The following is a 113465-nucleotide window of genomic DNA, read 5'->3' on the forward strand; positions in this document are numbered from 1 at the left end:
ATGTCCCGACTCAATCCCCGGCAGCAAGAAGCCGTGAACTACGTCGGCGGCCCTCTATTGGTGCTCGCCGGCGCCGGCTCCGGCAAGACCAGCGTGATCACCCGCAAGATCGCGCACCTGATCCAGAATTGCGGCATCCGCGCCCAGTACATCGTCGCCATGACTTTCACCAACAAGGCGGCCCGCGAGATGAAGGAGCGGGTCGGCACCCTGCTGCGTGCCGGCGAAGGTCGCGGCCTGACGGTCAGTACCTTCCACAACCTGGGCCTGAACATCATCCGCAAGGAGCACGAACGGCTGGGCTACAAGCCCGGTTTCTCGATTTTCGACGAAACCGACGTGAAGTCGCTGATGACCGACATCATGCAGAAGGAATACGCGGGCGACGACGGCGTCGACGAGATCAAGAACATGATCGGCGCCTGGAAAAACGACCTGATCCTGCCGGCCCAGGCGCTGGAAAACGCCCGCAACCCCAAGGAACAGACCGCCGCCATCGTCTACACCCACTACCAGCGCACGCTCAAGGCGTTCAACGCGGTGGACTTCGACGACCTGATCCTGCTGCCGGTAAAGCTCTTCGAAGAGCACGCCGACATCCTCGAAAAGTGGCAGAACAAGGTGCGTTACCTGCTGGTGGACGAATACCAGGACACCAACGCCAGCCAGTACCTGCTGGTGAAAATGCTCATCGGCAAGCGCAACCAGTTCACCGTGGTGGGCGACGACGACCAGTCGATCTATGCCTGGCGTGGCGCGCGGCCGGAAAACCTGATGCTGCTCAAGGAAGACTACCCGTCCCTGAAAGTGGTGATGCTGGAGCAGAACTACCGCTCCACCAGCCGCATCCTGCGCTGCGCCAACGTGCTGATCTCGAACAACCCTCACGAATTCGAAAAGCAGTTGTGGAGTGAAATGGGCCACGGCGACGAGATCCGCGTGATCCGCTGCCGTAACGAAGACGCCGAAGCCGAGCGCGTGGCCATGGAAATCCTCAGCCTGCACTTGCGCACCGACCGCCCGTACAGTGATTTCGCGATCCTTTATCGCGGCAACTACCAGGCCAAACTGATCGAGCTGAAACTGCAGCACCATCAGGTGCCGTACCGTCTGAGCGGCGGCAACAGCTTCTTCGGCCGCCAGGAAGTGAAGGACCTGATGGCCTACTTCCGCCTGATCGTGAACCCGGACGACGACAACGCCTTCCTGCGCGTGATCAACGTCCCGCGCCGGGAGATCGGCTCGACCACCCTGGAAAAACTCGGCAACTACGCCACCGAACGCAAGATCTCGATGTACGCCGCCACCGACGAGCTCGGCCTGGGCGAACATCTGGACAGCCGCTTCACCGATCGCCTGTCGCGCTTCAAACGCTTCATGGACAAGGTCCGCGAGCAGTGCGCCGGCGAGGACCCGATCTCGGCCCTGCGCAGCATGGTCATGGACATCGACTACGAGAACTGGCTGCGCACCAACAGCTCCAGCGACAAGGCCGCAGACTACCGGATGAGCAACGTCTGGTTCCTGATCGAGGCCTTGAAGAACACCCTGGAAAAAGACGAAGACGGCGAGATGACCGTCGAGGATGCCATCGGCAAACTGGTCCTGCGCGACATGCTGGAGCGTCAGCAGGAAGAGGAAGAAGGCGCCGAAGGCGTGCAGATGATGACCCTGCATGCGTCCAAGGGTCTGGAATTCCCCTACGTGTTCATCATGGGCATGGAAGAGGAAATCCTCCCGCACCGCTCCAGCATCGAAGCCGACACCATCGAAGAGGAACGCCGCCTGGCCTACGTGGGCATCACCCGCGCACGCCAGACCCTCGCGTTCACCTTCGCCGCCAAGCGCAAACAGTACGGCGAGATCGTCGACTGCGCCCCCAGCCGCTTCCTCGATGAGCTGCCGCCGGACGACCTGGCCTGGGAAGGCAATGACGACACCCCGACCGAAGTCAAAGCCGTTCGCGGCAACAACGCATTGGCCGATATACGCGCGATGCTAAAGCGCTAGAATTGACCACTTTTACTAGACCTTCGGCGCCAAGGGCGCCAATTGAGGACAGCTTCATGGAAGCCCTGCATCAAAAAATCCGCGAACAAGGCATTGTGCTTTCCGACCAGGTCCTGAAAGTCGACGCTTTTCTGAACCACCAGATCGACCCGGCCCTGATGAAGCTGATTGGCGACGAGTTCGCCGCGCTGTTCAAGGATTCGGGCATCACCAAGATCGTCACCATCGAAGCCTCGGGTATCGCTCCGGCGGTCATGACCGGTCTGAACCTCGGCGTGCCGGTGATCTTCGCCCGCAAGCAGCAGTCCCTGACCCTGACTGAAAACCTGCTGTCGGCAACCGTTTACTCGTTCACCAAGAAGACCGAAAGCACCGTGGCCATTTCCCCGCGCCACCTGACCAGCAGCGACCGCGTGCTGATCATCGATGACTTCCTGGCCAACGGGAAGGCGTCCCAGGCGCTGATTTCGATCATCAAGCAGGCCGGTGCCACCGTGGCAGGCCTGGGTATCGTGATCGAGAAATCGTTCCAGGGCGGCCGCGCCGAGCTGGATTCCCAGGGCTACCGCGTCGAGTCGCTGGCTCGCGTGAAGTCGCTGAAGGATGGCGTGGTTACTTTCATCGAGTAACCCAGCGATTCGATAACTGTGGGAGCTGGCTTGCCAGCGATGACACCCTGTCAGCCTGCATCAATGTCGGCAGATACAGCGCTTTCGCTGGCAAGCCGGCTCCCACAGGTTTTGTATTGGTCGTTATGACCTGGTCGCCTTCAGGCCAGTGAGCAACAACCGCTGAAACAGGTCTTCCTTCAGGCCTTCCGGGTGGGTGAGCTGCATGCGCGCCAGATGCTCCGGATACAGCGAAGCCTCAGGCGCGTCCAGCGCTGCCTTGCCCAGCTCCAGAATCTCCGTCAGCTTGAACTTGCTCTTGAGCCAGTTCAGCGCCCGCAACAGATCCTTCTCGACCTCATTGAAATCGCAGCCCAGCGGATATTCCGGAAACAAATTCGGGTGCCGGGCGGCAATCGCCTGCAGGCGCTGCGGGGTGTTGTCGGTGAAGCGTGGATCGAGACGGAAATCCCTCGGCAACTTGCCGACCTTCTGCGCCTGTTCGATCAGGCTCTGCTGGAAGCGCGAGTCGCTGATGTTCAACAACGACTCGATCACCACGGCGTCCGGCTTGCCGCGCAAATCAGCGATACCGTACTCGGTGACCACGATGTCACGCAGATGCCGGGGAATCGTGCAGTGGCCATATTCCCAGACGATATTCGAACTGACTTCTCCGCCGGATTCGCGCCAGCTGCGCAGCAGCAGAATCGAGCGGGCATCGTGCAGCGCATGGCCCTGGGCGACGAAGTTGTATTGCCCGCCGACGCCGCTGAGCACCCGTCCGTCCTGCAATTGGTCCGCCACCCCCGCGCCCAGCAGGGTCATGGTGAACACGGTGTTGATGAACCGGGCATCGAGGCGCTGCAGGCGCTTGAGTTCTTCCTGACCGTACAGCTCGTTGATGTAACTGATGCGGGTCATGTTGAATTCAAGACGTTTGCTGTGGGGCAGCTCGCGCAGACGCTCATAGAAACTGCGCGGCCCGAGGAAGAAACCGCCGTGCACTGAAATGCCGTCGGTTTGCGCCGCCTCGTCGAGGGTGCCGGCGTTGGCCTGTCGCTGAGTCTCGATGTCCGGGTAGACCTTGCGCCGGATGATCCCGGCGTCCGCCAGCACCAGCAGGCCGTTGACGAACATTTCGCTGCAACCGTAAAGGCCCTTGGCGAACGGCTCGATGCCGCCCTCGCGCTCTATCAGCTGCGCCCACTGGCCGAGGTTCACATCGGCCAGCAAAGCCCGGTATCCGGCATTGTCGGCCTGCCGCGCCAGCAACGCGGCAGTCAGCGCATCGCCCATCGAACCGATGCCGATCTGCAAGGTGCCACCATCGCGCACCAGGGTACTGGCGTGCAGGCCGATCAAGTGATCCTGAAACCCGACGGGCATGTTCGGCGTGGAAAACAGTGTGCTGCTGTCCTTTTCGTCGATCAGCAGGTCGAAGGTGTCGATGTCGACTTCGGCATCACCCGGCATATACGGCAGCCCGGTGTGCACCTGGCCGACCAGCAGGATCGTTTCCCCCGCTGCCCGGCGTCTGGCGATCATCGGGAACAGGTCGAGGGTGATGTCCGGGTTGCAGCTCAAGCTCAGACGATCGGGATATTCACTGCTGCTGGCCAGCAACTGCGCCACCAGATTCAGGCCGGCGGCGTTGATATCCCGGGCGGCATGGCTGTAGTTGCTGCTGACGTAGTCCTGCTGGGCCGGCGCGCTGTTGAGCAGGCTGCCGGGCTGCATGAAGAACTGCTCGATACGGATGTTGGACGGCAGGCTGTCGCGGCGCAGGTCAGCGAGAAACTCCAGCTCCGGATAATCGCCGAACACCCGCTCGACGAAGGGCTCGATGAAGCGCTTCTGCAAACCGTCACCCAAGGCCGGGCGACCGAGGCACAGGGCGGTGTAGATCGTCAGTTGCCGCTCGGGCAAACCGGCGATGCGCCGGTACAGCGCGTTGACGAAGGGATTGGGTTTGCCCAGCCCCAGCGGCAGTCCCATGTGGATGTGCGCCGGCAGCCGTGCCAGTACGTCGTCCACTGCCTGTTCGATCGAACACAACTGCACCATCTGAAGCCTCCTGCCCGTTCCGTGAATAGAGGTACGACCGAGATTGCCGGTTGTTTGCTGCAATGAACAGCCTCAGCCCTGAATCGCAGGCACAAAAAAACCGTCCGGAGACGGTTTTTTTCAGCAGAAGAGCGCCTTATTTCAGGCCGGACATCTTCTGGATCGCACCCTTCAGCTCGTCATCCGAGCAGTCGGCGCAGGTGCCTTTCGGCGGCATGGAGTTGATACCGGTAATCGCCTTGGCGAGGATGCCGTCGAGGCCGCCCTGGTGATCGGCACGGTCTTTCCAGGCTGCTGTGTCACCGATTTTCGGCGCGCCCAGCAGGCCGGTACCGTGGCAAGCGTTGCAGTGTTTGGCAATCACTTCGTCCGGAGTCTTCGCTCCGCCACCGCCGCCCGCCGAAGCGGCCACTTCCATCCCCTTGCACTCTTGCCCTTGAACACATACCTGGCCGACAGGCTCGAGGCGTTTGGCAATGTCGTCATTCGTCGCAGCTTGAGCGCTGACAGCCCAGAGGGCCAGTACGGTTGCTGGTGCAGCCAGCATTTTCATAATTAGATTCACGCGTTCACCCTCAATGGTGGCTATTCACGCCTGCGGCCACGGTTCGCAGGCGGGCGCAAGTATAGCGGGTAGCCCGCCACACTGAAACAACCCCAAAGTTAAAGGGGTCTTGTTGCGCATCGGTCAGACAGTCCGGACACCTTTGCCGCAGTGGTCTGGCGTCTCTCGGTTTAAAAGTTCGCCGGCGTGGCTGCGCTGATTAGTCGCGCCGGTGCGTCGAACGGATTACGAAAACGATGCGGCTTGGTACTTTCAAAGTAGTAGCTGTCACCGGCTTCGAGGATAAAAGTTTCAAGGCCCACCACCAACTCCAGACGACCTTCCACCAGAATTCCGGTTTCCTCGCCTTCGTGGGTGAGCATTTCTTCACCGGTGTCGGCGCCTGGCGGATAGATCTCGTTCAGAAAGGCTATGGCCCGGCTCGGGTGCGCACGACCGACCAGTTTCATGGTCACGGCGCCGTCGGAAATGTCGATCAGCTCGTTGGCCTTGTAGACGATCTGGGTCGGTTTTTCCTGGAGGATTTCTTCTGAAAAGAACTCGACCATGGACATGGGAATCCCGCCCAGCACCTTCCTCAGCGAACTGATCGAAGGGCTGACGCTGTTCTTTTCGATCATCGAAATGGTGCTGTTGGTGACGCCCGCACGCTTGGCGAGTTCACGCTGGGAAAGCCCTTTGAGCTTGCGGATCGATTGCAGTCGTTCACCGACGTCCAAGGCTTGGGCCTCCTGAGTGTTGTAGAAATATTGAGCGTTATCATGGCGACAGCGTTCAGTATTTACAACACTTGGGCCCGGCCCGGGCTTCAACCCCCGGAATAGAGCCTTGGCACCCGGCGCAGGTTGCAGAAAATCTGGTATGGAATGGTGTCCGCCCACTTCGCCACGTCGCTGGCGAGGATGTTCTTGCCCCACAGCTCCACGGTCGAACCGAGACCGGCTTGCGGTACGTCGGTCAGATCGATGCACAGCATGTCCATCGACACGCGGCCCAATATGCGACTGCGTTTACCGGCCACCAGCACCGGGGTGCCGGTCGGCGCCTGACGCGGATAGCCGTCGGCGTAACCCATGGCGACCACGCCGATGCGCATCGGTTTGTCGGTGACGAATTTAGCGCCGTATCCCACCGGCTCGCCGGCCGGCAGTTCGCGCACGCTGATGACTTTCGATTCCAGGGTCATCACCGGTTGCAGGCGCTCGGCCACGGCGTTGGCTTCTTCGAACGGAGTGGCGCCATAGAGCATGATGCCCGGGCGCACCCAGTCACTTTGAATCTGTGGCCATCCCAGCACCGCCGGCGAATTGCGCAGACTGACTTCGGCGGCAAGGCCCTGACGCGCAGCTTCGAACACGGCAACCTGATCGGCGCTGCTTTGCTCATGCAGTTCATCGGCCCGGGCGAAGTGGCTCATCAGCACGATCTTCGCCACTTTGCCGCTGGCCAGCAGGCGTTGGTACGCCGCCGGGTAATCCTTCGGATGCAGGCCGACGCGGTGCATGCCCGAGTCGAGCTTCAGCCACACGGTGATCGGTTTGCTCAACGTGGCCTGCTCGATCGCTTCGAGCTGCCACAACGAATGCACCACACACCAGAAGTCATGCTCGACGATCAGCGCCAGCTCATCGGCCTCGAAAAAGCCTTCAAGCAACAGCACCGGTGCGCGAATCCCCGCAGCACGCAGCTCCAGGGCTTCTTCGATACAGGCCACCGCGAAGCCGTCCGCTTGTGCCTCCAGCGCCTGGGCACAACGTACTGCGCCATGACCGTAGGCGTCGGCCTTGATCACCGCCAGTGCCTTGGCACCGGTGACTTCACGGGCGATTTGGTAGTTGTGACGCAGGGCTTCTAGATCGATCAGGGCACGGGCAGGACGCATGGCAGCAGACTTCTTGGCGGTCATGGGAATAAAAACCGGCGCTGGCTGACGGCGTGAACCGCCAACAGCACCGGGAGAGGGATCTTTGCAGCAGGTTACGGCAACGCGGCGACGATGGAGATTTCCACCAGGATGTCCGGCCTGGCCATCTTCGCCTCGACTGTGGCACGGGCCGGCGCGGCGCCTTTGGGCAGCCACTGATCCCACACCGAATTCATCCCGGCGAAGTGCGCCTCGATGTCGTTCAGGTAGATCGTCGCCGACAGCAGATGCTGTTTGTCGGTACCGGCCAGATCCAGCAGACGCTCGATATTCGCGAGCACGTCGCGAGTCTGTTGTTCGACCCCGGCGTTGAAATCGTCACCGACCTGTCCGGCCAGGTACACGATACCGTTGTGGCTGACGATCTGACTCATGCGCTCATTGGTGAGCTGGCGCTGGATTGCCATGCTTTGCGGACTCCTGGGTCTTGTTGCCATAACGGGAAATATCGAGGCCTTCGGCGCTGATCTGCGGCTTTTTCTTCGCCATCAGGTCAGCCAGCAGGCGACCGGAGCCGCACGCCATGGTCCAGCCGAGGGTGCCGTGACCGGTGTTCAGGAACAGATTCTTGAACGGCGTGGCGCCGACGATCGGCGTGCCGTCCGGCGTGGTCGGACGCAGGCCGGTCCAGAAACTGGCTTCGGCCAGATTGCCGCCCTGAGGATAAAGGTCGTTGACGATCATCTCCAGGGTTTCGCGCCGACGCGGGTTCAGCGACAGGTCAAAACCGGCGATCTCCGCCATGCCGCCGACGCGGATGCGGTTGTCGAAACGAGTAATCGCCACCTTGTAGGTTTCGTCGAGAATGGTCGAAGTCGGGGCCATCGCCGGGTTGGTGATCGGCACGGTCAGCGAGTAGCCCTTCAACGGATAGACCGGAGCCTTGATGCCCAGCGGCTTGAGCATTTGTGGCGAATAACTGCCGAGGGCCAGCACGTAACGGTCGGCGGTTTCCAGCTTGCCGTCGATCCACACGCCGTTGATGCGATCACCGGCGAAGTCGAGGCGCTGGATGTCCTGGTTGAAACGGAATTCCACACCCAGGTTCACCGCCATTTCGGCGAGGCGGGTGGTGAAGATCTGGCAGTCACCGGTCTGGTCGTTCGGCAGGCGCAAGGCACCGGCCAGGATGTCAGTGACGCTGGCCAGGGCCGGCTCGACGCGGGCAATGCCGGCGCGGTCGAGGACTTCGAACGGCACACCGGACTCTTTCAGCACGGCGATATCCTTGGCGGCGCCATCCAGCTGGGCCTGAGTGCGGAACAACTGAGTAGTACCGAGGCTGCGGCCTTCGTAGGCAATGCCGGTTTCGGCGCGCAATTCGTCGAGGCAGTCGCGGCTGTACTCGGACAGACGCACCATGCGCTCCTTGTTCACCGCGTAACGGCTGGCGGTGCAGTTACGCAGCATCTGCGCCATCCACAGGTACTGGTCGATATCGGCGGTGGCCTTGATCGCCAGTGGCGCGTGGCGTTGCAGCAGCCACTTGATGGCCTTGAGCGGCACGCCCGGCGCAGCCCACGGCGAGGCATAACCCGGCGAGACCTGGCCTGCGTTGGCGAAACTGGTCTCCATGGCCGCGGCTGGCTGCCGGTCGACCACCACCACTTCAAACCCGGCACGGGCCAGATAGTAAGCACTGGCGGTACCGATGACGCCGCTACCCAAGACCATAACGCGCATTTTTGTATCCCTCTCGCGGCGTGCCGCGTACGTCTGTTGTTAGAGCAATGATGCGCGCAGTGTAAGAAAGATTCGCCAGTGCTTTTCACTGTATAAGCGCCTATATTTGGCGACAATTCTCGGCAAAAACCCTTTTCACGGAGGCGCATCCCCTATGCGTACCAACACTCAGACCAAACGTGAGCTGGACAAGATCGACCGCAACATCTTGCGGATCCTGCAGGCGGACGGGCGGATATCATTCACTGAACTGGGCGAGAAGGTCGGGCTCTCCACCACGCCGTGCACCGAGCGCGTGCGGCGCCTGGAGCGCGAGGGGATCATCATGGGCTACAACGCCCGGCTGAATCCGCAGCACTTGAAGGGCAGCCTGCTGGTGTTTGTCGAGATCAGCCTCGACTACAAATCCGGCGACACGTTCGAAGAGTTCCGACGCGCCGTCTTGAAGCTGCCCCACGTGCTGGAATGCCACCTGGTGTCAGGGGATTTCGACTATCTGGTGAAGGCGCGGATTTCCGAAATGGCTTCGTACCGCAAGTTGCTGGGCGACATCCTGCTCAAGCTGCCGCACGTGCGCGAATCCAAGAGCTACATCGTGATGGAAGAAGTGAAGGAGAGCCTGAGCCTGCCGATTCCGGATTGATCGCTCAGACCAGCACCTGTCGATTCGCAGCCATGTACTCGAACACCTGCTTCTCGACCCGTGGATGAATCAGCTCCACGGGCCGCCGGCCGTTGGGGCACGGCAAGGTCCGGGTGGTGCCGAACAACCGGCAGATCAGCGGCCGCTCGTCATACACCGTGCAGCCGTCCGGCCCCAGGTGCACGCAGTTGAGTGCTTCCATGGCCGCATCCTGCTCGGCGCGGGTCTTGCGCGGTAACCGGGCCATTTCCTCGGGCGAAGTGGTCACCGGCCCGCAGCAGTCGTGGCAGCCCGGAACGCACTCGAATGTGGGGATCTGCTGGCGCAGGGTGCGGATTTTCTGACTGTTGCAGCTCATTGCAGCGGTAACCGGAGCGAAATAGGCGGCAATTGTGCCGCAAAAGCGGTGATCCAGACACTACAGGCCGACCGATGTTGCCCGGCCTCGGGCCTGCGGCTTATGCTCCGTCAAATTTTCTCGACACCCGTTCAGGATGACGCCCATGAATGCCCGCGCCCACGCCTTCGCGAGCCAACCCCACGTTGCCTCTTATTACGCCGCCAGCAGCCTGCCGCAGCCCGACCACCCGGTGCTGCAAGGTGAGCTGACTGCGGATGTGTGCGTGGTCGGTGGCGGTTTTTCCGGGCTGAACACCGCGCTGGAGCTGGCAGAACGCGGCTTGAGCGTCGTGCTGCTGGAAGCGCACCGGATCGGCTGGGGCGCCAGCGGCCGCAACGGCGGGCAACTGATTCGCGGGGTCGGTCACGGCCTCGACCAGTTCGCCAACGTGATCGGCGCCGACGGTGTGCGTCAGATGAAACTCATGGGGCTGGAAGCGGTGGAAATCGTCCGACAGCGCGTCGAGAAATTTCAGATCCCCTGCGACCTGACCTGGGGTTACTGCGACCTCGCCAACAAACCTTCCGACCTGGAAGGCTTCGCCGAAGACGCCGAAGAACTGCGCAGTCTCGGCTACCGCTACGAAACCCGTCTGCTGCAAGCGAACGAAATGCACACGGTCGTCGGCTCCAAGCGTTACGTCGGTGGCCTGATCGACATGGGCTCCGGTCATTTGCACCCGTTGAACCTGGCACTGGGCGAAGCCGCAGCGGCACAGCAAGCGGGGGTGAAGCTGTTCGAACAATCGGCAGTCACCCGCATCGACTACGGCCGCGAAGTCCGGGTATACACGGCGCAAGGTTCAGTGCGAGCGAAAACGCTGGTGCTCGGCTGCAATGCCTATCTCAACAACCTGAATCCGCAACTCAGCGGCAAGGTGCTGCCGGCCGGCAGCTACATCATCGCCACCGAACCCCTGAGCGAAGCACAGGCTCGGGAACTGCTGCCGCAGAACATGGCAGTCTGCGACCAACGGGTGGCGCTGGATTATTACCGGCTCTCGGCGGACCGGCGCCTGCTGTTCGGTGGTGCCTGCCATTATTCGGGGCGTGATCCAAAGGACATCGGCGCGTACATGCGGCCCAAAATGCTGGAAGTGTTCCCGCAGCTCGCCTCAGCGAAGATCGATTATCAGTGGGGCGGGATGATCGGCATCGGTGCCAACCGTCTGCCGCAGATTGGCCGGCTGAGCGATCAGCCGAACGTGTATTACGCCCAGGCCTATTCCGGGCACGGCGTGAATGCCACACACCTGGCGGGCAAGCTGCTGGCCGAAGCCATCAGCGGTCAGCACAGCGGTGGCTTTGATCTGTTCGCCAAAGTGCCGCACATCACCTTCCCCGGCGGCAAGCATTTGCGCTCGCCGCTGCTGGCATTGGGGATGTTGTGGCATCGGCTCAAAGAGCTGGTCTGAGCTCGTTCCCACGCGCGTGGGAACGATCCTTCTAGATCCGCCAGAACGGCTTCAACCCCTCCTCCAGCGCCTGCTCCCGGGTCAGCCCGACATCCTTGAGTTGCTCCGGCGTCAGGCCCAGCAGGGCCTTGCGCGTGTGCAGACGATGCCAGAACAGACCCCAGCGACTCAGGCCGGACGGCGCGTTGCGCAATATCTCGTTGCGCGCCTTGTCCTGTTGCCCCGCCTCCAGTTCCTGACTGTGTAACGTCAGCCGCACATCGCTCAAGCCGTTCATTTTTTGTCGCTCCTGTTTACTTGGGTAGCCAGAGATTCCATGATGCGCGGGCCGACAAAAGCATTACAGATTCAACGCATCTGTATTATTTCCATACAGATTTGCTGTCTCCGGGACTGAATTGTCGATTTACGCCGCATCTGTACTGGTTTTTCGAATCACCTGCATCGAGGCAGTGCCATGACCCTGTATGTGAACCTTGCCGAACTGCTCGGCACCCGCATCGAACAAGGCTTCTACCGTCCTGGTGATCGCCTGCCGTCAGTGCGCGCCTTGAGCGTAGAACATGGGGTCAGCCTGAGCACGGTGCAGCAGGCCTACCGAATGCTGGAAGACAGCGGCCTGGCCACCCCGAAACCCAAATCCGGATACTTCGTGCCGGTCGGCCGCGAGCTTCCCGAACTGCCGGCCATCGGGCGTCCGGCCCAGCGCCCGGTGGAGATTTCCCAGTGGGATCAGGTGCTGGAACTGATTCGCGCCGTACCGCGCAAGGACGTCGTGCAGCTCGGTCGCGGCATGCCGGACATCTCGTCACCGACGATGAAACCGCTGCTGCGCGGACTGGCCCGTATCAGCCGCCGTCAGGACATGCCCGGTCTGTATTACGACAACATCCACGGCACCCTCGAACTGCGCGAACAGATCGCCCGGCTGATGCTCGATTCCGGCTGCCAGTTGAGCGCCAGCGACCTCGTCGTCACCACCGGTTGCCACGAAGCGCTGTCCACCAGCATCCACGCGATTTGCGAGCCGGGTGACATCGTCGCGGTGGATTCGCCAAGCTTTCACGGCGCCATGCAGACCCTCAAGGGGCTGGGCATGAAAGCCCTGGAAATCCCCACCGACCCGCTCACCGGCATCAGCCTAGAAGCCCTGGAACTGGCGCTGGAGCAATGGCCGATCAAGGTCATCCAGCTCACGCCCAACTGCAACAACCCGCTCGGCTACATCATGCCGGAGTCGCGCAAACGCGCGTTGCTGACGCTGGCACAGCGCTTCGACGTGGCGATCATCGAGGACGATGTGTATGGCGAACTGGCCTACACCTACCCGCGTCCGCGCACGATCAAATCCTTCGACGAAGACGGCCGCGTGCTGCTGTGCAGCTCGTTTTCCAAGACCCTCGCGCCGGGCCTGCGCATCGGCTGGGTCGCGCCGGGTCGCTACCTCGAACGGGTACTGCACATGAAGTACATCAGCACCGGCTCCACCGCACCACAGCCACAGATCGCCATCGCCGAATTTCTCAAGGCCGGGCACTTCGAACCGCATTTGCGGCGGATGCGCACTCAATATCAGCGCAATCGCGACGTGATGATCGACTGGGTGACCCGTTATTTCCCTGCCGGCACCCGCGCCAGCCGTCCGCAGGGCAGCTTCATGCTCTGGGTCGAACTGCCGGAAGGTTTCGATACCCTGAAACTGAATCGTGCGCTGCACGATCAGGGCGTACAGATTGCCGTCGGCAGCATTTTTTCCGCCTCGGGCAAGTATCGCAATTGCCTGCGCATGAACTACGCTGCCAAGCCGACACCGCTCATCGAAGAAGCCGTGCGCAAGGTCGGTGCGGCGGCGATCAAATTGCTCGCTGAAACCGACTGACCTTTTTCAAGAGCCCCGCGTCCATATGCCGACCCTTGCCGCCAATCGGAACAATCCCGCGTGAGCCTCAGACAGCCCCTGCTTGCCCTGCCTCTACTCGCCGCGCTCCTGGGCGGTTGCGCGACCCTCGACGTGCCGCGCGAGCCAAGCCAGGCATTGCCGGCCTCGGCATCGAGTTTCGGGCGCTCCATCCAGGCCCAGGCCGCGCCGTACAAAGGTCAGTCGGGGTTCCGCCTGCTGTCCAACAGCACCGAAGCCTTCACCGCCCGCGCCGAGCTGATCCGCAACGCTCAACGCAGCCTCGACCTGCAGTACTACATCGTCCACGACGGCATCAGCACCCGCATGCTGGTGGAAGAAGTGTTGAAGGCTGCCGACCGTGGTGTGCGGGTGCGGATCCTGCTGGACGATACCACCAGCGACGGCCTCGATTTGATCATTGCCACGCTGGCGGCGCATCCGAACATCCAGATCCGCCTGTTCAATCCACTGCACCTGGGCCGCAGCACCGGCGTGACCCGGGCTGCCGGCCGGTTGTTCAACCTGTCGCAGCAACACCGACGGATGCACAACAAACTGTGGCTGGCGGACAACAGCGCCGCGATCGTTGGCGGGCGCAATCTGGGTGACGAGTATTTCGATGCCGAGCCCAACCTGAACTTCACCGACATCGACATGCTCAGCGTCGGACCGGTCGCCGAACAACTCGGGCACGGCTTCGATCAATACTGGAACAGCGCCCTGAGCAAGCCGATCGAGGAATTCCTCTCCAGCAAGCCCTCGGCCAAGGATCTGCAAAACACTCGCACGCGCCTGGAAGAATCCCTGGAGGAAACCCGCAAACAGAACCACGCGCTCTACCAACAACTGATGACCTTCACCACGCATCCGCGCATGGACATCTGGCGGCGGGAACTGATCTGGGCCTGGAACCAGGCATTGTGGGACGCGCCGAGCAAGGTGCTGGCGGACGGCGAACCAGACCCGCAGCTGCTGCTGACCACGCAACTGGCGCCAGAGCTGCGGGGCGTGAGCAAAGAGCTCATGATGATTTCCGCCTACTTCGTGCCGGGCCAGCCGGGGCTGGTTTACCTGACCGGGCGGGCCGATGCTGGCGTGTCGGTGAGCCTGCTGACCAACTCGCTGGAAGCCACCGATGTGCCGGCGGTGCACGGGGGTTATGCGCCTTATCGCAAGGCGTTGCTGGAACATGGCGTGAAGCTGTATGAACTGCGGCGCCAGCCTGGGGATAACTTCGGCAGTGGCCCGCACCTGTTTTACAGCAAATCGTTTCGTGGCTCGGACTCCAGTCTGCACAGCAAGGCGATGATCTTCGACGGGAAAAAATCGTTTATTGGTTCATTCAACTTCGACCCGCGCTCGGTGTTGTGGAACACCGAGGTCGGCGTGCTGGTGGACAGCCCCGAACTGGCTGCCCATGTTCGGGAATTGGCCTTGCAGGGCATGGCGCCAGCGCTGAGTTACGAGGCAAAACTGCAGGACGGGAAACTCGTCTGGGTCACCGAAGACAACGGCCAGATGCACACGCTGACCAAGGAACCCGGCAGCTGGTGGCGGCGCTTCAATGCGTGGTTCAGCACCACGGTGGGACTGGAGCGGATGCTTTAGCCATCCGCCCCGGGCGGCCTGTCAAGCGGGCTCCGGCACCTTGCCGAACGCCCCTTGCCGCAACAGCAGAATCACCAGTCCGAACGCCCCGGCCGCCATGAACCAAGGCAACGCGTGTCCGCTGATCCATTGACTGCCCGCCCCCGCTGCCAGCGGCCCGATTAGGCAACCGACACCCCACAACTGCGCGACATGCGCATTGGCGCGTACCAGCGCGTCGTCGCGGTAGCGCTCACCGATCAGGATCAGCGACAGGGTGAACAAGCCACCGGCACTGGCGCCGAACAGCACCCACAACGGCCAGATCAGCAAGGTGTCGAGCAGCACGGGAATCGCCAGGCTCGACAACATCAGCACCACCGCGCAACCGGCAAACAGGGTTCGCCGTGACAGGTAGTCGGCCAGGGCCCCGATGGGCAATTGCAGCAGCGCATCGCCCACCACCACGGTGCTGACCATCGCCAGCGCGATTTCCGCCGTGAAGCCCTGTTGCAGGCAGTACACCGGCAACAGGGTCAGGATCATCGCCTCGAACCCGGCGAACAGCGACACCGCCCAGGCAATCGCCGGCAACTCGCGACTGAAACCCCACAGATCGCCGAAGGTCACGCTGCTGGCTTCACTGCTCGGCGCCCCGCTGCGACCCAGCAACAACAACGGCGAAGTCATCAGCAGAGCGACCCCGACCCAAAAGCCGTAATCATGTTCGGTGCCGAGCGCGCCCAGCAGCAACGGACCGGACAGTTGGCTCAACGCATAACTGCTGCCATACAGCGCCACCAGCCGTCCGCGCCACTGCTCGACCACCAGCTGGTTGATCCAGCTTTCGCCGAGGATGAAGACGATGGTCAGGATCACCCCGATCATCAAGCGCAGCACCAGCCAGATCGGGTAGCTCGGCAGCAGCGCCAGCAGACCGATGGACAATGCCCCGCCCCACAGACACAGACGCATCAGGTTCGCCGTGCCGAAGCGCGCCGCCAGATGACTCGACACCTTTGCTCCCAGCAACACGCCAATGGCCGGCATCGCCGCCATCACACCAATGGCGAACGAACCATACCCCCAGCCCTCCAGACGCAACGACACCAGCGGCATACTGACGCCAAGGGCCAGGCCAACACTCAAGACAGACGCCAACACGGCGAAATACGTCGCCCAACGCATGGTCCACGCTCCTGTGGATATTTTTTATTCAGACAAAACCAATGTGGGAGCGAGCCTGCTCGCGAAAGCGGCGTCACATTCAACAGGTATGTCGACTGTCACACCGCTTTCGCGAGCAAGCCCGCTCCCACATGGGATCTCTGTTTCGTCAGGGAGCCCGGGGTGCCCGGGCTCCCCTCAACGGTTTACAGCTTGATCCAGGTCGCCTTCAGCTCGGTGTATTTGTCGAACGCGTGCAACGACTTGTCACGGCCGTTACCCGACTGCTTGAAGCCGCCGAACGGTGCAGTCATGTCGCCGCCATCGTATTGGTTGACCCAAACGCTGCCGGCACGCAGGGCCTTGGCAGTCAGATGCGCCTTGGAGATGTCCTGGGTCCAGACCGCTGCCGCCAGGCCGTAAGGCGTGTCGTTGGCGATGCGGATCGCGTCCTCGGCCGTGTCGAAGGCGATGACCGAAAGCACCGGGCCGAAGATCTCTTCCTGGGCGATCTTCATCGCATTGCTCACGCCGTCGAAAATCGTCGGTTCGACGTAGGTGCCACCGGTTTCCTGAAGGATGCGCTTGCCGCCGGCCACCAGTTTGGCGCCGTCGGTGTGGCCCGACTCGATGTAGGACAGCACAGTGTTCATTTGTTGGGTATCGACCAGCGCACCGACGTTGGTGGCCGGGTCCAGCGGATTGCCCGGTTTCCAGGCTTTCAGCGCCTCGATCACCATGGGCAGAAATTTGTCCTTGATCGAACGCTCGACCAGCAGACGGGAACCGGCGGTGCAGACCTCGCCCTGGTTGAAGGCAATGGCGCTGGCGGCGGATTCGGCCGCAGCCTGCAGGTCCGGTGCATCGGCAAACACGATGTTCGGGCTCTTGCCGCCGGCTTCCAGCCAGACGCGTTTCATGTTCGATTCGCCGGAATAGATCATCAGTTGTTTGGCGATTTTGGTCGAACCGGTGAACACCAGGGTATCGACGTCCATGTGCAACGCGAGCGCCTTGCCGACGGTATGGCCATAACCTGGCAGCACGTTGAACACGCCTTTCGGGATACCGGCCTCGACTGCCAGGGCGGCGATGCGGATGGCCGTCAGCGGAGACTTTTCAGACGGTTTGAGAATCACCGAGTTACCGGTCGACAGTGCAGGACCCAGCTTCCAGCAGGCCATCATCAACGGGAAGTTCCACGGCACGATGGCACCGACCACCCCCACGGGTTCACGGGTCACCAGACCCAGTTGATCGTGCGGCGTAGCGGCAACTTCGTCGTAGATCTTGTCGATCGCTTCACCGCTCCAGCTCAGCGCTTGCGCCGCGCCCGGAACGTCGATGTACAGCGAATCGCTGATAGTTTTGCCCATGTCGAGGGTTTCGAGCAGGGCCAGTTCTTCGGCGTGCTGCTTCAGCAGGCCGGCAAAACGGATCATGGTGGCTTTGCGTTTGGTCGGTGCCAGGCGCGACCAGACACCGGAATTGAAGGTGGCACGGGCGTTTTCCACGGCGCGCTGGGCGTCGGCGGCGTCACAGCTGGCAATCTTGCCCAGCAGACGGCCATCGACCGGGCTGATGCACTCGAAAGTCTCGCCGGAGACGGCATCGGTGTACTCGCCATTGAGGTAGGCGCGACCTTCGATCTTCAGGTCACGGGCGCGTTGTTCCCAATCGGCGCGAGTCAGCGTGGTCATTCAAGTGTCCTCCTCTTGTTGAGTACGAGCGCCGCGCAATCTTCGCCGGCGACCTCAGGAATTCTGCCCGGCCAGCCTGTTTTCGGCCCGAGGCACCCACCACCCTAAACCAGCGGCCGGGTTTGTTTCAATATATTTGACATAAGCTCGTGATACGGCCTTGCGGTGTTCATTTTAATAAACATAGACTTTGGCCCCTCAAGCCACCGCGCCGTCACTACAGGAGAAAACAACAATGAACATCCAGAACGTCGTCGACATCAGCCTGACCATGGACCAGGCCGAGCGCTACCGCCCGGACCCGGCCAAAGTACTCAAAGGCGATCCCGAGCAGGCGGTGTTCAATCAGTACGACAGCCCTTGCGGGCAGATGGGCGTCGGTGTGTGGGAAGGCGCGGTCGGTCAGTGGACCGTGAATTACACCGAGCATGAATACTGCGAAATCCTGCAGGGTGTTTCGGTGCTGCGAGACAGCGAAGGCAACGCCAAGACCCTGCGCGTGGGTGACCGCTTCGTGATTCCGGCCGGTTTCCGTGGCACCTGGGAAGTGCTGGAAGCCTGCCGCAAGGTCTATGTGATCTTTGAACAGAAGGCCTGATGCCTTTCGCCAGGCAACAAAAAAGGCCCGTATCGTGAGATACGGGCCTTTTTCGTCGGTCGGGAAAATCAATTACTTGATTTTGCCTTCCTTGTAGATCACGTGCTTGCGAACAACCGGATCATATTTCTTGATCTCGATTTTGTCCGGGGTAGTACGCTTGTTCTTGTCGGTAGTGTAGAAGTGACCAGTACCGGCGCTCGAGATCAAACGAATCAATTCACGCATGATTAGCTCCCTTAGATCTTGCCGTCGCGACGCAGCTCGGCCAGCACAACGCTGATGCCACGCTTGTCGATGATGCGCATGCCTTTGGCGGAAACGCGCAGGCGTACGAAACGTTTCTCTTCTTCAACCCAGAAGCGGTGATGCTGCAGGTTCGGCAGGAAACGACGACGGGTTTTGTTGTTTGCGTGGGAAATGTTATTCCCGGTTACCGGACCCTTACCGGTAACTTGACATACTCTAGACATGCCTCAGCCCTCTAAAACCACATGCCCAACCCGGCATGGGTTGGCCGCTTAATCTCTAGTCATTGTGGCGCCAGGCGCCGCGATTCTTTAGAGGTCTTACCGGCTACACCTACAAGCGAAGGAACCGGGCCCCTAGAAAAGAGCGCTGCTTTATACCAGAAAGACCACGGAGCAACAACTTTCCGTGCGCAATGAATGGCTAAAAAGCCGTTTTTCCTGCCTGCAAGCGCCTTGGGTAAAGGCTGCCGGCAATTTTTACCATTCGTCGAAGAAAATCGATCATACCTGCAATCGCGACTTTTCCTGCCGCCAATTCCGACAATTTCCCCGCCCCCAGACCCCGAAAAAGCAAAAAGGGGATAGTCATTTGCAATCGCGACCACTAGGGTAGGCCTTTTCCAGACTGCACTTGCAGATGGGCCTTCGATCTGTAAAGGAAGCCGACCATGCGCCTCGCTGCCCTCCCCCTGCTGCTCGCCCCGCTCTTGCTGAGCCCACTGGCCCATGCCGCCGCCCTGAGCGTCTGCACCGAGGCCAGTCCTGAAGGCTTCGACGTGGTGCAGTACAACTCGCTGACCACCACCAACGCTTCGGCAGATGTGTTGATGAACCGCCTGGTGGACTTCGACACGGCGACCGGCAAGGTGGTCCCGAGCCTGGCCGACAGCTGGGAAGTCAGCACCGACGGCCTGACTTATATATTCAAACTGCACCCGCAGGTGAAATTCCACAGCACCGAGTACTTCAAGCCGACCCGCGAACTGACCGCCGAAGACGTCAAATTCAGCTTCGACCGCATGCTCGACCCGGCCAATCCATGGCACAAGGTCGCCCAGAGCGGCTTTCCCCACGCTCAGTCGATGCAGTTGCCCAGCCTGATCAAGAAGATCGACGCGCTGGATCCGCTGACCGTGCGTTTTACCCTCGACCATCCGGACTCGACATTCCTGGCGACCCTGAGCATGGGCTTCGCCTCGATCTATTCCGCCGAGTACGCCGACAAACTGCTGAAAGCCGGCGCGACCGACAAGCTCAACAGCCAGCCGATCGGCACCGGGCCGTTCGTGTTCACCCGGTTCCAGAAAGACGCATCGATCCGCTACAAGGCCAACCCGGATTACTTCGGCGGCAAGCCTGCGGTGGATCCGCTGATCTTCGCCATCACCCCGGACGCCAACGTGCGCCTGCAAAAGCTGCGGCGTAACGAATGCCAGATTGCCCTGTCGCCCAAACCACTCGACGTACAGGCCGCCAAGGAAGAGCCGACGCTGAAAGTCGAAAAGACTGACGCGTTCATGACCGCTTTTGTTGGCATCAACAGCCAGCATCCCCCATTGGACAAGCCGGAAGTGCGCCAGGCGATCAACCTCGCCTTCGACAAGAGCAACTACCTGAAAGCGGTGTTCGAAGACACCGCCGAACCCGCCAACGGCCCGTACCCGCCGAATACCTGGAGCTACGCCAGGAATTTGCCGGGCTACCCGCACGACGTGGACAAAGCCAAAGCCTTGCTGGCCAAGGCCGGGCTGAAGGAGGGTTTCCAGACCACCATCTGGACACGCCCGTCCGGCAGCCTGCTCAACCCCAATCCGAGCCTCGGTGCACAACTGCTGCAGTCGGATCTGGCGGAAATCGGCATTCAGGCGGAAATCCGCGTGATCGAATGGGGTGAGCTGATCCGTCGGGCCAAGGCCGGCGAACATGACCTGCTGTTCATGGGTTGGGCCGGTGACAACGGCGACCCGGACAACTTCCTCACCCCGCAGTTTTCCTGCGCAGCGGTGAAGTCCGGCACCAACTTCGCCCGCTACTGCAACGCCGACCTGGACAAGTTGATCAGCGCCGGCAAGACCACCAGCGAACAGGGCGTGCGCACCAAGCTCTATGAACAGGCCCAGGCGCAGATCCAGCAGCAGGCGCTGTGGCTGCCGCTGGCGCATCCGACAGCGTATGCGCTGACGCGCAAGGATGTGCAAGGTTATTCGGTGAGCCCGTTCGGTCGGCAGGATTACTCCAAGGTCACCCTCAAGTAATCCGCCCCGGCTTGCAGCGACTGCAGTCGCTGCAAGCTACATCCAGCCACACTCCGCCATCGACAGTGGTTCCCCGTCACCGACGATGAAGTGATCGAGCACCCGCACATCGATCAGTTCCAGAGCCTTCTGCAAGCGCTTGGTCAGCACACGGTCTGCCTGACTGGGATCGCTGTTCCCCGACGGGTGGTTATGACACAGGATCACGGCCGCCGCGTTATTGGCCAACGAGCGCTTCACCACTACACGGGGATGCACGGCAGTGTTGTCAATGGAGCCGCGAAACAGCGGCTCGAACGTCAGCACTTGATGCTTGGAATCCAGAAACAGGCAGCCGAATACTTCGTGCGGCTCGTGGCGCAGCATGGCTTTGAGGTAATCGCGAACCACCTGTGGATTCTCCAGAGCCGTTTTCTGCCGCATGCGCTCGGCCAAATGTCGCCGCCCCATCTCCAGCACGGCTTGCAACTGGGCGAACTTCGCCGGCCCCAGGCCCAATTGCTCGCTGAACGCGCCGAGATCAGCCTCCAGCAACGCACGCAGGCTGCCGAACTGATTCAACAAGTGTCGCGCCAGATCCACCGCGCTTTTACCGGATACGCCGGTCCGTAGAAAAATCGCCAGCAATTCGGCATCGGAAAGACTTCCCGAGCCCTGTTCAAGCAGCTTCTCCCGCGGCCTTTCCGCCGCCGGCCAATCGCGAATACTCATACACACTCCTTGTCTATGGGCGCCGCTGTTCCATAGCGGTCGCTGTGATATCGTAGCCCATCTTTTTTGCGGGCGAATTCACCCTGGGGAGGGGGTTTCGCAACGCATGTCACCCACGAAATGAAAGGCAGACCTATGCAGCGGCTGTATCGGAAACGCATCGTTCTGGGCGTCGGCGGCGGCATCGCTGCCTACAAGAGCGCCGATCTTGTGCGCCGCCTGATCGATCAGGGCGCCGAGGTGCGCGTGGTCATGACCCGTGGCGGCAGCGAATTCATCACCCCGCTGACCATGCAGGCCCTGTCCGGCCACCCGGTTCACCTGGACTTGCTCGACCCGGCCGCCGAAGCGGCAATGGGCCACATCGAACTGGCCAAATGGGCCGATCTGGTGCTGATCGCCCCGGCGACCGCCGACCTGCTCGCCCGTCTGGCCCAAGGCATCGCCAACGATCTGCTGACCACGCTGGTGCTGGCCACCGACGCCATCGTCGCGGTCGCTCCGGCCATGAACCAGGCCATGTGGCGCGATCCGGCGACCCAGGCCAACCTGCAACTCCTTGAAAGCCGTGGTCTGAAGACCTTCGGCCCGGCTTCAGGCAGCCAGGCCTGCGGCGATGTCGGCATGGGCCGCATGATGGAAGCCACCGACCTGGCCCAGCTCGCGGCGGACTGCTTCCAGCGTCAGGCACTGACCGGCAGGCACGTGGTGATCACCGCCGGCCCGACCCAGGAAAACATCGACCCGGTGCGCTATATCACCAACCACAGCTCCGGCAAAATGGGCTTCGCCCTGGCTGAAGCCGCGGTGGAAGCCGGCGCCCGTGTCACACTGATCAGCGGCCCGGTGCATTTGCCGACGCCGGACCGCGTCACGCGGATCGACGTGGTCAGCGCACGCGACATGCTCGCTGCCTGCGAAGCCGCGATCCCTTGCGACATCTTCATCGCCTCGGCGGCGGTCGCAGACTACCGCCCGGAAGTCGTCGCCCCGCAAAAACTCAAGAAAGATCCTACGAGCGGTGACGGCTTCGTCCTGCAAATGGTGCGCAACCCGGACATCCTGGCCACCATCGCCACCCGTCCCGACCGTCCGTTCAGTGTCGGCTTCGCCGCCGAGACCGAACACCTGCTCGACTACGCTGCGCGCAAGCTGAAAGACAAGAATCTCGATCTGATCGTCGCCAACGACGTCGCCAACCCGAGCATCGGTTTCAACAGCGAAGAAAATGCCTGCAGCGTCATCGACCGTGGGCTGCACGCCACGGTTTTCGCCCAGACCAGCAAGAGCAAGATCGCTCGCCAGCTCGTCACTTTTATCGCCGAACGTCTGAACCAGGTTTAATTTACATGCACGCTTTGCAAGCCAAGATCCTCGACCCACGCATCGGTACCGAATTCCCGCTGCCGCAATACGCCACACCGGGCTCCGCCGGCCTCGACCTGCGCGCCATGCTGGAACAGGACATCGTGATCAAGCCGGGCGAAACCGTGCTGATTCCGACCGGTCTGTCGGTGTACATCGGCGACCCGAACCTCGCCGCGCTGATCCTGCCACGCTCGGGCATGGGCCATAAGCACGGCATCGTGCTGGGCAACCTCGTCGGCCTGATCGACTCCGATTACCAGGGCCCGCTGATGGTGTCCTGCTGGAACCGTGGCCAGACCGAATTCACCATGCCGGTGGGCGAGCGTCTGGCGCAGCTGGTGCTGGTGCCGGTGGTGCAGGCGCACTTCGAAATGGTTGAAGAGTTCGTCGAAACCGAGCGTGGCGCGGGTGGTTTCGGCCATTCCGGCACCAAATAACTGAGGGAAATCCATTGTGGCGAGGGAGCTTGCTCCCGCTTGGGTGCGCAGCACCCACAAGATTTCGGGTCTGCTTCGCGCCCCGCCGGGAGCAAGCGCCCTCGCCACAAATATGATTGCTCTTCGAAATTGGTTTTACCGCCGAAAATCAAGGCATTGGCAGGTCAAAGCCACGCCGGACAAGGCGTCATGGCCCTTTCACACCACGAACTCTCTGTGAAAACCGCCGTCATACCCTTCAGTTTGAGCCTGCCGTCGAGATGATTCGCCGGTGTGTCCCGCCACTTTCGAGATGGAGCATTTTCGCAGATGAGCACCCCCGCCCAAGTCGCCCCGAAGCTTCCCGACAGCATCTTCCGCGCCTATGACATTCGCGGCACCGTGCCGGAATTCCTCAATGCCGAAACCGCTTACTGGATCGGTCGCGCCATCGGCTCCCAGAGCCTGGCCCAAGGTGAACCGAATGTTTCCGTTGGCCGTGACGGCCGTCTGTCCGGCCCGGAACTGGTTGCCGAGCTGATCCGCGGCATCGCCGAAAGCGGCTGCCATGTCAGCGACGTCGGCCTGGTGCCGACGCCTGCGCTGTACTACGCCGCCAACGTGCTGGCCGGCAAATCCGGGGTGATGCTCACAGGCAGCCACAACCCGTCGAATTACAACGGTTTCAAGATTGTGATCGCCGGCGACACCCTGGCCAACGAACAGATCCAGGTCCTGCATGAGCGCATCAAAAACGGCAATCTGAGCAGCGGCACAGGCAGTGTGACCCAGGTCGAGATCCTCGACCGCTACACCACCGAAATCGTCCAGGACATCAAACTGGCCCGACGCCTGAAAGTCGTGGTCGACTGCGGTAACGGCGTGGCCGGCGTGATCGCCCCGCAACTGATCGAAGCGCTGAACTGCGAAGTCATCCCGCTGTTCTGCGAAGTCGACGGCAACTTCCCGAACCACCACCCGGATCCGGGCAAACCGGAGAACCTCGTCGACCTGATCGCCAAGGTCAAGGAAACCAAGGCCGATATCGGCCTGGCCTTCGATGGCGACGGTGACCGCGTCGGCGTGGTGACCAACACCGGCAGCATCGTCTTCCCCGACCGCCTGTTGATGCTGTTCGCCCGCGACGTGCTGGCCCGCAACCCGGGCGCGGAAATCATATTCGACGTCAAATGCACCCGCCGACTGATCCCGCTGATCAAGGAATATGGCGGCCGGTCGCTAATGTGGAAGACCGGTCACTCGTTGATCAAAAAGAAAATGAAGCAGTCCGGCGCGTTGCTGGCCGGCGAAATGAGCGGACATATCTTCTTCAAGGAACGCTGGTTCGGTTTCGACGACGGCATTTACAGCGCCGCACGGCTGCTGGAAATCCTCAGCAAGGAAAAATCCGACGCGGAAACGCTCTTCGCGACCTTCCCGAACGATATTTCCACGCCGGAAATCAATATCCATGTGACCGAAGAGAGCAAATTCAGCATCATTGATGCACTGCACGATGCGCAGTGGGGTCCAGGCGCCGACCTGACCACCATTGACGGCGTGCGGGTCGATTACGCCAAAGGCTGGGGCCTGGTGCGCGCGTCCAACACCACACCGGTGCTGGTGCTGCGCTTCGAGGCCGATGACGAGGCTGAATTGCAGCGCATCAAGGCTGTGTTCCATGCCCAGTTGAAACGTGTTGCACCTGATCTCCAACTACCGTTCTGATTCACCCGGAGCCCTGAATGACCCTCGAACGCGAAGCCGCCGCCCAAACCGCCAAGGTCCTGTCCGAAGCGTTGCCTTACATCCGACGTTATGTCGGCAAGACCCTGGTGATCAAATACGGCGGCAACGCGATGGAAAGCGAGGAGCTGAAAACCGGCTTCGCCCGCGACATCGTCTTGATGAAAGCCGTGGGCATCAACCCGGTGGTGGTTCACGGCGGCGGCCCGCAGATCGGTGATCTGCTCAAGCGCCTGTCGATCGAAAGCCACTTCGTCGACGGCATGCGCGTCACTGACGCGGCGACCATGGACGTGGTGGAAATGGTCCTTGGCGGCCAGGTCAACAAAAGCATCGTCAACCTGATCAACCGTCACGGCGGCAGCGCCATCGGCCTGACCGGCAAAGACGCCGGGCTGATCCGGGCGAAGAAGCTCACCGTCACCCGTCAGACCCCGGAAATGACCCAGCCGGAAATCATCGACATCGGCCAGGTAGGCGAAGTGGTCGGGATCAACACCGAACTGCTGAACCTGCTGGTCAAAGGCAATTTCATCCCGGTGATCGCGCCGATTGGCGTGGGTGAAAACGGCGAGTCGTACAACATCAACGCTGACCTGGTGGCCGGTAAAGTCGCCGAAGCGCTGAAAGCCGAGAAGCTGATGCTGCTGACCAACATCGCCGGCCTGATGGACAAGTCGGGCAAGGTTCTGACCGGTCTGAGCACTCAGCAGGTCGACGAGCTGATCGCCGACGGCACCATCTACGGCGGCATGCTGCCGAAGATCCGCTGCGCACTGGAAGCGGTTCAGGGCGGCGTGGGCAGTTCGCTGATCATCGACGGTCGCGTGCCGAACGCGATCCTGCTGGAAATCTTCACCGACACCGGTGTGGGTACGCTGATCAGCAATCGCAAGCGTCCGTAAGCGATCGCGTAAATAAAAAGACCCCGCTCAGCCTGACTGAGCGGGGTCTTTTTTTGCCTGGGAGAAGCGATCAGACGCCAAACTGGGCGCGATAGGCTTCAACGGCAGGCAGATGCTGCTTGAGCTGCGGATCGTCTGCCAGGAACTCCAGCACCTGGTTCAGCGACACGATACTGATGACCGGGATGCCGAAATCACGCTCGACTTCCTGGATGGCCGACAGCTCGCCATTGCCGCGCTCCTGACGATTCAGGGCGATCAGCACGCCGGCGGCCCTGGCGCCTTCCTGCGAGGCGATGATCTGCATCACTTCACGGATTGCGGTACCCGCGGTGATCACGTCGTCGATGATCAGCACGTCGCCGGTCAGTGGCGCGCCGACCAGGCTGCCGCCTTCGCCGTGAGCCTTGGCTTCCTTGCGATTGAAGCACCATGGCAGGTCACGGTTGTGGTGCTCGGCCAGCGCCACGGCAGTGGTGGCTGCCAGCGGGATGCCCTTGTAGGCCGGGCCGAACAGCACGTCGAAGGGAATACCGCTGTCAGCGATGGCGGCGGCGTAGAAACGGCCCAGCTGCGCCAGCGCGGAACCCGAGTTGAACAGGCCGGCATTGAAGAAGTAAGGACTGGTGCGTCCGGACTTCAGGGTGAACTCACCGAAGCGCAAAACGCCGCGATCGATGGCAAAACGAATGAAATCGCGCTGATACGCTTGCATGAAAAAAACCCCAAATACCACGGATTTAGCTAATTAGCTTGACGCCGTGTATCATACACGCACGCGATTTTTGGGGCCATTTATGCGGATCATCAGTGTGAACGTCAATGGTATTCAGGCTGCAGTCGAGCGCGGTTTGCTCAGTTGGCTGCAGGCACAGAATGCCGACGTCATCTGCCTGCAGGACACCCGTGCCTCCGCCTTTGAACTGGATGACCCAGCCTTCCAACTGGACGGCTACTTCCTTTATGCCTGCGATGCTGAAGTCCCTGCCCAAGGCGGCGTGGCTTTGTATTCGCGGTTGCAACCGAAGGCTGTCATCAGCGGTCTCGGCTTCGAGACGGCCGACCGCTACGGGCGCTACCTGCAAGCAGATTTCGACAAAGTCAGTATTGCCACCTTGCTGCTTCCTTCGGGGATGAACGGCGATGAAGACTTGAACCAGAAGTTCAAGCTCATGGACGACTTCGGCAAGTACCTGGACAAACAGCGGCGCAAACGTCGCGAGTACATTTATTGTGGCTCGCTGTTCGTCGCGCAGCAGAAGCTCGACATCAAGAACTGGCGCGACAGCCAGCAATCCCCGGGCTTCCTGGCGCCGGAGCGCGCCTGGATGGACGAGATTGTCGGCAACATGGGTTATGTCGACGCCCTGCGCGAAGTCAGCCGCGAAGGCGACCAGTACAGCTGGTGGCCGGACAACGAACAGGCCGAGATGCTGAATCTGGGCTGGCGCTTCGACTACCAGATCCTGACCCCGGGCCTGCGACGCTTCGTGCGCAGCGCACGCCTGCCGCGTCAGCCTCGGTTCTCGCAGCACGCGCCGCTGATCGTCGACTACGACTGGACGCTGACCATCTGAGCGCCCTTTCGCAGACACAAAAAAACCGACATCAACGTCGGTTTTTTTGTGCGCGATCGTTCGTTATTTGATCAACCGCCAAGTGAAAGGATAACGGTACGGAAAGCCCTCGTTAGCCTTCACACCTGCAATGATCGTCAGGATCAGCGCACCGATGGCCAACAGGCCAAACAGGAAGAAGCCAATCACCAGCACCATCAGCAAGAAGCAGATCATCGAGGCAATCGCGACCGTAATCTGGAAATTCAGAGCCTCCTTGCCCTGGGCATCGATAAATGGATCCGTCTCGCGCTTCATCTGCCACAGGATCAACGGCCCGATCAGCGTTCCGAACGGAACCCAGATCCCCAGCAAAGCGGACAAGTGACAAAACATCGCCCACTGGCGAACCTCGTGGCTCGGCTTGGGCAGCAACTCTTGCTCATCACTCATCGCATTCTCCTTGCGGGTTGCGAACCGTCTCAGTCGGCCAGTGCGGCCGTTTGCAGTTCGAAGATCTCGTTCATGCCTTTCTTGGCCAGCTCCAGCATCGCGTTCAGCTCTTCAGGCTGGAACGGTGCGCCTTCGGCGGTGCCCTGCACTTCGATGAAGCCGCCGGTGCCGGTCATCACCACGTTGAGGTCGGTCTCGGCGGCGGAATCTTCAAGATAGTCCAGATCCAGCACCGGCTCGCCCTGGTACATGCCCACGGAAACGGCTCCGATCATTTGCTTGAGCGGGTCGCCGCCTTTCAGACCGCCGCGCTTCTTGATCACTTTCAGGGCATCGACCAGCGCAACCATGGCACCGGTGATCGACGCGGTGCGGGTGCCGCCATCGGCCTGGATCACGTCGCAGTCGACGTACAGGGTGACGTCGCCCAGCTTGGACATGTCCAGTGCAGCGCGCAGGGAACGGCCGATCAGGCGCTGGATTTCCAGGGTGCGACCGCCCTGCTTGCCACGACTCGCTTCACGCTGGTTACGCTCGCCGGTGGCGCGCGGCAGCATGCCGTATTCGGCGGTCAGCCAGCCCTGGCCCTGGCCTTTCAGGAAGCGCGGCACGCCGTTCTCGACGCTGACGGTGCAGATGACTTTGGTATCACCGAATTCGACCAGTACCGATCCCTCGGCGTGCTTGGTGTAGTTGCGGGTAATGCGGATCGAGCGGAGCTGATCGGCAGCGCGACCACTTGGACGTTTCATAGGAGATACCTGTACTGAGGACGGAAAACTGCGGAGCATTATAAAGCTGCGCACCGCGCCTGGGCACTGCCTAAAAACTCCAGCCGTCGATCCAGAGCCCTGAAACGCGCTTCGCCGACGGCCTGCAGCCCTTTGTCACACCGTGTGTTTGGGCGCATCTGTCGCACTGCGCTACAATCCTGCGCCTTTGCTGCCAGTCGGCTTAAATTCACTGATATCGAGCTGCGAAGCTTCAGTTCGCGCCGATTTGTATCGCGAGGTCACCGCCATGGTGCATAGCATGACCGCCTTCGCCCGCGTCGAAAAAGCCGGCGTTCAGGGCACCCTGAGCTGGGAACTGCGCTCGGTCAACAGCCGCTACCTGGAACCCCACCTGCGCCTGCCCGAGTCGTTCCGCGACCTCGAAGGCGCCGTTCGCGAAGCCCTGCGTCAGGGTTTGTCGCGCGGCAAACTGGAATGCACCCTGCGTTTCACCGAGGAAAGCACCGGCAAGCCGCTGCAAGTGGATCGCGAGCGTGCCGCACAACTGGTCGCCGCTGCCGAAACCGTCGCCGGCCTGATCAAGCACCCGGCGGCGCTGAACCCGCTGGAGGTGCTGGCCTGGCCCGGCGTGCTGGTGGCCGATGCGAGCGACCCGCAAGCCCTCAACGCAGAAGCGCTGGAGCTGTTCAATCAAGGCTTGAAGGAACTCAAGGCTGGCCGTGAGCGCGAAGGCGCGGAGCTGGCGCGCCTGATCAACGATCGCCTGACCTCCATTGAGGAAGACGTGGCAACCCTGCGCGAACTGGTTCCGCAGATGCTCGCCGCCCAGCGCCAGAAAGTTCTCGACCGCTTCGCCGACATGAAGGCCGAGATGGACCCCCAGCGCCTGGAACAGGAAATGGTCATGCTCGCGCAAAAAAGCGACGTGGCTGAAGAACTGGATCGCCTGAGCACCCACATCATCGAAGTTCGCCGGGTCCTCAAGTCCGGCGGTGCCGCCGGCCGGCGCCTGGACTTCCTGATGCAGGAGCTCAACCGCGAAGCCAACACACTGGGCTCCAAGGCCTTCGACCCGCGCAGCACCCAGGCGGCGGTCAACCTCAAGGTGTTGATCGAGCAAATGCGCGAACAAGTACAGAATATTGAGTAAGGCTACCCCCGACATGACCCACAGCACCGGCACCCTGTACATCATTTCCGCCCCCTCGGGCGCGGGCAAAAGCAGCCTGGTCAAGGCCCTGACCGACGCCAACCCGGAAATCCGCGTTTCGATTTCCCACACCACCCGCGCCATGCGCCCGGGCGAAGTGGACGGCGTGAACTATCACTTCGTGACCCGCGAAGAGTTCGTGAAAATGGGCGAGCACGGCGACTTCCTCGAGCGCGCCGAAGTCTTCGGCAACTTCTACGGTACTTCGCAAAGCCGCCTGCAGCAGACCCTGGACGAAGGTCATGACCTGATTCTGGAAATCGACTGGCAAGGCGCCGAACAAGTGCGCAAGCTGATGCCCCAGGCCCGTTCGATCTTCATTCTGCCGCCTTCGCTGCAGGCCCTGCACCAGCGTCTGACCAATCGTGGTCAGGACAGCGACGAGATCATCGCCGGCCGGATGCGTGAGGCCGTCAGCGAGATGAGCCACTACGTCGAGTACGACTATCTGATCATCAACGACGATTTCGCCCACGCCCTGGATGATCTGAAGGCGATTTTCCGCGCCAATCAGCTGCAACAAAAACGTCAGCAAGTGCGCTTCGGCAAATTGCTGGCTGAATTACTGGGCTGAAACAGCCCTTCCCAAAACTGCTGCAACGGCTTTACATTGGCACTTGCAGCGCGTTGAAGGGTCTGGTCAAAAAATCAGCGCTTCCCTAATCGCTGGTGATTTTTTAAACTGTCGAGTCCGCTCGCCCAACCGGGCAGCGCGCATATTGCATTCGCTCCGAGGAATACCATGGCCCGCGTAACCGTTGAAGACTGCCTAGAACACGTGGATAACCGCTTTGAGCTGGTCATGCTCTCTACCAAGCGTGCCCGTCAACTGGCCACCGGCGGCAAAGAGCCGAAAGTGGCATGGGAAAACGACAAGCCTACCGTCGTCGCCCTGCGCGAAATCGCTGAAGGTATCGTGACTCCCGAATTCATCGCCGCCGAAGAAATTGTCACCGAAGACCCGGTCTTCGCTGCCTTTGCTCCAGAGGACGAGTCCAACGAGGCCGTTTAAGCCTATGCCTGGTCGACGTAGCAAGGCGCGGGATCACAGCTTGCGGCAGGAGTCATCATGCCGAGCATAGACGCCCTCGCCGATCGAATATCGACCTACCTCGGTCAGGACCAGGTCAATCTGGTCCGCCGAGCGTATTTCTACGCCGAACAAGCCCACGACGGCCAACGCCGCCGCAGCGGCGAGGCGTATGTCACGCATCCTCTTGCCGTGGCGAACATTCTTGCCGACATGCACATGGACCATCAGAGCCTGATGGCCGCGATGCTGCATGACGTGATCGAAGACACCGGCATCGCCAAGGAAGCGCTGCAAGCGCAGTTCGGCGAGACCGTGGCCGAACTGGTCGACGGGGTCAGCAAACTGACCCAGATGAACTTCGAGACCAAGGCCGAAGCCCAGGCCGAAAACTTCCAGAAAATGGCGATGGCCATGGCGCGCGACATTCGCGTGATCCTGGTCAAGCTCGCCGACCGTCTGCACAACATGCGCACCCTGGAAGTGCTGTCCGGCGAAAAGCGCCGGCGCATTGCCAAGGAAACCCTCGAGATCTATGCCCCCATCGCCAACCGGCTGGGCATGCATTCCGTGCGCATCGAGTTCGAAGACCTCGGTTTCAAGGCCATGCACCCGATGCGTTCTGCGCGGATTTACCAGGCGGTCAAACGCGCCCGCGGCAACCGCAAGGAAATCGTCAACAAGATCGAAGAGTCCCTCGGCCACTGCCTCGCCATCGACGGCATCCAGGGCGAAGTCAGCGGTCGCCAGAAACACCTCTACGGCATCTACAAGAAAATGCGCGGCAAGCGTCGGGCCTTCAACGAGATCATGGACGTCTACGCGTTCCGGATCATCGTCGACAAGGTCGACACCTGCTACCGCGTGCTGGGTGCCGTGCATAATTTGTACAAACCGTTGCCGGGACGCTTCAAGGATTACATCGCGATTCCCAAGGCCAACGGCTATCAGTCGCTGCACACCACGCTGTTCGGCATGCATGGCGTACCGATCGAGATCCAGATCCGTACCCGTGAAATGGAAGAAATGGCCAACAACGGCATCGCCGCGCACTGGCTGTACAAGTCCAGCGGCGACGAACAGCCCAAAGGCACCCACGCCCGGGCCCGTCAGTGGGTCAAAGGCGTACTGGAAATGCAGCAACGTGCCGGCAACTCGCTGGAATTCATCGAAAGCGTGAAGATCGACCTGTTCCCGGACGAGGTCTACGTGTTCACGCCAAAAGGCCGGATCATGGAGCTGCCCAAAGGCTCCACGGCCGTCGACTTTGCCTACGCGGTGCACACCGACGTCGGCAACAGCTGCATTGCCTGCCGGATCAACCGTCGTCTGGCGCCACTGTCCGAACCGCTGCAAAGCGGCTCCACGGTCGAGATCGTCAGCGCTCCCGGCGCGCGGCCAAACCCGGCGTGGCTCAACTTCGTGGTCACCGGCAAGGCGCGCACCCACATCCGCCATGCCCTGAAACTGCAACGCCGCTCCGAATCCATCAGCCTTGGCGAGCGCCTGCTGAACAAGGTGCTCAACGGATTCGACAGCGCGCTGGAGCAGATTCCGCCAGAACGCGTGAAAGCGATGCTGACCGAGTACCGCCTCGAACTGATCGAGGACCTGCTCGAAGACATCGGCCTGGGCAATCGCATGGCGTACGTCGTGGCGCGTCGACTGCTGGGCGAGGGTGAACAATTGCCAAGTCCGGAAGGTCCGCTGGCGATTCGCGGTACCGAAGGCCTGGTACTCAGCTACGCCAAATGCTGCACACCGATCCCGGGCGACCCGATTGTCGGTCACCTGTCGGCGGGCAAAGGCATGGTCGTGCACCTGGAAAACTGCCGCAACATCAGCGAAATCCGCCACAACCCTGAAAAATGCATCCAGCTCTCGTGGGCCAAGGATGTCACCGGCGAATTCAACGTCGAACTGCGCGTCGAGCTGGAGCACCAGCGTGGCCTGATCGCCCTGCTGGCCAGCAGCGTCAACGCGGCCGACGGCAATATCGAGAAAATCAGCATGGACGAACGCGATGGCCGCATCAGCGTCGTCCAGTTGGTGGTCAGCGTCCACGACCGCGTGCACCTGGCCCGCGTGATCAAGAAACTGCGCGCCCTGACCGGGGTCATCCGCATCACCCGCATGCGTGCATAACTCAAACAATACAAGGAGTCATACATGACCAAGACCGTTATCAGCAGCGACAAGGCCCCGGCCGCCATCGGCACTTATTCCCAGGCGATCAAGGCCGGCAACACCGTGTACATGTCGGGCCAGATCCCGCTGGACCCGAAAACCATGGAACTGGTCGAAGGCTTCGAAGCCCAGACCGTACAGGTCTTCGAGAACCTGAAAGCCGTGGCCGAAGCCGCCGGCGGTTCGTTCAAGGACATCGTCAAGCTGAACATCTTCCTCACCGACCTGAGCCACTTCGCCAAGGTCAACGAGATCATGGGCAAATACTTCGAACAGCCATACCCGGCCCGCGCCGCCATCGGCGTTGCTGCCCTGCCGAAGGGTTCGCAGGTTGAAATGGATGCCATTCTGGTCATCGAGTGATGCGCACGGCGCGGCTTACCGAGAGCCGCGCCAACTGCTCTGCGGTAAAGAAAAGGTTTTGAAAGGATTCCACCATGCGCAAAGCGCTTGCTCTCTCGCTGCTCGCCATTTTCCTCGGCGGTTGCGCCAGCAACCCGGCCGACCGTGACATCAGCGGCACCTGGATCAATCAGGTCGCCATCGATGCCGCCGCCAAGGGCGGCCCCCTGCGTGAAGCGCTTCAGGCCTACGGCCCGAATCTGGAATGGGACATCAACACCAGGGCCGGCCAGGCCCGCTACACCAACGGTTTCGAGAACGTCGAAGGACGGCTGCAGGGTGAACAGTCCGGCGCCTGGAAAGTCGACTTCTACGGCAGCTCCGCCAGCGAACTGAAACGCGACGGAGGCCAGTTGCACCAGGCTGCCAGCGAAAACGAACCACAACAGCTGTTCGACCGTGCACAGATCCCGGTACCCGAAGGCGCGCCGATCGGCGCCAGCTTCGAACGTGCGCTGTATTCGGCCTACCTGGGCGGTAACTGGACAATCGCCAGCGGCCAGGGCGAAGGCGCCACCGTGCAATTCCAGGCGGACGGGCAAGTCTCCGGCCTGCCCGGTGTCGACCGCTACGCCCTGTGCCTGGCGGGCGACTGCGCATCGATGAGCAGCGGCAACGACAGCATGTGGTTGCAGCAGAACGGCCAGGGCAACAACTGGATCTTCGTTCGAAAGGGCAAGGAGCTGGAAATTCTGCAGGCCGTGAACACGGCACTGGCGGATGAACAGCCGCAGTTCAGCCCGGGTGAGCGCAAGTGGCTGCTCAAGAAGCAGTAACTGCACCTGAGAGCAGCCTATAACCCTGTGGGAGCGGGCTTGCCCGCGATGAGGCCTTGGCATTCAACATTTATGCTGACTGTTATGCCGCCATCGCGAGCAAGCTCGCTCCCACAGTTGTTTTGCAGTGTTTGAAAGTCAGCAGCGCCCCTCAAGAATCGCGGCGTAACCCTCGCGATAGCTTGGATACTTCGGCGCCCAGCCCAACGTTTTCGCCCGTGCATTGCTGCAACGTTTGCTGCCGGTTCTGCGCACGCTTTCGTCTTCCGACCATTGCGTGACGCCCAGATACTCCCGCAGCCACGCCACCACCTCGGCCAGCGGCGCAGGCGCATCGTCCACGCCGATGTAGATATCATCGAGCGTCCTGCCCTTGCGATCCGATTCCAGCAGAAACGCCATCAGGCCCGCCGCATCATCGGCGTGAATACGATTGCCATACAACGGCGGATCGACCGCCACGCGATAACCGCGACGCACCTGAGTCAGCAGCCATTCACGGCCCGGCCCGTAGATGCCGGTCAGACGCACGATGCTCGCCGCAATGCCGCTGTTCAAGGCGATTTGCTCTGCCTCCAGCATCAACCGCCCGGAATAACCCGCCGCCACGGTTTCGGAGGACTCATCCACCCATTCCCCGTCTTTCTGCCCGTAAACGCTGCTGCTGGAAACGAACAACAGCCGATCAGGTACTTGTCCGTAGTCATTCAGCCAGCCCAGCACATGCTGCAGACCCTGCACATAAGCTGCGCGATAGCCGGCTTCATCGTGCTCGGTCGCGGCTGCGCAATACACCAGGTAATCCACGGCCCCCACTGGCCAGGACGCTGGGCACTCCTCATTGAACAGGTCACCGGCCACACCGATGACACCTGCCGGCAACCGAGAAACATCCCGGCGCAGGCCATATACCTGAAAGCCTGCGGCCAGCAATTGCGTGGCCAGACGGCTGCCGACATCGCCGCAGCCGGCGATCAATACAGAGGGGGCGGACATCAAAAAACTCCCGGCGCAAAGCTACAGACTAGCCCTGACAAGGGACGAGCGGCTAGCAATGAAGGAAAAAAAGCAACTCTATTGCTTCTGTTAACAAGAATTACTTGCAATAATGCACGTCACTTTTGTTCTCGGCCTTACGAGGCCTGGAAGAGCATCACCGTTTTTCTATCTCAGGTCCGGCCAGCATGACACGCATTCAGAACCCCGCTTCGCCAACCAAACGACCTCGCGCCTGGAGCGCGCTGGCCGCCCTGCTCCTCAGCCTGACGCTGGCGCCGGTCGCCGCTTTCGCTGACGCCCAGGCACCGGCCGCACCAGCCGCCCACGAACAGACCGCCCCGGCAGCTCCCGCCGCAGCGCCAGCGACGACCGAGCCGGTTCAGGCCGTGGATACCGGCGCCGAAAACGCACCTGAAGTCCTCGAAGCCGACAACACCCTGGGCATGGCCCACGACCTGTCGCCGTGGGGCATGTACCAGAACGCCGACATCATCGTGAAGATGGTGATGATCGGTCTTGCCATCGCATCGATCATCACCTGGACCATCTGGATCGCCAAAGGCTTCGAGCTGATGGGCGCCAAGCGTCGCCTGCGTGGTGAAATCGCCGCCCTTAAGAAAGCCACCACCCTCAAGGAAGCCAGCGCCACTGCAGCGAAGGAAGGCACCCTCGCCAACCTGCTGGTGCATGACGCCCTCGAAGAAATGCGCCTGTCGGCCAACGCCCGTGAGAAAGAAGGCATCAAGGAGCGCGTCAGCTTCCGCCTCGAGCGCCTGGTGGCCGCCTGTGGCCGCAACATGAGCAGCGGCACCGGCGTACTCGCCACCATCGGCTCCACCGCACCGTTCGTCGGTCTGTTCGGCACCGTGTGGGGCATCATGAACAGCTTTATCGGCATCGCCAAAACCCAGACCACCAACCTCGCCGTCGTGGCGCCGGGCATTGCCGAAGCGTTGCTGGCTACCGCCTTGGGTCTGGTCGCCGCGATTCCTGCCGTGGTCATCTACAACGTGTTCGCCCGCTCCATCGCCGGTTACAAGGCCCAGGTGTCCGACGCATCGGCACAAGTCCTGCTGCTGGTCAGCCGCGACCTCGACCACCAGCCCGAGCGCAGCGTCTCGCAACCGCACATGGTGAAAGTGGGGTAATCGGCCATGGGCCTGCATTTGAAAGAAGGCGCAGACGACGATCTGGCCGAGAACCACGAAATCAACGTCACGCCGTTCATCGACGTGATGCTGGTGCTGTTGATCATCTTCATGGTGGCTGCGCCGCTGGCCACCGTGGACATCAAGGTCGACCTGCCTGCCTCGACCGCCAAGCCGGCACCGCGGCCGGAGAAACCGCTGTTCCTCAGCGTCAAGGCTGACCAGCGGCTGTACATCGGCGACGACGAAGTCACAGCCGAAACCCTCGGCGCCACGCTCGACGCCAGGACCAAAGGCAAGAAAGACACCACCATCTTCTTCCAGGCCGACAAGGGTGTGGATTACGGCGACCTGATGAGCGTGATGGACAAGCTGCGCAGCGCCGGTTACCTGAAGGTCGGTCTGGTCGGCCTCGAGAGTGCAACCAAGAAATGATCACGACGCGCCATAAGCTGACGCGTTACGGCGGTAGCCTGGCCGTGGTGCTGGGTGTGCATGCACTGGCCATTGCGCTGGCGCTGAACTGGACCGCCCGCCCGCCCATCGAACTGCCGCCCCAGGCAATGATGGTCGAGCTGGCGCCGGTTCCGGCCCCGCCACCGCCTGCACCGCCGAAGGTCGTCACGCCACCGCAGCCGCCGGCTCCGGTTGAAGAACTGCCGATCCCGAAACTGGCCGAAGCACCCAAGGCAGAAATTGCCGTGCCCAAGCCGAAACCAAAACCCAAGCCAAAACCGCAACCGCCCAAGCCGATCGAGAAGAAGCCGGAGCCCGTGAAGGAAAAACCTTCCGAAGAAAAACCGGCAGAACCTCAACAGACTCAGGCACCGACGGAGAAATCCGCCCAGCCGGCACCGGGCCCGTCGCCCGCAGAAGTGGCGGCCAAGGCCAGTTGGCAAAGCGCGCTGCTCGCACACCTGCAGAAATACAAGGAATATCCGGACAATGCCAGGTTACGTAAAAAGACTGGAACTAACCGTCTGCGTTTCATCGTCGACGGTGAGGGCAACGTACTGTCATTCGAACTGGTAGACAGCTCCGGCAACGCCGATCTGGATCGGGCCACCCTGAAAATGATCCGTCGTGCCCAGCCGCTGCCCAAGCCACCGGCCGACATGATGAAGAACGGCCCCATCGAACTTACTGCACCGTTTCTGTACACGATCGAACAGCGCCGCTGAGTTGACTCAAGCGCGCAGGCGCCGCAGCCCAATGAATAAAGGCACCGAAAGGTGCCTTTGTCATATCTGCAAACGGCAAACCGGCATTGCGCGGTGTCGCATCTATCACTCAGTCTGATAACGTGCGTCTATCGATCGCAGCCGGTATGCTTGGCCCGCATCTTCATGGACGCTTGCTATGACTCTCACAGAATTACGCTACATCGTTACCCTCGCCCAAGAGCAGCATTTCGGCCACGCGGCCGAGCGTTGCCACGTCAGTCAGCCGACCCTGTCGGTGGGCGTGAAAAAGCTTGAAGACGAACTCGGTGTACTGATCTTCGAGCGCAGCAAAAGCGCCGTGCGCCTGACCCCGGTCGGCGAAAGCATCGTCGCCCAGGCGCAGAAAGTGCTGGAACAGGCCCAGGGCATCCGCGAACTGGCCCAGGCCGGCAAGAACCAGCTGACCGCCCCGCTGAAAGTCGGCGCCATCTACACCGTCGGTCCGTACCTGTTTCCGCACCTGATTCCACAACTGCACCGGGTCGCCCCGCAGATGCCGTTGTACATCGAAGAAAACTTCACCCACGTGCTGCGCGACAAACTGCGCAATGGCGAGCTGGACGCGATCATCATCGCCCTGCCGTTCAACGAAGCCGACGTGCTGACCCTGCCGCTCTATGACGAACCGTTCTACGTGTTGATGCCGGCCCAGCATCCGTGGACGCAAAAAGAATCCATCGACCCGGCCCTGCTCAACGACAAGAGCCTGTTGCTGCTCGGCGAAGGCCACTGCTTCCGCGATCAGGTGCTGGAAGCCTGCCCGACCCTGACCAAGGGCAACGACGGCGCCAAGCACACCACGGTCGAATCCAGCTCGCTGGAAACCATCCGCCACATGGTCGCCTCCGGCCTGGGCATCTCGATCCTGCCATTGTCGGCGGTGGACAGCCATCACTACGCCCCGGGCGTGATCGAAGTCCGACCGCTGTCGGCGCCAGTGCCCTACCGCACCGTGGCCATTGCCTGGCGCGCCAGTTTCCCGCGGCCGAAAGCCATCGAGATCCTCGCCGACTCCATTCGCCTGTGCTCGGTCGCCAAACCCGCCGCGCCGGTTACGGCCGGTTAAGCCAGCGTCATGACAGAGCTGTCGCAGGTCCCGGTCACCGCACTCAAGGGTGTCGGCGAGGCCATGGCCGAAAAACTGGCCAAGGTCGGCCTGGAGAACCTTCAGGACGTACTGTTCCACCTGCCGCTGCGTTATCAGGACCGCACTCGCGTGGTTCCCATCGGCGCATTGCGACCGGGGCAGGACGCCGTGGTCGAAGGCACCGTCAGCGGCGCCGATGTAGTCATGGGTCGACGCCGCAGCCTCGTCGTGCGTCTGCAGGACGGCACTGGCGGCCTGAGCCTGCGCTTCTACCACTTCAGCAACGCGCAGAAGGAAGGCCTCAAGCGTGGCACGCGGATTCGCTGCTACGGTGAAGCCCGGCCCGGCGCCTCGGGGCTGGAGATCTACCACCCGGAATACCGCGCCATCAACGGCGACGAACCACCGCCGGTGGATGAAACCCTGACCCCGGTCTATCCGCTGACCGAAGGCCTGACCCAGGCCCGCCTGCGCCAGTTGTGCATGCAGACCCTGACCCTGCTCAAACCGGCCACCCTGCCCGACTGGCTGCCGACCGAGCTGGCCCGCGACTACCAACTGGCGCCGCTGGCCGATGCGATCCGCTACCTGCACAACCCGCCCGCCGATGCCGACGTCGACGAACTCGCCCTCGGCCATCACTGGGCCCAGCATCGTCTGGCGTTCGAAGAACTGCTGACCCATCAACTGTCCCAACAGCGACTGCGCGAAAGCATGCGCGCCCTGCGCGCACCGGCAATGCCGAAAGCCACAAAACTGCCGGCGCGGTATCTGGCCAACCTCGGCTTCAACCCGACCGGCGCGCAACAGCGGGTCGGCAACGAAATCGCCTACGACCTCAGTCAGCACGAGCCGATGCTGCGGCTGATTCAGGGTGACGTTGGCGCGGGTAAAACCGTGGTCGCCGCTCTCGCCGCGCTGCAAGCACTGGAGGCGGGTTATCAGGTCGCACTGATGGCGCCGACCGAGATCCTCGCCGAGCAGCACTTCATCACCTTCAAGCGCTGGCTCGAACCGTTGGGCATTGAAGTGGCGTGGCTGGCCGGCAAGCTCAAGGGCAAGAACCGCGTGGCCGCACTGGAACAGATCGCCAGCGGCACGCCGATGGTGGTCGGCACCCACGCGCTGTTCCAGGATGAAGTGCAGTTCAAGAACCTCGCGCTGGTGATCATCGACGAACAACACCGCTTCGGCGTGCAACAGCGTCTGGCGCTGCGGCAGAAAGGTGTCGGCGGGCGCATGTGTCCGCATCAATTGATCATGACCGCCACGCCGATTCCACGGACGCTGGCGATGAGCGCCTACGCCGACCTCGACACCTCGATCCTCGACGAATTGCCGCCCGGTCGAACACCGGTCAACACCGTGCTGGTCACCGACACCCGCCGTGTCGAAGTCATCGAGCGCGTGCGCAGCGCCTGCGCCGAGGGCCGTCAGGCCTATTGGGTGTGCACGCTGATCGAAGAGTCCGAAGAGCTGACCTGCCAGGCCGCCGAAACCACATTCGAAGACCTCACCGCCGCCCTCGGCGAGCTCAAGGTCGGGCTGATCCACGGTCGCATGAAACCCGCCGAGAAAGCCGCCGTGATGGCCGAATTCAAGGCCGGCCACCTGCAACTGCTGGTCGCCACCACCGTGATCGAAGTCGGCGTCGACGTGCCCAACGCCAGCCTGATGATCATCGAAAACCCCGAGCGCCTCGGCCTCGCCCAGCTGCACCAGTTGCGCGGCCGCGTCGGCCGGGGCAGCGCGGTCAGCCATTGCGTGCTGCTCTACCATCCGCCGCTGTCGCAGATCGGCCGCCAGCGCCTGGGCATCATGCGCGAGACCAACGACGGTTTCGTCATCGCCGAAAAAGACCTCGAACTGCGCGGTCCCGGCGAAATGCTCGGCACCCGCCAGACCGGCCTGCTGCAATTCAAGGTCGCCGACCTGATGCGTGACGCCGATCTGCTGCCCGCCGTGCGCGATGCCGCCCAGGCCTTGCTGGAGCGCTGGCCGACCCATGTCAGCCCGCTGCTCGACCGCTGGCTGCGACACGGGCAGCAATACGGCCAAGTGTGAGCACTGTCGCAGTTTCTCAAAGCCCGTTCCAACCAAGCTGGTTATACTCAAGCAATTGTTTCAAAAACGGATACAGACCATGACCGAAGCTGCTCTCGCCCCCGAACTCCCGCACGCTCCGTCTGTTATTCGGCTGCTGCTCAACAAGCTGGGCGTCGCCTACGAAGAAGTGCTCGATCACCACGGCCTCAATGCCTCGCGCAAAGTGCAGGCCGCGTTGCTGGACGATGCAGTGGGTGCGCTGATGGTGCTGTTTCCACAGAGCCAGTTGCTGGATCTCAACCGCCTCGCCGAGCTGACGGGCCGTCGCCTGACCGCCGTGTCCACCGAGCGCCTGGAAAAGATGCTCGGCAAACACAGCCTGAGCCTGCTGCCGGGCCTGCCGGCGCTGACCAGCTCGCCGTGCCTCTACGAAGAAAGCCTGCTGCGCGAGCCGAAGTTGCTGATCAACTCCGGCGAGCCGGGCCTGCTGCTGGAAATCGCCAGCGAAGATTTCAAGACCATGCTGACCAAGGCCAGCGCCGCCAACTTCGGCGAAGCCTTGAGCAGCATCCGCCCGAACCTCGACCGCCCGGACGATGACCGCGAGGAAATCACCCAGGCCGTGCAGGCGTTCACCGCACGGCGCATCCAGCAACGTCTGGAAGCGACCATCGAAATTCCGCCGCTGGCCGAAACCGCACAAAAAATCATCAAGCTGCGCGTCGACCCGAACGCCACCATCGACGACATCACCGGCGTGGTCGAAACCGACCCGGCGCTGGCCGCGCAAGTGGTGAGCTGGGCGGCGTCGCCGTACTACGCCTCGCCGGGCAAGATCCGCTCGGTGGAAGACGCCATCGTGCGCGTGCTGGGTTTCGATCTGGTAATCAACCTGGCGCTGGGCCTGGCCCTCGGCAAGACCCTGAGTCTGCCCAAGGATCACCCGCAACACACCACGCCGTACTGGCAGCAGTCGATCTACACCGCCGCCGTCATCGAAGGCCTGACCCGCGCCATGCCGCGCGCCCAGCGCCCGGAAGCCGGCCTGACCTACCTCGCCGGCCTGCTGCACAACTTCGGCTACCTGCTGCTGGCCCACGTGTTCCCGCCGCACTTCTCGCTGATCTGCCGCCACCTGGAGGTCAACCCGCACCTGTGCCACAGCTACGTCGAGCAACACCTGCTGGGCATCAGCCGCGAACAGATCGGCTCCTGGCTGATGCGTTACTGGGACATGCCGGACGAACTGGCCACTGCCCTGCGCTTCCAGCACGACCCGCACTACGACGGCGCCTACGCCGAATACCCGAACCTCGTCTGCCTGGCCGTGCGCCTGCTGCGTAGTCGCGGAATCGGCTCCGGGCCGGATGAAGACATCCCGGATGCGCTGCTGGAGCGTGTTGGTTTGACTCGCGACAAGGCCAATGACGTGGTCAGCAAAGTGCTTGAGGCGGAAGTGCTGTTGCGGGAACTGGCTTCGCAGTTCAGCCAGGCTTAAAGCATTCTTCGGAACGTCACCCAGGGCCTTTTTTGATTGCAGACAAGGCCCCGGTTCCACAGATTTCGATCACTTTGCCTGCAACGACAGCAAACAAGCGCCCTGCTATGATTTGACGGCAAACAGAGGGATTTCCGATGACCCAAAAAGAGGCTGTCAGCGTTGCAAGCGAAGTCCGCAAGCTTGCCAAAGACAACAAGGTTACGGCCAGTCGTGACGGCATGAGTCGTATGGCCGTGGGCATTACCCGCTTGTCTGGTGATGTCGTCGAGCTGGATGGCATCGAACAGTTACTCGTCAATCTCAAGCGAAAAGGCGTCCTGAGCAAGTCTGAAATCCTGGCGCTGCAGGGGCGCTATCTTCAGGAAAGGCGTGCGAAGAAACGCAGCGCATGACTTTTGACCCGTTCGGCGACTTCGAAACGGCTGGATACCTTCAAAACTCGCTGCAACTGAAAGATCCCGTTGAAGTAAAAGAGTCGGAGCATCTTTCGTTCGAATTGAGTATCGAAGATGCACTCGCCTATCTGGCCGGGAAAAAGCCCATCGATTACCAGACGGTACTCAAGGTTCACGAGATCCTGTTTTCCGGCTTCTACCACTGGGCAGGAAAAGACCGGAACGAACTGGTCCCTCACCTGGCAGTCTTCAAGGGCCCCCTCAACGATCCCCGCAGCACCCTCTTCGAGCGCCCGGACTTCATCAAAATGTCCGTCGACTATGCGCTCAAGCTCGCAGCAGACAAGCAACGCTTCAGAGACCATCCCGGCAGAGTGATGGGCCAGTTGGCGTTCGCGCACCCCTTCCTCGACGGCAACGGACGCACGATTCTATTGGTTTTCATGGAGCTCTGTTATCGGGCCGGGTTCGCCATCGACTGGTCGAGGACAAACAAGGACGACTATTTGCGGGCACTCAGCGACGAGATCCGCGAACCTCGCGAACGGCATCTCGATCGCTACCTCATCCCGTTCGTCGTCGACATATCCAGCCGTGACGAATGGCCCGAGACCATCAGTGGCATCCGAGGCCTGGATGGCCTGGACAAGGAAGACATCACTTACGAGAACCTGGACAACCCGCAAGTCCAGCAGATCTACAAGACCTACCGGAGCCAGCCACTGGACGGCGAGCCTCCTGAGCCGGACAGCTAAAGAGGCGAGCCGCCTGAAAGGTTTATGACTTCGGCTTGGCCTTGCGCGGCATCAAATACTTCATCAACCCCTGAAACCACATCACCAGCGCCGGATTGCCCTTGAGCTGGATGGTCTTGTCCTGAATCCCCTGCATGAACGCCAGCTGCTTGTTCTTCGCCTGCATCGTGGCAAACCCGAACGCCGCGTCTTTAAAGGCAATCGCAAACGCCGGCTCCGCCACCACCCCGGACTTGCTGGTAATGCGCTGGTCCTTCACCACGAAATGCCGCGCCACCTTCCCGTCCAGAGTCTGCAGCTGAAACACCAGATCCTTGTCACCCAACTGCTGCTGGAACGCAGGATTTGTCCGACTGGCCTTACCCATCAACAGACCCAGCATCCACAGAAGAAAACGAAATTTCATGCGCACAGCCTCAAAAGGAAAATGAACGGCCGGGGGAGTGTAAGGGATTCGGACGGATTCGCCACTATCTTGCATGGATAGAAGACGATGCATGGCTTTTCTCGCATGATGACTGCCAAGTCACGCTTACCTGATCGTTCCCATGCTCTGCGTGGGAATGCATCCCGTGACGCTCCGCCCGTCCTACACCTGAAGAAACACATTCCTGTAGGAGCTGCGATCTTTTGATCCACTACCTCGCAGATCCTTGGGAAATGTCCTTCAAACTGCGGTGCTGTCCATGAACTAGGCAGGCTGGGACATCACCGATAGCCTCTGTGTGTCACCGCAAAATCGGAGACCGGATGTGCAAGTCCGAAAACCGGGGCAAATCTTTCCAACTCAAAAGGATTTACACCGATGATCGATCCAACCCTCACTGACGAAGAAGTTTCCCCCTACGAATTCCCAGACTCGAAGAAACTCCACGAAGCCGCCGAACGCGCCCTCGACCACCACTTCAAACCCAGAGCCACACGCTCCAAACGCCTGGGCGGCCTGTTCGCCCTCTGCCCCAACGCCGACGCCGAAGCTCTCATGGCCAACGCCTCCGAAGACCTCCTGTCCATCAGCGCCTTCGCCGCCAACCTGGCCGACGACCTCGACGGCCCCCGCCGCTCGATGGCATTGGGCCTGAGCAGAATGGCGGACGGCGTGAGGTTGATGGTGGAAGGCACGCTCGATCACATTGAGTTTCGGGAGTATCAGGTCAAGCCGTAGCTGAATCGCGGGCGGAAAAAAGGGGACGTTGAGTCCCCTTTCGAAACTATCCGTTCTTACCATTGGCAACCGGTCTCAGGTGTCGCCTCCATGGTGATGTCCTGATCGAACGAGTACTGCTTGCCCGATTTGTAATTCCTGTAGTACATCGAATTTACCCTGGCACCCTGAGTTGCCCTTTCATACTCTCCAGTCACCACACCGTCAGAAACCTCTACCCACGTCGTCGTGAACTGATGAGGGCCTTCCTCAGTCATGACCTCGTCCTCGGTGTTCCGATAGACAAGGGGGATAGCTTTCTTTGACTTGCTATACCTGACACCTGCGCCGCCCCATTTGGTGACAGTGTCGAAATAGGTTCTGAATTCAAAATTGATGTTTTTTCCATCAAGTGAGCGAAAGCAAGAAACCCGCGTTGAGACTTCGCTATGGGCGGCAAGCGGAGAAAGACACAGCAACGCAACAAAGAACATTGAGGCAGTTTTCAAACCGTTCATTCCTTCAACGATTAAGAGGTAATTGAAAGCGCATTCGCACTACACAGTTAGCGATGTCCTCCCGGAACACACGCTCACTCATTTCGCAGTGCCCATCGACGTACTGCCGCCACAACGGTTCGTCGAAGTTGCCACCCCCCAATCGTTCCATCGAAGCCGCCAGACCTTTTTCTCGATCCTGCCCCGCCATGGCCGATGCAGCTTTATAAAAACCGTCCAGAGGTAACCCCGTCTGCAGAGCAACCAATTCCCCCAACCGGGCATTACTTGTTTGCACCAGGCACCCAAGCCTTTCGATGGGCGCCTCTGCGCCGGGCAAGGCCGACTGATAGACATCCTCGCAATACGTCTCTTTGAAGCGCACCCACTTCTTTTGCACATCAGTCAGTTGCTTCTTGTCGGCGGGCGCCAGACTGACCAACGCTTTCTTGTATTGCTCATTCAGCACTGCATCGACTTTCTCGAAAGACTGCTGACCGCAAATGATCAAATCGGGATTGGAAAAGCTGTCGGGATTGCAGGTTTCCTGAGCATGCGCTGGAACCAGCAAAGCAGCCAATGAAACACCCGCGACCAGTTCAAGGAACGTCCTGAGCTTGATCATGATCCGGATACTCCGGAGCTGCGCTCAGCAACCCGAGCAGGAATCTTCGAAGCCTTTCCTGCTTCCGACATGCGCGATGCATATTGCTTGTACGCCGGCACCGCGCGCTCTTTATCGTTCATGGCCCAATAGCTGTCTGCGAGATTCAGGTAAGCCACCGTCCGTTCCGGGTTGTGGGCAATCACCGCATTCAGCAACTGGATAGACTCCGTGTAATAACCCGCCTCGCCCAGCAGAAAACCGACATCGTTGGACCAACCGGGTTGCTGCGAGAAGAAGTACTTTCCGACGATATAACTTTCCGGAGAGCACGCACCATGCGAGTCATATCCCATCAACATATTACTCATCACCTCCTTGAACGTGCTGTTGTCGCCCTTCCGATAGGCTGCCAGCGCTCTATCCAGCAGGTCAGCCGAACCGACTGTCATCAGTTTTTTATAACCGCCCTGAGGACTGCCAACGTTTGCAGCCCGCAACTTTTCAAGCGCTTCAAGGCCGTTGAGTGAAGCCAGGGTGGTTGGGCCCAACGTCTCAATCGGCAGCTCCGCTACGCTCACAAGCGAGCGATCGCAGTAGTGGTTATTGACCACTTGCAGCACTTTCTTCAGCTCAAACTGCTTTGAGCCGTTATTGAAGGTGAACAAAAGATTGAAGTTAAAAACAGCGTTGTCTTCTTCGTTGGTCACCAGCGCGATGTAGTCCCCCGCTTCAACGAACCGTTGCTTGACCAGAACCTCTTCCTCTTGTGGGTCCACAACCGTCATGGCTCCAGGCCGACCGTTGAAAACCCGAACGCTAAAACTATCCAGAAGATCAGACGAGTACTGACTCTTCGTCAGCGGCAAAGCCTTGGACGTATCGAGCAATATGTCCTCATTGCGCCCTTGAACCGGCGCGATCAACAACCGGTTGGATGCCTCGTCCGCGTCTCCCGCCAGAACGAACACGTTTTGCCGTGATCCATCCCCCAACAAGCTTGCCGGGATTTCCTTGAGGACTTGGGGGGCAGCAAACACGTGTGCGGCGAAAGCCACGGATGTGGCAATGGCCAAGAGGCCACCGAGTAGAACTGAACGTCCTTTCACGCTTTAACTCCGTAACTGAAATCTATTCGGACTGACCTTCATAACGCTGTGTCTGCGGGTTGAATTGCCACAGATGTGGTCGGGTCATGGCTACGTTGTTTTTGTAGCGAATCTGCCCGCGCTTATCCCTGATGTAGGAATAGATCTCGATGTCTTTGACGTCGCCGCCGTTCTTCGGCGGACCATCCAGTACCTTGATCCCGGCAAAGTAATCACCGCCGGTATGCTTCAAGTAACCACGGCACTGGATCAGGAAGGCGTACGTCATGTCGCCGGCCGAACCGTGACTTGAATAGGAGAGGAAGATGAAATCGTCTCGGCCATCGCCATTGAGATCACCTTGGTACACCACCTTGCCACGCTCTAGAGAAAATTCGCCATCGTAGAAGCCAGAATGTATGTCTTCGACACTTTCTCCGCTGTCTTTCCATTGCGTAAGAAAAGTCTTGGTATCGCTTTCCTCGTTGCAGAAATCCGACGCCGTCCCTGCCATCGGCAACCAGCTCATACATAACAACAGCAGTCTTTTCACTTCATTTCCTTTGAACTAACCCGTCTCAATTCAGCGGGAGTGTTTTTCCATTCGCAGCAAAGGGCGCGCTCGCCGTAGCGCGGATCTGAATGCCCGCGATCAACCGGTTCATCCCATCATTCTTCATCAAGCGTCGGCGGCTCTGCGTCCACCCTCTTCATCAACTGAAACTCGTTGTTCACAAACTCGTAGTAACGATCCCGGTACCGGTTTTTCAACCGATTGCCTCGCTTGTCTTTTTCACCATTGGCCGTGACGCCGGAAATGATGATCAATCGGCTGTCAGGCACGAAGGACGTATCGAACGTGTTGCCTTCGTATGCGTTCGGCAACCCGCCGACAACCTCCCCCGTGCGCACAAATAAATCTGTCACCTTTTCCCGGAAAATTCTAACAACAGATTTCGAAGGCATACTTTAAGTCGCGCTTATTCATCAAGCGATATAGCCATTTTCAGAGTATATCCATTCAGGTAAACGACTGCTTCGCGCCCGTTTATATCGACAGGCGTAGGGTTATTAATCATTCCGCCATCACTGGCCATTGCAATTTTCGTCAGCGTCTTATCCGCAACATTGGCACGCCAAATAGTTTCATTGCCATTTTTGAAGTAAAACGTCGGTCGGGATTTGCTCCAAATCGGACTATAAATATTCCAACCCACCTCCGGCCGGCCAACCGGAGCTATCGTCTCATATCCTTTGGTGTGCGAATAATACGCTTGCAACTTCCCATAATCACCACCCCAACCGAATGTCAATCCACTAACAGCGTTTTCATCAGTATTTGGCCACTGCTGGAACAATAAACTACTTTCAGCCGGCGGCAGCTTGGAGCCGAGTTTATAAACCATCCCCCGCAACTGATTTTTCGAAAGCTGCTGTCGATAGTAAAACGCCCCATCCAAGATTCCAGCAAACCTTTTCCCTTCGTCGTTCGAACCCAAATTCAAGGCACCATCAAAGCCGATATCTTTTGCAATCGTGTGCAGCACGGGCCTATCGTTGCGATCAACGTACTCATATAGATTACCCCGGTACGCAACCATCGCTGGATCAAAGTGCCCTTCAAATACGATGACATGCAACATGCCTGAGATTGTTTCGGCGGAGATTACAAATCGCTCAACAGTGCCTTTCTCATTGGGAAGCCATGCTAAATCAACGACTTTCCACGAACGCTCAAACTGCGTATACGCTTTATCGCCCAACATCAACTTAATATCTTTCTGAGTCGGCCTGGGCGCAATAGTAACCGGTGACAGAAACTGAATCTGATGAACATAAGCTTCCTCTAAACATTCAACAGACTCACAAGAATTGCGCTCTGACTCGAGCCAATCACTCTCGATTACTTGAAAAGTTCGTCTACTCTTCAGCGGCTTGAAAAATTCACTCAACTTTTCATCCATTATGGACAAAGAGGGAGAATTACAAATTTTCTTTTCCACATCCGTCGAAGCCTTGCCACAATCGAAACTAGCGGAAAGTGCGAAAGAACTAAAAAATAGAAAAGTTAACGATAAAATAACTTGTAGCGAATATACTTTTTTCATTAAATCAGCCATCCAAGAATTTTTTCGACAAGCGCATCAGGGTTCGAAAGCAAATCCATTGAATACAACAAACACATCCTACTCATTTATTTTTCTCATTTTTTTGCAGTTAACCGGCCTGTTGTCCAGCCAGGCACTTTGCGTAGCCGTCGGCGAATTTGGTATCGAATGACAGTTCCACCGGCTCTTCCAGTTCAGCCGAGGTGTTGAGCAACACCCGAGTGGCCGGGGTGTATTTGATCCAGCCGATAGTGCCGGTGCCGTTCGTATCAAAGAGCAACTGGGCTTGAACGGACTCACCGTCGTCATCGTCAATCAACAGGTTGACCTTGTCTTTGCCGACATAGCGGAACGGGAAGTTGCTGCTCCTGACCATTTCGGTGAGATAGCCGTAGCAACTCCCGGCTTCGGCAGTTGCCGGAATGGCGTAGGTGAGGGGCAACAGTAGAAGTGCACTCAGCATGGGCCGAATGGAAAAGCGGTTCATCCAATCATCCTTAATCAAACGGCGGCGCTCACAAGTCTTTGAACGTCAGCAGCCGGAACTCGTTGTTCACAAACTCGAAGTAGCGGGTCCTGTAGCGGCTTACCAGCTCATTACCCTGCGCGTCCTCTTCGGTATCGGCCGCAATGCCGGAAACAATGAGCAGACGACTATCGGGCTTGTTCGACAGGCTGAAGGTATTGCCGTCGTATGCATTCGGCAGTCCGCCGACAACCTCCCCCGTACGCGCATCCAGCACTTCGCCGCAAATGGCACTGCCACCACAACCGACTCGGTACAGGATGTAGTGGCCGGCAAAGTTGACCTTGCGTTTGAGTGCCTGTGCACGATCCTTATCCACCCTCGGGTTGCTGTGTTCTTGCGGCACCGGTTCGTGATTGATGCCGGTGAACACCGGGGTGACGGTGTAATCCTTGAAGGCTGGGTTGGCGGCGTAAGCCACGGACGTGGCAATGACCAAGAGACTGCCGAGTAGAACTGAACATCCTTTCACGCTGTAACTCCTTAACTGAAATCTATTCGGACTGACCTTCATAACGCTGCGTCTGCGGGTTGAATTGCCACAGATGTGGCCGGGTCATGGCCTCCTTGCCTTTGTAACGAATCTGGTCGCGTTTATCCCTGATGTAGGAATAGATTTCGATGTCTTTGAAGTCGCCACCGTTCTTGGGCGAACCGTCCAAAACCTTGACCCCGGCAAAGTAATCGCCGCCGGCATGCTTCAAGTAACCGCGGCACTGAATCAGGAAGGCGAATGTGCTGTCCATGGATGATCCAATACCCACACGGGAATTGAAGATGAAATCTTCGATGCCATCTCCATTGAGATCGCCGGTGTAGATCACGTCACCGGACTCAACTGAGAACTCTGTTCCATCCACCCTGGAAAGCATGTCCTCTGACTCTTCACCTCTCTCAGACCATTTCGAGAGGAAGTATCTGGCGTCCGTTACCTGAATGCAGATATCCATTGCCATCGCAACTAACGGAAACCAGCCCATGCATAACACCAGCAGTTTTTTCACTGTTTATCCTTCGAGTTAACCGGTCTCGATTATCCATCTCGATATGCCACCTAACGCCCCTTTCAAGCCGAACCTACCAGAAGCATTATGGTCTAGACTATGCGCTGCTCTCACAACGATTTGAAGACATAAACAGCCACGGCTCGGTCGTGCAGTCGCCTCTTACCAACTTTTATTGCTTTTTACTGAAAACGGGGAGCAAATAACTATAAAAGTAGCTTATCGCCCCCGTTTCCAATTACAGATCCGGCAAAGTTTTATCTAAATAAACAGAGCGATCCAGACTCATTCGCGCGACGCAGTTATTCACAGTAGTTACATAAGCTGGCTGTCCAACCTCTACCTCAAACGCCTCGAGAGCACAATTCGTATCACGTAGTTTCAGCCATGCACGCTGAGACTCTTTCAGCTTCTTCATGAATTCGTCGTGAAGATTGGCGTCAGCTTGATATTGAGATCCAACCCTTTTTATTAAATCCTTATAGCTGCTATTAAGTTTAGCATCTGCGGACTCCTTCGCCTGTTTTGCGCAGACATCTACTTGCTGACTGGTAGAAATATTAGCGCAGTCCGGTTGCGCCGCAAAAACTGACAAAGGTATTAAGAAAGCAGAAAGAATAAACAAATTTCTCATATATATACCTAACGATTTTTTCTCAGATAAGCAGCACGCTTTCGACCTTCTTCGTACTGACTAATTGTAGGATTATTTTCGATATAACTTATTAATTGATCAACATCATCCTTCATCCCTGCCTTCATTGGATTTGCCCCTTTTGTGAATCCCTGATAGACAAAATCCACCAAAATATCTCTAACGATCTGACTTAATGCATCCCACTCCAACCGCTCGGAGAAAGGGGTTGTCCAATAATTGTAGTTTGAGACAGCCTTTACGACATACCCCGGATAAATTAAATCGAATAGAGCCTCTTGCTGCTCAATCGTTATCGTTCCTATATCGGCGCGATTCTGAGCCACAAAATCTCTTGCATTAGTGCCCTTATACTGCCGAGCTTTAGATATCTTCGTAGCTTGAGCATCATCTATCCCAGCAGCGATCATATGGTTGTATATTTCCGTTTCGGATCTAAATCCCATGTCATATCCGCGTCCCAAGGTGACCCCTGACAAGTCGTTGCCCGGCCAGTGTATATGGCGGCTAAAAAACGGTGAGCCAGGAATGTCATTACCTTCAGCATCGTAGGTAATTTGACCAGCCTTTGACGCTTCCTTTGCTAAGAAATTTCCGATTATTGCAATTGGATGAAAATGCCAAATATTTCCATCACCAAGACCCTTCTCCTGAATAACTGGATCATCCCAAAATACCAGTTTATCAATCCGTTCCTTTTCCAGCTTAAGAATCGCGGGAGAGCCTTCAAGCAGCTGGTTTAGACGACTCCATTTTGCTGACTCTGATTTTTCCTTCCACTCAGTGGGATGATATGCCACCAACTTAGACCAATGATCTCGAAACTCTGCATTTTTCATTGCTTCAGGAAAGTCTTCCGGCGTTATCTTGCCATCGTGATTGCCTAATCTATCCAGATCATCATATAGCTCTTTGAAGAAAGGTGGCATTTCATCAGGATCTAAAAAACCGTCAGCATTGGAATTACTTTCCTTTACAACACGAAAGCCCAGCTTCTCCCAGTCATGTTGAGTTACGAGCTTCGCTTCTGCCTTCTTTATTAGTCCTTTAATATCTTGACCATTTTCCTTAACAGACACTTCGTACCATTCGGCAGGGTCTTTAAATATCGGAGACTTACTCAACTCAACACAATGATCCACCTCTAGTGTCACACTTCCTACGTCAGGAGCTTTTTTGGTCAAAACAGTACCAGAGGGTAGGTGAATGTATCGTTTTCCCTTTTTTATTCCGGCCGTATTTTTCAGAAAATCGTCGACTTTGGGATCAAGTGTAAAAATCTCCAAATGAACTTGGTGCTTACGGGCTACCCCCCCATCAGGCCCAGCCAAGACCTCATTCAGGCCTAGGTATCCAATCGTGTCTCCCGCTTTAATTTTCATATTCATTGGTACAACTACATCGAAACTTGCAGGCGTTAAGTCTTGCCATTCAACAACACGATTGGGGCTTACATCCTCTACACAGGCCCAAAAACTTGACGGCACAGTTGCACTTTGATTTTTTAGTCCGGTGGGTGGATTCGAGGAGCTCGGAATAAATACGCACTCGGCCATCCTAAGCAGTTTTCCATTAAGCTTAAGATTTAGGATTTTCGAGCTATCGAACTCGATAATGCTATTAGTGCTCAAGACCATGGAGCTGCCTTTTTTCGCTCCGGCATTGGCCCCATCAGTCAAAGTAGAAGGTGCATTCCGTAGGACTAGACCACTACCAGTGACTTTCGCACGAACTTTACCTTGCCAATACCCTGGTTTAGAACGAGCAATAGTTCCTCCACCCTGTTCTAGCGGGTAGTGCTGAAACGGCAGCAAATGCATGTACAAACTATAGAACGTCAAAATGTTATTTGTATTAGGAGTAACCTGAGTATTGGGTGGAGATTTGTAATCATGCCGAACCAAACAAAAAGAACTTGAATACTTTAACGCCTCAGAACCACTTTCACCCTCAAACTCTGACGTCTCGTAATCTTTGTTCAGACGGTAGGCGACGACCACTCCATCAGCCATACAGCGAATGGGTTCATCACTAATGCATTGAGGAGCACTTGAACTACTTATATGAATCCCCCCATGCCAAAATTTGTGACTACCGAGAAGATAATTACCTGAAGTTTCACCTTGGATTGCAGAAAAAATCTCTTCAGCGTCTTTATACCGTCCGCCACCGGATTTTCGGAATGGAAACTGAAAGTTAAGAAGGCTAAACGCAGTTGATTCAGGTGCCGCTGAACTCGGAGCAACAGTCTGTTGCCCCCACCAGACCTCTGGACTAATAAGGTTGCCGTTCGGATCCTTCATTTGATAGTGAACATGGCGTGGATACTGAGTTACGCCATTCGGCCCCTTCCCCCCCATAGTGCCAATTTCATCACCCGCGGCAACGGTTGCTCCCTGACTTACAACATGGCTGCTCGTATGCAGAATCTCATGGCTATTACCGTCAGCGTCTTTGATTTTTATCGTACCGTAATTCCCACCGGTAAATGTTACGGTACCGGCTATTGGCGCATAGACTTTGGGGTTCTCCAGATTAATCCCGTTCTGGCCACCAACATAATTAAAATCAGTCCCTCCATGAGGGCCACTCGCACGCTGCTCGCCATAAACTCCTGTAATGTGAGGTTGGTGACCATCAACTGGTGGCAGAACACGGAGCATCACTTCATTGAAAGACATAAAACTTCCTTATTAAACTTTTATCAAAGTGAATAATCTTGAACTTCGTCCAAAAACCAACACCCTTCAAACTTAAACACATAAAAAACTTGATAATCGGTATCCGGCTTCTCTATTTTTATTTTTGCAACACCGTTGCTATTCTCCAAGACCGCCACTTCAACGCCGGCGGCAACTCGTTTCTCTTTTCCAAAAATCACTGGAAAAACTACTTTATCCTTATCCAACAGGACTGTTTTTTGCTCTGGTTCAGGCTCAGCATCCACCGTAATTATTTTTTTTAACGGACTATTAGTAAACCTCTGCTGAATGGAAGGATTTTCCATATAAACAGAGAGAAACTCTGAAAACTTTGTCGATGGACAAGAGTTTGAATCAGTGTCGCCTGCCATTGCGTAGTTTGAAAAAAAACCAAACATCGACATCATCAATGTAATAACTAATTTATATTGATAGCTCATGCATCAAACCCTTCAGACAAATGAGTGTTCACTCAGAAAACACAAAAAAAGCCTTCGGCTTAACCTTCTCAGGCGGCGCATTCACCAACGCCTGATCCATCAAACTCCCCGCCTTATCCTTATCCGCCGCCCCCGGCAGCACCGGTGGTTTAATCCCGATCCCGGTCCCCGACCCAGCCGAACCGCCAGCATTAATCTTCACCACCGGCCCAACTACCGTCACACCACCGCCATCGAGCTTGATGAAACTGCCGCCGCCGAGAATCGTCAGCTCAGTCCCAGCCTCAATAACAATCTTGTCCCCAGCCTTGATGTGAATCTCTTTCCCGGCACTCGTCAGTTGCGCAGTACCGAGCTTCACATGCTGGCTCTCGCCAATGGTCAGGTGGTCGTCCATCCGTGCTTCGATCTTGCGGTCGCTGATGGTGGTGCGGTGTTCTTCGGCCTTGAGTTCGGTGTAGGTGTTCTTCTCCACGGTGTCGTGGCGTTCGTTGCCGACGCGGATCTTCTGGTCGTGCTCGATGTTTTCGTCCCAGTCGCGCTGGGCGTGGATGAAGATTTGTTCGGCGCCTTTTTTGTCTTCGATGCGCAGTTCGTTGTAGCCACCGCCGCCCGGGGAGCTGAGGGTTTTGAAGACGGTGCGGGTCTTGTTCGCCGGCAAGGCGTAGGGCACCGGGTTTTCCTTGTGGTACAGGCAGCCGGTGACCAGTGGCTGGTCGGGGTCGCCTTCGAGGAAGGTGACGAGGACTTCCATGCCGATGCGCGGGATGGAGATGGCGCCGTAGCGGTCGCCGGCCCAGGAGCTGGAGACGCGCAGCCAGCAGCTGGTCTTGTCGTCGGCCAGGCCTTCGCGGTCCCAGTGGAATTGCACCTTGATGCGGCCGTACTGGTCGCAGTGGATTTCTTCGCCTTTGGGGCCGGTGACGTGGGCGGTCTGGCTGCCGAGGACGCGGGGTTTAGGGTGTTCCAGCGCCGGGCGGTAGAACACGTCCCACGGGGTGGCGAGGAAGCGGTTGCGGTAGCCCTGGTGGAAATCGTCCTTGTTGTCGGTGGTGTCGCTGGTCACCGACTCTTCAAGGACTTGCGGCTGTTTGCCTTCGTGGAAGATTTCGGTGAGCAGCCACAGGTCGTTCCATTCGCTGCGCGGGTGGTCGGACATTTCCATGAAGTGGCCGCTGACCAGTCTGGTCTGGTCGCTGCGGCCTTCGGCCTGACGGTAGTCGGCGCGGTGGCGTTCGAGGGCGCGCTGACTGAGGAACTTGCCCCGCGCGCGGTCGATGAAGCGGCCGGGGTAGTCGTAGTCTTCCAGGTCCGGCTCGGTGCTCTCGCCATCCGGTTTGTAGGCCGCTTCCATTTGCAGGCGCGGCTTTTCAAAGTCGTAGTCGCGGCGGGTGGTGCGGCTGGGGCGGGTTTCCAGACGCAGCTTGAAGCCTTTGATCACCGGCTCTTCGGCGACCATGCCGCTGCCCTGCACATAAGCGGTCGGCTGGCCGAGGTTGGGGAACACGGTCTGGTCGTCGCCGAACACCAGCAGGTGGCCTTTCTTGCTGTGCTGGAAGTGGTAGTGAATGCCTTCTTCTTCGCACAGGCGCTGGACGAAGTGCAGGTCGGTTTCGTCGTACTGCACGCAGTAGTCGCGATCCGGGCACGGCTGGCTGAGCTGGAAGCTGTAGGCGTTGCCCTTGATGCCGTGCTCGTCGAGGATCAGCGCGATGATTTTCGGCGCCGACATCTGCTGGTAGATGCGCTGGTTGGTGCGGTGATGCAGGTATTGCAATTGCGGCACCAGCGAAACCTTGTAGCGGGTCAGGCGCTTGCCGGCATCGCCCTGGGCGACACGGTAGATCTGGCCGTGGATGCCCGAGCCTTGCGGGTCGAGGGCGAGGAACGCCTGCTTGTGCAGGAGCTTTTCCAGGTCCAGATCCGGGTTTTCGCTGACCAGTTCCAGGTCGAAGCGAAACGGCTGGCTGATGCCTTCGGTGCCGGTGAACGACAGGACTTGCAGGTCGCCCACGTAGTCTTCAACGGTCAGGCTGAAGTGCGTTTCGTTAGCTGGGTTGAACATAAGGAGCTCCCTGTTCGAATGTCATCCGTTACGCCCTCAGCCGCAAACGCTGCAACCAGGACGAAGTGGCGCCCAAGGCGTCACGCAATTGGTCGGCAGAAATGTTGCGCTCTGCCGCGTCAAAGGCCAGCGCGGTGCGCAGCGCCGGCCAGCAGTGTGTCGGCAGATGTGCCGGGGCTTGCAGTTCGCGATCCAGGTGTTCGTCACGGGCCTGGGTCGAAGGCAAACGGCGGAACGGGTGTTTGCCCCCCGCCAGTTCATAGATCACGCAGGCCACGCCGTACACGTCCGCGCTGGCCGACAACGGTTGGCCCTCAAGCAGTTCGGGGGCGGCGTAGCCCGGGGTCCAGGCGTTGAAGCGCTCGCGGCTCAGGTGCGGCAGGCCGGGCAGGATGCCCTCCTCGGCCTGCCCGAGACCGAAGTCGAACAGGCGCACGCCGTCTTCGCTGAGCATCACGTTGCTCGGCTTCATGTCACCGTGCAGCACGCCACGACGGTGGGCACAGGCCAGCGCGTCGAGCAGCGGCAGCGCGATGTCGCGCAATTCCTTCCACGGCAGGCCCAGCGGCCGCTCGCAGAGCAGTTTGTCCAGGGTCAGGCCACGCATGAGTTCCATGGTGATGAAGGCCCGCTGGCAATCGGTGTCCACTTCGAACGTGTGCGCGCGCAGCACGTTGTCGTGGCGCAGGCGTCGGGTCAGGGCGAACTCGCTGTAGAGCAAGGCACTGGCGTCCGGCGACTCGGCAAATTCTTCGCTGAGGATTTTCAGCGCAACGTAAGGATCGGGATCGCCAAACTGTTCGTGCAGCAGATCCCGGGCCCTGTAAACCACGCCCATGCCGCCGGCCCCGAGCAGGCGCTCGAGGTGATAGCGACCGGCGAGTACGTCCGGCAGCGCACCGATGCTGGCCCTGGTCGGCGCCAGCAAGGGTTCTGCCTTGTTTTCCCTGGCGAAGGCGAAGTAGGTCAGGTTGTTGGCCTGCTCTTCGCTCATCAGCAGGTCGTCCACCGAGGATTCGAGTTCAGTCATTGGCGGATCACCACGGCTGTCAGATTGTCCCGGGCGGCGCCACGCAGGGCGCCGTCGAACAGACGTTCCAGCGCCACCTGCGGCGCCGCCAGGCTGAGCGCATTGCCGAGGGCATCGCTGCTCAGGCCTTGATACAGACCATCGCTGCACAGCAGGAACACATCGCCCGGGTAGACCTCGAGTTCCAGCACATCCAGCGTCAACTGTTCCGCCGCGCCGACCGCCCGGGTCAAAGCCTGGGCAGCCGGGTGCGCCGCCGCCTGCTCGGCGCTCATCTGTTGCTCGTCGATCAGTTGCTGTTGCAGCGAATGATCCTTCGACAGCTGATACAGACGCTGCCCGCGCCACAGGTAGCAACGGCTGTCGCCGGCCCAGATGCAGGCCGCACGATTGCCTTCCATCAGCAGCGCCACGACGGTGCTGCCCATGATGCTGTCGTGACGCCCGGCGGTGACGGTCAACTCCTGCCCCAGGCGCCGGTTCAGCCAGTGCAGGCACTGGCGGATGGCTTTGAGGCGTTCGTCGAAATCCTCGTGCTGCGGCAGTTCAGCCAGGCTGGCGACGATCATCTGGCTGGCGACGTCGCCCGCGTGATGACCGCCCATGCCGTCCGCGACCACCCACAGCCCATGCTGCGGGGTGTCGAGGAAGGCATCTTCGTTGCGCGACCGCACCTTGCCCGGGTCGGTTCGCGCCGCGCTGCGCCAGGGACTGGCCACCAGCATCAGAGCTGCACCGGCATACGGAAGGTACGCATCACACCCATGTCGAACGGGTTCGGCGTGCGCTGGCTGGTCAGCAGGTAGTTGGCGCGCAGGCCGCCCACATCGGCTTTGAGCACCAGCACGTCGCGACCGGTCAGGTACTCGGTCTGCATCAGGTCGAACAGACGGAACAGCGACCACGGGCCGGAGTTCTTCTCGATGCCGATCGGGCGCCCGGCCATCTTGTCCATGACCAGGCTGGTGCGACCGTCTTCAGCATCGGTCGGCCACTTGAAGTTCATCGGCAGGATCGGACCGTGGCGGTATTCCATGGTCTTGTCGCCGAACTTGAACTCGGAACGGCTGACCGCCGGATCGAGGGTGTACGGCTCCAGCTTGAACTGCACGGTCGGCTCGGCCGGATTGATCGAGAAGAAGCTCTGACGAATGTTCAGTGCGGCGGCCATCTGATCGAGGAAGACCTTGGACACCGGCAGGCTGCGCCCGTCGACGCTGCGCATCCGGTAGTTGCCCGGGTCACCGCTGACGAACGGACGCATGTAGTTGTCGAAGAAGCGGTCGAGGGTGCCCTGAGCCCGGAAGAACTCGCGGAAATCGCTGATCGCCACATCGCTGGTGCTTGTTGCGCTGAACGGATAACGCTGGCTGATGGTCTTGCCATACACGCTGTACAGCTCGCTCTGATAACGGCCGTTCAGGTATTGGTAGGCATCATTGAGCACCAGGCGCCACGAGTCTTCGGCCAGCACGTTGAACCATACGCTCAGCGGACGCGGCAGACGACCGGAGGCATTGCGCAGGTTGGTCAGCGCATCGCGCTGGCCGCTCATACGGGTCTTGGCCAGTTCGAACGCGGCCTGCTCCGGCGTGCTGGAACGGGCGAGGCCCGCCAGTTGCAGTTGCAGGTCATTGAGCGCGGTGAAGGCCGGCGTCAGGTCGGCAGCCGGGCCGTTGTTGTCGTCGAGCAATTTATGCAGCGGCTCGAAGCGACGTTGCAGGGCCTTCTTGGCGGTGTCCGGCAGGTTCTTCGCCACGTTCATGGCCGCAGCCTTGTCCGTCAACGCGGAAGCGATCTTGCCGACCTTGCCCAGTTTGCCCTTCTGCCCCGCCAGCGCATCGGCGGCTTCGCCGGCTTCGTCCACCGGTTCCGGGGCGGCCGGGAAGCGGGTGTTCTCACGCACTTCGGTCAGCAGCGCCAGCACCGGCGAGTTGGCCGAGGTCAGGCCTGCCAGTTGCTCGGCGCCTTCACCGGCATCGCTGATCGGCGGCAGTGCCACCTGGCCGACGGCCTCGCTCCAGTAGTTGGCGTAGTCGCGAAAGTACAGTTGCTCCAACTCGACCATCAGGCGACGCAGGTCCATGTCGCTGATGCCCGCGCCCTCGCCCAGCACCCAGTTGTCACGCAGGATGTCGGTGACCAGCGCAGAGCCCTGCACCGAGAAGTACTGCTGATAGCCGGACTGGGTGTAGAAGCCCGGAATCACGTACTCGGTACCAATGAACAACGAACCTTGCGGGCCGAGGTGCTGGCTGAAACGGTAGTCCGGCAGGTTGCGCGCCTGCTCGCGGAGCATGCGGTAGACCACGGTGGCCAGGGACTCGCTGCGCAACACCTGACGCGCCTGGGTCACCAGTTGCTCGTTGAGCGGATAGATGAACGGCAGCTTCAACAGACGCTCGAGGTGCGCGTTCAAACCGTTCTGCACTGCGGTGTTGCCGGTGTAGCGCTGGGACCAGTCGGTGGCGATCCAATCCTTGAGCCATGCCGCGTCGCGACGATCCTTCATGTTCAACATCAGGTACGCGCGCAGGCTGTTGATCAGCTTTTCGCGGTCCTTCATGTTGGCGCGGATCTGACCCTCGAGCATCGTGGCGACCCGTGGCAACAGTTGCTTCTCAAGCTCGCGCTCGTAGGCTTCCTGAACCACCGGATTGACGTCCTGGCCCTGATACAGACCGACGCGCTCGTGGTACGCGGCATCGCCCTTTTTCGGGAATACCTGGGTCGCGGCGTAGCTGGTGTCGAGGGTTTTCAGCGTGCCCATGGCATCGTCGCGGGGCGACAGCGCCGTACGGAGCTGAGTCCAGTTCTGCGCCAGATTGCGCAGGTTTTCCAGGCGCTCGTAGTTGGCCGAGAACCCGCCGGCCCAAAGCATGCCGAACAGCGCCAGCGCGCCCAGCGCACCGACGTACAGCGCACGCTGGCCCCAGTGGATGCGGCTGCGCTCGCGCTTGTCCAGACCGGCCAGATCGGCCTCGGGGAAAATCACCCGGCTGAGCAAATGGTGGATGAAACGCGAACGACCGCTGCGCAACGTCGGCAGCACGCCGGCGTTCATGCCCAGGCTTGCACCGATACCGGCGGTGGTCGCATCCATTTCCTGAGTGAGGTGCGGAGCACTGGTCAGGTAGAAGCCACGCAGTTGCGTCGCACGCTGGTAGCGGTTGCCGGTGAACGCCATGTCGACGAACAGGCACAGGCGCTCGCCGATCTGGCCCATCTGGTGCGGGAAATCGAGGATGCGGCCACGGCGCTGGGTGTCGCGCTCGGAGTGCATGCGCATGATCACCTGGCTGTTGAGGCGGCGCAGCAGCTCTTCGAATTCGTTGCGCAACACGGCCACGTCAGTGCCGACCTGATCCTTGCGGAAACTGGTACCCAGCACCTGATCGCTTTCTTCGCGGGTCAGTTGATCGAAGAACTCGTCGAAGCCCAGCAGCTTGTCAGCCTTGCTCAGCACCAGATACACCGGCACGTCGACGTGCAGCTTCTGATACACATCCTGCAGACGCGCACGCACCTGACGGGCCAGGGTTTCGATGTCCTGCTCGCTGCCGCCGGTGAGGGTTTCCACCGGAATGGTCACCAGCACGCCGTTCAGCGGACGGCCGCGACGACGTTTGCGCAGCAGCTCCAGCAATGTGGTCCAGGCGCTGCCGTCGACTTCCGGATCCGGTTGGGTCAGGTAGCGGCCGGCGGTGTCGATCAGCACACCGTGGTCGGCGAAGTACCAGTCGCAGTGACGGGTGCCGTGGGTGTCGCGGGTCAGCTTGCGGTCGATCTTGTTGATCGGGAATTCCAGCCCGGAAAAATCCAGCAGGCTGGTCTTGCCGCTGGCCTGCGGGCCGATCAGCAAGTACCACGGCAAGTCACTGCGCCAGCGTTCGCTGCGACCGCGATACAGACTCGAGGTCTTCAGGGTTTTCAGGGCGTCCTTGAAACGCTCCTTCAATTCCTTCTGCTCTTCCTCGATCAGGTCATCGCGACGGATGCGGTCCTGGCCGTCTTCGGTTTCCTCGATGGCTTTCTTGCGGATGCCGGCGCGCCAGCTGACGAAGACCATGGTCAGGCCCCAGATCAGGAACAGCACGGCGATGGTCAGCAGGCGGGAGGTCGGACTCTCCCAGAACTTGTAGTCATCCACGGCCAGCAACGGACCGACGAACCACACCAGCAGCGCCACGAACAGCACCAGCAGCAAGGTCCAGACCCAGGTCTGGCGCAGGAAGGCGCCGACTTTCTTGAAGAACTTTTTCATCACACGTCCCTGTTTACGGCTGCGACTGCGGCTGGGCCGCGGCCGGATCAAGCGGCTGATAAGGTTGCAGAACGGTGTCGCGCTGCTCGCCCAGGACCCAGGCGAAGCCCGAATACATCATCACCAGGCAGACGAAGGTGAACAGCACCACCATCCACGCCGGCACGATGCGCACCAGGTTGCGGCGCTGATCGTTGAGGCCTTCCCACTGCGGCGACAGTTCACGCGGCACATCGCCCCGCAACTGGCGGATCTGCCGGTACAGGGCGTCGCGGATGCCTTCGAGCTCCAGCATGCCGCGGGCCTGCACGCGGTACTTGCCCTCGAAACCGAGGGACAGGCACAGGTACATCAGCTCCAGCATCGGCAGGTGCTTGACCGGGTTTTTCGACAGCCGATCGAGCAGCTGGAAGAACTTCTCGCCACCGAAGGTTTCGTTGTGGAAGCTGCTGAGCAGGCTCATCTGCGACCACTCGCTCTCGTTGCCCCACGGCGTGGTGACGACGGCTTCGTCGACCACGGTGCAGAGCACGTAACGGGCGGCCATCACTTGGCTGCTTTCGGCGCCGTTGTGCAGGGCGCGCACTTCGAACAGCTTGAGCCCGGCGGTCAGGCGCTCGTTGAGCGCGTAGAGATCCTCGCGGGTTTCGCTGTGCTTGAGGCGCACCACTTCCGACAGCAGTTCGGAGGACGCCGCCACCAGCGAATTGAGGCTGATGTTGAAGGCTTCCGCCGGGCGCAGGCGCGCGGCGTAGATCATCCGTTCTTCCAGTTGTTCGAAGCGCGGCGGCGCGGCGAAGTCGGTCAGCGGACTCGACGCCGGGCCATGGCCCTGACGGTCGAGCAGGACGGTTTTGTCGTCCTGGTTGTGTTCCATGTCCTTGATCATGTCGGTCAGTTCCTGATGGCCCAGAATTTCAGTTCAAGCTCGGCGAATTCGCCGGACACGTGGAACGCGAAGCCGCCGGAGCGCTCGAGTTGCGCCAAGTCTTCGGAACTGAGTTCGAGGATGAAATAGGTTTTGTTGGAGTGGAACGCGATCTGCCGCGGGGCCACCGGCAACGGTTTGACCTTGATCCCCGGCAGGTGCAGGTTGACCAGTTGGCGGATGCGTTCCACCGGGCCGACCTTGAGGTGCGCAGGCAAGCGATTGCGCAATTCTTCGGAGTCGCAGTTGGCACTGGCTGCCAGCACGAACGACGCCGAGCCCAGCAGTTTGTGGTCGTGCAACGGCGACACGATGATCCCATACTGACGCGCCTGCAGGATCAGTTCGATGGCGTGCTGTTCCAGCACCATCGACAGCACCTGACGGATCGACTCCATCAGTTTGCGGAAACTCGCACCCTGGTCGGCGTGGGAGTAGCGGCTGTCCAGACGCGGGCGTTTGCTGTCGCTGGAGAAAGTCGCCAGATCGCCGAGCATGGTCAGCAGCGTGCGGTACAACTCTTCCGGGTGAACCTGCTCCAGGCCCAGGTAGTGGCGCAGCAGCAGTTCGGTGCGGTTGATCAGTTGCAGCATCATGAAGTCGCCGATTTCCGCGCCGCCGACCTTGCCGTTGGAACGAATGCGCTCGGCAATGGTGTCGCCCCGGTGACCGAGCATGCTGATCACTTCCTTCAGGCACGACAGCAGGTAGCTGGAGGCGTGGGCCTGAATGTAGGTCGGCACGAAGTCCGGGTCGAGGCTGATCACGCCGTCCGGCGTGGTGTCGAGTACGTCGCAGATCTTCAGCTTCACGTAGGCCTGATCGCTCTGCTGCTCGCCGAGCAACAGCTTGAAGTCCGGCCGACCGCAGCTGACCTGACTGGCGGAATCGTCGCCGGCATTGGAGTCGGCCACTTCGGCGTCATACGCGGTGTAGCGTGCGAGCACGTCCGACTGCTCCGGGCGACGGGCCTCGATGTGGTTACCGGTGACCAGCGGCAGCGCCAGGTAAACCGGCATGTTGCCGGTGTTCGGCGGAATGTCCAGGGCCAGCGGTTCGGTGTTGCCGCCGAGTTCGAACAGGCTGCCGTCCGGCAGGATCCCCGAGGCTTCACTGATCACCAGTTTGCCCATGTTGAGGAACTGCAAGTCGATTTGCAGGTTGAGAAAACCCCAGGTGTAGCCGCCGAGCAACTGGGTGCGGGTCTTCATCTGATGGTCGTAGTAGCGGTCGTTGTGCTGGAAGTGCTGCGGACGCAGCAACATGCCTTCCTGCCAGATGACTTTATGGGTATTCATGATCAGTCATCCGCCTTGGCGAGCACTTCATTGGTTTTGCGGATACCGGCCTGATCCAGGGTCAGGTCGGCCTCGGTGACTTCCAGCGGGGTGACCGGGAAGGTGTGACGCCATTTGGTTTCCGGCAGGTCGCGGTAAGCGGCGAGGATGCCGATGTAACGGCTGCCCTCCTCCACGCTGAGTTTCAGTTCCACGGTTTCACCCGGGCGCAGTTCGAGTTCTTCGCTGGCCACCAGATCCGGGTTGAGGGATTCCTTGGCGCGCTCGTAGAGGCTGAAGAAATCGGCGTTTTCGAAGGTCACCGGGTGCTTGAGCTCGAACAGCCGCACCACGATCGGCGACGGACGACCGTTGAGGTCCGGATTCAGCTGATCGCTGCCGGTCAGTTTCAGGTTGATCTTGGTCACTTTCGAATACGGCGACAGCGACGAGCAACCGGCGAGCAGCACCATCAGGGTGAGCGCGGTCAGCGTCTTGAAAAAAGCGGTCGAGCGGCGAGACATGCGCATCATCCTTGGTGGTCGGTGTGGAGGGTGGAGATCAGGCGGATCTGTTCTTCGTAGGCCTGGGCGAAGTCGCGGGCCAGCAGACGCTCGCTCCAGTCATCGTCCTGACGCAGCGCCTGGTGGTAACGGTTGAACGCTCTCCAGCGACCGCCGGCGGTGGCGAGCAACGGCTTGTTGTCGCGCTCGAAACGCAGGGTCAGCTGCTCCGGCGAGAAGTGCTCCAGCGTGCCGCGCACCGCCGCCCGGCTGGCGGTCAGCAGCGCCACCTGATGCGCCTGCAAGTCGCGGAATGCCCGGGAGATCGCCTGCTCGGCCGGCAAGTGCCCCGGCTTGTGCGGCTGCAACAGGATGTCCAGCGCCTCGCTCGGGTCGACGGCGAATTTCAGCGGATTCTTGTTGGTGCCCTGCACGGTGGTCTGGGCCAGACGCAGTTCGTTCTTCAATTCCGAACGGGTGCGCAGGCTCTGTTGCAGACCGCCGATGCTCTGGCGCAGCAGACGTGCCGCGTTCAGCGCCAGCGCTTCACGTTCGTCGTGGCTGAGGTTCTTCACGTTCACGCCGAGTGCCGCGCCGAACTTGTCCCAGAAGGTTTCGCTCTGACGCTCGACGGCTTTCGGTGCCGGAGCCGGCTCAGGCTTGGGCTCGACGATCAGCTCCGGCACCATCAGGCTTTCCATGTCGATGCGTGCATAGTCGGCGCGCTGACGGGAGTCTTGCGGGTCGGTGACCGGTGCGAGCATCTCCTCGAATTCCGAGTACACGCGCTCCTGCTGCTCCAGCGATTTCAGCGGATCGAGATCGAGGAAGGCATCGTCCGGGATGATGCTGCCGGCGGCGCGGGGCAGGCCCACTTCACCGTCGAAGGTCGCCGGATCGCGCACCAGTCGCGCACGAATCTCGAAGTCGCCCAGCACGTAAGTGCTGCCGTGCTCGATGCGTACCGGTTCGCCCTTGTGCAGGCGCGCGCCGCTGTCGCCATCCTGGACGCCGTTGCTGCTGGTGTCGGTCAGGTAGAACGTGCCCTCGCGATAGCTGACGATCGCGTGGTGGTTGGACAGGTGACGCTTGCGGTCAGGGATGATCCAGTCGCAGTCCTCGCCCCGCCCGATCACGCCGCCGGCCTGCTTGAAGGTCCGCTGGCACAGTTCGGTGGGCACGAACTGCTTGGTGTTCAGCATTTCGAAAACCAATTCCATGTTTGATGCTCCTTGCGGTCACTTGCCGCGATTGGCCGCCTGCGGATCACCCAATGGGCGGTAATCGTTATCGTTGAATTTGTAATTGCCGCTGCAACCGCCGAGGCCGCACAGAACGACGACGGTCAGCAGGACAGCGTGCCAGTGACGAACAGACATCAGAGAGTCTCCAGGTGTAGACAAAGCACAAAGCGCCGACCCTTCCGGGCGGCGCTGAAACAAGCGGACGAGGTGAAGCCGACGGACTTTTGCCTACCCATCGAAATCACCCAGATTGATGTTCAAGCGGCCCAGCCGGTACAGCAGCGTGCGCCGGGGCAGACCCAGTTCACGGGCCGCCAGGGTCTGGTTGCCGTCGTTCTTGCGCAGGCAATCGAGCAGCAATGTGCGCTCGACCCGCTCCAGACGTTCACGCAGGTTCAGGCTGCTGTCGTCCTCCGGCGCCGGCTCCATGCGCAGGGAAAAATGCTCGGCCAGCAGCTCGCCGCCTTCGCACAGCAACACCGCACGCTCGACCAGCGCCTTGAGTTCACGAACGTTGCCGGGGAAGGTGTAACCGGACAGGTGCTCCAGCGCCGAGTCCGACCAGCGCACCGGATCCCGTTGCAAATACGCGCAGGCCTTTTCGGCGAAATGTTTCGCCAGATCGAGGATGTCGCCTTCACGCTGGCGCAGGGCCGGCAAGGTAATCGGGAATTGCGCGAGGCGGTAATACAGGTCTTCGCGGAATTTGCCTTCGCTGACCAGCACCGCCAGATCGCGGTGGGTGGCGGCAATGATGCGCACGTCGATCTTGTGGGTGTCGTTGGAGCCCAGCGGACGGATCTCGCCTTCCTGCAAGACGCGCAGCAGCTTCGATTGCAACGACAACGGCATGTCACCGATTTCGTCGAGCAGCAGCGTGCCGCCGTTGGCCGCATCGAACAGCCCGGCGCGGTCGCGGTCGGCACCGGTGAACGCCCCCTTGCGATAGCCGAACAGCTCGCTTTCCAGCAGGTTTTCCGGGAACGCCGCGCAGTTCTGCACGATGAATGCCTGGGACCGGCGCGGCCCGCAATCATGGATCGCCCGGGCCACCACTTCCTTGCCGGTGCCGGTCTCGCCACGTAGCAGTACGGTGTAAGGACTGTGCAGGACCTTGCTGATCAGCGAGTAGGTCTGGCGCATCGCCGCGCTTTTACCGATGAGGCCGTAGCCGCTGATGCTCGGCTCGCTGCGGACCACCGGCGCCACGGCGTCCGCCGGTTGGCGCAGGCGCTGCAGCAAATGCAACTGGCCGAGCACGAACGAGCCGAGCTGACCGAGGGAGTCGGCGAAACCTTGCAGGTTACTGTGACGACGGCTGGCGCACAGCAACAGACCCTCGACGGCCTTCTGCTGATTGACCAGCGGCACGCACAACAGCGACTGCCACGGCATGGCCGAGGCCGGCAGGAAGCTGGTTTCGTGCAGGCTGCCGCCCAGATCGTCGAGGCACACCACGCGGTTCTGACACAGGGCGAATTGCAGCAACTGCTCGCCGTTGTAATCCGCCGGCAGGCTCGCCGCGCCACGGGGCTGCAACACGCCGTCGAGGCACTCGGCGTTCATCCCCAGGCAGGTGTGGGTAGCGTCGAGCAGGTACAGCTGCGTCAGCTCGCAACCGCTCAACCCGGCCACGCCGCGCACGAAATCACCCAGCAGCGCAGCACCGTCCGCCGCCCGCGACAGGCTGGCGAACTGCGCCAGCAAGGCTTCGGCATAGACCAATGGCTGTGGCACTTGAGTGAACATCACGCTCACCTCAGGCGAACTCGCAGGTCACGCTGGCTTCGCCATCGAGCGTCGCATGCACGCGCTTGAGGCTTTCACCGGTGGCCATGGCGTCGAGCAAGCGGTCAGCCACCAGCGGCAGCACGTGCTGATCGAGCAGGTGGTCGATCAGACGCGCACCGCTTTCGCTTTGGGTGCAACGCTCGGACAGATGATCGACGAGGTTCTGGCACCAGGTGAAATCCAGCTGACGGCGGTTCAGACGCTCGCCCAGACGACCGAGCTTGATCTCGATCAGCTCGCGCAATACCGGGCCGCCGACCGGGTAGTACGGCACCACTTTCATCCGCGCCAGCAGCGCCGGCTTGAAGTGTTTGCTGAGCACCGGACGAATGGTTTCTTCCAGCACTTCGGCGGTCGGACGCTCGCCGTTTTCGCAAAGGTCGCTGATCTTGTCGCTGCCCAGGTTCGAGGTCATCAGGATCAGCGTGTTGCGGAAGTCGATCTCGCGACCTTCGCCGTCGTTGGCCACGCCCTTGTCGAAGATCTGATAAAACAGGTTGAGCACGTCCGGGTCGGCCTTTTCGACCTCATCGAGCAGCACCACCGAATACGGCTTCTGGCGCACCGCTTCGGTGAGCATGCCGCCCTCGCCGTAACCGACGTAGCCTGGCGGTGCACCGATCAGCCGGGAAACGGTGTGTTTCTCCTGGAACTCGGACATGTTGATGGTGGTGATGAAACGGTCACCGCCGTACAGCAGATCGGCAAGGGCCAGTGCGGTTTCGGTCTTGCCGACGCCGCTCGGGCCCACCAGCAGGAACACGCCGACCGGTGCATCAGGTTTGTTCAAACCGGCGGCGGTGGCGCGCATCGAACGATCCAGCGCGTGCACGGCTTGTTCCTGACCCCGGATGCGGGCACGCAGGTCGGTGGCGAAGCTCGCGACCTTGGCGTTGTGTTCACGGGCCAGCTGTGCCAGCGGCACGCCGGTCCAGGCGCTGATCACTTCGGCCACCAGACGCGGGCAGACTTCGAAGCTGACCAGTCGCTCCTTGACCTGGGCGGCGGTCAAAGCGCTGTGGGTTTCGTTGAGTTGCGCTTCCAGCTCCTCGACGCTTTGGCCTGCTTCAACCTCGGCAGCGACGGTTTCGATCACCGTGCCTTCGGCGTCTTCTTCAACAGTCACTACCGGCTCGACCGCCGCCGCTTCGCGGGCCTTGGCCAGTTGCTGACGCAGCTCCAGCAGACGCTCGGCCAGTTGCTTCTGCTCGGTCCACAGGGTTTCCAGCGCGACCTTTTCAGCCTCGGCTTCGTCCAGCCGCGCTTCCAGTGCCTCCAGCGCCTCGAGGTCGATCGGCAGACCGGCTTCGGCATCGCGGCGCAGGGCCTGACGCTGACGACCACCTTCGGCCAGTTCACCTCGCAGGCGCTCCAGGCTTTCCGGGGCGGCGGCGAGGCTGATGCGCACGCGGGCGCACGCGGTGTCGAGCACATCGACGGCCTTGTCCGGCAGTTGCCGACCGGCCAGGTAACGGGCGGACAGTTCCGCCGCCGACACCACCGCGTCATCGCGCAGGTAGATGCCGTGGCTCTTTTCATAGACCTGCGCCAGACCACGCAGGATGGTCACGGCTTCGCTCACGGTCGGTTCGTGCAGTTGAACCGGCTGGAAGCGACGGGCCAGTGCCGGGTCTTTCTCGAAGTATTTCTTGTACTCGGCCCAGGTGGTGGCGGCGATGGTGCGCAACTCGCCGCGAGCCAGTGCCGGTTTCAGCAGGTTGGCCGCATCGGAACCGCCGGCATTGCCGCCCGCGCCGATCAGGGTGTGGGCTTCGTCGATGAACAGGATGATCGGTTTCGGCGAGGCCTTGACCTCGTCGATCACGCCTTTCAGACGCCGTTCGAATTCACCCTTGACGCTGGCGCCGGCCTGCAACAGGCCCATGTCCAGTGCCAGCAGCTCGACGCCCTTGAGCACTTGCGGCACTTCACCGGCAGCGATGCGCGAGGCCAGGCCTTCAACGATGGCGGTCTTGCCCACGCCAGCCTCACCGACCACGATCGGGTTGTTCTTGCGACGACGGGCGAGGATGTCGACCATCTGGCGGATCGCGCCATCGCGGCACAGCACCGGGTCGAGCTTGCCGTCGCGGGCCTGTTGGGTCAGGTTGTGGGTGAAGCGCTCCAGCAGCGATTCACCCGGGGCCACCGGTTTGCCGCTCGCCGCCGTCTGGGGCTGTTGCGACAGGGCAAACTCTTTCAGGCGCTCGATGTTCAGTCTGGCGAGCAACGGCTGATAGCGGCTGCCGGCATAGCGCATCGGGTTGCGCAGCAGCGCGAGGATCAGGGCCGCGTCTTCGACCGAGGTCTGGCCCAGTTCAAGGTTGGCCACCAGCAACGCATCCTGCAGCCACTGCACCAGTTCCGGAGCGAACACCGGGTTGCGCGAAGCGCTGTGTTCGACTCGCGTCTGCAGCGCGGCGCTCAGCTCGCCGGCATCAACGTCGGCATCCTGCAACGCACGGGAGAGCAGACCGTTCGGACGCTCCAACAGGCCCAGCAGCAAGTCCTCGACCAGAATCTTGCTCCCGCCACGGGCGACGCAACGCTCGGCCGAACGCTCAAGATCGCGGCGGGTTTCGGCGTCCAGCGCCTGGATGAGTTGTTGCAGGTCTACGTTGATCATGGCTCACGTCCTTAATGAATTTTGCTGCCCAGGGTCACCACGCCGTCTGCTTTTTCGCAGCCCAGCCAACTGGTCCAGCCCAGGCGACAGTCGTTCTTCTCGCCAATGCGCAGTTCGCGGATTTCCTCCGGACGCAGCACCAGGCGAATGTCGTAATCGAGCGGGTCACGCAGGGTGAACCGCACCAGCGCGCAGAGCGGCTGGTAACCGAAACCGATGGGCAGGAATTCGTGGAATCGCTCCCAGTCGAGTTCGGTGATGTGAATGCGGAATTTGCCGCTGCGGTCGCGCACGTGCTCGCCCAGCACCAGGTCTTCGCCCAGCACGCTGTTGGCGAACCCGAGGCGGTTGCGCTGCTCTTCGAGGATTTCCACGCGGCGCTCGATGCACTGCTCGATGACCAGGTCTTCGTGCTTGAAGTAGTAACGCAGCACCGCTTCGATCAGCGCCGCCGAGTGCGCCCGCAGACTGAGCAGGCCGAGGTACGGCAGCAGGCGCTTCCAGTTCAGTTCCTTGGCCTTGCGGATCTCGTCGCCGCCGAGGCCGATCAGCGCGAACAGATGCGAAGAGAACGGATCCACCGCGCCGCTCTGGAAGCTGGCGCGGTAGCGATATTTGCGCCAGATCGGCAGCAACAGCCGTTGCAGGCGATGGTGGAACAGGTCGAGGAAGTTGCGCGTCGGGTTGCCGTCCTCGCTGTCGCCCAGGGCTTGCTCGCCGTAGAACGCCGGCAATGGCGAACCGGAACCGACCAGACCGATCAGGTTGAAACGCAGACGCGCGCGCATCTGCCCGTGTTCCTCGAAAAACTCCACGCGGTCGACGTCGCTGCCGGGGAACCCCAGGCTCGGGTTGGCCTGGAATTCCAGCTGGTCGTACAGATCCTCTTCGCTCAGGTACGGGTGCGCCTCGCGCAGCCGGTCGATCACCAGCAGCACGGCCTGAAACAGCGAGTACTCGCGTATTACCCGGCTCAGCCCGCTTAAAGCAGGGGCTGCAGGCCCATACGTGGTGTCCATTGGTACACCTCTCCCTGTGTGCTTTTTACCCGCAGTTCGTGGAACGAATTGAGACTGGCGTAAAGCGCGAAAAACTCGTTGAGAACCGAGGCGAAGACGAACAGGTCGCCCTCACCGATATACCCTTCCGGGTCGATGGTCAGCTCGGTGCGCAGCCCGCGCACCGGCAGGCCGCGGTGCAACCGGTCCACGTGGTGATGCTTGATCAGTTTCAGACCGCCGAGCAGGCGTTTGCTGACCTTCTCCGCGTGCTGGTCGTAGTAGCGCGGCAGGTCGTAGGTTTCCAGAATCACCTTCAGTGCGTTGACGTCGGCCAGCGACAGATAGTTGAGCGACATGTTGCTGATCAGCTTCCACAGGAAGTCGCGGTTCAGCGGCGGCGCAAAACTGGACGTGGCCGGGGTGATGTTGCGGAAACTCAGGAACTCCGGGGTCTCTTCGCAGGCCATGCAGATCTGCCCGAGCTTGAGTTTGCGCGGCAGGTTCTGGTTGGTGCAGACCAACTCGATGGACAGGGTTTCGTGGGCTTCGGTGTGGCGGATGCCGAAGCTCAGGTAAGTGTCGAGGCCGTCATGCAGCAGCGACGAGCGCTGGCGGATGCTGTAATGCGGGCGACTGTTGGGCACGTCGAAACTCGGGTCGTGCTCGAAGGATTCGAACGGCACGTATTCCTGATAGCCGAGGCCGCCGGGCTTCCAGCCGGTCACGCCTTCCACCGAAAACACACCGCAGTTTTCCAGGTCGAATTCCGCCGGCAGCAGCAGGTATTCGTCCTGCTTGCCATCGAGGCGGATCGGCAGTGCGTCGTGCTTGAACAGATTGACGATCGGCGTGCAGAACAGCTTCACGTTATCCAGGGTCGGGCGCATGCGCATGATCCCGCTCTTGCGGATATCGAAGCGCATTTCCAGGCCGCGCATCTGCTTGAGGGTGTCTTCCGGCAGCGCCTTGAGGATGTCCAGACCGTGAACATCGACGAACAGGAACTTGTCCTGGAAGGCGAAGTATTCCTGCAGGTAGCGATAACCCCGGAAGGTGTTCAGCGGATAAGGGATCAACGCCTCTTCTTCGGCAAAGCCCACGGGTTTGACGCGGTCGCCCGGAATCTTGAACGCCATCGGCTTGCCGCTCACGCCGTCGATTGGCTTGCCGGCGCCGTCGAGGGGGATCAGTTCGATGCCGTCGAGGTTGCGCAGCAGGCTCAGGTAGAGCATCTGGCTGATGTAGCGCTCGCCGGCAAAGTGCAGGCGCAGCTTGCTCAGCTCCAGCTCGCCGAGGTGGCCGTCGGCGCTCATCTCCAGGCGCAGGCTGAGCAGCGAACCGTCGCCCTTCACCGAGTAGTTGAGCGCAGCCAGATCCAGCGCCATGACTTCGGTCGGGTAGCAGGTGCGGAAACGGCAACGCACGTCTTCGATCGGCACGCTTTCGATCGGCGTATCACGCTCGACCTTCAGCGCCGGCCCCGAACGCTTGAGCGGATCGAACTGCAGAATGCTGAACGCCGGCAGCGGGCGCATGTAGTTCGGCCACAGCAACTGCATCAGGGAATGGCTGAGCTCCGGCAACTCGTCATCGAGCTTCTGACGCAGACGCCCGGTCAGAAACGCAAAGCCCTCCAGCAACCGCTCCACATCCGGATCCCGCCCGGCCTGCCCCAGAAACGGCGCCAGCGCCGGACTACGCTCGGCGAAACGGCGGCCTAGTTGGCGCAGTGCGGTGAGTTCGCTTTGGTAGTAGTGGTTAAAGGACACGGGTTACCTGCCTGGTAGTGGAACTCATGGAATAACTGTCCTGCGGATTACGCTCGATACCTGACCTGGTCATTGGATGGCACTCTCAGGCTGGTTCGGCTGGATGCGTCCAGCGATGTTTCTTGATACCCAGCGCAACTCGATGACTTGAGAAGCGAGGATTGCCAGCAAGGTGACGCAACCTTGAGCCACGCCATAAAACAGGGCTCTCAATGGGTTGTCGGGGAGCATCCAAAGCAGGATGAAGCCCACCATAAGGCTCAGAATCACCAGCTTGGCAACGAGGCTTGGAATCAGCGCGGCAATCAGATTGACCCCGAGAAATATGTAAAACATCGCGTAGCTGGCCATACCGATGGCGACTCCACGAGTGGTGAACCCACCGTTCAGATGCTTGTAGGCATGTACGACTGCATCATTCAAAAACACGTAGGCCACGCATCCGAAGGCATGGACAAACAGGCACATGGCGATACGCGAGTAATTGCTCATGCTGGTCTCAGGTTTCCGTACCACGTTCCAAGGCCATGGATAGCTACAACAGCCGCCAAAACCGAGAGCGTTAGTGCGCGATGAAGACGAGAATTTCGAGCAGCCCGATGTGAGGCAGTCAGGAGCAATACCAAGCTCAACAGGGCCAGGCAGCCAAACAGATCACTGTCAGCAACACCGGCCAGATACCCCTGCAAACTCATTGCGTCCATGATTACCGCTCTCCAACTTTCTCAGGTAGCGAGGCCGCCTTTAAATCAGGCATCAAAGTGACATCGGGGACAGTCCCCATTTTCACCAAACGGCGGCCCAGCTGGCGCAGTGCGGTGAGTTCGCTTTGGTAGTAGTGGTTAAAGGACACGGAGAGTTACCTGTTTATCGTTTTTTCAAGAAAACCGGGTGGGTGATCAGCGCCAAGGCGCTTCATGGGCAGAAAGCCCCGTTATCGACCGTCCATGAACGAACACCCCTTTCTTCTATTTTTTCTATGCTCGCCAAGGCTTTTCGCAATGTCTGCGCGTCGATGGTTTTAGTCGCGGCCGGACTTTTGAGCATCAGGCTGTATTGGTCACTGATCTGACCCAATACGTCTTCGCCGAAGGATTGATAGTTGGCGACGGAGCTGCGCTCATTCGGAGCCAACGTGAAGCTGCGTGGTTGATCGTCGTAGTTGGAGTCGTTTGCCAACGTCAGCTCCAGAGGTACTCCACAAGTGTTCTGCAGGTACACGTCATTGCGATAGACCTGCTGTGCAGCGCATGCCGTTAGCGAAACGAAGCACGCGAAGAGGCTCACCCCTCGCAACATAAAACTCTTCCTTGGCTGTTTCATGGACAAATCGATGCCTCCCTGATCGTCCATTCGCGCTGAGTCCCTTCACTGATCTTCTGCGCGCCAATCAAGTGCCGCTTCAACTCACTTGAGTTAATGGTCTTACTGCCAGCGGTATCATTGATTGTCAGCAAATAGTGATTCGGAACCTGCTCAATAACGTCCTCGCCATAGGAAACAAAACTTGCAACCAAAGCACGGGACCCCGCCATAGCAGTCATGTTGCGATCGAGCGTATGCATGTTGGAGCTGTTGAAAACCTTCAACTCCAAGAGCTGACCACATCGGTTTTCGATGTATACGTGGTTGTTGTAGACCTGCTGAGCCGCGCAGCCGTAAAGGGAAACGAACGGCAGGATGAGACCGACCGACCTAGTCATCGAACTCGACCCTCGCCAGCCATAACAGACTCTTCACATCCTGTTCAGACGCCGCCATACGCTTTTGCAGATCAGCGGCGGACTGTGTGTAACTACTGAAGTAATGCATGACATCCACCTCACCGGCGTTCGGCGTTGGATGGTTGTCTTTGGGGTTTTGCATCAATGTGGAGGTTTCTTTGTGAGTCCACGAATAATTCGGGATGAGTCCTCCACCGTATTCATTGAGAATCAGATGGCCAAACTCATGGGCGGACGTTTCCTTGAACTCTTCTTTGGCAATATCTTTCGCGAACTCTAAAGTTCGGCGTCGTTGAACTACGTAGCTGTCATACGCATAGCCAGCGTTGTGATAGACCTTCCGGGCTATTGCCAGGCTGGTGGAACGACCAAAGTCCTTGGACAACGAGTCAATCAGCGGGAAGTTCCCGGCCTTGGGCTCGACGTTAACCTCGGCCTTGACCGTGACTTTGTAGACCCCTTTGCTGGTGGCGATCCCTTCGGCGATACCACCACCGCGCGAACCATTGCGTGACCAATACAATTCGATGCCTTCCTTGGCCCAACCCAGCAAAGTGCTGAACGGCGTAGGCACCAGGCCAGGCGTAGAACCACTGCTGCCACCATCCGAGAAGCTCGGGCGCAGCGTTACTTCCACGGTCTTGGCATTGCGATCAATACGCACATCGACCCACTTCACCTCTTCAGCCGAACAAGTGAGCTTCACTTCGGTGACTTGCTGCTTGCCCGCTCCGGTCGCGGTCAGACGAACTTTGAGGTTCGGGCTTTTCAGGATTTTGGTGTCGAGGATGCCGGCAGTGTCGTACCCATCCCATTGCCACGGGTGCTTGCCAGGGGGCAAGAACGGGGCGGTATTGGCTTCGGTGTAAACCGGCTTTTCACCGTCCAGCACTTCCAGCTTCACACTATCTGCCGCGTCCATCCGGTTCTCGACGACGAAGTCGACCAGTTCGCGGTTTTTCGATGTTCCGGACTTCAGTTCATCGAAGTCCGGTATTTCCAGCGGGGTCAAAACCGAGTTGCCACCCGACTTCAGACCCAGTCGGTATTCCAGAGCAGCGGCGACCGCAACCGCTGCCAGCCCCGAGAATGGTGCTGGCGTATGCGAATTCCCGATGATTACCGTCCCGGAGCCGGCAGTGACCTTGTTGCCATGGGCCCCGACCGAACCAACGGTGGCAGCCGGCTTGCCGTTGATCAGAACCGTGGTCGCAAGGTCGCCGACCAACGCGCTGCCACACGCCGAGGCATCACCCTGGCGAGCGGCCGGCAGGCCGTCGAAGAACACGTCGCCGGAACCGGCGGCAATCGGGTTGGTGCCGTGGCCGGGGAGCGGGCAAGCGGTGGGGTCGGATACGCGTGCTGCCGGTTTGCCAGACATCGGGGTTCTCCTTAGTTGACCTTCACTTGACCGCTGCCATCCAGGCGCGCGGCGAAACTGACCTGACGCTTGAAGCCCTCGACTTCCAGCAGGCCTTCGATGCTGAAGGCCAGGCGGAGCTGGTCGTGGTCTCGCGGCAGGGAAATGACACGCACGTTGCTCAGGCGCGGTTCGTAGGCTTCGATGAAGCTTTCGATGGCCAGGCGGGCCTGACTCAGGGAGTCGTGCAGGCTCAGGCGCATGTCATTGAGATCGGGCAACCCGTAGTCGGACAGCGTTTGCACGCTGCCGGCCCGGGTGCTGAGCATTTTGGCCAGGTGGGCAGCCACCGACGCCATGGCAGAAGCCTCGAGGCTCTTGCCCTTGCGTAGTTCCGCATCGCCGTTGAGGCGTTCGAAAAGGCTGCCGTATCCGTCCATGAGTCGCTCTTACTCTTTGTCCAGCTTGCCAACCAGCGACAGGGTGAAATCGGCACCCATGTACTTGAAGTGCGGGCGCACGTTCAGGCTGACGCGGTACCAGCCCGGCTCGCCTTCAACGTCGCTGACGATCACTTGCGCAGCGCGCAGCGGACGACGGCCACGGACTTCGGCGCTCGGGTTTTCCTGGTCGGCCACGTACTGGCGGATCCACTTGTTCAGTTCCAGCTCGAGGTCGGTACGCTCTTTCCACGAACCGAGTTGCTCGCGCTGCAGCACTTTCAGGTAGTGAGCCAGGCGGTTGACGATCATCATGTACGGCAGCTGGGTGCCGAGCTTGTAGTTCAGCTCTGCAGCCTTGCCTTCTGCGCTGATGCCGAAGAACTTCGGCTTCTGCACCGAGCTTGCGGAGAAGAACGCCGCGTTGTCGGAGCCTTTGCGCATGGTCAGGGAGATGAAGCCTTCCTCGGCCAGCTCGTATTCGCGACGGTCGGAAACCAGAACTTCGGTAGGAATCTTGGTCTCGATCTCGCCCATGCTTTCGAAGTGGTGCAGAGGCAGGTCTTCAACCGCGCCGCCGCTCTGCGGGCCGATGATGTTCGGGCACCAGCGGAACTTGGCGAAGCTGTCGGTCAGCTTGGTGCCGAAGGCGAAAGCGGTGTTGCCCCACAGATAGTGCTCGTGGCTGTTGGCAACGTTTTCCTTGTACACGAACGATTTGACCGGGTTCTCTTCCGGATCGTACGGGTTACGCAGCAGGAAACGCGGCACGGTCAGGCCGACGTAGCGGGAGTCTTCCGAGGTACGGAAGCTCTGCCATTTGGTGAATTGCGGGCCTTCGAAGTGATCTTTCAGATCTTTCAGGTCCGGCAGGCCGGTAAAGCTTTCGAGGCCGAAGAATTTCGGACCGGCAGCGGCGATGAACGGCGCGTGGGACATGCAGGCCACGCTCGAGACGTACTGCATCAGCTTCACGTCCGGCGAGCTTGGGGACAGGTAGTAGTTGGCGATGATCGCGCCAACCGGCTGACCACCGAACTGGCCGTATTCAGCGGTGTAGATGTGCTTGTACAGGCCCGACTGCATCACTTCCGGCGAATCTTCGAAGTCGTCCAGCAGGTCGTCCTTGGAGACGTTGAGGATTTCGATCTTGATGTTTTCGCGGAAGTTGGTGCGGTCGACCAGCAGTTGCAGGCCACGCCACGACGATTCCAGCGCCTGGAAGTCCGGGTGGTGCAGGATTTCGTCCATCTGACGGCTGAGCTTGGCATCGATCTCGGCGATCATGCGGTCAACCATGGCTTTCTTGACCGGCTCACCATTGTTCTGCGGCTTGAGCAGCTCTTCGATGAACGCCGACACACCGCGCTTGGCGATGTCGTAGGCTTCGTCGTCCGGCGTCAGGCGGGTTTCGGCGATGATGCTGTCGAGGATGCTGTATTCGCCGTTCTCGGCGGCGTTCTGTTGTGCTGCGCTAGTGCTCATTGTGTTGGCTTCCTTGGCTGCTGGAGTCTCAGGCGTCCGGGGCTGTGGCGTTCAGGCCCAGCTCACCGAGTACGCGACCGCGGGATTCGTCGTCGGCGAGCACGCCTTCGATGGCTTTACGGAACGCAGGTGCGTTACCCAGCGGGCCTTTGAGGGCCACCAGCGCATCGCGCAGTTCCATCAGTTTTTTCAGCTCGGGCACTTGCTCGACCAGGCTGGCCGGGTTGAAGTCCTTCATGGAGTTGACGCGCAGTTGCACGGCCAGCTCGTCAGCCTCGCCATCTTCCTGCAGACGGTTGGGCACGCTCAGCGTCAGACCCAGCTCTTGCTTGGCCAGCACTTCGTCGAAGGTCATCTTGTCGATGCTGATCGGCTTGCGATCCTCGATCTTGCGATCGTCCTTGCGGTGGGTGTAGTCACCGATTGCCAGCAGCTTCAGCGGCAGTTCAATCTCTTCCTGAGCACCGCCGGTGGCGGGTTTGAAGGTGACGTTGATGCGTTCCTTGGGGGCTACCGAGCCTTCTTTGGCCATGGCTTTTCTCCTTGCGGTTGTGGCCCTGGGGCCTATTCGAGTACCACTTCGAGGTCGAGGTGGCACAGCCTGCGATAAATCTCTTCCTTGCGTTCACGTACGGCATGGTTCTGCGGCAACAACTCGCAGCAACTGTGCAGCAGGTGCAGCACTTCCAATGCAAGATCGGGCTCCCAGGCGTGCAGGCCTGAGTCCTGTAATGTCTGATCGAGGGTTTCGAGCTGGTTCCTGGCCAGTTCGTACTTCTTGGCCAGGAAGCACAGCCGCGCGAGGGCGAACTGCCAGAAGAAGCGTTCGCGCCCGCCGTGAGCCGACTGCATCCCCTGCTTGAGGATCTGCACCGCAGGCTTGAGGCCTTCCTTGCGCAGGATCGGCTGGACGTCCTCGAGGGCCTTTTCCCAGGCTGACCGGGTTTCGACGTTTTCGGTTTCCACCTTGCGCGGCGCGCTGGCGCTTTGCAGGTGCGGCATGACGTTGGCGGCGATCCACGCCCGGGTGGACGGATCGGCGAACGGAGTGCCGTCATGGAAACGCAATTCGATGATGCCGGGCAGGCGCTGAACCAAAAGCGCGAAGTGGATTTCCACTTCGCGCATGGCCAGCTCGGCGTTGAGGTTCTGAAGGCATTCCCAGACCATTCGTTGGCCATCGAACCAGAACGGCGCCTTCGCCAGGCTCGCCTCCAGTTCTACCAGCAGGTCAGCGTATTTGCCCTGGTCGAAGCGGTCCTGATACTGCTTGAGCTTGTCCACTGGCAGCCCGCGCAGCACGGTGATCTGCTCGGCATTGCGCTCGGGCACTGCGTCGATGGTCATCCACAGCAAGGTGCGGTTGAGGCGCAGGGCACGCAGGTCGGTGGCCTTCTGCTTGAGCCACCAGGCGCACAATGGACGGGCACTTTCCTGCTGGGCGCGCAGGGCCTTGTGGGCTTCCTTCTCGTTGTCGATCGGGGCGCCGGGAGTCAGCAACTGTGTGGCTGCCTGCTTGACCTGAGCCACCGCCGCGCCCACCACGCCGGGCGCCGGCTGGTTGTCGGCAGCGCGCTGGATCATGGTTTTCAGGCGGCGGGAGAGCGGCAGCAGCAGCGGCGCGTCGTCCCCCAGATGTTCGGTGCAGGCTGCGTCAAGACCGGACAGGTGCTCGGACAACTGCCGGAACATCGGCAGTTGCTCCTTGATCGCGACGTTTTCGGTGAGTACCTGCTCCAGACGCGGTACCAGCCAGCCAATGGCGGCGGCCCGGGTGCGCGGCTTGAGCGGGTGAACGTCGGCCCAATGGTTTTCAGACAGATGGTGCAGAAAAGCGAGGCCGGCCAGCAGGCCGGGGAAGGATTCACGCTGGTACAGCGACCAGGTCAGCCAGGCGCCGACACGCAGATCCTTGGATTGGGTACGCAGCAGGTTTTCGCTGTTTTCGCGGATTTTCAGCCAGTCGACCTGCCCGCTTTCGTGCATCGACGAAGCTTTGGCCAGCTCGCTTTCCAGCGCCTCGAACTCGCTCGAGAAACGAACGTCTTCACCCGCGAAATTCTCTTTGGAAACAGAGGCTTTAGCGAGATCGAGGTAATGGGCGGAAAGTTTGCTTGAGTAGGACATCCATGGCCTTTGTTTTGGATTACGGTCGTACGCCTTTTGGAGTTGAAGCGGCGCGGGGACAGTATCGAAGAGCAGTGTAAAGACTCATCCAATTGAGTATGTGCTCTTGCAAGTGCGCGCATCGTAATCACTATGATGGCCACTAGCAAGCATCTGATTAAACAACAAGACGAACTGTTCATTGGGGTGTGTAGGAGATCGCCCTATATGCAACAAGGGTTTCCCTGATATCGGTTTATATTCCGCTTTTTCCGTCTCCAACCCCGCGAGCATTGATCTAGAGCGGTCCGTACCGATGCCTGTCGCGTTTCGTACGCCCGTCCCACAAATACGGGAGAAAGCATGACAAAAAGCGAAAAAATTTGAAGTAGGACGCTTCCGAAAATCCGCCGTCATCTATTAACAAATCACGGCGGACAACCGTGATCAATAAAAGTGCCATCAAATTGATGGCAATTCACGCACTGAATATTATTTGAACACCTGTAACAGCCGTGTTGCCGCACAGTATTTTTTATCTTCCCGATTCACTTTCCTGCAGACACTTCCCACACCCTGAACGTTGTTTTACAACGCGGAACCGTCCGACTTCATCCAGAGATGTTTCTTACATAAGTTTGTTTCATACCTTGTTAGCGTGCCGGGAAACATTCGCGTCCGTTGACCAGGGAGGGTTTCGACATCACGCCAGACCCCCTCTCTGCTTAAGGACAAGCGTATGCCTGAAGCTGTCACTTCTGCGCGCTTTACACTGCAAATCCCCGCCGTTCCCCACGACTTAAGGGTGCTGTCTTTCGAAGGCTCCGAGGCCGTCAGTACGCTTTATGCCATCAAGGTTGAGCTCGTCAGCGAACGTCATGATCTCGACATGGAAGCGTTGCTCGCCCATTCGGCATTCCTGCGTTTCGGTCTGGATGGCGAAGGGATACACGGGCGTATCGAAGAAGTGCAGGTGGGCGAGTCGGGAAAACACCTGGCGCATTATTGCCTGACGCTGGTTCCAACCCTTCATTACCTGCAGTTCAGTCAGGACCAGAGGATTTTCCAGAACCTGACTGTCCCGCAGATCATCACTCACGTACTCAAACGGCACGGCATCCTCACCGACGCCTTCAGGTTCCATGTGCAGCCGCAGCCGCCACGGGAGTACTGCACGCAATATGGCGAAACGGATTTCGAGTTCATCCAGCGCCTGTGTGCCGAAGACGGCATCGCATGGCACCACCGGCATTCGGTGGAGAGACACCTGCTGGTGTTCACCGATGACACGGTGTTTCTGCCAACACTGTCTGCCACACCCTACCGGCGCGACAGCGCCATGGTGGCGGAACACCCGGTGGTCCGCCGGTTTTCCTGGCAGGCCCGGACGCGTACCAGCCGCGTCACACGTCGCGACTACGACCCCAAACGCCCTCATCTTTCGCTCGAGAGCCGCTTTGTTGCCGAGTTCACGCCCCGACTCGAGGACTATCGATATCCGCTGGCGATGGAGAACGAAAAACGCGGCAAACAACTGGCCCGTCAGGCCCTGGAACGTCATCGCACCGATTATGAAACGACTGAAGGTGACAGCGACCAGCCTGCCCTGCGTTGTGGCCACCTGTTCGAACTGACCGGGCATCCCCGCAAGCGACACAACGGACTGTGGCAATTACTTGAAGTCCGTCACACCGGACGACAGCCTCAAGTGCTGGAGGCGTACGCCACCCACGAAACGTCCTCCACAGACGATTTTACTCAGGGTTACCGCAACAGCTTTCGCGCCATGCCTGCCGAGGTGGTTTTCCGCCCGCCACTGCCAGCGCGCCGACCTGCGCTGGTGAGCCAGACCGCCCGGGTGACAGGACCGAAAGGCGAAGAGATCTACTGCGATGAATTCGGTCGCGTGAAGATTGAATTCCACTGGGACCGGGCCGGGCTGAACAGCGAGCGCAGCAGTTGCTGGGTCCGGGTGTCGTCCGGCTGGGCCGGCGATGGTTTTGGTGCCGTCACCCTGCCCCGCGTCGGGATGGAAGTGGTGGTGACCTTTCTGGAAGGCAATCCCGACCAGCCGCTGATTACCGGTTGCGTGGTCAACAAGCTCACACCCGCACCGTACAGACTTCCTGAACACAAGACCCGAACCGTGCTGCGCAGCCGCAGCTCACCCGACACCGGCGGCTACAACGAACTGACACTTGAAGACCGCGCCGGACTGGAACTGATCTACCTGCGCGCCCAGCGCGACATGCAGCGGCAGATTCTCAATGACAGCCGGCTGGAAGTCGGGCGCGATCGATGGGAAAGCATCAACGGCAACAGCCAGACGACTGCCGGCAAGGTCATCACGGTCGAGGCGGGTCAGCAGGCACAGATCAAGGCCGGCGCGAATGTGCTGCTGGATGCAGGCGCCAGTATCACGCTGAGAGCGGGTGGTCATCACATCGTGATCGACGAGGGCGGAATCTTCAGCAGCACCGAAATCGTGACGGGCGGCAAATCATCCGCTGGCAACGCCGCTGAGTCTCCGGCGACCGACAGGTCAGGCGCCCTGGCAGCAAGACCGACGGCTGCCTCCACAGAGGATCTTGAGGACGGCGAACTCGAGGAAGAGGAGGAAGAGGTCGAACTGGAGGATGAAACCCCTGCCGGGATTACGTTGCGGATTGGTGTGTTTTTCGATGGGACGGGGAACAACAAGGCCAACAGCGAAACGGTCGCGGCTTGCTATGCGCCAGATGCCAATCTGGCTGAAGCAGCCGAAGAGATTCAGAAGCACTGCGCCACTTATGGCTATGACGGAAATGGCAACTCGCCGGATAACAGTTATGGGAATGATGTGAGCAACATTGTGCGGTTGTATGAGCTGTATACGGACCATGCCTTCGAGGTATTACCGGAGAAAACGAAGCAGGCTTCCTTGCGCGTGTACATCGAAGGCATCGGTACGACAGCTGACGGAGGCGATTCACTTTACGCACAGGCAACAGGCCGAGGCGAAACGGGAGTCCTGGCTCGTGTGGAGCAGAGCCCTGAAAAAATCATTAAGCAAATGCGGGCACTGATAAAAAACAACCCCAACGCACTAATAGAAAGTATCGAGTTCGATATTTTCGGTTTCAGTCGAGGCGCCGCCGCTGCACGGCACTTCGCAAACGAGGTGCTCAAAGGCAAGGGCAGCATTCTTGCAAAGGCGCTGCCAGCGGGCTCTCCGTCTTTAGCAAGTAGCTTTGACTGGGATCCACAATCAAGTATCAGCATCAATTTCATTGGTCTGTTTGATACCGTCGCAGCAATCACCAATCCATGGTTGCTGGACTTCACAGGCGCCAACAGCAGAAATCCCTGGCTGGACTTGAAGCTGCGTGATGGTTGCGCCAACAAAGTGGTGCATCTGGTGGCGCGAGATGAACATCGCGAGAACTTCGCCCTTAACAGCCTGGGTGAGATTGATCTGGTATTACCTGGCGCGCACTCGGATCTGGGAGGTGGTTATCTGCCCAGAGCCAGGGAGAAGCTTCTGTTGAGCAGGCCGGTCACCAGCAACATCAGCCAAAGCAAGGAAGCGACCCGCAGCGCAGCCTATGTCGCGGCCGAAAAGGAGGCGTTTGCCTGGTATACGAAAGGCGTTATCGAAGATGACACTCCAGGCAATCAACTGCGGGTCGCACTCTGGGAAACCCCTGTAATTCAACGACAGGAAAGAGGCAGATCCACACCGGATCCCCAGAAGCGGGTTTATGCTGCGGCCATGATTGAGCGCCCGGTACACGGTGAGTTGTCGCTGGTGTATCTACGCATCATGCGTGAGCTTGGAGTCAGACATGGTGTGCCATTTGAAGCGATTGACGAAAACGATTCAAAACTTTCGCTGCCTGAGGAACTGATCCCGATTCACACCAAGCTTGAGGCTTATGCACTTGGAAATTCATCCGTTGAGGGACTGACCATCAAAGAACGCGCTTTGTTACGCAGCCGCTATATCCATCTTTCTGCGCACTGGAACGCTGCCAAGGACTTTAACAACAGCGACATGAGCATTGTTTTCATAAACCGGCCGACAAAAGACCAACAACGAGTGGTACACCCCCATGAATAAATTCACTCGGCCCATCAAAAAACACACTGGGTTCGTCTTCGGATTGCTGTTGGTGCTTTGCACTCAAAGTCATGCCCAACCGATCACCAAACGGCCCTGGTACCTCGGCTTCGGAGCACCCGCCTACATGGAGGTCTGGATTGAAACGGCCGACGTGGTGGATATCCGTGAACGTGTGTTCAAACGCGCCGGCGCCGGGATTGCCTCGGTGAACACCCCCGCCGACAACAAGGGCAAGCCCGCAGGCTGGCCTGACAGCCCCGGTAGCGGCGCCGGACGTGACGTCACCGGTGCCGATCTTCCCCGCTTGATCTATGTGCGATGGCAATCACTGGCTGAGCCTCAAACTTATGAGGCCTACATTGTGATTCCCGAGTCTGCGCGGGAAATCATGCGCAAACCGGAAAAGGCGTACTGCAGACTGGATGGCAAATGGATCACGGACTACCGCGATCGCATAGGTATCGGCTTGGCGCCTGGCGGCATTGCCAAGGTGTGGCTAAGCGGGCCGTGCTTGAAGTCAGTCGAAATTACCCGAGTCGAAGGAACTATCAACCCCAAAGGTCCCTATGACGGTAAATCCGGAGGTCAGCATCGACCTCTCAAAGAAGTATCCAAAACCTACATCGAAAAATACGGCATCCCCTTCGGAAGCTGGTAAGGAGCAACAACTCATGGAATTGAAACCCCTGTTTCTCACGGCGCTGCTGTTACTGCCTGCTACCGAGGCGTCCGCAGATACTCGGTCGCTGGATGGACATTATGTTCTGCAAGGCGCTATGGAGATGGGCGCGGAACTGCTGCTTCGCAAGGACGGAACCTTTGACGCAGGCGTGGCATATGGCAGCGCTGACGGTTTTGCAAAAGGTACATGGCATGTAGAAAACAGCACGTTGACGCTGAAAAGCGAAACCAAACCATCTTCCAGTAACGATTTATCCGCTTTGTTTGAGGATCTGCAACTCGCCATCGAACCCAATTGCCTGGCGGTGGATTTCGGCAACGGCAAAGCTTGTTTTCGGAAATAGCCACGCCAACAAAAACGGGCATCCGACCGCAATCGGTATGCCCGTTTTTTATGCCGCTCCCCCGCCATGCGGGTGGTGGATCACGGATTGACGCTCTCTTTCAACGACTTGCCCGGCTTGAACGCTACGGTGTTGCTGGCCTTGATCTTGACGGGTTCACCGGTTTGCGGGTTTTTACCGGTGCGAGCGCCGCGATGGCGTTGCTCGAAGGTGCCGAAGCCGACGAGCGTGACGCTGTCCTTGCGGTGCAGGGCGCGGGTGATTTCTTCGAGGACGGCGTTGAGAACGCGGTTGGCCTGCTCTTTGGTCAGATCCGCTTTTTCAGCGATTGCAGCGGCGAGTTCTGGTTTACGCATTAGTGAAGCCCCTTTGAGTCGGTTTTTTGTTGTTATGTCCGTGCTGTTCTCGTTGGAACAGCGCCCAAGGCGCCGCAGGCTCTACTCTGCGGCAGACGGGAGTGAGAATGGCACGCGGATACGGGCGGCGCCAGTCTCCCCGCGACCTTTGTGGGGGCAAAAGCGGGGTGATTCCGACAGAACGACCGGTATTTACGCCAGCAAGGCCGGAAGCTGTTTGTTCAGGGCGAGTTTTTCCATCACCGCGGCGCCGGTCAGCGCATAGCCGAGCAATTGCCCTTCGGCGTCGTGGCACAGCGCCTTGACGTCGGCGCCCTGCCCTTCGACCGTCCAGACACCTTCGCGGCCCCGTGGCGGCGGTGAAACCACCAGCGGGCAGACCGGGGTTTTCACGGTGATCGGCATCGGCCCGTAGTTCACCGCTGTCGGGTTGCCGGCCAGGGTCTGCGCCAGCGCTCGCGCACAGCTCATGAGGGGCATGACGTACAGAAGATTCAGCCCGTCGACTTCGGCGCAGTCGCCCAAGGCATAGATATTGGCGTGTGAAGTTTGCAGGTGACGGTCGACCATCACGCCGCGATTGGTCTGGATGCCGGCAGCCGCTGCCAGATCGATCCGTGGGCGCAGGCCGATGGCCGACACCACCACATCGCACGCAATCACCTGACCATCGGAAAGATGCGCTTCCAGACCATCGGCAACCTTCTGCAAACGGGTCAGCACCGGGCCGAGGTGGAAACGCGCGCCGAGGCTTTCCAGCCCTGCCTGCACTGCTGCCGCAGCGGACGGGTGCAGCAGGGTCGGCATCACCTGCTCGCACGGCGCAACCAGTTGCACTTCGTAGCCGCCAAGGATCAGGTCATTGGCAAATTCGCAGCCGATCAGGCCGGCACCGAGCAACAGCACACGGCGTTTGCCCGCCGCTGCGGCACGAAAGCGTGCGTAGTCTTCCAGATCGTTGATCGGGAATACCAGGTCGCCGCCATCGCCCTCGATCGGCACACGCACGGTTTCCGCGCCCCAGGCGAGGATCAGGTCGCGATAGTTCACCGCTTCCTCTCCGATCCACAGACGCTTGTGACCCGGGTCGATGCCGCTGATCCGGGTATGGGTGCGGATCTCGGCCTTCAATTGCTCCGCCATGGCGCCCGGTTCGGCCATGCTCAGGCCGTCGGCATCCTTGTTCTTGCCGAAACCGGTGGACAGCATCGGCTTGGAGTAGGAACGACCGCCATCGGCGGTCATCAGCAGCAGCGGGGTTTCGCCATCGAGTTTGCGAAACTCGCGGGCCAGGTTGTAGCCCGCCAGCCCGGTGCCGACGATCACGACAGGTGCACTCATTTCCTACTCCTTCAGTGTTGGGTCTCAGGCGATTTCGATCATTTCGAAGTCCATCTTGCCGACGCCGCAGTCCGGGCACAGCCAGTCTTGCGGCACGTCTTCCCAGCGAGTGCCCGGCGCAATGCCGTCATCCGGCCAACCCTCGGCTTCGTTGTAGATCAGGCCACAGACGATGCATTGCCACTTCTTCATTCAGGTATTTCCTCAGGATTCAGGCGGTGTCCGGCGCGGACGGTCGATGGTGCAGCGTTGCCGTCCGGCTCAGGGCGTTTTGTACTGATCGAACCGGCCGGATGCAAGCCTGTTCGGCGCAACGGCGCGGCAGATCAATCAAACTCGCGGCTCGCCATGGTAAGCTCGCCGCCTCTTTCGCTGCCAATAATGACTCATTGTGCAACACTCAAACGCCCCGCTGTGGCGCCTGCGAAGCCACCTCGATCCCCTCCCCGACACATCCACCCTCGACTGGCTGTTCGACGAAGGCTCCCTGACCCGACGCCTGACCCGCCTGTCCGATGACGGCTTCAGCGTCACGCCGCTGTTCGAAGGCTGGCAGACCCTGCGCGACGACGAATGCGCGGCGCTGGAACTGGCTGAAGGCAGCGAAGGCTGGGTGCGCGAGGTCTATCTGCGCGGTCATGGCGAAGCCTGGGTGTTCGCCCGCAGCGTGGCTTCGCGCGACGCCTTGCAGGGCGACGGCCTGCATATGGATGAACTGGGCAACCGCTCTCTGGGCGAACTGCTGTTCTGCGATAACGCCTTCCAGCGTCAGGCCATCGAAGTCTGTGACTATCCTGATCGATGGCTGCCCGAAGCCGCTCGCGCTTCAGGATTGTGGGGGCGCCGTTCGCGTTTCGACCGTGGTGCGCTGAGCGTGCTGGTGGCAGAGATTTTCCTGCCGGCCCTGTGGAATGCCGTCCGCGCCCGCCCGGAGAATTGCTGATGTACCAGAGCCTGCTCAAGTCCCTGAACCGCCTGAATCCCCGGGCCTGGGATTTCATTCAACTGACCCGCATGGACAAGCCGATCGGCATCTACCTGCTGCTGTGGCCGACGCTCTGGGCGTTATGGATCGCCGGTAAAGGTTCGCCCTCGCTGGCCAACATCGTGATTTTCGTCCTCGGCGTGGTGCTGACCCGTGCCGGCGGCTGCGTCATCAACGACTGGGCCGACCGCAAGGTCGACGGCCACGTGAAGCGCACCGCCGAACGCCCGCTCGCTGCTGGCCGGATCAGCTCGAAAGAGGCGCTGGTGTTCTTCGCCCTGCTGATGGGCGTGAGTTTCCTGCTGGTGCTGTGCACCAACGCCGCGACGATCTGGCTGTCGCTGGGTGGCCTGGCGCTGGCGTTCACTTATCCGTTCATGAAGCGCTACACCTATTACCCGCAAGTGGTGCTGGGGGCGGCGTTTTCCTGGGGCATGCCGATGGCGTTCACCGCCGAGACCGGCGAGCTGCCGGCGTCGGCCTGGCTGCTGTGGATCGCCAATCTGCTGTGGACGGTGGGCTATGACACCTATTACGCGATGACCGACCGCGACGATGACCTGAAGATCGGCGTGAAATCCACGGCGATCCTGTTCGGCGATGCCGACCGGGTGATCATCCTGACCTTGCAGGCATTGTCGCTGGGCTGTCTGCTGCTGGCCGGGTCGAGATTCGAGCTGGGGATCTGGTTCCACCTCGGCCTGCTGGTGGCGGCCGGGTGCTATGCGTGGGAGTTCTGGTACACCCGCGATCGCGACCGGATGCGCTGCTTCAAGGCATTTCTGCACAACCATTGGGCGGGGATGGCGATTTTCGTCGGGATCGTGCTGGATTACGCGTTGCGCTGATCTGAAAGAACCGCGGCCCGAGGCAATGCCTGCGGGCCGCGATGCCGTTTCACTGACGATGGCTTATTTGTGCTCGTGAACCACGTGCCACGCATCCATCTTGCCGTCGCCCATCATGTCACCCGGCTTGGTGTCCATCTTGAAGGTATACAGCGGTTTGCCGTCGTAGGCGTACTGCATCTTGCCGTCATCGCGCTTGATCACCGTCCATTTGCCTTCGGCCTTGGCGCCTGCGGGAGCCATCATCGGCGGCCAGTTCTCGGCGCATTTGTCATTGCACATCGACTTGCCGCCAGCGTCCTTGTCGAACGTGTAAACGGTCATGCCTTTGTGATCGACCATCATGCCGTCTTTCATCATGGCCGGTTCGGCCGCCATCGCCAGTCCCGGCAGCGTCAGCGCGGCGGTCATCAGCAGGGCTTTGAAGGAAGCAGTCATTTGAGTCATGGAAACCTTCTTTTGTGGTTGTCAGGATTCGGACTTAGAGCTTAGTCCAGGATTTGCACAATCGCCGCCGGACTAAAATACTGTCACACGACTGCAATAATTCCGTTATCTAATGCGGCGCAAGACAGTTAAATGACAAGAGGATTAAGGCATGGTTGGCAGGAGCATTCTGATCGTCGACGACGAAGCGCCCATTCGCGAAATGATCGCCGTTGCGTTGGAAATGGCCGGCTATGACTGCCTCGAGGCAGAGAACTCGCAGCAGGCCCACGCCATCATCGTCGACCGCAAGCCGGACCTGATCCTGCTCGACTGGATGCTGCCCGGCACCTCCGGCATCGAACTGGCCCGCCGCCTCAAGCGTGACGAACTGACCGGGGACATCCCGATCATCATGCTCACCGCCAAGGGTGAAGAGGACAACAAGATCCAGGGCCTGGAAGTCGGCGCCGACGACTACATCACCAAGCCGTTTTCCCCACGCGAACTGGTGGCACGCCTCAAGGCCGTGCTGCGTCGCGCCGGTCCGACCGATGGCGAAGCGCCGATCGAAGTCGGCGGCCTGCTGCTCGACCCGATCAGCCACCGCGTGACCATCGATGGCCGTCCGGCCGAAATGGGCCCGACCGAATACCGGTTGCTGCAGTTTTTCATGACCCATCAGGAACGCGCCTACACCCGTGGGCAGTTGCTGGACCAGGTCTGGGGCGGCAACGTCTATGTTGAAGAACGCACCGTCGACGTGCACATCCGGCGCCTGCGCAAGGCCCTCGGCGATGCTTACGAAAATCTGGTACAAACCGTGCGCGGCACGGGTTATCGGTTTTCCACCAAGGCATAAAAAAGCAGCTGCAGGCTTCCAGCTGCAAGCAGCCGATGCGCCTTGGCTTGCAGCTTGAAACTGAGTAAAGGACGCTCCGTGAATCAAAACTGGCATGGCACCCTGATCCGCCACATGCTGTTGCTGGTCACCGCCTGTCTGGTGATCGGCCTGATCACCGGCTACTACGGCTGGAGCCTCGCGGCGGGACTGGGCCTGTACCTGGCCTGGACGCTCAAGCAGTTGCTGCGTCTGCACGAATGGCTGCGCCTGCATCAACCCGACGAAGCACCGCCCGACGGCTATGGTCTGTGGGGCGAAGTGTTCGACAGCATCTACCACCTGCAACGCCGCGACCAACGGGTACGCGGGCGCCTGCAAGCGGTGATCGACCGCGTCCAGGAGTCCACCGCCGCGCTGAAAGACGCGGTGATCATGCTCGACAGCGACGGCAACCTGGAATGGTGGAACCGCGCCGCCGAAACCCTGCTCGGCCTCAAGACCCCGCAAGACAGCGGCCAACCCGTGACCAACCTGGTCCGCCATCCGCGCTTCAAGGAATACTTCGAGCAGGAAAACTACGCCGAGCCGCTGGAAATCCCTTCGCCGACCAACGACCGCGTGCGCATCCAGATGTACCTCACGCGCTACGGCAACAACGAACACCTGATGCTGGTGCGCGACGTCACGCGCATCCATCAGCTGGAGCAGATGCGCAAGGACTTCATCGCCAACGTCTCCCATGAGCTGCGCACCCCGCTGACGGTGATCTGCGGTTATCTGGAAACACTGCTCGACAACGTCGAGGAAGTGAACCCGCGGTGGAGCCGTGCCCTGCAACAGATGCAGCAACAGGGCGGGCGCATGCAGACCCTGCTCAACGACTTGCTGTTGCTGGCCAAGCTGGAAGCCACCGATTACCCGTCGGACAACCAGCCCGTGCACATCGACACCCTGTTGCAATCGATCAAGAGCGATGCGCAGCAACTGTCCGGCTCGAAGAATCAGAAAATCACCCTGGAGGCCGACGCCAGCATCCTGCTCAAGGGCAGCGAGGCGGAACTGCGCAGCGCGTTTTCCAACCTGGTGTTCAACGCCGTCAAATACACGCCGGCCGAAGGCAACATCCGGATCCGCTGGTGGGGCGACGATCAGGGTGCGCACCTGAGCGTGCAGGATTCCGGGATCGGCATCGACAGCAAACACCTGCCGCGCCTGACCGAACGCTTCTACCGCGTCGACTCCAGCCGCAACTCCAACACCGGCGGCACGGGCCTGGGCCTGGCCATCGTCAAACACGTGTTGCTGCGTCACCGCGCGCGGATGGAGATCAGCAGCGTGCCCGGCCACGGCAGCACTTTCACCTGCCATTTCGCCCCGGCGCAGATCGCACAGGCACGGGTCATCAGCACCGCTGAGTAATGCCGGACTAGGCAATCGCCAGGTCAGCCGCTACATTGGCTGACTTGCGCCTGCCTTTCAGGTGCGAATCTTTCTCCATTACGAATCACACGGAACCCGCAAAACTCCATCATGGACCCTTCCCCTGGCTTGTCCCTCGCAACGATATTCGCCGATTTCGGCATGATTCTTTTCGCTCTGATCCTGGTTCTGCTCAACGGCTTCTTCGTTGCGGCGGAGTTCGCCATGGTCAAACTGCGCTCGACCCGGGTCGAAGCCATCGCTGAACAGCACGGTTGGCGCGGGCACATCCTGCGCACGGTGCACAGCCAGCTCGATGCTTACCTGTCGGCGTGCCAGCTCGGCATCACCCTCGCCTCCCTCGGCCTGGGCTGGGTCGGCGAGCCGGCCTTCGCGCACCTTCTGGAGCCCGTGCTGAGCGCGGTCGGCGTGCAGTCGGCCGAAGTGGTCAAAGGCATTTCGTTCTTTACCGCGTTCTTCATCATTTCCTACCTGCACATCGTGGTCGGCGAGCTGGCCCCCAAATCCTGGGCCATCCGCAAACCCGAGCTGTTGTCGCTGTGGACGGCGGTGCCGCTGTACCTGTTCTACTGGGCCATGTACCCGGCGATCTACCTGCTCAACGCCAGCGCCAACACCATCCTGCGCATTGCCGGCCAGGGCGAACCGGGCCCGCATCACGAGCACCATTACAGCCGGGAAGAACTGAAACTGATCCTGCACTCCAGCCGCGGCCAGGACCCGAGCGACCAGGGCATGCGCGTGCTGGCCTCGGCGGTGGAAATGGGCGAACTGGAAGTGGTCGACTGGGCCAACTCCCGGGAGGACCTGATCACCCTCGAGTTCAACGCGCCGTTGAAAGAAATCCTGGCGATGTTCCGCCGTCACAAGTTCAGCCGCTATCCGGTGTACGACAGCGAGCGCAAGGAGTTCGTCGGCCTGCTGCACATCAAGGACCTGCTGCTGGAACTGGCAGCCCTGGATCACATTCCGGAGTCGTTCAACCTCGCCGAGCTGATCCGGCCGCTGGAGCGGGTATCGCGACACATGCCGCTGTCGCAGTTGCTGGAGCAGTTCCGCAAGGGTGGCTCGCACTTTGCCGTGGTCGAAGAGGCCGACGGCAACATCATCGGCTACCTGACCATGGAAGACGTGCTGGAAGTGCTGGTCGGCGATATCCAGGACGAACACCGCAAGGCCGAACGCGGCATCCTCGCCTACCAGCCGGGCAAGCTGCTGGTGCGGGGCGATACGCCGCTGTTCAAGGTCGAGCGCCTGCTGGGCATCGATCTGGACCATATCGAAGCCGAAACCCTCGCCGGGCTGGTCTATGAAACCCTGAAGCGGGTGCCGGAAGAAGAAGAGGTGCTGGAAGTCGAAGGTCTGCGGATCATCATCAAGAAGATGAAAGGGCCGAAGATCATTCTGGCCAAGGTGCTGATGCTGGATTGAGCCGTATTGCGGGGCAGCTTTTGTGGCGAGGGAGCTTGCTCCCTCGCCACAGTTTATCGCTTGCCCAGCGCAAAGTTGGGCAACGCCCCCAGCGGCTGGTTGAACTGATACGGAATCGACACCAGCCCTCCTCCTGTATTGCGCTGCACCACAAAGTGCAGGTGCGGGCCACTGCTGTTGCCGGTATTGCCGGACAGCGCCAGCGGACTGCCCACCGCTACCCGTTGCCCCTCCCGCACGCTCACCGACCCTTGCTTGAGATGCAGGTACACACCCATGGTGCCGTCGTCGTGCAGTATCCGCACGAAGTTGCCGGAAGGATCGGTGCCGCGCCCGTTCTGCGAGTTTTCGGTCTTCACCACCACCCCGGCGCGCGCCGCGATGATCGGCGTGCCCACCGGCATGGCGATGTCCATCGCGTACTTGTTCTTCGGTCCATAATGGCTGTAATCGCCATTGGCGCCCTGACTCAGACGGAACGGCCCGCCTCGCCAGGGAAACGGATAGCGATAGCTCTGGGCGGCGCCAGCGGGGTCGCCGAGGGAATACTGGAACTGCGGCGTATACACCAGCGGCTTGCCAGCGGACACCCCCGTCAGTAAGGCCAGCCGCGTATTGCTGCGCGCCGGCAGCACCCGGCGGATCGTCTGCGTCGGTGCACCGCGTACGTTGCTCAGCCCGGTGAACGCCAGCGCGACCTCCACCGGCGCATACAGATCGTTGCGCACGAACACCACGTCCGTGCCCTTCTGCTTCTTGATGTCGAGATAGACCTGGCGCTCGAGCCGCTCGACCATCCGGTCCTGAAACACGAACACCTGGGAGCCTTTGCTCGGACGGTCGCTGTACGAGACCACTCCGTTGGCATCGGTGGACTTGTAGATCGTCATGGCCACGGTCGAGGTGGAGGCCATGAACAGACCACAGAAAAACAGCAGGCGCAGGGGCATGGGCAAACGTTCTGTCGAGTGAGGTCTGGGAATGAGCCTAGCAGCTGAAGCAGACCAGGCTAGTCGACAGATGTTTCAAATTTGGCACAGCCAGAAAAAAGACCGCGGCCCGGCACAGGCGGCGGTCTCTTTTTGCCCGCGACGCTTACGCGCCCGGAACGAAGTGCTTCTGCGCCGTGCCGCGGGCGATCAGACGGGAGATGTAGTCGAGCTTCTGTGCGTCCTGATCGACGAAACGGAAGGTCAGTTGCAGCCATTCGCTGTCCGGCTTCGGCTCGTGGGCGACCACCGCGTGCAGGTAACCGTTCAGACGAGCGATCTCGGCGTTATCGCCCTGCTCCAGGTCCAGCACGGCGCTGTCGAGGATCTGAGGCAGGTTGTCGGTACGCTTCACCACCAACAGCGCTTCCTTGATGCTCAGGGCCTTGATCACACACTGCTGGGTGCCACCTGGCAGGCGCAACTGGCCTTGACCACGACCGCTGGCCGGGGCGGCAGAAGCGGCCGGTGCTTTCACCGGCGGGCTGTTGAGCAAGCCACGTTGCGGAGCGGCAGCCGGCGCCGGCGCAGCAGCGGCAGGCTTGGCAAACGGGTTGGCCGCAGGCGCCGCCGGTGCGGAGCCGACCACTGCAGCCTTGCCACCGGTCAACGCGCTCAGGGAGTCGTTGCCGAATGCCGAGTTCATCTTGGTCGGGGCGCTGTTCATCAAGGCATCGAGCTTGCCGATCTTGTTCAGGGCCTGCTTGACCTTGGTCAGCAGTTGCTCGTTGGTGAACGGTTTGCTGACGTAGCCGGAAACGCCGGCCTGGATCGCCTGCACCACGTTTTCCTTGTCGCCACGGCTGGTGACCATGATGAACGGCATGGTCTTGAGGTTGTCCTGCTCACGGCACCAGGTGAGCAGTTCGAGGCCGGACATTTCCGGCATTTCCCAGTCGCACAGCACCAGGTCGAAGGCTTCCTTGGCCAGCATGGCCTGGGCCTTCTTGCCGTTGATGGCGTCCTCGGTGCGGATCCCCGGGAAGTAATTACGCAGGCACTTTTTCACCAGGTCACGAATGAACGATGCATCGTCCACGACCAACACACTGATCTTGCTCATCCAACACCCCTATTAAAATCCCGGCAAGCATAACGCTGGCTGATGGCACATTGCCAAAACTCTTCAGTCACGCCGGGACTTTTCGTTCGCGGGTGCTGCTTTTTAATTCGATTGCGCATTCTGGAAATGCACAAACAAAAACGCCCGGCCAAAGGGCCGGGCGCTTTTCTCAGGCAATCTTACTTATCGTCAGCATCGCCCGGAACATTAGCGGTTTCGCCGCTTGTTCCTTCAACTTCTTCCTTCATGCGCTTGAGGCCCATGTGGCGCACGTCGGTGCCGCGCACCAGGTAGATCACCAGCTCCGAGATGTTGCGGGCATGGTCACCGATGCGCTCCAGCGAACGCAGCACCCAGATGATGCTCAAGACCCGCGAGATAGAGCGTGGGTCTTCCATCATGAAGGTCGCCAGCTCACGCAGGGCGGTCTTGTATTCGCGGTCGATGATCTTGTCGTACTGCGCCACCGACAGCGCCAGATCGGCATCGAAACGGGCGAAGGCGTCCAGTGCATCACGCACCATGTTGCGCACCTGGTCGCCGATGTGACGCACTTCGACGTAACCGCGCGGCGCTTCACCCTCTTCACACAACTGAATGGCGCGACGGGCGATCTTGGTCGCTTCGTCGCCGATGCGCTCAAGGTCGATCACCGATTTGGAGATGCTGATGATCAGACGCAGGTCCGACGCCGCCGGCTGACGGCGGGCCAGAATGCGCAGGCATTCCTCGTCGATGTTGCGTTCCATCTGGTTGATCTGATCGTCGATCTCGCGCACTTGCTGGGCCAGGCCCGAGTCGGCCTCGATCAGCGCGGTGACCGCGTCATTGACCTGCTTCTCGACCAGCCCGCCCATGGCCAGCAGGTGGCTGCGCACTTCTTCCAGTTCGGCGTTGAACTGCGCGGAAATGTGATGGGTAAGGCCTTCTTTACTAATCATGTTGGCGTCCTTGGAGCGTCCGGTAAGGTGCGAGCGTCAATTCAGTGAGCGACAACCAGCGTCTGCTAGCCGTAACGACCGGTGATGTAGTCTTCGGTCTGCTTCTTGGCCGGATTGGTGAACAGGGTATCGGTGTCGCCGAATTCCACCAGTTTGCCCATGTACATGAACGCCGTGTAGTCGGACACCCGCGCCGCCTGCTGCATGTTGTGGGTCACGATGACGATGGTGAACTTGGATTTGAGCTCGTAGATCAGCTCTTCGACTTTCAGGGTCGAGATAGGATCGAGTGCCGAGCACGGTTCGTCGAGCAGCAGCACTTCCGGTTCAACAGCAATGGTACGGGCGATCACCAGACGCTGTTGCTGACCGCCGGACAGGCCAAGGGCCGAGTCATGCAGACGGTCTTTCACTTCGTCCCACAGGGCCGCGCCTTTGAGTGCCCACTCGACGGCTTCGTCGAGAATGCGCTTCTTGTTGATGCCCTGGATGCGCAGGCCGTAGACCACGTTTTCGTAGATGGTCTTGGGGAACGGGTTAGGCTTCTGGAATACCATGCCGACCCGGCGACGCAGCTCGGCCACGTCCTCACCCTTGCGGTAGATGTTGTTGCCGTAGAGGTTGATCGCACCTTCGACGCGGCAGCCGTCCACCAGGTCGTTCATGCGGTTGAAGGTCCGCAGCAGTGTGGACTTGCCGCAGCCGGACGGGCCGATGAAGGCCGTCACGCGCTGTTTCGGGATGTTCATGCTGACGTCGAACAACGCTTGTTTCTCGCCGTAGAACAGGCTCAGGCCCGGCACTTCGATGGCCACGGTTTCCTGCTCGAGGTTCAGGCTCTGCTTGTCGCGGCCCAGGGCAGACATGTTGATGCCGTGGGTATGTGTTTCGTGCTGCATGGGAGATCCCCTGTGCTAACAAATTCGGTTCGGTTGGCTGCCGGGAATCAGACCGGCAGCCCTTCAATGCTTGTAACGGCGATCAGCTGTCCAGCGCCTTGTACTTCTCGCGCAGGTGGTTACGAATCCACACCGCCGACAGGTTGAGCACGGCAATCACCAGCACCAGCAGCAACGCGGTGGCGTACACCAGCGGTCGTGCGGCTTCGACGTTCGGGCTCTGGAAGCCGACGTCATAGATGTGGAAGCCCAGGTGCATGATCTTCTGGTCCAGGTGCAGGTACGGGTAGTTGCCGTCCACCGGCAGCGACGGCGCCAGTTTCACCACACCCACCAGCATCAGCGGCGCCACTTCACCGGCGGCGCGAGCCACGGCGAGAATCATGCCGGTCATCATGGCCGGACTGGCCATCGGCAGAACGATCTTCCACAGGGTTTCAGCCTTGGTCGCGCCGAGGGCCAGCGAGCCTTCACGCACGGTGCGCGGAATACGCGCCAAACCTTCTTCAGTGGCCACGATCACCACCGGCACCGCCAGCAGCGCCAGGGTCAGCGAAGCCCAGAGCAGGCCCGGCGTACCGAAGGTCGGTGCCGGCAGCGCTTCCGGGAAGAACAGACGGTCCAGCGAGCCGCCCAGCACGTAGACGAAGAAGCCCAGACCGAACACGCCGTAAACAATGGCCGGAACACCCGCCAGGTTGTTCACCGCGATCCGGATCACCCGGGTCAGGGTGTTCTGTTTCGCATACTCACGCAGGTACACCGCCGCCAACACGCCGAACGGGGTCACGATCATCGCCATGATCAGGGTCATCATCACGGTGCCGAAGATCGCCGGGAAAATCCCGCCTTCGGTGTTCGCTTCGCGCGGGTCGTCAGAGAGGAATTCCCAGACCTTGCTGAAGTAGAACCCGACCTTGGTGAAAGTACCCATGGCGTTCGGCTGGTAAGCGTGAACCACTTTGCCCAGGCCGATTTCGACTTCCTTGCCGTTGGCATCGCGAGCCGTCAAAGCGTCGCGGTTGAACTGCGCGTGCAGGTCGGCCAGACGGGCTTCGACGTCCTGATAGCGGGCGTTCAGCTCGGCGCGCTCGGCATCCATGTCCGCTTGCGCGGTGGCGTCGAGCTTGCCTTCCAGTTCCAGTTTGCGGCCATGCAGACGGATGCGCTCGAGACCGGCGTTGATCGCGCCGATGTCGGTTTTTTCCAGGGTCTTCAATTGCGCGGCGAGCTTGCTCACGCGGTCGATCCGCGCCTGCAGCTCGGGCCACGCGGCTTCGCCCTCGGCGATGACCTTGCCGTCCTGTTTGACGTTGACCAGGTAACCGTAGAAGTTGCCCCACTCGCGACGCTCCAGCGCCATCAGTTCCGGCGGGTTTTTCTGGTCGTTCAGCCACTCGCCGACGATCCAGGTGAAGTCGTTGCCGTTCAGGTCCCGGTTGCCGACCTTGATCAGCTCACGGGTCATGAATTCCGGGCCCTGGTCAGGCACCGGCAGGCCGGCGCTCTTGAGGCGTGCACGGGGTACTTCTTCCTTCTGCACCACTTCGCCGATGACCAGGTGATTGCCCTGGCCCGGGACGTCGTAGCTGGCGTGGATCAGATCCGCCGGCCAGAAGTGACCCAAACCACGCACGGCAATCACCGCCAGCAGGCCAATGGTCATGATGACCGCGATGGACACCGCGCCACCGCTGATCCAGACGCCCGGGGCGCCGCTCTTGAACCATCCTTTCAGGGAGTTCTGTTTCACAGACTTCTACCTTTCTTAAAGCGACGAGTATTTCTTGCGCAGACGCTGACGAATCAGTTCCGCGAGGGTGTTCATGATGAAGGTGAACAGCAGCAGCACCAGCGCCGAGAGGAACAGCACGCGGTAGTGGCTGCCGCCGACTTCCGACTCCGGCATTTCCACCGCGACGTTGGCCGCCAAGGTGCGCAGGCCTTCGAACAGGTTCATTTCCATGACCGGGGTGTTGCCGGTGGCCATCAGCACGATCATGGTCTCGCCGACTGCACGGCCCATGCCGATCATCAGTGCCGAGAAGATGCCCGGGCTGGCGGTCAGGATCACCACGCGAGTCATGGTCTGCCATGGTGTGGCGCCGAGGGCCAGCGAGCCCAGGGTCAGACCGCGCGGCACACTGAACACGGCGTCTTCGGCGATCGAGTAGATGTTCGGGATGACCGCGAAGCCCATGGCCAGACCGACCACCAGAGCGTTGCGCTGGTCGTAGGTGATGCCCAGGTCGTGAGAAATCCACAGGCGCATGTCACCGCCGAAGAACCAGTTTTCCATGTACGGGCTCATGTACAGCGACAGCCAGCCCACGAACAGGATCACCGGAATCAGCAGCGCACTTTCCCAGCCATCCGGGATGCGCAGGCGAACCGACTCAGGCAGACGGCTGAAGACGAAACCGGCCACCAGAATGCCGATCGGCAGCAGCATCAGCAGACTGAAAATGCCCGGCAGATGCCCTTCCACATACGGCGCCAGGAACAGGCCGGCGAAGAAGCCGAGGATCACCGTCGGCATCGCTTCCATCAGTTCGATCACCGGTTTGACCTTGCGGCGCATGCCCGGGGCCATGAAGTACGCGGTGTAGATCGCCGCGGCAACGGCCAGCGGCGCCGCCAGCAGCATCGCGTAGAACGCGGCTTTCAGGGTGCCGAAGGTCAGTGGCGACAGGCTCAGTTTCGGTTCGAAATCGGTGTTGGCCGCGGTCGATTGCCAGACGTATTTAGGCTCGTCGTAGTTCTCGTACCAGACCTTGCTCCACAGCGCGCTCCACGACACTTCCGGGTGCGGGTTGTCGAGCAGCAGCGGTTGCAACTTGCCGCCCGCTTCGACGATCACACGGTTGGCGCGCGGCGACAGACCGAACAGGCCCTGGCCTTCGACGACCTGATCGACCAGCAAGGTGCGGTGCGCGGTGCTGTGGAACACGCCGAGCTTGCCGCCGGCATCCAGGGCAACGAAGCCTTTGCGGCGCTCTTCGGCAGCGATTTCAACAATTGGCGTCTTGCCCATCTGGAAGGTGCGGATCTGCTTCAGACGCAGCTCGCCATCGGTGTCACGGGCCATGAACCACTGGGCCAGGCCACCGGTGGAGTCGCCGACGATCAGCGAGATGCCGCCCACCAACTGAGTGGATGCGGTGACTTGCGCATCGGCGTTTTCCAGCAGCTTGTAGCGACCGTTGAGGCTCTTGTCGCGCAGGCTGAACACGTCGGCCTGGGCACGCCCGTTGACCACATACAGCCATTGCTGGCGCGGGTCGACGAAGATGTTCTTCACCGGCTCGGTCATCTGCGGCAGATCAATGCGCTTCTGCTCGTTGGTGACTTCGCCGGTCATCATGTTTTCTTCGCTGGTCAGCGACAGCACATGCAATTGCGAACCGGTGGAGCCGGCCAGCAGCAGGGTCGAATCGGTGGCATTGAGGCTGACGTGCTCCAGCGCACCGCCGTTCTCGTTGAGCGCTATCGGCGCTTCGCCGTACGGGAACTCGAGCGCCGGGGTGATGGTTTTCTTGCCTTCCGGGTAGCTGACTTTATAGGTGTGACGGAACACCAGTGCCTGGCCGTTGGACAGGCCCACCGCCACCAGCGGATGGCCCGGCTGATCTTCGCCGATGGAAGTCACACTGGCACCTGCCGGCAACGGCAGATCGACGCGCTTCAATTCAGCGCCACTGTCGACATCGAAGAACAGCGCCTGGCCCTTGTCGGAAACGCGCATGGCCACCTGATTCTGCTCTTCGAGCGAAATCATCAGTGGCTTGCCGGCGTCCTGCATCCAGGCCGGGGTGAGTGCGTCTCTGGCCGTCAGCTCGGCCCCCTTGAACAGCGGCGCGACGACGTAGGCGAGAAAGAAGAAGATCAGGGTGATGGCTGCCAGCACCGCCAGACCGCCGACGAGGACGTACCAGCGGGTGAAGCGATCCTTGAGCGCGCGAATGCGGCGCTTGCGTTGCAACTCAGGCGTATTGAAATCAATGCGCTTGGGAGGGTTCGTAGTCATTTTGGAATTGGCCAGATCATTCATGCGCACACCCTAGCGATCCTGTATGACAGAAAGATGACAATGCAGTGACGCACCAAATCCGCCGCCAGCAGGGTACTGGCAGTGGATAAAAGAATTCGCGGAGTGTGGGGGCCGGGCCGCTTGCGGGCCGGGCCCCACACGGGAGTCAGGCGGGGTTCACCCCTGACTCAGTTTGTTACTTTTTTGCGACTTCAGCGCCGCCTTCCTGCAGGCCCAGGTCAGCCAGTGCTTTTGCAGCCACTTTGGCTGGCAGCGGGATGTAACCGTCCTTCACCACCACTTCCTGACCCTGTTTCGACAGGACCAGCTTCACGAACTCGGCTTCCAGCGGGGCCAGAGGCTTGTTCGGGGCCTTGTTCACGTACACGTACAGGAAGCGGGACAGCGGGTACTTGCCGTTCAGGGCGTTTTCTTCGGTGTCTTCGATGAAATCGGTGCTGCCTTTCTTCGACAGAGCAACGGTTTTCACGCTGGCGGTCTTGTAACCGATACCCGAGTAACCGATGCCGTTCAGCGAGGAGCTGATCGACTGCACAACCGAAGCCGAGCCTGGTTGTTCGTTGACGTTAGGCTTGTAGTCGCCTTTGCACAGGGCTTCTTCCTTGAAGTAGCCGTAGGTGCCGGATACCGAGTTGCGACCGAACAGTTGCACCGGCTTGTTGGCCAGGTCGCCGGTCACGCCCAGGTCGCCCCAGGTTTTCACGTCGGCCTTGGCGCCGCACAGACGGGTGGACGAGAAGATCGCGTCAACCTGTTCCATGGTCAGGTGCTGGATCGGGTTGTCCTTGTGTACGAACACCGCCAGGGCGTCCACGGCAACCGGGATGGCGGTTGGCTTGTAGCCGTATTTCTGCTCGAAAGCTGCAAGTTCGGTGTCCTTCATCTTGCGGCTCATAGGGCCCAGGTTGGAGGTGCCTTCGGTCAGCGCAGGTGGCGCGGTGGCGGAGCCGGCGGCCTGAATCTGGATGTTTACGTTCGGGTATTCTTTCTTGTAGTTCTCGGCCCACAGGGTCATGAGGTTGGCCAGGGTATCGGAGCCGACGCTGGACAGGTTGCCCGACACACCGGTGGTCTTGGTGTAGCTCGGGATCGACGGGTCAACAGCGGCGAACGCGTTGGCGGTCGCAACGCCAGCAGCGACAAAAGTCATTGCCGCCATCAAACGCTTCAGTTTCATGCCTTACTCCTAGCAGATAGGGGGTGTTAAGTCGGGGCCAAGTATCAGCAGGCCGTGTGAACACTCTATGGCTGAAATATGACAATTGGATGAAAGGCCAGCATCCGAGATGCCACAAAAAATGAATTCCGCGACAGGTTGACAAATCAAAGACAATATATAGCCTTGTCAACCACGAGAGGAACTCATGATAAACGACCGAATTCGTCGCGCCCGCCTACAAAGAGGCCTCACCCTTGAGGCGCTTGCGGCCCAGCTTGGCGACATCACCAAACAAGCGTTAAGCAAATATGAGAAAGGGTTGAGCACTCCAAACTCTTCTCGCCTGCTGCAACTGGCCAAGGCACTTCAGGTCAGCCCCGAATATTTTTTCCGCGCAGAGGGTATTGCGCTGGCACCTCTGGAGTTTCGAAAACTGGCCAGAATGCCCAAATATCGCCAAGCCCAAGTGGAAGAAAAAATTCGGGAACATCTCGAACGCTACATTTCGCTTGAGCAATGTTTTGATCCAGCAGATATCCAGACCCCTGCCACCCCCGCGCAGATGCTTACGGTGTCAACCCTCGAAGAGGCTGAGCTGGCGGCCGAAAAGCTTCGCCAGTTTTGGGGAATCGGAAGCGATCCAATTTCCAATCTGACTGAGCAACTGGAAGAGCACAGCATCAAGGTTGCAATGCTCAATGGCCCAGATGATTTCGACGGTGCTTGTGCTGCTACCGCTGACGGCGAACATGTATTAATTGCTTTGAATGCTGACCGTCCGGGTGAGCGGATCAGATTTACCGCTGCTCATGAACTTGGTCATTGGGTTATGGCATTGCCTGAAGACATGCCAGAGAAAGACAAAGAAAACTGTTGCCACCGTTTTGCAGGCGCATTTCTCTACCCTGCCAAAAGCGTAACCGGCGATTTCGGCAGTCATCCCCGGTCCAGAGTCCACCCACGAGAGCTACTGATCGCCAAACGCCAATACGGAATATCAATGCACGCTGCGTTGAGACGACTGAAGGATTTGAAGCTGCTTAGCGAAAGCGGGTACAAGTCCCTCACTATTCAGTTCAGTGCCAATGGCTGGCGCAAGGCCGAGCCTGAACCTATGCCATGCAAACCACCCCAACGCTTTGACTCGCTGGTGTTTTGGGGACTGGCGGAAGGATTGATCAGCAAGTCGCGGGCTGCTGAACTACTGCGCAAACCAGTGAGCGCACTTGATCCCAATTTCCTGGGCTCACTGGAGAGTGCATGAGTCTGATCTACATCAGTGATACGAATATCTGGATCGACTTCAGAAATGCCGGGTTACTGGAGCAGATGTTCAGCTTGCCGTTTACGCTGTGTTGCACTGACTTCGTAATGTACGAACTCGACGACTTTTCACACGACGAACTGCTCGACCGAGGATTGATCGTCGAATCGTTCGATGAGGCAGGTGTAAAACGATTGTCGAGGTTGAGGATTGAACACAACAACAGCTCTTTAGCCGACGTCTCCTGCTACCTGCTTGCACAGGAAACGGGCCGTCCTTTACTCACCGGAGATGGCAGGTTGCGCCGCCAGGCCCAAAGAGATGGGCTACAGGTTCACGGCGCGCTATGGCTGCTCGACTTAATGGTAGAACACCAAGTCATCGACGAAACAGAAGCCGCAATTGCTTTGGCTCACATGCTTGCGCATGGTGCTCGACTGCCGGTTGGCGAATGTGAAACAAGGCTTTCGCACTGGCGAAAGCCCTGAGTTCTGGAACTGAATCAGCGTCCCTTCTTCCACAACCACGCACCCACCAGTATCCCCATCCCGCAAAGCACCGCCACATAATAGGCAGGCCCCATCGCACTTTCTTTCAGCAGCAGGCTGACCACCATCGGGGTCAAGCCGCCAAAGATCGCGTAGGCGACGTTATAAGAGAAGGACAGACCGCTGAAGCGCACCACCGGCGGGAATGCCTTGACCATCACGTATGGCACTGCGCCAATGGTGCCGACCAGGAAACCGGTCAGCGCATACAGCGGGAACAGCCAGCCCGGGTGATCGGCGAGGCTGTGATAGAAGGTCCAGGAACTGGCCAGCAGACCCAGGCAGCCGAACACGAACACACGACCGGCACCGAAGCGATCCGCCAGTGCGCCGGAAATGATGCAACCGAAGCTCAGGAATACGATGGCCAGGCTGTTGGATTGCAGCGCCACCGTCGGCGAGAAGTGATAGACCGTCTGCAGCACGGTCGGGGTCATCAGGATCACCACGACGATGCCGGCGGACAGCAGCCAGGTCAGCAGCATCGAGACCGCGATGGCCCCGCGATGGTCACGCAGCACCGCGCGCAGCGGCACTTCTTCGGCCAGGGCCTTGCGCAGCTGCAGTTCGGCGAACACCGGGGTTTCGTGCAGCCAGCGGCGCAGGTAGACCGAGAACAGGCCGAACACGCCGCCGAGCAGAAACGGAATCCGCCAGGCGTAATCCGAAACCTCCACCGGCGTATAAATGCTGTTGATCGCGGTGGCGACCAGCGAACCGAGCAGGATGCCCGCCGTCAGGCCGCTGGTCAGAGTGCCGCAGGCATAGCCGATGTGCTTGCCGGGTACGTGTTCGGAAACGAAGACCCATGCCCCGGGCACTTCGCCGCCGATCGCCGCCCCCTGGATCACACGCATCAACAACAGCAGGATCGGCGCCCACAGGCCGATCTGCGCGTACGTCGGCAGCAGGCCCATGATCAGGGTCGGGACGGCCATCATGAAGATGCTCAGGGTGAACATCTTCTTGCGCCCCAGCAGGTCGCCGAAGTGCGCCATGACGATACCGCCCAGCGGCCGCGCCAGGTAGCCGGCGGCAAAAATGCCGAAGGTCTGCATCAGGCGCAGCCACTCGGGCATGTCGGCGGGGAAGAACAATTTGCCGACCACGGTGGCAAAGAACACGAAAATGATGAAATCGTAGAACTCCAGCGCACCGCCCAAGGCCGATAGCGACAGAGTCTTGTAGTCATTGCGGGTCAGGGGTCGTGCGGGCTGGTCCGGCTGCGCGATGCTCGAGGGCGCTGTGGTCATGGCAAGGTCTTCTCTTATAGTCGGATCTGCCGCCACAACAACGCTGGCTGTGGCTCCGGCAGGTTCGGCACCATAGCAAATTGTTCGAAAAAGCACATAGAGGCGCGCATTTGACGGCCGAAATGAGAACCGGATGGTCGTCGCGGAGTCTACCGACCGATATACTCGCAATCCTGCTCCGGCTTGTAAGGGGTTGCTGTGCGAAAACGTCGTTGGTCGCCCTGGTGCGTGGATCCAGCCGGTTTCGCAGAGTTTCCCTTCAGTTGCCTTATGGAAAACGTGACGAACGTAGTATGTTCGGTGCTGAATCGTTTTTCCTGAAGACGGCTACCACCAGCGATACCAAACGAAGAGTCACGGGTCCGAGGCACCCCCGGCATGATAGAACTCGAACAAGAAGATCCGATCCCGCAAGGCGACCTGGCCCTGCAAATCACCGCACTTCCCCGCGAAACCAACGGCTTTGGCGATATTTTCGGCGGCTGGCTGGTGGCGCAGATGGACCTGGCCGGTACGGCGATGGCCAGCCGCGTCGCCGGCGGTCGTGTCGCGACCGTTGCCATCGATCGCATGGCGTTTCTGGTGCCGGTGGCCGTCGGCGCGCAATTGTCCTTTTATACCCAGACCCTGGAAATCGGCCGCAGCTCGATCCAGATGATGGTCGAGGTGTGGAGCGACGATCCGTTGTCCAGCGAGTGGCGTAAAGTGACAGAAGCCGTGTTCGTGTTCGTGGCCATCGATGGCAGCGGTCGCACTCGTTCGGTTCCACCGCGCGCACGTTAAACCTTGCGCCCGTTCGCAGGTCGATAGTCGTCCCCAGTTGCTGATTCGAGAGTTGCCCCATGAACACGCCCAATGTTGAAGCCGTGAAACTGGATGAACTGAACTGCTGGCGCATCCGCCACGGTCAGGCCGAAGTGCTGGTGGCCCAGCAAGGCGCGCACATCCTCAGTTATCAGGTGGACGGCCAGCCGCCGCTGATCTGGCTGAACGACAAGGCCGTGTTCAAGACCGGCAAAAGCATCCGCGCCGGCGTGCCGGTGTGCTGGCCGTGGTTCGGCGTCTTCGCCCGCAACCCGCAGAGCGTGCAGGCGATGCGTGTCAGCGAAGAGCCGGCGGCGGCTCACGGCTTTGTCCGGGCAACGGACTGGGAACTGGGCGGCATCGAAACCGAGGGCGAAAGCCTGAAGGTGGAATTCGCCCTGCCCTGCCCCGAAGGCGGGTTTCCCGGTTGGCCGCATCAGGTTGACCTGACGCTGACCCTGCGCCTCGACGATCAGTTGCACATCAGCCTGACCAGCCACAACCGTGGCACCGATACGGTCAGCATCAGCCAGGCTCTGCACAGCTATTTCGCCGTCAGCGATGTGCGCAACGTGCGCGTTGAAGGGGTCGAGGGTCTGGATTACATCGAGACGCTGGACGACTGGAACACTCACCACCAGCAAGGCGATCTGCGTTTTGCCGGGGAAACCGACCGCATCTACCTCGATGCTCCGCCGCACTTGAGCATCGTCGATCCCGCCTGGGAGCGGCGCATCCTGCTGACGGCAACCGGCTCACGCAGCGCCGTGATCTGGAACCCGTGGATCGACCGTGCCGCCGCGTTCAGCGACATGGACAACGACGGCTGGCAGCGCATGCTGTGCATCGAGACGGCGAATGTGATGGATGACGTGGTGACCCTGGCACCGCAGGCCAGTCACACCCTGGGTGTCAGCGTCGGTTCCAAATCGCTTTAAACCCTGGTGCAAAACAACTGTGGGAGCGGGCTTGCTCGCGAAGGCGTTGTGACAGACAAATCGATGTAACTGGCACTCCGCTTTCGCGAGCAAGCCCGCTCCCACATTGGGTTCTGCGCCAAGCCTTAGAGATCGGACTCCTGCACCACCCGCACCTTGTCGGCGTCCAGCGCATAAGCCGCATCGGCCAGGTCATTGCTGACCTTTTCGATCTTCAACGTGCCGGTCACCCACAGCGGCGTGTAGATGTCATCCAGCTTCAGACCCTTTGGATAACGCACCAGCACCAGTTGGTTCGGCGGCGGTGGCGGCACGTGGATGCAGGCGCCCGGGTACGGCACCAGGAAAAACAACGTGCTACGGCCCTTGGCGTCGGATTCCAGCGGCACCGGGTAACCCCCGATGCGGATGTGCTTGTCGTTCATCGACGCCACGGTCTTGGTCGAATACATCACCGCCGGCAAACCCTTGGCCTGCTTCATCCCGCCTTTCTGGGTGAAGGTGCCGGTGGCTTCCGGGGAGTTGTGGTCGATTTCCGGCATGGCCTCGAGGGCTTTCTGATCCGACTTGGGCATCAGCTCCAGCCAGTCGGTTTCCGGCAGTTCGCCGGCATGGGCCAGACCGCAGCCCAGCAAAAGGAGAGTCAACAGAAAACGGCGCATGAAGATGCTCGTAGAAGGAGGAAACGGTAAATCGCCGAGCATTCTAGCCCTCTCCCCAGGTTTGGCGGAGAGGGCCTTGTCGCTTTGGATCAGTTCTTTTTGATCAGGCCGTAGATCACCAGCAGGATGATCGCACCCACCAGCGCGCCGAAAAAGCCTGCGCCCTGACCCGCCTGATAAATGCCCAGGGCCTGGCCGCCGTAGGTGGCTGCCAGCGAACCGCCGATACCCAGCAGGATGGTCATGATCCAGCCCATGCTGTCATCACCCGGTTTGAGGAACCGCGCCAGCAGGCCGACGATCAGGCCGATAAAGATGGTTCCGATAATTCCCATGGCATTTCCCTCTGAATTGGTCGTTATGCAAAAGCCTAGTCAGACTTTGGCATCCTGCCATCAGAGAACGGCGGCCCCGTAATGGTTCCGCCGCTGCCAGATGAAACTCTCGTTACTCGGCGATCAGTGCCTCGACCTTGAGGATCTGCTGCTCGAGGGTCGCCTTGTCCTTGCAGCGCAGGTTGGCGTGACCGACCTTGCGTCCGGCCTTGAAGGCCTTGCCGTAGTGATGCAGATGGCAATCGTCGATGGCGATGACCTTTTCAACCGGCGGCACGACGCCGATGAAGTTGAGCATCGCGCTCTCGCCGACCTTGGCGGTCGACCCCAGCGGCAGACCGGCAACGGCCCGCAGGTGGTTTTCGAACTGACTGCACTCGGCGCCTTCGGTGGTCCAGTGCCCGGAGTTGTGTACGCGCGGGGCGATTTCGTTGGCCTTGAGGCCGCCGTCGACTTCGAAGAATTCGAACGCCATCACGCCGACATAGTCCAGTTGCTTGAGCACGCGGCTGGAATAGTCTTCAGCCAGGGCCTGCAGCGGGTGATCGGAACTGGCGACCGACAGCTTGAGAATGCCGCTCTCGTGGGTGTTGTGCACCAGTGGATAGAATTTCGTCTCGCCATCGCGGGCCCGCACGGCGATCAGCGACACTTCACCGGTGAATGGCACGAAGCCTTCCAGCAGGCACGGCACGCTACCGAGTTCAGCGAAGGTATCGACCACATCTTCAGGCTTGCGCAGGACTTTCTGGCCCTTGCCGTCGTAACCCAGGGTACGGGTTTTCAGCACGGCCGGCAGACCGATCGACGCGACGGCGGCGTCCAGGTCGGCTTGCGACTGGATGTCGGCGAACGCCGGGGTCGGAATCCCCAGGTCCTTGAACATGCTCTTTTCGAACCAGCGGTCGCGGGCGATACGCAGGGCTTCGGCGCTCGGGTAGACCGGTACGAATTGCGAAAGGAAGGCCACGGTTTCGGCCGGGACGCTTTCGAACTCGAAGGTCACCAGATCGACTTCATCGGCCAATTGGCGCAGATGATCCTGATCGCCGTAATCGGCCCGCAGGTGTTCGCCCAGCGCAGCGGCGCAAGCATCCGGCGCCGGGTCGAGGAATGCGAAGTTCATGCCCAGCGGAGTACCCGCCAGGGCCAACATGCGACCCAACTGGCCGCCACCGATTACACCGATCTTCATCTCGACACCCTCAGGCAATACGTGGGTCTGGATTGTCCAGGACGCTGTCTGTCTGCTCGGCACGGAAGGTCTTCAGTACCGCGTGGAATTGTGGATGCTTGGCGCCCAGGATACTCGCCGACAGCAGCGCAGCGTTGATCGCGCCGGCCTTGCCGATGGCCAGGGTGGCAACCGGGATGCCCGCCGGCATCTGCACGATCGACAGCAGCGAGTCGACGCCCGAAAGCATGGACGACTGCACCGGCACGCCCAGCACCGGCAGGTGAGTCTTGGCCGCACACATGCCTGGCAGGTGGGCTGCGCCACCGGCACCGGCGATGATCACCTCGATGCCGCGGCCTTCGGCCTCTTCGGCGTACTGGAACAGCAGATCCGGGGTGCGGTGGGCGGAAACCACCTTGACCTCGTACGGGATGCCGAGCTTTTCCAGCATATCGGCGGTGTGGCTAAGGGTGGACCAATCGGACTTGGAGCCCATGATCACGCCAACCAGTGCACTCATCGTCGCGCCTCTTCTCTCTGGGCGCCCGCAGGCGCGTCAAAAACAACAAGCCACGCAGATCGCGTGGCTTGTTGTAGGAAAAATGGCCGGACGAACCGGCCGAAGGCCGCGCAGTATACCGCAAAGAAAGCAATAAACAGCCCCCGTTGCGACCATCTGTCATCTGCCGCAAAAGCCCGGTTTTATTGACTCGAAGGTCAGTGAACGAGACAGATTTCACGCACCGGCCGTACCGTGTGCCGCGCCGCCTTCCAGCTTGCGCCACAACAGCCGCACGTTGGCCTTGCGCACCAGCGCACAGCGGTACAGACGAATTTCCAGCGGCACATGCCACTGCGGGCCGCCGCACACCACCAGTTCGCCCCGGGCCAGTTCGTTCCGCACGCTCAATTGCGGAACCCAGGCGATACCCAGGCCTTCCAGGGCCATGCTTTTCAGACTGTCGGCCATGGCGGTTTCATAAATCGTGGTGAAACGCAGCTGACGCTGACGCAGCAAACCGTTCACCGATCGCCCGAGAAACGCTCCGGCGCTGTAGGCCAGCAGCGGCACGCTGGCGTCACCTTCCAGATCGAACAACGGCTTGCCGTTGGCGTCCGCCGCGCACACCGGGAGCATTTCGGTCTGGCCCAAATGCAGCGAGGGGAAGATTTCCGGGTCCATCTGCATCGCTGCATCCGGGTCGTAGAACGCCAGCATCAGATCACAGCCACCCTCACGCAGCGCGTGCACGGCATCGCCGACGTTGGTCGCCACCAGCCGCGTGGCGATGTTCAGGCCTTCGTTACGCAGTTGCGCAATCCAGCGCGGGAAGAAGCCCAACGCCAGCGAGTGCGCCGCCGCGACCTGGATGACTTCGCCCTGCCCGCCTTCCAGATGATGCAAATGGCGCAGCACTTCGCCGAGCTGTTCGACCACAGTGCGCGCGGTCACCAGAAACAGTTGCCCTGCCGCCGTCAGCTCCACCGGCGTGCGCGAGCGGTTGACCAGCGTCAAGCCGAGCGCGGCCTCCAGGCTGCGGATCCGCCGGCTGAACGCCGGCTGGGTCACGAAGCGCCGTTCGGCCGCCTGCGAAAAGCTGCGGGTAGCGGCCAAAGCACTGAAGTCTTCAAGCCATTTGCTTTCCAGATTCATCACGTCCTCCCGGACACGCACCAAAACAGGTCACACGTCTGCCGCGCACGCGGCGTCACACGGGCATTATGCCGAATATGCATAGGGCAGTGTTTAACAGCATTGGCCCAAAAAATCGCAGAAGCCTAGGATTCGCAGCGTTCCGGCACAGACCGGGTCCATATCGAGATGATTTCCATCATGTCCTCCGCTGCATCTTTCCGCACAGAAAACGATCTGCTTGGCTCCCTTGAAGTCCCTGCTGAAGCGTATTACGGCATCCAGACCCTGCGAGCGGTGAACAACTTCCGCCTCTCCGGCGTTCCGATTTCGCATTACCCGAAACTGGTTGTCGGCCTGGCAATGGTCAAACAGGCCGCCGCTGACGCCAACCGTGAGCTGGGCCACCTGAGCGAGGCCAAGCACGCTGCCATCAGCGAAGCCTGTGCACGTCTGATCCGCGGTGATTTCCACGAAGAGTTCGTGGTCGACATGATTCAAGGTGGCGCCGGTACGTCCACCAACATGAACGCCAACGAAGTGATCGCCAACATCGCGCTGGAAGCGATGGGTCACCAGAAAGGCGAATACCAGTACCTGCACCCGAACGACGACGTCAACATGGCGCAGTCGACCAACGACGCCTACCCGACCGCGATCCGCCTGGGTCTGCTGCTGGGTCACGACGCGCTGCTGGCCAGCCTCGACAGCCTGATCCAGGCGTTCGCGGCCAAGGGTGAAGAATTCAATCACGTCCTGAAAATGGGTCGTACCCAGCTGCAGGACGCCGTGCCGATGACCCTGGGTCAAGAGTTCCGCGCCTTCGCCACCACCATGAGCGAAGATCTGGCCCGTCTGAAGACGCTGGCTCCGGAAGTCCTGACCGAAGTGAACCTGGGCGGCACCGCGATCGGCACCGGCATCAACGCCGACCCGCGCTATCAGGCCCTGGCGGTACAGCGTCTGGCGCTGATCAGTGGTCAACCGCTGGTACCGGCTGCCGACCTGATCGAGGCCACCTCCGACATGGGCGCTTTCGTGCTGTTCTCCGGCATGCTCAAGCGTACGGCGGTCAAGCTGTCGAAGATCTGCAACGACCTGCGCCTGCTGTCCAGCGGCCCGCGCACCGGCATCAACGAAATCAACCTGCCGGCGCGTCAGCCAGGCAGCTCGATCATGCCAGGCAAGGTCAACCCGGTCATTCCGGAAGCCGTGAACCAGGTGGCCTTCCAGGTCATCGGCAACGATCTGGCGCTGACCATGGCGGCCGAAGGTGGCCAACTGCAACTGAACGTGATGGAGCCGCTGATCGCTTTCAAGATCCTCGACTCGATCCGCCTGCTGCAACGCGCCATGGACATGCTGCGCGAGCACTGCATCGTCGGCATCACCGCCAACGAAGCCCGCTGCCGCGAACTGGTCGAACACTCGATCGGTCTGGTTACCGCGCTGAACCCGTACATCGGCTACAAAAACGCCACCCGCATCGCCCGTATCGCGCTTGAAAGCGGCCGCGGCGTGCTGGAACTGGTGCGCGAAGAAGGTCTGCTCGACGATGCCATGCTCGCCGACATCCTGCGCCCGGAAAACATGATTGCTCCGCGTCTGGTGCCTCTGAAGGCCTGACCCGACGCGTTACTCGTAGCACCGCTCACCAGGTCGAGGGACTAGACACCTCTCACCTTTTGAGGGCTTGGGGGACTCTCCCCAAGCCCTTTTTTTTAACTGTTTAAACCTGAGAACCGTATGTATGAAAGCTGGCCGAACACCGGCTTTCAGACAAACCCGACGCCGGTAACGTCGGGTGTTTCAAAGCTTCGTTTCGTCGCTTGCACCACAACCGTGCAGACGGGCGCCGCACTGATCGGTATAGTGCCGCCCCTCTTCGCGTGAGCGGTCGTCGGTAACGAGGCCATAACCCATGCGAAACCCGAACTAATAACAAACCCGCGATATGGAACCGGGACGAACCTTCGCCTCGCCTGATGTGCCGCACGCACACCGGTGTAACGCGATGTTTCCAACCATCCAGTATTTGCTTACACAAAAAACAGCGAGGAAAAATCCATGCTCGAAGTCATCAACGACTTCCTCTCAGGGAAAGTACTGATCGTGCTCATTGTCGGGCTCGGTAGCTACTTCACGATTCGCTCGCGTTTCGTCCAGTTGCGTCACTTCGGCCACATGTTCGCGGTGTTCCGCGACAGCCTCAAAGGCAACGCCGGTCAACTCAGCTCGTTCCAGGCCCTGATGCTCAGCCTCGCCGGCCGTGTCGGTGCGGGCAACATCGCCGGTGTCGGCATCGCTGTGACCCTCGGTGGTCCGGGCGCCGTGTTCTGGATGTGGGTGACCGCTCTGGTCGGCATGTCCAGCAGCTTCTTCGAATGCACCCTGGCCCAGGTCTACAAGCGCGCCGACGGTGACGGTCTGTATCGTGGCGGTCCGGCCTACTACATCCAGCACGGCCTGAAGCTCAAAGGCATGGCAGTGGTGTTCTCCATCCTGCTGCTGGTGACCTACGGCTTCGCCTTCATCGGCCTGCAGTCCTACACCGTGACCCATTCGCTGCAGAACGCCTTTGCCTTCGACCCGCGTCACACCGGTATCGTCCTGGCGGTGCTGCTGGCCATTACCTTCATCGGTGGCATCAAACGCATCGCTGCGGTGTCCGACCTGCTGGTACCGATCAAGACCCTGGCCTACATCGCCGTGACTCTGTATGTGATCGGCACCCAGATCGAACACGTGCCGGCCATGCTGGAAACCATCTTCAAGAGCGCCTTCGGCCTCGACCCGGCTTTCGGTGGTCTGCTTGGCAGCGCCATCGTCATGGGCGTGAAGCGTGGCGTATTCGCCAACGAAGCGGGCCTGGGCAGTGCGCCGAACGTCGCTGCCGTGGCGGCTGTGAAGCACCCGGGCGCCCAGGGCGTGGTCCAGGCCTTCAGCGTATTCCTCGACACCTTCGTGATCTGTACCTGCACCGCGCTGCTGATCCTGCTGTCGGGCTTCTACACGCCGGGCTTCGAAGGGGACGGTATCGTCCTGACCCAGAACTCGCTGGCCGCCGTGGTCGGTGACTGGGGCCGCCTGTTCGTCAGCGTGGCACTGTCGCTGTTCGTCTTCACCTGCATCCTCTACAACTACTACCTG

The 113465-nt window shown here is 60.1% G+C and carries 108 protein-coding genes and 2 pseudogenes (1 of these 110 running past the window's edge); 42 read left to right on the top strand and 68 right to left on the bottom strand.

Annotated features, from left to right (window positions below):
* Both rep and NWV16_RS00010 read left to right on the top strand, forming a co-directional pair.
* A complete protein-coding gene (gene rep / locus NWV16_RS00005; RefSeq protein WP_065258156.1) occupies window positions 1-2010 on the top strand; it encodes a DNA helicase Rep in 2010 nt (669 codons plus the stop codon).
* Window positions 2011-2066: 56 nt separating this feature from the next.
* Window positions 2067-2639: a xanthine phosphoribosyltransferase gene (locus tag NWV16_RS00010; protein WP_260521503.1), complete on the top strand. Its 573-nt coding sequence runs from the start codon at window positions 2067-2069 to the stop codon at window positions 2637-2639.
* A 123-nt stretch (window positions 2640-2762) separates the two neighbouring features.
* Here the strand turns inward: NWV16_RS00010 and NWV16_RS00015 are convergent, their stop codons facing one another.
* The 6 genes from NWV16_RS00015 to dadA all read right to left on the bottom strand — a co-directional run bounded on the left by NWV16_RS00015 (window position 2763) and on the right by dadA (window position 8857).
* Window positions 2763-4685: an acetyl-CoA hydrolase/transferase C-terminal domain-containing protein gene (locus tag NWV16_RS00015; protein ID WP_260521504.1), complete on the bottom strand. Its 1923-nt coding sequence runs from the start codon at window positions 4683-4685 to the stop codon at window positions 2763-2765.
* A 136-nt stretch (window positions 4686-4821) separates the two neighbouring features.
* Window positions 4822-5238, bottom strand: a complete 417-nt coding sequence (locus NWV16_RS00020) for a c-type cytochrome (protein WP_041071964.1) — start codon at window positions 5236-5238, stop codon at window positions 4822-4824.
* A gap of 182 nt (window positions 5239-5420) precedes the next feature.
* Window positions 5421-5969: a cupin domain-containing protein gene (locus NWV16_RS00025; protein ID WP_003229444.1), complete on the bottom strand. Its 549-nt coding sequence runs from the start codon at window positions 5967-5969 to the stop codon at window positions 5421-5423.
* A gap of 89 nt (window positions 5970-6058) precedes the next feature.
* Window positions 6059-7132, bottom strand: a complete 1074-nt coding sequence (gene alr / locus NWV16_RS00030; protein WP_260523596.1) for an alanine racemase — start codon at window positions 7130-7132, stop codon at window positions 6059-6061.
* A gap of 95 nt (window positions 7133-7227) precedes the next feature.
* Entirely contained in the window at window positions 7228-7581 is a 354-nt protein-coding gene (locus NWV16_RS00035) for a RidA family protein (protein ID WP_065258160.1), read from the bottom strand.
* Entirely contained in the window at window positions 7553-8857 is a 1305-nt protein-coding gene (dadA, locus tag NWV16_RS00040) for a D-amino acid dehydrogenase (RefSeq protein WP_065258161.1), read from the bottom strand. The genes NWV16_RS00035 and dadA overlap by 29 nt, the downstream gene beginning before the upstream one ends.
* 154 nt (window positions 8858-9011) lie before the next feature.
* On the opposite strand from dadA, the gene NWV16_RS00045 reads away from it, so the two are divergent.
* A complete protein-coding gene (locus NWV16_RS00045; RefSeq protein ID WP_003177284.1) occupies window positions 9012-9500 on the top strand; it encodes an Lrp/AsnC ligand binding domain-containing protein in 489 nt (162 codons plus the stop codon).
* A 4-nt stretch (window positions 9501-9504) separates the two neighbouring features.
* On the opposite strand, the gene NWV16_RS00050 is transcribed toward NWV16_RS00045, so the two are convergent.
* Window positions 9505-9858 carry a YkgJ family cysteine cluster protein gene (locus tag NWV16_RS00050; protein WP_260521505.1) on the bottom strand — a complete coding sequence of 118 codons (354 nt, stop codon included), beginning with the start codon at window positions 9856-9858 and terminating at the stop codon, window positions 9505-9507.
* Between the two features lie 145 nt (window positions 9859-10003).
* Here NWV16_RS00050 and NWV16_RS00055 point away from each other — a divergent pair, with 145 nt between their 5' ends.
* A complete protein-coding gene (locus NWV16_RS00055; RefSeq protein ID WP_260521506.1) occupies window positions 10004-11314 on the top strand; it encodes an FAD-binding oxidoreductase in 1311 nt (436 codons plus the stop codon).
* A 31-nt stretch (window positions 11315-11345) separates the two neighbouring features.
* Here the strand turns inward: NWV16_RS00055 and NWV16_RS00060 are convergent, their stop codons facing one another.
* On the bottom strand, window positions 11346-11591 hold the full coding sequence (locus tag NWV16_RS00060; protein ID WP_065258164.1) for a DUF1127 domain-containing protein: 246 nt from the start codon (window positions 11589-11591) through the stop codon (window positions 11346-11348).
* 180 nt (window positions 11592-11771) lie between these two features.
* On the opposite strand from NWV16_RS00060, the gene NWV16_RS00065 reads away from it, so the two are divergent.
* Window positions 11772-13193, top strand: coding sequence for a PLP-dependent aminotransferase family protein (locus NWV16_RS00065; protein ID WP_065258165.1), 1422 nt, complete (start codon window positions 11772-11774; stop codon window positions 13191-13193).
* A 60-nt stretch (window positions 13194-13253) separates the two neighbouring features.
* Entirely contained in the window at window positions 13254-14822 is a 1569-nt protein-coding gene (locus NWV16_RS00070) for a phospholipase D family protein (RefSeq protein ID WP_260521507.1), read from the top strand.
* 21 nt (window positions 14823-14843) lie between these two features.
* On the opposite strand, the gene NWV16_RS00075 is transcribed toward NWV16_RS00070, so the two are convergent.
* On the bottom strand, window positions 14844-15989 hold the full coding sequence (locus NWV16_RS00075) for an MFS transporter (RefSeq protein WP_260521508.1): 1146 nt from the start codon (window positions 15987-15989) through the stop codon (window positions 14844-14846).
* A gap of 185 nt (window positions 15990-16174) precedes the next feature.
* A complete protein-coding gene (locus NWV16_RS00080) occupies window positions 16175-17668 on the bottom strand; it encodes an aldehyde dehydrogenase (protein ID WP_260521509.1) in 1494 nt (497 codons plus the stop codon).
* A gap of 235 nt (window positions 17669-17903) precedes the next feature.
* On the opposite strand from NWV16_RS00080, the gene NWV16_RS00085 reads away from it, so the two are divergent.
* Window positions 17904-18266, top strand: coding sequence for a cupin domain-containing protein (locus NWV16_RS00085; RefSeq protein ID WP_169432451.1), 363 nt, complete (start codon window positions 17904-17906; stop codon window positions 18264-18266).
* Between the two features lie 72 nt (window positions 18267-18338).
* Here NWV16_RS00085 and rpmG read toward each other — a convergent pair whose 3' ends face one another.
* Entirely contained in the window at window positions 18339-18494 is a 156-nt protein-coding gene (gene rpmG, locus NWV16_RS00090; RefSeq protein WP_003177274.1) for a 50S ribosomal protein L33, read from the bottom strand.
* A gap of 11 nt (window positions 18495-18505) precedes the next feature.
* Window positions 18506-18739 carry a 50S ribosomal protein L28 gene (gene rpmB, locus NWV16_RS00095; protein ID WP_003229474.1) on the bottom strand — a complete coding sequence of 78 codons (234 nt, stop codon included), beginning with the start codon at window positions 18737-18739 and terminating at the stop codon, window positions 18506-18508.
* Between the two features lie 446 nt (window positions 18740-19185).
* Between rpmB and NWV16_RS00100 the strand changes: the two genes are divergently transcribed.
* Window positions 19186-20772: an ABC transporter substrate-binding protein gene (locus NWV16_RS00100; RefSeq protein WP_260521510.1), complete on the top strand. Its 1587-nt coding sequence runs from the start codon at window positions 19186-19188 to the stop codon at window positions 20770-20772.
* 36 nt (window positions 20773-20808) lie between these two features.
* Here NWV16_RS00100 and radC read toward each other — a convergent pair whose 3' ends face one another.
* Window positions 20809-21483, bottom strand: coding sequence for a RadC family protein (radC, locus tag NWV16_RS00105; RefSeq protein ID WP_260521511.1), 675 nt, complete (start codon window positions 21481-21483; stop codon window positions 20809-20811).
* Window positions 21484-21618: 135 nt separating this feature from the next.
* Here radC and coaBC point away from each other — a divergent pair, with 135 nt between their 5' ends.
* The 4 genes and pseudogenes from coaBC (at window position 21619) to argB (ending at window position 25918) form a co-directional block, all read left to right on the top strand.
* A complete protein-coding gene (gene coaBC / locus NWV16_RS00110; protein WP_065258172.1) occupies window positions 21619-22827 on the top strand; it encodes a bifunctional phosphopantothenoylcysteine decarboxylase/phosphopantothenate--cysteine ligase CoaBC in 1209 nt (402 codons plus the stop codon).
* A 5-nt stretch (window positions 22828-22832) separates the two neighbouring features.
* Complete coding sequence (dut, locus tag NWV16_RS00115) at window positions 22833-23288, top strand: dUTP diphosphatase (RefSeq protein WP_065258173.1); 456 nt, start codon at window positions 22833-22835, stop codon at window positions 23286-23288.
* A 330-nt stretch (window positions 23289-23618) separates the two neighbouring features.
* Window positions 23619-24995 (top strand): annotated as a pseudogene (locus NWV16_RS00120) (phosphomannomutase/phosphoglucomutase); the annotation flags it as partial.
* A 17-nt stretch (window positions 24996-25012) separates the two neighbouring features.
* Entirely contained in the window at window positions 25013-25918 is a 906-nt protein-coding gene (gene argB, locus NWV16_RS00125) for an acetylglutamate kinase (protein ID WP_260521512.1), read from the top strand.
* A 70-nt stretch (window positions 25919-25988) separates the two neighbouring features.
* On the opposite strand, the gene pyrE is transcribed toward argB, so the two are convergent.
* On the bottom strand, window positions 25989-26633 hold the full coding sequence (gene pyrE / locus NWV16_RS00130; RefSeq protein WP_065258176.1) for an orotate phosphoribosyltransferase: 645 nt from the start codon (window positions 26631-26633) through the stop codon (window positions 25989-25991).
* Window positions 26634-26715: 82 nt separating this feature from the next.
* Between pyrE and NWV16_RS00135 the strand changes: the two genes are divergently transcribed.
* A complete protein-coding gene (locus NWV16_RS00135; protein WP_065258177.1) occupies window positions 26716-27495 on the top strand; it encodes an exodeoxyribonuclease III in 780 nt (259 codons plus the stop codon).
* A gap of 63 nt (window positions 27496-27558) precedes the next feature.
* Here the strand turns inward: NWV16_RS00135 and NWV16_RS00140 are convergent, their stop codons facing one another.
* The gene (locus NWV16_RS00140) at window positions 27559-27927 is read right to left on the bottom strand and encodes a DUF4870 domain-containing protein (RefSeq protein WP_260521513.1); all 369 of its coding nucleotides are present in this window, start codon (window positions 27925-27927) and stop codon (window positions 27559-27561) included.
* A gap of 29 nt (window positions 27928-27956) precedes the next feature.
* Window positions 27957-28679 (bottom strand): ribonuclease PH, encoded by a 723-nt coding sequence (gene rph / locus NWV16_RS00145; protein ID WP_065258179.1) that lies wholly within the window; start codon window positions 28677-28679, stop codon window positions 27957-27959.
* A gap of 268 nt (window positions 28680-28947) precedes the next feature.
* Here rph and NWV16_RS00150 point away from each other — a divergent pair, with 268 nt between their 5' ends.
* From NWV16_RS00150 to NWV16_RS00175, 6 genes are all read left to right on the top strand, one after another.
* Window positions 28948-29811 carry a YicC/YloC family endoribonuclease gene (locus tag NWV16_RS00150; protein ID WP_260521514.1) on the top strand — a complete coding sequence of 288 codons (864 nt, stop codon included), beginning with the start codon at window positions 28948-28950 and terminating at the stop codon, window positions 29809-29811.
* A gap of 13 nt (window positions 29812-29824) precedes the next feature.
* Window positions 29825-30445 (top strand): guanylate kinase, encoded by a 621-nt coding sequence (gene gmk / locus NWV16_RS00155; protein ID WP_065258181.1) that lies wholly within the window; start codon window positions 29825-29827, stop codon window positions 30443-30445.
* Between the two features lie 168 nt (window positions 30446-30613).
* Window positions 30614-30883, top strand: a complete 270-nt coding sequence (gene rpoZ / locus NWV16_RS00160) for a DNA-directed RNA polymerase subunit omega (protein ID WP_065258182.1) — start codon at window positions 30614-30616, stop codon at window positions 30881-30883.
* 57 nt (window positions 30884-30940) lie between these two features.
* Window positions 30941-33046, top strand: a complete 2106-nt coding sequence (gene spoT, locus NWV16_RS00165; protein WP_065258183.1) for a bifunctional GTP diphosphokinase/guanosine-3',5'-bis pyrophosphate 3'-pyrophosphohydrolase — start codon at window positions 30941-30943, stop codon at window positions 33044-33046.
* Between the two features lie 24 nt (window positions 33047-33070).
* Entirely contained in the window at window positions 33071-33451 is a 381-nt protein-coding gene (locus tag NWV16_RS00170) for a RidA family protein (RefSeq protein WP_065258184.1), read from the top strand.
* A gap of 74 nt (window positions 33452-33525) precedes the next feature.
* Entirely contained in the window at window positions 33526-34266 is a 741-nt protein-coding gene (locus NWV16_RS00175; protein WP_260521515.1) for a hypothetical protein, read from the top strand.
* Window positions 34267-34404: 138 nt separating this feature from the next.
* Here NWV16_RS00175 and NWV16_RS00180 read toward each other — a convergent pair whose 3' ends face one another.
* A complete protein-coding gene (locus NWV16_RS00180) occupies window positions 34405-35262 on the bottom strand; it encodes an SDR family oxidoreductase (RefSeq protein WP_260521516.1) in 858 nt (285 codons plus the stop codon).
* 188 nt (window positions 35263-35450) lie between these two features.
* Between NWV16_RS00180 and exbB the strand changes: the two genes are divergently transcribed.
* The 8 genes from exbB to NWV16_RS00220 all read left to right on the top strand — a co-directional run bounded on the left by exbB (window position 35451) and on the right by NWV16_RS00220 (window position 43420).
* On the top strand, window positions 35451-36413 hold the full coding sequence (gene exbB, locus NWV16_RS00185; RefSeq protein ID WP_260521517.1) for a tonB-system energizer ExbB: 963 nt from the start codon (window positions 35451-35453) through the stop codon (window positions 36411-36413).
* A 6-nt stretch (window positions 36414-36419) separates the two neighbouring features.
* On the top strand, window positions 36420-36848 hold the full coding sequence (gene exbD / locus NWV16_RS00190) for a TonB system transport protein ExbD (protein ID WP_065258188.1): 429 nt from the start codon (window positions 36420-36422) through the stop codon (window positions 36846-36848).
* Window positions 36845-37594, top strand: a complete 750-nt coding sequence (locus NWV16_RS00195; RefSeq protein WP_260521518.1) for an energy transducer TonB — start codon at window positions 36845-36847, stop codon at window positions 37592-37594. Before exbD ends, NWV16_RS00195 begins: the two co-directional genes overlap by 4 nt.
* 178 nt (window positions 37595-37772) lie before the next feature.
* Window positions 37773-38702, top strand: coding sequence for a hydrogen peroxide-inducible genes activator (locus tag NWV16_RS00200; RefSeq protein WP_065258190.1), 930 nt, complete (start codon window positions 37773-37775; stop codon window positions 38700-38702).
* Window positions 38703-38711: 9 nt separating this feature from the next.
* Window positions 38712-40787 carry an ATP-dependent DNA helicase RecG gene (recG, locus tag NWV16_RS00205; RefSeq protein WP_260521519.1) on the top strand — a complete coding sequence of 692 codons (2076 nt, stop codon included), beginning with the start codon at window positions 38712-38714 and terminating at the stop codon, window positions 40785-40787.
* A 79-nt stretch (window positions 40788-40866) separates the two neighbouring features.
* Window positions 40867-42267: an aminoacyl-tRNA deacylase and HDOD domain-containing protein gene (locus tag NWV16_RS00210; RefSeq protein ID WP_260521520.1), complete on the top strand. Its 1401-nt coding sequence runs from the start codon at window positions 40867-40869 to the stop codon at window positions 42265-42267.
* A 137-nt stretch (window positions 42268-42404) separates the two neighbouring features.
* Complete coding sequence (locus NWV16_RS00215; RefSeq protein ID WP_260521521.1) at window positions 42405-42662, top strand: hypothetical protein; 258 nt, start codon at window positions 42405-42407, stop codon at window positions 42660-42662.
* Window positions 42659-43420 (top strand): Fic/DOC family protein, encoded by a 762-nt coding sequence (locus NWV16_RS00220; protein WP_260521522.1) that lies wholly within the window; start codon window positions 42659-42661, stop codon window positions 43418-43420. The genes NWV16_RS00215 and NWV16_RS00220 overlap by 4 nt, the downstream gene beginning before the upstream one ends.
* A gap of 22 nt (window positions 43421-43442) precedes the next feature.
* Here NWV16_RS00220 and NWV16_RS00225 read toward each other — a convergent pair whose 3' ends face one another.
* Window positions 43443-43826 carry an SCP2 sterol-binding domain-containing protein gene (locus NWV16_RS00225; RefSeq protein ID WP_065258195.1) on the bottom strand — a complete coding sequence of 128 codons (384 nt, stop codon included), beginning with the start codon at window positions 43824-43826 and terminating at the stop codon, window positions 43443-43445.
* A gap of 399 nt (window positions 43827-44225) precedes the next feature.
* Here NWV16_RS00225 and NWV16_RS00230 point away from each other — a divergent pair, with 399 nt between their 5' ends.
* Window positions 44226-44585: a DUF6124 family protein gene (locus tag NWV16_RS00230; protein ID WP_260521523.1), complete on the top strand. Its 360-nt coding sequence runs from the start codon at window positions 44226-44228 to the stop codon at window positions 44583-44585.
* Between the two features lie 56 nt (window positions 44586-44641).
* Here NWV16_RS00230 and NWV16_RS00235 read toward each other — a convergent pair whose 3' ends face one another.
* The 33 genes and pseudogenes from NWV16_RS00235 to tssA form a co-directional block, all read right to left on the bottom strand.
* Window positions 44642-45082 carry a hypothetical protein gene (locus NWV16_RS00235; RefSeq protein ID WP_260521524.1) on the bottom strand — a complete coding sequence of 147 codons (441 nt, stop codon included), beginning with the start codon at window positions 45080-45082 and terminating at the stop codon, window positions 44642-44644.
* Between the two features lie 4 nt (window positions 45083-45086).
* A complete protein-coding gene (locus NWV16_RS00240) occupies window positions 45087-45686 on the bottom strand; it encodes a lysozyme inhibitor LprI family protein (protein ID WP_260521525.1) in 600 nt (199 codons plus the stop codon).
* Window positions 45683-46774 carry a tetratricopeptide repeat protein gene (locus tag NWV16_RS00245; protein WP_260521526.1) on the bottom strand — a complete coding sequence of 364 codons (1092 nt, stop codon included), beginning with the start codon at window positions 46772-46774 and terminating at the stop codon, window positions 45683-45685. The genes NWV16_RS00240 and NWV16_RS00245 overlap by 4 nt, the downstream gene beginning before the upstream one ends.
* A 22-nt stretch (window positions 46775-46796) precedes the next feature.
* Window positions 46797-47306 (bottom strand): hypothetical protein, encoded by a 510-nt coding sequence (locus NWV16_RS00250; RefSeq protein ID WP_260521527.1) that lies wholly within the window; start codon window positions 47304-47306, stop codon window positions 46797-46799.
* A gap of 116 nt (window positions 47307-47422) precedes the next feature.
* Window positions 47423-47719 carry a hypothetical protein gene (locus NWV16_RS00255; protein WP_260521528.1) on the bottom strand — a complete coding sequence of 99 codons (297 nt, stop codon included), beginning with the start codon at window positions 47717-47719 and terminating at the stop codon, window positions 47423-47425.
* Window positions 47720-47733: 14 nt separating this feature from the next.
* Entirely contained in the window at window positions 47734-48873 is a 1140-nt protein-coding gene (locus NWV16_RS00260) for a lysozyme inhibitor LprI family protein (protein WP_260521529.1), read from the bottom strand.
* Between the two features lie 97 nt (window positions 48874-48970).
* Window positions 48971-49348 (bottom strand): hypothetical protein, encoded by a 378-nt coding sequence (locus NWV16_RS00265; RefSeq protein WP_260521530.1) that lies wholly within the window; start codon window positions 49346-49348, stop codon window positions 48971-48973.
* A 28-nt stretch (window positions 49349-49376) separates the two neighbouring features.
* A complete protein-coding gene (locus NWV16_RS00270) occupies window positions 49377-49859 on the bottom strand; it encodes a hypothetical protein (protein WP_260521531.1) in 483 nt (160 codons plus the stop codon).
* A 22-nt stretch (window positions 49860-49881) separates the two neighbouring features.
* Complete coding sequence (locus NWV16_RS00275; protein ID WP_260521532.1) at window positions 49882-50391, bottom strand: hypothetical protein; 510 nt, start codon at window positions 50389-50391, stop codon at window positions 49882-49884.
* A 238-nt stretch (window positions 50392-50629) separates the two neighbouring features.
* Complete coding sequence (locus NWV16_RS00280) at window positions 50630-51025, bottom strand: lysozyme inhibitor LprI family protein (protein WP_260521533.1); 396 nt, start codon at window positions 51023-51025, stop codon at window positions 50630-50632.
* Between the two features lie 8 nt (window positions 51026-51033).
* Window positions 51034-53727 (bottom strand): peptidoglycan DD-metalloendopeptidase family protein, encoded by a 2694-nt coding sequence (locus NWV16_RS00285; protein WP_260521534.1) that lies wholly within the window; start codon window positions 53725-53727, stop codon window positions 51034-51036.
* Between the two features lie 23 nt (window positions 53728-53750).
* A complete protein-coding gene (locus NWV16_RS00290; protein ID WP_260521535.1) occupies window positions 53751-54188 on the bottom strand; it encodes a hypothetical protein in 438 nt (145 codons plus the stop codon).
* Between the two features lie 28 nt (window positions 54189-54216).
* Entirely contained in the window at window positions 54217-56253 is a 2037-nt protein-coding gene (locus NWV16_RS00295) for a type VI secretion system tip protein VgrG (protein WP_260521536.1), read from the bottom strand.
* Window positions 56254-56281: 28 nt separating this feature from the next.
* Window positions 56282-57283: a serine/threonine-protein kinase gene (locus NWV16_RS00300; protein WP_065258201.1), complete on the bottom strand. Its 1002-nt coding sequence runs from the start codon at window positions 57281-57283 to the stop codon at window positions 56282-56284.
* Window positions 57280-58008, bottom strand: coding sequence for a PP2C family protein-serine/threonine phosphatase (locus tag NWV16_RS00305; RefSeq protein ID WP_065258202.1), 729 nt, complete (start codon window positions 58006-58008; stop codon window positions 57280-57282). The genes NWV16_RS00300 and NWV16_RS00305 overlap by 4 nt, the downstream gene beginning before the upstream one ends.
* Complete coding sequence (gene tssM / locus NWV16_RS00310; protein ID WP_260521537.1) at window positions 58008-61547, bottom strand: type VI secretion system membrane subunit TssM; 3540 nt, start codon at window positions 61545-61547, stop codon at window positions 58008-58010. Before tssM ends, NWV16_RS00305 begins: the two co-directional genes overlap by 1 nt.
* A gap of 13 nt (window positions 61548-61560) precedes the next feature.
* Window positions 61561-62436, bottom strand: a complete 876-nt coding sequence (icmH, locus tag NWV16_RS00315; RefSeq protein WP_065258204.1) for a type IVB secretion system protein IcmH/DotU — start codon at window positions 62434-62436, stop codon at window positions 61561-61563.
* A 5-nt stretch (window positions 62437-62441) separates the two neighbouring features.
* Window positions 62442-63773: a type VI secretion system baseplate subunit TssK gene (gene tssK / locus NWV16_RS00320; protein WP_065258205.1), complete on the bottom strand. Its 1332-nt coding sequence runs from the start codon at window positions 63771-63773 to the stop codon at window positions 62442-62444.
* 2 nt (window positions 63774-63775) lie between these two features.
* A complete protein-coding gene (tssJ, locus tag NWV16_RS00325) occupies window positions 63776-64276 on the bottom strand; it encodes a type VI secretion system lipoprotein TssJ (protein ID WP_065258206.1) in 501 nt (166 codons plus the stop codon).
* A gap of 5 nt (window positions 64277-64281) precedes the next feature.
* The gene (gene tagH, locus NWV16_RS00330; RefSeq protein ID WP_260521538.1) at window positions 64282-65475 is read right to left on the bottom strand and encodes a type VI secretion system-associated FHA domain protein TagH; all 1194 of its coding nucleotides are present in this window, start codon (window positions 65473-65475) and stop codon (window positions 64282-64284) included.
* Window positions 65476-65493: 18 nt separating this feature from the next.
* Entirely contained in the window at window positions 65494-65634 is a 141-nt protein-coding gene (locus tag NWV16_RS00335; RefSeq protein WP_065258208.1) for a type VI secretion protein, read from the bottom strand.
* Between the two features lie 93 nt (window positions 65635-65727).
* The gene (locus NWV16_RS00340) at window positions 65728-67248 is read right to left on the bottom strand and encodes a sigma-54-dependent Fis family transcriptional regulator (RefSeq protein ID WP_260521539.1); all 1521 of its coding nucleotides are present in this window, start codon (window positions 67246-67248) and stop codon (window positions 65728-65730) included.
* Between the two features lie 10 nt (window positions 67249-67258).
* Window positions 67259-69916, bottom strand: coding sequence for a type VI secretion system ATPase TssH (gene tssH / locus NWV16_RS00345; protein ID WP_260521540.1), 2658 nt, complete (start codon window positions 69914-69916; stop codon window positions 67259-67261).
* An 11-nt stretch (window positions 69917-69927) separates the two neighbouring features.
* Window positions 69928-70935: a type VI secretion system baseplate subunit TssG gene (tssG, locus tag NWV16_RS00350; protein ID WP_065258211.1), complete on the bottom strand. Its 1008-nt coding sequence runs from the start codon at window positions 70933-70935 to the stop codon at window positions 69928-69930.
* Complete coding sequence (tssF, locus tag NWV16_RS00355) at window positions 70899-72686, bottom strand: type VI secretion system baseplate subunit TssF (protein WP_065258212.1); 1788 nt, start codon at window positions 72684-72686, stop codon at window positions 70899-70901. Before tssF ends, tssG begins: the two co-directional genes overlap by 37 nt.
* Window positions 72687-72755: 69 nt before the next feature.
* Window positions 72756-73178 (bottom strand): hypothetical protein, encoded by a 423-nt coding sequence (locus NWV16_RS00360; RefSeq protein WP_260521541.1) that lies wholly within the window; start codon window positions 73176-73178, stop codon window positions 72756-72758.
* Between the two features lie 423 nt (window positions 73179-73601).
* Window positions 73602-74039, bottom strand: coding sequence for a hypothetical protein (locus NWV16_RS00365; protein ID WP_260521542.1), 438 nt, complete (start codon window positions 74037-74039; stop codon window positions 73602-73604).
* Window positions 74006-74389 (bottom strand): hypothetical protein, encoded by a 384-nt coding sequence (locus NWV16_RS00370; RefSeq protein WP_260521543.1) that lies wholly within the window; start codon window positions 74387-74389, stop codon window positions 74006-74008. Before NWV16_RS00370 ends, NWV16_RS00365 begins: the two co-directional genes overlap by 34 nt.
* Before the next feature lie 1108 nt (window positions 74390-75497).
* Window positions 75498-75791, bottom strand: a pseudogene (locus tag NWV16_RS00375) (PAAR domain-containing protein); the annotation flags it as partial.
* Between the two features lie 11 nt (window positions 75792-75802).
* A complete protein-coding gene (gene tssE / locus NWV16_RS00380; protein ID WP_065258216.1) occupies window positions 75803-76210 on the bottom strand; it encodes a type VI secretion system baseplate subunit TssE in 408 nt (135 codons plus the stop codon).
* Window positions 76211-76219: 9 nt separating this feature from the next.
* Window positions 76220-77695, bottom strand: a complete 1476-nt coding sequence (tssC, locus tag NWV16_RS00385; protein ID WP_065258217.1) for a type VI secretion system contractile sheath large subunit — start codon at window positions 77693-77695, stop codon at window positions 76220-76222.
* A 28-nt stretch (window positions 77696-77723) separates the two neighbouring features.
* Window positions 77724-78227 carry a type VI secretion system contractile sheath small subunit gene (tssB, locus tag NWV16_RS00390; RefSeq protein ID WP_065258218.1) on the bottom strand — a complete coding sequence of 168 codons (504 nt, stop codon included), beginning with the start codon at window positions 78225-78227 and terminating at the stop codon, window positions 77724-77726.
* A 32-nt stretch (window positions 78228-78259) separates the two neighbouring features.
* The gene (gene tssA, locus NWV16_RS00395) at window positions 78260-79822 is read right to left on the bottom strand and encodes a type VI secretion system protein TssA (RefSeq protein ID WP_260521544.1); all 1563 of its coding nucleotides are present in this window, start codon (window positions 79820-79822) and stop codon (window positions 78260-78262) included.
* A 718-nt stretch (window positions 79823-80540) separates the two neighbouring features.
* Here tssA and tssI point away from each other — a divergent pair.
* The 3 genes from tssI to NWV16_RS00410 are packed head-to-tail and all read left to right on the top strand — an operon-like array spanning window position 80541 to window position 84928.
* The gene (gene tssI / locus NWV16_RS00400; protein ID WP_260521545.1) at window positions 80541-83900 is read left to right on the top strand and encodes a type VI secretion system tip protein TssI/VgrG; all 3360 of its coding nucleotides are present in this window, start codon (window positions 80541-80543) and stop codon (window positions 83898-83900) included.
* Complete coding sequence (locus tag NWV16_RS00405) at window positions 83893-84561, top strand: DUF2931 family protein (protein ID WP_260521546.1); 669 nt, start codon at window positions 83893-83895, stop codon at window positions 84559-84561. Before tssI ends, NWV16_RS00405 begins: the two co-directional genes overlap by 8 nt.
* A gap of 13 nt (window positions 84562-84574) precedes the next feature.
* Window positions 84575-84928, top strand: a complete 354-nt coding sequence (locus tag NWV16_RS00410; protein WP_260521547.1) for a hypothetical protein — start codon at window positions 84575-84577, stop codon at window positions 84926-84928.
* An 80-nt stretch (window positions 84929-85008) separates the two neighbouring features.
* Here NWV16_RS00410 and NWV16_RS00415 read toward each other — a convergent pair whose 3' ends face one another.
* From NWV16_RS00415 to NWV16_RS00425, 3 genes are all read right to left on the bottom strand, one after another.
* Complete coding sequence (locus NWV16_RS00415) at window positions 85009-85284, bottom strand: HU family DNA-binding protein (RefSeq protein ID WP_260521548.1); 276 nt, start codon at window positions 85282-85284, stop codon at window positions 85009-85011.
* Window positions 85285-85476: 192 nt separating this feature from the next.
* Entirely contained in the window at window positions 85477-86625 is a 1149-nt protein-coding gene (locus tag NWV16_RS00420) for an NAD(P)/FAD-dependent oxidoreductase (protein WP_260521549.1), read from the bottom strand.
* A 24-nt stretch (window positions 86626-86649) separates the two neighbouring features.
* The gene (locus NWV16_RS00425) at window positions 86650-86817 is read right to left on the bottom strand and encodes a rubredoxin (protein ID WP_065258224.1); all 168 of its coding nucleotides are present in this window, start codon (window positions 86815-86817) and stop codon (window positions 86650-86652) included.
* Between the two features lie 199 nt (window positions 86818-87016).
* On the opposite strand from NWV16_RS00425, the gene NWV16_RS00430 reads away from it, so the two are divergent.
* Both NWV16_RS00430 and ubiA read left to right on the top strand, forming a co-directional pair.
* Window positions 87017-87568 (top strand): chorismate lyase, encoded by a 552-nt coding sequence (locus NWV16_RS00430; RefSeq protein WP_260521550.1) that lies wholly within the window; start codon window positions 87017-87019, stop codon window positions 87566-87568.
* Window positions 87568-88458, top strand: a complete 891-nt coding sequence (gene ubiA, locus NWV16_RS00435; protein ID WP_260521551.1) for a 4-hydroxybenzoate octaprenyltransferase — start codon at window positions 87568-87570, stop codon at window positions 88456-88458. Before NWV16_RS00430 ends, ubiA begins: the two co-directional genes overlap by 1 nt.
* 63 nt (window positions 88459-88521) lie before the next feature.
* Here ubiA and NWV16_RS00440 read toward each other — a convergent pair whose 3' ends face one another.
* Window positions 88522-88905: a hypothetical protein gene (locus tag NWV16_RS00440; RefSeq protein WP_065258227.1), complete on the bottom strand. Its 384-nt coding sequence runs from the start codon at window positions 88903-88905 to the stop codon at window positions 88522-88524.
* A 151-nt stretch (window positions 88906-89056) separates the two neighbouring features.
* Between NWV16_RS00440 and phoB the strand changes: the two genes are divergently transcribed.
* The 3 genes from phoB to NWV16_RS00455 all read left to right on the top strand — a co-directional run bounded on the left by phoB (window position 89057) and on the right by NWV16_RS00455 (window position 92599).
* Window positions 89057-89746, top strand: coding sequence for a phosphate regulon transcriptional regulator PhoB (phoB, locus tag NWV16_RS00445; protein ID WP_003229608.1), 690 nt, complete (start codon window positions 89057-89059; stop codon window positions 89744-89746).
* A 114-nt stretch (window positions 89747-89860) separates the two neighbouring features.
* Window positions 89861-91147, top strand: a complete 1287-nt coding sequence (gene phoR / locus NWV16_RS00450) for a phosphate regulon sensor histidine kinase PhoR (protein ID WP_260523597.1) — start codon at window positions 89861-89863, stop codon at window positions 91145-91147.
* A gap of 111 nt (window positions 91148-91258) precedes the next feature.
* Complete coding sequence (locus NWV16_RS00455) at window positions 91259-92599, top strand: hemolysin family protein (RefSeq protein ID WP_065258229.1); 1341 nt, start codon at window positions 91259-91261, stop codon at window positions 92597-92599.
* Window positions 92600-92652: 53 nt separating this feature from the next.
* Here the strand turns inward: NWV16_RS00455 and NWV16_RS00460 are convergent, their stop codons facing one another.
* The 7 genes from NWV16_RS00460 to NWV16_RS00490 all read right to left on the bottom strand — a co-directional run bounded on the left by NWV16_RS00460 (window position 92653) and on the right by NWV16_RS00490 (window position 101719).
* Window positions 92653-93549, bottom strand: a complete 897-nt coding sequence (locus tag NWV16_RS00460; RefSeq protein ID WP_260521552.1) for a M23 family metallopeptidase — start codon at window positions 93547-93549, stop codon at window positions 92653-92655.
* 145 nt (window positions 93550-93694) lie between these two features.
* The gene (locus NWV16_RS00465; protein ID WP_260521553.1) at window positions 93695-94651 is read right to left on the bottom strand and encodes a response regulator; all 957 of its coding nucleotides are present in this window, start codon (window positions 94649-94651) and stop codon (window positions 93695-93697) included.
* A gap of 179 nt (window positions 94652-94830) precedes the next feature.
* Window positions 94831-95592, bottom strand: coding sequence for a phosphate signaling complex protein PhoU (gene phoU / locus NWV16_RS00470; protein WP_065258232.1), 762 nt, complete (start codon window positions 95590-95592; stop codon window positions 94831-94833).
* 65 nt (window positions 95593-95657) lie between these two features.
* The gene (gene pstB / locus NWV16_RS00475) at window positions 95658-96491 is read right to left on the bottom strand and encodes a phosphate ABC transporter ATP-binding protein PstB (protein WP_166221929.1); all 834 of its coding nucleotides are present in this window, start codon (window positions 96489-96491) and stop codon (window positions 95658-95660) included.
* Between the two features lie 82 nt (window positions 96492-96573).
* A complete protein-coding gene (gene pstA / locus NWV16_RS00480; protein ID WP_260521554.1) occupies window positions 96574-98244 on the bottom strand; it encodes a phosphate ABC transporter permease PstA in 1671 nt (556 codons plus the stop codon).
* A 15-nt stretch (window positions 98245-98259) separates the two neighbouring features.
* The gene (locus NWV16_RS00485) at window positions 98260-100293 is read right to left on the bottom strand and encodes an ABC transporter permease subunit (protein WP_260523598.1); all 2034 of its coding nucleotides are present in this window, start codon (window positions 100291-100293) and stop codon (window positions 98260-98262) included.
* 424 nt (window positions 100294-100717) lie between these two features.
* On the bottom strand, window positions 100718-101719 hold the full coding sequence (locus NWV16_RS00490; RefSeq protein ID WP_065258236.1) for a phosphate ABC transporter substrate-binding protein PstS: 1002 nt from the start codon (window positions 101717-101719) through the stop codon (window positions 100718-100720).
* Between the two features lie 187 nt (window positions 101720-101906).
* Between NWV16_RS00490 and NWV16_RS00495 the strand changes: the two genes are divergently transcribed.
* On the top strand, window positions 101907-102965 hold the full coding sequence (locus tag NWV16_RS00495; protein WP_260521555.1) for an XRE family transcriptional regulator: 1059 nt from the start codon (window positions 101907-101909) through the stop codon (window positions 102963-102965).
* Window positions 102962-103453 (top strand): type II toxin-antitoxin system VapC family toxin, encoded by a 492-nt coding sequence (locus NWV16_RS00500; RefSeq protein ID WP_260521556.1) that lies wholly within the window; start codon window positions 102962-102964, stop codon window positions 103451-103453. Before NWV16_RS00495 ends, NWV16_RS00500 begins: the two co-directional genes overlap by 4 nt.
* A gap of 14 nt (window positions 103454-103467) precedes the next feature.
* Here the strand turns inward: NWV16_RS00500 and NWV16_RS00505 are convergent, their stop codons facing one another.
* Window positions 103468-104766 carry an MFS transporter gene (locus tag NWV16_RS00505; protein ID WP_260521557.1) on the bottom strand — a complete coding sequence of 433 codons (1299 nt, stop codon included), beginning with the start codon at window positions 104764-104766 and terminating at the stop codon, window positions 103468-103470.
* A 378-nt stretch (window positions 104767-105144) separates the two neighbouring features.
* Here NWV16_RS00505 and NWV16_RS00510 point away from each other — a divergent pair, with 378 nt between their 5' ends.
* Complete coding sequence (locus tag NWV16_RS00510; protein ID WP_003229628.1) at window positions 105145-105549, top strand: acyl-CoA thioesterase; 405 nt, start codon at window positions 105145-105147, stop codon at window positions 105547-105549.
* A gap of 59 nt (window positions 105550-105608) precedes the next feature.
* Window positions 105609-106508 carry a D-hexose-6-phosphate mutarotase gene (locus tag NWV16_RS00515; RefSeq protein WP_260521558.1) on the top strand — a complete coding sequence of 300 codons (900 nt, stop codon included), beginning with the start codon at window positions 105609-105611 and terminating at the stop codon, window positions 106506-106508.
* 125 nt (window positions 106509-106633) lie between these two features.
* Here the strand turns inward: NWV16_RS00515 and NWV16_RS00520 are convergent, their stop codons facing one another.
* From NWV16_RS00520 to NWV16_RS00540, 5 genes are all read right to left on the bottom strand, one after another.
* A complete protein-coding gene (locus NWV16_RS00520) occupies window positions 106634-107170 on the bottom strand; it encodes a DUF3299 domain-containing protein (RefSeq protein ID WP_065260865.1) in 537 nt (178 codons plus the stop codon).
* 89 nt (window positions 107171-107259) lie between these two features.
* Entirely contained in the window at window positions 107260-107505 is a 246-nt protein-coding gene (locus NWV16_RS00525; protein WP_065260866.1) for a GlsB/YeaQ/YmgE family stress response membrane protein, read from the bottom strand.
* Between the two features lie 112 nt (window positions 107506-107617).
* Entirely contained in the window at window positions 107618-108700 is a 1083-nt protein-coding gene (locus NWV16_RS00530) for a 5-(carboxyamino)imidazole ribonucleotide synthase (protein WP_065260867.1), read from the bottom strand.
* A 10-nt stretch (window positions 108701-108710) separates the two neighbouring features.
* Window positions 108711-109202 (bottom strand): 5-(carboxyamino)imidazole ribonucleotide mutase, encoded by a 492-nt coding sequence (gene purE / locus NWV16_RS00535; protein WP_003229641.1) that lies wholly within the window; start codon window positions 109200-109202, stop codon window positions 108711-108713.
* 216 nt (window positions 109203-109418) lie between these two features.
* A complete protein-coding gene (locus NWV16_RS00540) occupies window positions 109419-110336 on the bottom strand; it encodes a LysR substrate-binding domain-containing protein (RefSeq protein ID WP_260521559.1) in 918 nt (305 codons plus the stop codon).
* A gap of 180 nt (window positions 110337-110516) precedes the next feature.
* Between NWV16_RS00540 and aspA the strand changes: the two genes are divergently transcribed.
* Both aspA and NWV16_RS00550 read left to right on the top strand, forming a co-directional pair.
* Window positions 110517-111941: an aspartate ammonia-lyase gene (gene aspA / locus NWV16_RS00545; protein WP_065260932.1), complete on the top strand. Its 1425-nt coding sequence runs from the start codon at window positions 110517-110519 to the stop codon at window positions 111939-111941.
* Between the two features lie 441 nt (window positions 111942-112382).
* Window positions 112383-113465, top strand: partial view of an alanine/glycine:cation symporter family protein gene (locus tag NWV16_RS00550; RefSeq protein WP_260521560.1) — the 5' portion only. It continues 363 nt past the right edge of the window; only the first 1083 of its 1446 coding nucleotides appear in the window; it begins with the start codon at window positions 112383-112385; the stop codon falls past the right edge of the window.

Origin of the sequence: Pseudomonas sp. BW7P1 (assembly GCF_024981055.1) — a bacterium.
GTDB lineage: Bacteria > Pseudomonadota > Gammaproteobacteria > Pseudomonadales > Pseudomonadaceae > Aquipseudomonas > Aquipseudomonas bananamidigenes.

What these genes read in the sequence shown, in the direction of transcription:
- rpoZ (WP_065258182.1), top strand. Translation starts at nt 30,614, where the DNA reads ATGGCCCGCGTAACCGTTGAAGACTGCCTAGAACACGTGGATAACCGC.
- dadA (WP_065258161.1), bottom strand. Translation starts at nt 8,857, where the DNA reads ATGCGCGTTATGGTCTTGGGTAGCGGCGTCATCGGTACCGCCAGTGCT.
- NWV16_RS00020 (WP_041071964.1), bottom strand. Translation starts at nt 5,238, where the DNA reads ATGAAAATGCTGGCTGCACCAGCAACCGTACTGGCCCTCTGGGCTGTC.
- NWV16_RS00050 (WP_260521505.1), bottom strand. Translation starts at nt 9,858, where the DNA reads ATGAGCTGCAACAGTCAGAAAATCCGCACCCTGCGCCAGCAGATCCCC.
- NWV16_RS00360 (WP_260521541.1), bottom strand. Translation starts at nt 73,178, where the DNA reads ATGAGCAATTACTCGCGTATCGCCATGTGCCTGTTTGTCCATGCCTTC.
- NWV16_RS00215 (WP_260521521.1), top strand. Translation starts at nt 42,405, where the DNA reads ATGACCCAAAAAGAGGCTGTCAGCGTTGCAAGCGAAGTCCGCAAGCTT.
- tagH (WP_260521538.1), bottom strand. Translation starts at nt 65,475, where the DNA reads ATGGAATTGGTTTTCGAAATGCTGAACACCAAGCAGTTCGTGCCCACC.
- gmk (WP_065258181.1), top strand. Translation starts at nt 29,825, where the DNA reads ATGACCCACAGCACCGGCACCCTGTACATCATTTCCGCCCCCTCGGGC.
- phoR (WP_260523597.1), top strand. Translation starts at nt 89,861, where the DNA reads ATGCTGTTGCTGGTCACCGCCTGTCTGGTGATCGGCCTGATCACCGGC.
- tssM (WP_260521537.1), bottom strand. Translation starts at nt 61,547, where the DNA reads ATGAAAAAGTTCTTCAAGAAAGTCGGCGCCTTCCTGCGCCAGACCTGG.
- NWV16_RS00065 (WP_065258165.1), top strand. Translation starts at nt 11,772, where the DNA reads ATGACCCTGTATGTGAACCTTGCCGAACTGCTCGGCACCCGCATCGAA.
- NWV16_RS00265 (WP_260521530.1), bottom strand. Translation starts at nt 49,348, where the DNA reads ATGAACCGCTTTTCCATTCGGCCCATGCTGAGTGCACTTCTACTGTTG.
- NWV16_RS00510 (WP_003229628.1), top strand. Translation starts at nt 105,145, where the DNA reads ATGATAGAACTCGAACAAGAAGATCCGATCCCGCAAGGCGACCTGGCC.
- NWV16_RS00525 (WP_065260866.1), bottom strand. Translation starts at nt 107,505, where the DNA reads ATGGGAATTATCGGAACCATCTTTATCGGCCTGATCGTCGGCCTGCTG.
- NWV16_RS00225 (WP_065258195.1), bottom strand. Translation starts at nt 43,826, where the DNA reads ATGAAATTTCGTTTTCTTCTGTGGATGCTGGGTCTGTTGATGGGTAAG.
- NWV16_RS00490 (WP_065258236.1), bottom strand. Translation starts at nt 101,719, where the DNA reads ATGAAACTGAAGCGTTTGATGGCGGCAATGACTTTTGTCGCTGCTGGC.
- NWV16_RS00505 (WP_260521557.1), bottom strand. Translation starts at nt 104,766, where the DNA reads ATGACCACAGCGCCCTCGAGCATCGCGCAGCCGGACCAGCCCGCACGA.
- NWV16_RS00530 (WP_065260867.1), bottom strand. Translation starts at nt 108,700, where the DNA reads ATGAAGATCGGTGTAATCGGTGGCGGCCAGTTGGGTCGCATGTTGGCC.
- rph (WP_065258179.1), bottom strand. Translation starts at nt 28,679, where the DNA reads ATGAAACGTCCAAGTGGTCGCGCTGCCGATCAGCTCCGCTCGATCCGC.
- icmH (WP_065258204.1), bottom strand. Translation starts at nt 62,436, where the DNA reads ATGATCAAGGACATGGAACACAACCAGGACGACAAAACCGTCCTGCTC.
- NWV16_RS00055 (WP_260521506.1), top strand. Translation starts at nt 10,004, where the DNA reads ATGAATGCCCGCGCCCACGCCTTCGCGAGCCAACCCCACGTTGCCTCT.
- NWV16_RS00170 (WP_065258184.1), top strand. Translation starts at nt 33,071, where the DNA reads ATGACCAAGACCGTTATCAGCAGCGACAAGGCCCCGGCCGCCATCGGC.
- NWV16_RS00220 (WP_260521522.1), top strand. Translation starts at nt 42,659, where the DNA reads ATGACTTTTGACCCGTTCGGCGACTTCGAAACGGCTGGATACCTTCAA.
- NWV16_RS00340 (WP_260521539.1), bottom strand. Translation starts at nt 67,248, where the DNA reads ATGTTCACTCAAGTGCCACAGCCATTGGTCTATGCCGAAGCCTTGCTG.
- NWV16_RS00410 (WP_260521547.1), top strand. Translation starts at nt 84,575, where the DNA reads ATGGAATTGAAACCCCTGTTTCTCACGGCGCTGCTGTTACTGCCTGCT.
- tssE (WP_065258216.1), bottom strand. Translation starts at nt 76,210, where the DNA reads ATGGACGGATACGGCAGCCTTTTCGAACGCCTCAACGGCGATGCGGAA.
- NWV16_RS00235 (WP_260521524.1), bottom strand. Translation starts at nt 45,082, where the DNA reads ATGAACGGTTTGAAAACTGCCTCAATGTTCTTTGTTGCGTTGCTGTGT.
- spoT (WP_065258183.1), top strand. Translation starts at nt 30,941, where the DNA reads ATGCCGAGCATAGACGCCCTCGCCGATCGAATATCGACCTACCTCGGT.
- tssJ (WP_065258206.1), bottom strand. Translation starts at nt 64,276, where the DNA reads ATGTCTCGCCGCTCGACCGCTTTTTTCAAGACGCTGACCGCGCTCACC.
- NWV16_RS00100 (WP_260521510.1), top strand. Translation starts at nt 19,186, where the DNA reads ATGCGCCTCGCTGCCCTCCCCCTGCTGCTCGCCCCGCTCTTGCTGAGC.
- NWV16_RS00150 (WP_260521514.1), top strand. Translation starts at nt 28,948, where the DNA reads ATGGTGCATAGCATGACCGCCTTCGCCCGCGTCGAAAAAGCCGGCGTT.
- NWV16_RS00365 (WP_260521542.1), bottom strand. Translation starts at nt 74,039, where the DNA reads ATGGACGATCAGGGAGGCATCGATTTGTCCATGAAACAGCCAAGGAAG.
- NWV16_RS00290 (WP_260521535.1), bottom strand. Translation starts at nt 54,188, where the DNA reads ATGAGCTATCAATATAAATTAGTTATTACATTGATGATGTCGATGTTT.
- recG (WP_260521519.1), top strand. Translation starts at nt 38,712, where the DNA reads ATGACAGAGCTGTCGCAGGTCCCGGTCACCGCACTCAAGGGTGTCGGC.
- NWV16_RS00540 (WP_260521559.1), bottom strand. Translation starts at nt 110,336, where the DNA reads ATGAATCTGGAAAGCAAATGGCTTGAAGACTTCAGTGCTTTGGCCGCT.
- NWV16_RS00075 (WP_260521508.1), bottom strand. Translation starts at nt 15,989, where the DNA reads ATGCGTTGGGCGACGTATTTCGCCGTGTTGGCGTCTGTCTTGAGTGTT.
- phoU (WP_065258232.1), bottom strand. Translation starts at nt 95,592, where the DNA reads ATGATTAGTAAAGAAGGCCTTACCCATCACATTTCCGCGCAGTTCAAC.
- NWV16_RS00455 (WP_065258229.1), top strand. Translation starts at nt 91,259, where the DNA reads ATGGACCCTTCCCCTGGCTTGTCCCTCGCAACGATATTCGCCGATTTC.
- tssA (WP_260521544.1), bottom strand. Translation starts at nt 79,822, where the DNA reads ATGTCCTACTCAAGCAAACTTTCCGCCCATTACCTCGATCTCGCTAAA.
- rep (WP_065258156.1), top strand. Translation starts at nt 1, where the DNA reads ATGTCCCGACTCAATCCCCGGCAGCAAGAAGCCGTGAACTACGTCGGC.
- NWV16_RS00240 (WP_260521525.1), bottom strand. Translation starts at nt 45,686, where the DNA reads ATGATCAAGCTCAGGACGTTCCTTGAACTGGTCGCGGGTGTTTCATTG.
- NWV16_RS00520 (WP_065260865.1), bottom strand. Translation starts at nt 107,170, where the DNA reads ATGCGCCGTTTTCTGTTGACTCTCCTTTTGCTGGGCTGCGGTCTGGCC.
- argB (WP_260521512.1), top strand. Translation starts at nt 25,013, where the DNA reads ATGACCCTCGAACGCGAAGCCGCCGCCCAAACCGCCAAGGTCCTGTCC.
- ubiA (WP_260521551.1), top strand. Translation starts at nt 87,568, where the DNA reads ATGTACCAGAGCCTGCTCAAGTCCCTGAACCGCCTGAATCCCCGGGCC.
- NWV16_RS00045 (WP_003177284.1), top strand. Translation starts at nt 9,012, where the DNA reads ATGCGTACCAACACTCAGACCAAACGTGAGCTGGACAAGATCGACCGC.
- NWV16_RS00180 (WP_260521516.1), bottom strand. Translation starts at nt 35,262, where the DNA reads ATGTCCGCCCCCTCTGTATTGATCGCCGGCTGCGGCGATGTCGGCAGC.
- alr (WP_260523596.1), bottom strand. Translation starts at nt 7,132, where the DNA reads ATGCGTCCTGCCCGTGCCCTGATCGATCTAGAAGCCCTGCGTCACAAC.
- exbD (WP_065258188.1), top strand. Translation starts at nt 36,420, where the DNA reads ATGGGCCTGCATTTGAAAGAAGGCGCAGACGACGATCTGGCCGAGAAC.
- NWV16_RS00140 (WP_260521513.1), bottom strand. Translation starts at nt 27,927, where the DNA reads ATGAGTGATGAGCAAGAGTTGCTGCCCAAGCCGAGCCACGAGGTTCGC.
- rpmG (WP_003177274.1), bottom strand. Translation starts at nt 18,494, where the DNA reads ATGCGTGAATTGATTCGTTTGATCTCGAGCGCCGGTACTGGTCACTTC.
- NWV16_RS00300 (WP_065258201.1), bottom strand. Translation starts at nt 57,283, where the DNA reads ATGACTGAACTCGAATCCTCGGTGGACGACCTGCTGATGAGCGAAGAG.
- NWV16_RS00280 (WP_260521533.1), bottom strand. Translation starts at nt 51,025, where the DNA reads ATGAGAAATTTGTTTATTCTTTCTGCTTTCTTAATACCTTTGTCAGTT.
- NWV16_RS00370 (WP_260521543.1), bottom strand. Translation starts at nt 74,389, where the DNA reads ATGACTAGGTCGGTCGGTCTCATCCTGCCGTTCGTTTCCCTTTACGGC.
- NWV16_RS00260 (WP_260521529.1), bottom strand. Translation starts at nt 48,873, where the DNA reads ATGGCTGATTTAATGAAAAAAGTATATTCGCTACAAGTTATTTTATCG.
- NWV16_RS00060 (WP_065258164.1), bottom strand. Translation starts at nt 11,591, where the DNA reads ATGAACGGCTTGAGCGATGTGCGGCTGACGTTACACAGTCAGGAACTG.
- NWV16_RS00305 (WP_065258202.1), bottom strand. Translation starts at nt 58,008, where the DNA reads ATGCTGGTGGCCAGTCCCTGGCGCAGCGCGGCGCGAACCGACCCGGGC.
- dut (WP_065258173.1), top strand. Translation starts at nt 22,833, where the DNA reads ATGCACGCTTTGCAAGCCAAGATCCTCGACCCACGCATCGGTACCGAA.
- NWV16_RS00255 (WP_260521528.1), bottom strand. Translation starts at nt 47,719, where the DNA reads ATGCCTTCGAAATCTGTTGTTAGAATTTTCCGGGAAAAGGTGACAGAT.
- NWV16_RS00080 (WP_260521509.1), bottom strand. Translation starts at nt 17,668, where the DNA reads ATGACCACGCTGACTCGCGCCGATTGGGAACAACGCGCCCGTGACCTG.
- tssG (WP_065258211.1), bottom strand. Translation starts at nt 70,935, where the DNA reads ATGGACACCACGTATGGGCCTGCAGCCCCTGCTTTAAGCGGGCTGAGC.
- NWV16_RS00335 (WP_065258208.1), bottom strand. Translation starts at nt 65,634, where the DNA reads ATGTCTGTTCGTCACTGGCACGCTGTCCTGCTGACCGTCGTCGTTCTG.
- NWV16_RS00200 (WP_065258190.1), top strand. Translation starts at nt 37,773, where the DNA reads ATGACTCTCACAGAATTACGCTACATCGTTACCCTCGCCCAAGAGCAG.
- NWV16_RS00515 (WP_260521558.1), top strand. Translation starts at nt 105,609, where the DNA reads ATGAACACGCCCAATGTTGAAGCCGTGAAACTGGATGAACTGAACTGC.
- NWV16_RS00195 (WP_260521518.1), top strand. Translation starts at nt 36,845, where the DNA reads ATGATCACGACGCGCCATAAGCTGACGCGTTACGGCGGTAGCCTGGCC.
- NWV16_RS00405 (WP_260521546.1), top strand. Translation starts at nt 83,893, where the DNA reads ATGAATAAATTCACTCGGCCCATCAAAAAACACACTGGGTTCGTCTTC.
- NWV16_RS00035 (WP_065258160.1), bottom strand. Translation starts at nt 7,581, where the DNA reads ATGGCAATCCAGCGCCAGCTCACCAATGAGCGCATGAGTCAGATCGTC.
- radC (WP_260521511.1), bottom strand. Translation starts at nt 21,483, where the DNA reads ATGAGTATTCGCGATTGGCCGGCGGCGGAAAGGCCGCGGGAGAAGCTG.
- tssC (WP_065258217.1), bottom strand. Translation starts at nt 77,695, where the DNA reads ATGAGCACTAGCGCAGCACAACAGAACGCCGCCGAGAACGGCGAATAC.
- coaBC (WP_065258172.1), top strand. Translation starts at nt 21,619, where the DNA reads ATGCAGCGGCTGTATCGGAAACGCATCGTTCTGGGCGTCGGCGGCGGC.
- tssB (WP_065258218.1), bottom strand. Translation starts at nt 78,227, where the DNA reads ATGGCCAAAGAAGGCTCGGTAGCCCCCAAGGAACGCATCAACGTCACC.
- NWV16_RS00085 (WP_169432451.1), top strand. Translation starts at nt 17,904, where the DNA reads ATGAACATCCAGAACGTCGTCGACATCAGCCTGACCATGGACCAGGCC.
- aspA (WP_065260932.1), top strand. Translation starts at nt 110,517, where the DNA reads ATGTCCTCCGCTGCATCTTTCCGCACAGAAAACGATCTGCTTGGCTCC.
- pstB (WP_166221929.1), bottom strand. Translation starts at nt 96,491, where the DNA reads ATGCAGCACGAAACACATACCCACGGCATCAACATGTCTGCCCTGGGC.
- NWV16_RS00460 (WP_260521552.1), bottom strand. Translation starts at nt 93,549, where the DNA reads ATGCCCCTGCGCCTGCTGTTTTTCTGTGGTCTGTTCATGGCCTCCACC.
- purE (WP_003229641.1), bottom strand. Translation starts at nt 109,202, where the DNA reads ATGAGTGCACTGGTTGGCGTGATCATGGGCTCCAAGTCCGATTGGTCC.
- NWV16_RS00015 (WP_260521504.1), bottom strand. Translation starts at nt 4,685, where the DNA reads ATGGTGCAGTTGTGTTCGATCGAACAGGCAGTGGACGACGTACTGGCA.
- NWV16_RS00440 (WP_065258227.1), bottom strand. Translation starts at nt 88,905, where the DNA reads ATGACTCAAATGACTGCTTCCTTCAAAGCCCTGCTGATGACCGCCGCG.
- NWV16_RS00485 (WP_260523598.1), bottom strand. Translation starts at nt 100,293, where the DNA reads ATGCAGGACGCCGGCAAGCCACTGATGATTTCGCTCGAAGAGCAGAAT.
- NWV16_RS00230 (WP_260521523.1), top strand. Translation starts at nt 44,226, where the DNA reads ATGATCGATCCAACCCTCACTGACGAAGAAGTTTCCCCCTACGAATTC.
- pyrE (WP_065258176.1), bottom strand. Translation starts at nt 26,633, where the DNA reads ATGCAAGCGTATCAGCGCGATTTCATTCGTTTTGCCATCGATCGCGGC.
- NWV16_RS00425 (WP_065258224.1), bottom strand. Translation starts at nt 86,817, where the DNA reads ATGAAGAAGTGGCAATGCATCGTCTGTGGCCTGATCTACAACGAAGCC.
- NWV16_RS00500 (WP_260521556.1), top strand. Translation starts at nt 102,962, where the DNA reads ATGAGTCTGATCTACATCAGTGATACGAATATCTGGATCGACTTCAGA.
- NWV16_RS00210 (WP_260521520.1), top strand. Translation starts at nt 40,867, where the DNA reads ATGACCGAAGCTGCTCTCGCCCCCGAACTCCCGCACGCTCCGTCTGTT.
- NWV16_RS00495 (WP_260521555.1), top strand. Translation starts at nt 101,907, where the DNA reads ATGATAAACGACCGAATTCGTCGCGCCCGCCTACAAAGAGGCCTCACC.
- rpmB (WP_003229474.1), bottom strand. Translation starts at nt 18,739, where the DNA reads ATGTCTAGAGTATGTCAAGTTACCGGTAAGGGTCCGGTAACCGGGAAT.
- tssI (WP_260521545.1), top strand. Translation starts at nt 80,541, where the DNA reads ATGCCTGAAGCTGTCACTTCTGCGCGCTTTACACTGCAAATCCCCGCC.
- exbB (WP_260521517.1), top strand. Translation starts at nt 35,451, where the DNA reads ATGACACGCATTCAGAACCCCGCTTCGCCAACCAAACGACCTCGCGCC.
- NWV16_RS00135 (WP_065258177.1), top strand. Translation starts at nt 26,716, where the DNA reads ATGCGGATCATCAGTGTGAACGTCAATGGTATTCAGGCTGCAGTCGAG.
- tssH (WP_260521540.1), bottom strand. Translation starts at nt 69,916, where the DNA reads ATGATCAACGTAGACCTGCAACAACTCATCCAGGCGCTGGACGCCGAA.
- NWV16_RS00465 (WP_260521553.1), bottom strand. Translation starts at nt 94,651, where the DNA reads ATGAGCAAGATCAGTGTGTTGGTCGTGGACGATGCATCGTTCATTCGT.
- NWV16_RS00010 (WP_260521503.1), top strand. Translation starts at nt 2,067, where the DNA reads ATGGAAGCCCTGCATCAAAAAATCCGCGAACAAGGCATTGTGCTTTCC.
- tssK (WP_065258205.1), bottom strand. Translation starts at nt 63,773, where the DNA reads ATGAATACCCATAAAGTCATCTGGCAGGAAGGCATGTTGCTGCGTCCG.
- NWV16_RS00420 (WP_260521549.1), bottom strand. Translation starts at nt 86,625, where the DNA reads ATGAGTGCACCTGTCGTGATCGTCGGCACCGGGCTGGCGGGCTACAAC.
- NWV16_RS00295 (WP_260521536.1), bottom strand. Translation starts at nt 56,253, where the DNA reads ATGTTCAACCCAGCTAACGAAACGCACTTCAGCCTGACCGTTGAAGAC.
- NWV16_RS00285 (WP_260521534.1), bottom strand. Translation starts at nt 53,727, where the DNA reads ATGTCTTTCAATGAAGTGATGCTCCGTGTTCTGCCACCAGTTGATGGT.
- NWV16_RS00415 (WP_260521548.1), bottom strand. Translation starts at nt 85,284, where the DNA reads ATGCGTAAACCAGAACTCGCCGCTGCAATCGCTGAAAAAGCGGATCTG.
- NWV16_RS00175 (WP_260521515.1), top strand. Translation starts at nt 33,526, where the DNA reads ATGCGCAAAGCGCTTGCTCTCTCGCTGCTCGCCATTTTCCTCGGCGGT.
- phoB (WP_003229608.1), top strand. Translation starts at nt 89,057, where the DNA reads ATGGTTGGCAGGAGCATTCTGATCGTCGACGACGAAGCGCCCATTCGC.